This window comes from Burkholderia sp. AW33-5, assembly GCF_053427615.1.
The window spans coordinates 283,287-398,629 of the sequence record NZ_JBSAXA010000001.1 but is presented as its reverse complement, the minus strand read 5'-3'; the positions used below and the strand labels follow the sequence as shown (position 1 = coordinate 398,629).

Sequence of the window (115,343 nt, the reverse complement as noted above, 5' to 3'; positions counted from 1 at the left end):
CCTGACGCGCCGCACGCATTTCAAGGCTGCACCATCCACACGAGCAGCACCTCGGCCGGCGCCGTGCTCGTCCCGGCCGGCGGCCGCTCGACCGTCGGCTCGACCTGCAGCGCCTGCGCGATCGTCGCCGTATCGTCGACGGTCGTCGTGCGCACGATCGTCATCAGTCGCGCGGGCCGATGCAGCGTCTCGCGATACAGCGCGCCGTACCACAGCGGCCGCGTGCCGAGCGCATCCTGCAGCACGTACGGATAACGCCACATCCGCAATACGAGGCGGCTGTCCGGACGGGCCGGATCGACACGCACGAACACCCGGCGCGTACTTTCGCCATGCGTGTAGCGCGGCAGCACGGGCAGCGCATCGGCCGGCGCCTGCGGCAGCAGCCAGCGCAGTGCCGTGGCGGGTGACCACGGCGTCGCGCGCTGCCAGCCGGCCAGCGAAAGATGGCGATCGAGCGTGTCCGACGTCGCGCACCATTGCAGCGGCAGATATTCCTCGCGATCGCCGCCGATCTCGGTGCGCCGCGTCGGCACGCGCTGCCACCCGCCGTGCATCCACTGATCGACGGTCATCGCGACGACGTCGCCCACGTGCGGACGCGCCGCGCGATCAAGCTGCCATTGCGCGGGCACGGTCCAGACGCCGGTCGTCGCGAGCACGACGAGCACCGCGACCAGCGCGCCCCGCGGCTGCACATGCTCGCGCACGCGCCAGTACGCATAGGCGCCCGCCAGCATCGCGAACCACGCGAGCCCGAGGCTCCAGCCGCCGAGCAGACCCGACAGCCACGTATCGCCGACGTACAGCCGCGCGAAACCACCGAGCACGATCCACAGCACGACCGCCGTCACGACCGGGATGCGCCACAGCGCGGGCCGGTCGCGCGTCAGCACCCAGCCGATGCCGCTGCTCGCGAGCATCGCGAACGCCGCATCGGCGTCGGGCAGCGGCACGTGCAGCGCGCCGGGCGGCAGGCTCGCGGGCATCGTGCCGGGCGAGCCGGCGCCGAACGCCGGCACGAGCACGACCGCGATGCCAACCGTCGCGAGCCACCATGCGGACGTCACCCAGCAGCGATGGATCATCAGCCAGACGAGAAACGCGGCCGCGACGATCAACCCGGTATCGTGTCCGTGCAGCACCGCGAGCGCGCGCATCGCGGCGTCCACCGGCGGCGTGCGCAGGTTCTGCAGGAACGCATACAGCGCGATGTCGGCGTGCATCAGCGGATCGTTCGCGACGACGTCCTGCACGATGCCGGCAAACAGCCACACGCAGCCGACGAACAGCAGCGCGAACACGGGCACCGCGCCCGGCAGGCGGCGCACGTGCACGAACGTGTCGTGCACCCGCGCGCCGAACCGCGGCCAGCGGCGGATGCACGCGTACATGACCGCGACGAGCGCGCGGTGCAGCAGCGGCCAGCCGCGCCGCAGCGCGACGCGCACGCCGATCCACACGAGCGCGACCAGCGCGGCGATCACCAGCAGAATCGCGGCGACCCGCACGCTGATCGCGGCGGCCAGCACCGCCGACGCGCCGAACAGGATGCCCGGCGCGACGTGCACCGGCGCCCAGATCAGCGCCGACACGACGTTGACCGGATAGAACGACCGGCGCGGCAGCGTCGCGCACCCCACCACCACCGGCACGACCGCGCGCACCGGCGCGAGGAAGCGCGCGAGCACGATGCTCTTCATGCCGTGGCGCAGCACGAACTGCTCGCCGCGCGCGTAGGCATCCGCGTAGCCCAGCCGGACCCATCCATTTCGGATCGCGCCGCGGTAGTGGCGTCCGAGTTCGTAGCTGATCCCGTCGCCGACGATCGCGCCGGCGGCCGCGACGCCGATGGCCGTCCAGCCGTCGAGCGCACCCGCGCCGATCAGCGTGCCGGCCGCGAACATCACGGCGCCGGCCGGCACGACCGTGCCGATCAACGCGATCGCCTCGGCACAGGCGGTGGCGAACACGATCGCCAGCACCAGCGCCGGGTGTGCGCCGATCGCACCGAGCCACGTGTGGATCGTGCCGCTCATCGCGGGCCGCGCAGCGTGGCGGCGCGACAGGTCCGCACCGGGCCGGCGATGGCGTGAGGAAGGTTCATCGGAGTGTGTGCGCGTTCGCGTCGGCCGGCGGCGTCAGTCGAATTCGTGCTGCCGCGCGTCGGCCTCGAGCGGCGCGTCGTGGTAGCCGACGGTCGCGATCTCGTGCAGATAGCGCGCGAGAAACGCGCCGATCGACCCGGCTTCCTCGTACTGATGCACATGGCGGAATTCGTGCGTGAGCAGGCGTCGCGTGTCGTGGCCGCGCAGCACGAACACCGCATGGCCGAGCGTGAGGCCGATCGTCCCCGGCGCCAGCAGGCCGGTGTCGCGCGCGATGGCGCCCAGCGCCGGCGTGTCGGGGAACGGCAGCCGGTCGGCGACCACGACGCGGATCCGCTCCGGTTGCGCGACGCCCACGACACGCGCGTCGTCGGCCTGCGCGGGCGTCAGCGGCACGCCCCGCGCGAGCCCGTGGGCGGCCTGCGCGTCGGCCCACGCGACGGCGTCGGGCAACGCGGACGGCAGGATGTCGGCAAGATCGATCATCGCGGCGGCTCCTCGGGTCTGGACGGTGCAATCAGGCACCAGTTTATCTCCGAATCAGGGTGGTCCGCGAGACACGCCGTCCGCCGGACCGCGACGATTCCTCGGGAATACCCTCCCCGCCTGCCCCTACCGCCCGTCCCATTTCACGACGATTATTTCGCTTCAAGACACATTCGATACCCAGGTGTCTCAAAAATGTTCCGGAGGTGCACCATTTCCCGTTTCGGCGGCATATATTGGTCAGAAGAACCGCCGCGGCGACAACCGGCACAGCAGCCCGCGGCGTCATCCCGAAGAGGACCGCTAGATGATCAGGGTAATTCTGGCTGACGATCACGCAGTCATGCGAGACGGACTGCGTCACATCCTGGAAACGGCCGGCGGTTTCGAGATCGTCGGCGAGGCGAGCGACGGCGCGGCCACGCTCGCGCTGGCCGAGCGTCGCGCCGCCGACGTGCTGCTGCTCGACCTGTCGATGCCCGCGCCGACCGGTATCGAGTTGATCCGGCTGGTCAAGGCACAGGCGCCATCGCTGCGCATGCTGGTGCTGACGATGCACGCGGAAACGCAGTACGCGGCGCGCACGTTCAAGGCCGGCGCGACCGGCTACCTGACGAAGGACAGCGCGACCGCCGAGCTCGTCCAGGCCGTCACCAAGGTCGCGGCCGGCGGCGTGTACGTGAGCGCGTCGGCGGCCGAAAGCCTCGCGCGCACGATGCGCGCGCCGTCCGAAATGCTGCCGCACGAGCGGTTGTCCGAGCGCGAACTCGACGTGATGCGCCGCATCGTCGCGGGCCAGACGGTCACGCGGATCGCGGCGGACCTCACGCTGAGCGCGAAAACGGTCAGCACCTACAAGACGCGCATCCTCGAGAAGATGGAGCTGCCGCACGAAGCCGCGCTGGTGCGCTACGCGATGCGCCACGATCTCGACCTCGGCGTCGACGACGCATGATGCCCGCATTCCGCTTCCGCCCGGCCGCGGCCGATGACGACGACGACACGTCGGAGCCGTCGCGCCTGTTCATGTCGTCGCTGCCGCCCGAGCGGCGCGAGCGGCGGCTCGCGATCGCGACGGTCGTCGTGTCGGCCCTGATCTTCGTCGCCCTCGCGCCGTTCGCGGGCATGCCGCTTGCCCGCGTGTGGGGCTTCATCCCCGTGTACCAGTCGGCGATCGTCGTCAACGACATGGTGACGGCCGGCCTGCTGCTCGGCCAGTACGCGATCCTGCGCGAGAAATCGCTGCTCGCGCTCGCCGTCGGCTACCTGTTCACGGGCTTCATGGCCGGCACGCACATGCTGACCTTTCCGGGGCTGTTCACGCCGACGGGCCTGCTCGGCGCGGGCGAACAGACCACCGCATGGCTTTATCTGTTCTGGCACGGCGGCTTTCCGCTGGCGGTCGTCGCTTACGCGCTGCTGCGCGCGGCGCCGCGCGCGCATCCGCCGTCGCTCGAGCAGCGTCGCGCCACGATTCCGCTCCTGCTCTGCATCGTCCTGACGGCCGGCGCGACCGCCGCGCTCGCGCTGCTCGCGACCGCGGGCCACGACCTGCTGCCGCGCATCATGCACGGCAACCGGATGGCCTCGACGATGACGAACGCGATCGCGGTCGTCTGGGCGCTGAACCTCGCCGCGCTCGTGCTGATGTGGCGGCAGCGGCGCCGTCATTCCGTGCTGGACCTGTGGGTGATGATCGTGCTCGTCGCGTGGCTGTTCGATATCGCGCTGTCCTCGATGCTGAACCACGGACGCTTCGACCTGGGCTTCTACGCGGGGCGGACCTACGGCCTCGTCGCGTCGGGCGTCGTGCTGTTCGCGCTGCTGTTCGAGAACGGCCGGCTGCATGCGCAGACGGTGCGCGCGCTGGCCGGCGCGCGCTATCAGCACCTGCTCGTCGTGCAGAAGAGCGCGCAGCTCAACGAGGCGAACGAACGGCTCGAGCAGCGCGTCGCGGCGCGCACCGCGCAGTTGAGCGCGTCGAACCGCGACCTGCGGCGCGAAGTCGAGGAGCGCGTGCGTGCGGAGCGCGCGCTGCAGGCATCGCGCGAAGAGCTGCGCGAGATCGCGGCGATCAGCGCGAGCGCACGCGAGGCCGAACAGCGCCGCATCGCGCGCGAACTGCACGACGAACTCGCGCAAACGCTCGCGACGCTGAAGAACGATCTCGAATGGCTGCTCGATCACGTGCCGCAGGACGATGCGCCGCTGGCGCGCAAGATCGCGGCAATGCATGCGCTCGCGCGCGGCGCGGTGACGGCCACGCGGCGCATCGCGTCGGACCTGCGCCCGCTGATGCTCGACGACCTCGGGTTCGCGGCCGCGATGCAATGGCTCGTGGAGGATTTCCGGCACCGTCACGGCATGGCGTGCGCGCTGCACGTCGAGCCGGGCGAATTGCAGCTCGACGAACCGTATGCGACGGCCGTGTTCCGCATCGCGCAGGAAGCGCTCGCGAACGTCGCGCGGCACGCGGCCGCGTCGAGCGCGACCGTGGCGCTCGTTTATCGTGACGAAACGATCGCGCTGACGATTCGCGACGACGGTGCGGGATTCGATCCCGGCGCGCCGCGCAAGTCGGGATCGTTCGGGCTGGTCGGTTTGCGCGAGCGTGCGTATCTCGTCGGCGGCACGCTGCGAATCGATACGACGCTCGGTGAAGGGACCACGGTGGAGGTCGACATTCCGGTCGCGGCTGCGCATGTGGCGATCGCGCATGACGAACGGGGGGCGTCGCCCACGGAGGGATAAGGGTGAAGCAGCAACGGCGGAATACCGCTGCGGGAATCGGAACGGAAGCCGGGACCGCGCGGAACCGCGGCCCCGATGCGTCCCGCGCCGCTCACGCCCGCACCGCCACCATCCCCCGCTCCGAACGCGTCCACGCAACCAGCGCGCCGATCCCGAGCAGCGCGAGGCATACGATCGGCACGATCATCGGACCGAACGCAGTGCCCGTCACCTTGCCCGCGAACGGCATCAGGTTCTGGCTGAAGAAGCCGCCGAGGTTGCCGATCGAATTGATCGCCGCGACGCTCGCCGCCGCACGCGCGCCGGTGAAGTAGCGCGGCGGCATCGACCAGAAGCACGGATACAGCAGCGGAATGCACGCGCCGCCGAGCACGAGCGCGACGAAGCGCAGCGGCGTCGACGGCAGCACGAGGCTCAGCAGGAAGCCGAGCGCACCGAGCGCCGCGACGATCGCGATCGTGCGCAGGATGCTCTTCGCGCGGCGCAGCTTCGACGGCAGCCACAGCAGCAGCACGACCGCGAGCGCCCACGGCAGCATGCTCAGCAAACCGTTCGTACTGCTCGATACGCCGAACGATTTCACGAGCGTCGGCAACCAGTACGTGACGCCGTACAACGACGTCGACATCAGCATGTAGGTCGCCGCGAACAGCATCACGCGCGGATCGAGCAGCGCCTTCCACGGCTGCGCGTGCTCGGCCTTCGCCGGCTTCTCGCGCTCCAGCGCGGCCGCGACGATCTGCTTCTCGCGTTCGTCGAGGAACGGCGCATCGCGGAACGACGCCGGCAGCACGCGGAACACGATGATCGCGACGATCACGGCCGGGATGCCCGTCGCCACGAACACCCACTGCCAGCCCGCGAGGCCCCACACGCCGTTCAGGCTCAGCAGCACGCCGCCGACCAGCGAGCCGAGCATGTTCGCGAGCGCGCTGCCGAGCGTGAAGATGCCGAGCACCTTCGCGCGGTAGCTTTGCGGAAACCACAGCGTCAGGTAATAGATCACGCCCGGATAGAAGCCGGCCTCCGCGATCCCGAGCAGGAAGCGCAGCGAACAGAACGCGGGCATCGACGTCGTGAAGCCCATCAGCACGGTGATGAGGCCCCACGTCAGCATGATCCGCGCGAGCCACACGCGTGCGCCGTAGCGATGCAGCGCGAGCGTGCTCGGCACCTCGAACAGCAGGTAGCCGATGAAGAACAGCGACGACGCGAGACCGAACGCGGCCTCCGTCATCCCGAGGCTGTGCACCATCTGCAGTTTCGCGAAGCCGACGTTCTGCCGGTCGATGAACGCGATCAGGAACATCACGACGAGGATGGGCATCAGGCGCCGCGCCATCTTCGACATGACGCGCTGCTCTTCGGCGGACGCGGGGTCCAGGGTTTCGGTGGTATTCACTGCGGGCTCCTCCGTGAATCGGTTGCTTGTCGGTTGAATCGGCGCCGCGCGCGATGCACGCGCGGGCGCAGGGGTGTTCGATGAAATCGGGGTTCGGCGGCGGACGGCGACGGTCAGCCGGTTCGGTAGTCGTCGAGCATCGGCGCGAACATCTCGTGCCACGCGCGCGGCTTCGCCTTGATCGTGCCGGCGAGATACAGGAATTCGACGTAGTCCATCAGCTGGTTCGGCCGCACCGAGAAACGCGTGTCGGGCGCGGCGAGCATCTGCATCACGTCGTCGTGCGACACGCCGACGCCCGACGAGGCCGCATACAGCGCGGCCGCCGCGCGCGGGTCCTGCGCGATCAGGCGGTTCGCTTCGTCGAGTGCGCCGAGAAATGCCGAGGCCAGCGCGGGCTCCGTGTCGACGAGCCGCTTCGGCGCGAACACGACGTCGAGCGTCAGCGGGCCGAGCACGTCGACCGAATTCACGACGCGATGAATGCCCGGCTGGCGCAGCTCGAGCGTCGAGAACGGCGGTGACGTGAAGTGCGCGGTGACGCCGTTCTCTCGGCGGATCAGCGCCTGCATCGCCTGCGGATGCGGCAGGTTCACGGTGATCGAATCGAGCTGCGCGAAATGCTTCGCGCCGAGCTGCCGGCTCGCGACCATCTGCAGCACGACCGCCGACAGCGACGTGCGGATGCCCGGTACGGCGATCCGGTCCGACGGCGTGAAGTCGCGCAGCGACGCGAGGCCCGGCCGATTCGCATTGAGCGACAGCGACGTCGTGGACATGCCGCTGATGCCGATCACCTCGACGTTCGGGATCCCGCGCGCCCGCGCCCACAGCTCGATGAAGCCCGGCGCGCCGGCGCCCGCGAAATCGAGCGTGCCGGCCATCATCGCGTCGTTGACGGAATTGCCGCCGTCGAGCAGCACCCAGTCGACCGCGACCTCGCGCAGGCCGTGCCGCGCCGCGTGACGCTCGAACAGGCGCTGCTTCTCCATCACGAGCAGCGGCAGGTACAGCACGCCATAGCCTTTCGAGATCCGCACCGTGCGCGGCTTCGCGCGCACCAGCGACGGTGCGGCAAGCATGCCGAGGCCGGCGGCAAGCAACGCGCGACGGCGTGGCGACGCGATCATGCGCATGCCTGCGGACGGTGAGCGGCAAGCGACGACGCGGCAGCCCGCGTCAGGCTTCGCCGTGCATTCGGCCGCGCCTTCGTCGTGCCCGTGACATGCTGCATGTTGCCGTCTCCTCTGGTATTAATGCCGTCATCGCTCGTTCCGGCTGAACACAGGTTATCGAGCGAGTCTGAGAAAATGCTGACATCCCGGCCCCGGGAAAACCCCTAACTCATCTACCTGCAAACGGCACCATGCGCATTCTCGTCGTGGAGGACGATGCCGAAATCGGCGCGGCGATCCGCAGCCGCCTCACGCGGCTCGGCCATGCCGTCGATCTCGAAACCGACGGCTCGACCGCGAACGGCTTGCTGCGCGTCGAGCGCTTCGACCTCGTCGTACTCGATGCGAACCTGCCCGGCCTCGACGGCTTCGCGGTGCTGCGCAACCTGCGCGCGTCGGGCAGCACGACGCCGGTGCTGCTCGTTACCGCGCGCTCCGCGATCGACGACCGCGTGAGCGGCCTCGGCCTCGGCGCCGACGACTATCTCGTGAAACCGTTCGACTACCGCGAGCTCGATGCGCGCGTGCAGGCGCTGCTGCGCCGCAACAGCGGCCATGCGAACGACGTGCTGACGCTCGGCGGCCTCGTGATCGACCGCAGCAGCCGGCTTGCCGAACTCGACGGCCAGCCGCTGTCGCTGTCGCGCCAGGAGTTCGCGCTGCTCGAGATTCTCGCGAGCCGCCCGCAGCGGATCTTCTCCAAGGACGAACTGCTGAACCAGCTGTTCAGCTTCGGCAACGAGCCGACCGCGAACGCGGTCGAGCAGTACGTGACACGCGTGCGCAGGAAGCTGCAGGGCAGCTCGGTCGAGATTCGCACCGCGCGCGGGATGGGGTATCAGATTGCCGCGCATTGACTGGTTCCCGAAGACGCTGTTCGGGCGCACGCTGCTGTTCATCGCGCTCGTCGTCGCGACCGGCGCGCTCGCGCTTGCCGCGATCGCGCGCTACTACGCGGGCGTCGCGGCCGAACGCGCGTACGACCAGTTGCTCGCCGGCGCGTCGATCCAGGTCGCGGAGAACCTGTACGTGCAGGGCGGCGTGCTCGCGCTAAACCCGCCCGTCGCCGCGCTGTCGACGCTGTCGCGCTACGACCTCGTCTACTACAAGGTCGTCGATTCGCGCGGGGTCGTCGTGGCCGGCTACAACGACCTCGCGAGCCCCGCGACGCTCGCCGCCGCGAAGCAGGGCCCGGCGTTCGCGAACGCCGTCTACCAGGGGCACCGGATCCGCACCGCGACCATCGCGCGCTACATGCCCGAGGAAAGCACGCCGGGCTGGGCGCTCGTCACCGTTGCGCAGACAACCAACGCGCGGCAGCAGCTGACGAACGACATGAGCATCAAGGTGTGGACGCTGATCCTGCTGATGAGCGTGCTCGCGATCGGCGCGAGCGGCCTCGCGATCCGGCGCGGGCTGCGCCCGCTCGCGCAGATCGGCACGATCATCGCCGCGCGCGATCCGGCCGATCTGCGGCCGGTGGCCGTCGATACGCCGAGCGAGATCGACGCGATCATCGGGTCGATCAACGGACTGATGCACCGCCTCGCCGAGCGGATCAACGCGATGCAGCGCTTCATCGCCGACGCCGCGCACCAGATGCGCACGCCGCTCGCGCGCCTCGACGCACAGATCGAATTGCTCGACGGGGAAGTCGATCCCGCGCGCCATGCGGCGCGGCTCGATGCGCTGCGCGCGACCTGCTCGGACGTCGGCCGCCTGACGGGGCAGTTGCTCAATCATGCGATGGTGATTCATCGCACCGAGGTCGTGCCGCTGCAACCCGTCGACCTCGTCGCGCTCGCGAAGGACGTGCTCGGCCGCACGATTCCGCTCGCGGACGCGCGCGACGTGGCCGTCGCGTTCGCGAGCGACACGCCGCATGCGTGGATCGACGGCGATGCGATCAGTCTGCAGGAAGCGTTGTCGAACGTGCTGCACAACGCGCTGCTGCATGGGCATGCGGACGACATCGTCGTGTCGGTCGCCAGCGAGGGCAATGCGGATCGAGCGGTGACGCTGACCGTCACCGACAACGGGCGGGGGATTCCGCGCGAACATTGGGACGCGGCGTTGCAGCCGTTCGTCCGGATCGCGCCGGACGGCAGCGAGCGTCGAACCGGGTCGGGGCTCGGGCTCGCGATCGTGCAGGAAGTGATGAAGGCGCACGGCGGGCGTGTCGGGTTCGCGTTTCCCGATGCGGGCGGGTTCGCGGTGGTGCTGACGTTTCCGCGGGCGGCAGAGACGGCCCCCAGTAACAATCGACCAAAACGCAGCAAAAAATGCTGAACGTATACGTCATTAAGCAGAACGGCTCTCGGCACGAACATTTTCACGTCAGCACTGCAATTGCACCTTGCTCAATGCGGGCTGGCACACCCGTCCTTGCGTAAAATCCACGGGTCCATCGGGGCGCGTCTGCGGCACAAACCGCAGCCCCCGCCGCGTTGTACCGATAGCTCTGCCGACGGCCGTCGAAACCGGTCTGCTCGATCAGCCGATTTCGGCTGTCGTAACGAAACGTCGTCGCTTCGCCATTCGTCCAGGATTTAATTAATAACAGCGACACTCGTAACTATCATAGATAACTCGTCCATATTGAGGACGAGGCGGCTCCAATTTTCCAAACAATCCTCTCTTTGTACAGCTTTGCACACAGCGATCCCATCTCTCTTGGTAAGTGGGTCGCCCAAACATCGCAACAAAAAAAATAGAGACAACCGCCAAAATGACAACCCACGAACAAATACTATTCAGATTTTTTTCACAATCCCCCTCGCGATGTACATGTAAACTTACGAGAGTCATCTCCAAAAACCGAATATGATTGATCGTAGTGCTTTGGGCGTGCCCTGCAACTAAGCCCGGAATCATCCGTCCCTCGGAGATTCGGCAGAGGATCATCGCCGTAATAGCCGGCGGCACAATAGAAACGCGGAACGTCGACTGGTACATTCACCCCGGGACGAACGCCGGGCAGTACGTCCGTAGGAATTGAATTGTTAGAAATATCGTTCAGCAAACGTCCGACACGAGCATCCTGTACAAGCGCAGGCCGCGGCGGCACGGCACCGGCTCTGTATAGATGTCCCATCCCGACGAGAACAGGCCCTGTCGCCTGAAGCCCAAGTGGATCAACGCGTATTGCAGGATTACCTTGCACGTAAGCGTAGACATTGATCCCGCCGCGCAGCCCGATGGGATCTTGAGATATGTACCGCCCGACCTCCGAGTCGTAGTACCGAAATCGGTTGTAATGCAGCCCCGACTCTTCATCGTAGTACTGTCCAGGAAACCGTATCGGATTGCCAGTGGCATGCACTCGCCTCTAGGATCCGCACGTCCATACACACTCAGATCCGATTCTCCACAAATCTGATAACCGTATTCAAATCATTATGGCTATATAATTTTGCATTTAATACCACATCCCCACACCCAGAAACAAATATCAACCTAAACATCGGCTTAAATCTATCCACACATTTTTTCACCCCAACCTCCAATCTGACACCAGTCAACTCGCAAATCGATATCCTCCTGACGGAAAACATAGTTCTTACCACAATCGCATTATTCCCCAACGCAATTGAATTTCTCCTAATATAAACAAATAACACAAACTCAATTGCAATCGATAGCATCATGAATTTGTATGCCTGCCATCCGCCAACAAATATTACACAGAGAGTGGCAATTAAAAACAGCCACCCTCCCACGAAAATCATTAATGAAATATATGCCGATCTATCTGGCACAATTTCGACAGAACAGTCATCAGCAGCACTTCTTTGGACATGCAGTTGCATCATCACTCCCGATTCCAAGCTTAGAAGCCCCCAAGCCCGCAACGGCCCCGGCGCCTACACCTGGGAGCATCGCGGTATCAACAGCGCGCCCTGCAAACATCTTCATCGCTGTGGCACCCGAGATACTGGATGCAGTTTCATTTCTGGCCTTGGTGACCATTTGCCTAAATACCGAATTAAAACCACCTCTCCCAGCAGTAATCCCCGGCATTCTTACACCTGGGATAAAACCCGTTAGCGCACCAATGCTCGCATCAGAGGCCGTGGAAATGAAATCAAAACACCATTGCTTTCCAGTTAGATATTTCAGGCCCTGTTTTGATGTATCGTTACCAAACCACCAACAGCGCCAGCCGCCAAGGGCCCCGTATAAAGCAAAGCCTCCCCTCCCGCAGCCCCCCGATAGCAGAACCCGCATAATCCTCCCAACCACTTAGCTGCCAGCCAAGAAGATCACTAACACCCTGCCCCACTCCCCCAACGACCGCTCCGCCGACAGAAAAGACCAAATCATCCACTCGTAGTACTGCCCCGGAACCCGTATCGTATAGTCAATAGCATGCTCCGACCATAAGCGCGCAAATCCACCCACACAGCAATCTCGCGTTGTTCGTCGCGTAACCTCTCTGAGGTTCCCTGGCGATCCGTTACGCAGTGCTATGCACCTATCTGCCGGCCGCTTCGGTGGATCTTCATGATCCCCTCAATAACATTTGCACTTGTAGTTTGCAGCGGTATTTCTAGTCGAATTTGGAAAAGGCGCCTCTAAAACCCCAAACATGCCGCGATCGCCGCAAGCCTTGAGGCATTGATCCTCTAGCTCGTTTATATTTAGCTCACTACATTTTGCCAACACAAACAACACCACCAAAACAGAAAGAAAAATATATACAATAACCTTCACCACCCGCTTCATCTCAGAGCCTTTTTCGTACAAATGAATTTCCTCTTATCCGCCCCCTTCACTGAGAATGTCTGCGTCAAATTTCCCCTCCTCACCTTACAAGTCAAATTTGAATCATCGGTCGGCTTGTTATTCCAAAATTCGTCGCCTTCGTAATATCCCGAAGCACAATACGTCTGCGGCTCCTGCCAAGGAAAATTCACGCCCACCCATTGTCCAGGAGGAAGCACCTCTGATGGAAAAGGAAGATTCGTTATGTTGTTAAGCGCACCCGCCAGATTGGAATTTTGCGTTATCGTTACTGACGGAAGAATTACATCTGATCGATATAGGTTTCCCATTCCCAATAACACGGGTCCCGTTGCCTGCAATCCAAGCGGATCAATCCAGATAAGCGGATTCTTGACGTAAGCGTAGACATTGATCCCGCCGCGCAGTCCGATGGGATCTTGAGATATGTACCGCCCGACCTCCGAGTCGAAGTACCTGAACCGGTTGTAATGCAGCCCCGACTCCACATCAAAGTACTGCCCCGGAAACCGTATCGGATTGTCAACTGCATGCGCCAGTCTCCGGGCCGTGCGTCCATACGCACTCAAATCCGCCGCCCACACCACCTCCCGCTGTTCGTCATACAACTCCTGCGGCGTCCCCAGGTGATCCGTCACGTAGTGCCATGCCTGCCCGTCCGTTAGCCGCGTCAACGGCCCCTCATGATCCGGATGCGGCACATACGTCACCGCCTGGTCCTCATGCGACGTGCACCCGCTCCGCACCTCCTGCATCATCCAGTCGCCGTCCCACAGAAACAGCGTCGTCTGCCGTGCGCCGGTCGCCTGCGTGTGATGCTTCGCCACCCGCCGCCCAAGCGCGTCGTATTCGTACTCGCTCCTCGCACCATCCGCGTGTTCGATCGCGATCAGCTGATGGCTGCCGTCGTACCGATACTGCGTCACGTCCGGTGCTTCTGTCGGCTCCTCGTACTTCGGCGTCCCCGTCAGCACTTCCATCACGCGCAGCAGGTTGTCCGCCCCGCGCTGGCTGCGCTGCTCCGCTGCCGTCAGTTCCGGCTTCGGCGGCAACGGCACCGTCCGTGCGATGCGGTTGCCGTGCCCGTCGTATATAAGGTCCACCGGTCGATCCGGACGCGTCTGCGGCGCAAACCGCAGCAAGCGATCGCCGCTCGCCTTCCACGCCTGCATCCCGTCCAAACTCGGGGCAGCGCCCAGCAGGTTCCCGGCCGGATCGTAATGGAATGCTTCCGTTCCGCTTGCCGCCGTGACGTGCGTCAGCCGGGATAGTGCGTCGTACCGATACGCCTTCTTGTCCCGCCACGCATCGTCCAGTGCCGTCAGTTGACCGGCCGCGTCATACGCCCACGCCCGCCACGGCCGCGGACGCTCCAGCGAGCGCCCTCGTTCATCGAGGTTCTGCCAGCGATGCGCCGCCAGCAGACCATTCGCGCCGTAACCAAAGTGATGCGACGCCGGCCCCTGCGTTCGCTGAATCTCACGATGCAGCGCATCGCGCTCGAAGCTCGCCAGCGGATGTTCGTCCAGCAGAATGCCGTGCACATGCCCCGAGCCGTAGCGCTGCCACACCAGCGAGCCGACCTCCGGCACATGGGTCCATGACCGGTTGCCAATCTCGTCCAGCCCGTGCGTCAACCGCCACACCCGGCCGTGATGCGCCTGCACTTCCGCCGTGCGGCGCCCGGCCGCGTCATATTCGTAAGTGACCTGCACCGGCGCATGCCCCGGCGAAACCGCCTGCGCCTGCGTCAGCAGTCCTCGCGCGTCGTACCGATAACTCGCCTGACTGCCGTCGCTCGATCTGCGCTCCACCGGGCGGCCGAGCACATCGTAGGTCACCTGCGTGGTGATCTGCCCATCCTGGCCGTGATCGATGCGCTCGACCAGTTCCCCCGCCGCGTTGTACCGATAGCTCTGCCGACGGCCGTCGAAACCGGTCTGCTCGATCAACCGGTTTCGGCTGTCGTAACGGAACGTCGTCGCTTCCTGGTTCGCATTGGTCAGCTTCGTCAGACGGCCAATCGCGTCATACCGGAACCGTTGCGTGCCGTCCGCCGGATCGACGACTTGCGTTCGCTGCCCGTATCCATCCCAGTCCACGCGCGTCACGCGTTTGAGCGGATCCGTATGTGCGACCGCCCGGCCCGCTTCATCGTATTCGACCTTCCACCAGCCCATGCCGGCCGGCTGCACCGCCGTCACGCGCGCGGACAGGCTGCCGCTGTGGCGGCTGACCTGACCCAACGCATCCGTGGTCTCGATCAACTGGCCGAATTGATCGTACTGGTAGGTCGTCGTGTGCCCCGAGCAATCGATACGCGCCACAAGCTGGCCAGCGTCGTCCCATTGCATCTTCGTCACGTTGCCCAGTGCGTCCGTGCGAGCGACCGGCAAGCCGTTTTCGTATGCGTAACGCGTCACGTTGCCGAGCGGATCGGTTTCGCTCGTCAGGTGGCCTTGCGCGTCGTAGCCGCGCTGCCAGATTTGGCCTGCCGGATCGGTGATCTGTTCCGGCAGGTTCCGGTCGTTGTAGCTGATGCGCGTGACCTGGCCGGCCGGGTCGATGATCGACGTCGGATTGCCCCGCGCATCGTTCACCATCCGCGTCGTGCGGCCGAGCGCGTCCGTATGGCCCGCGATGCTCCCCGTCTCGTCGAAATGCGTCTGCTCGATGCTGCCGTCCGGATGCACGATCTTCTCGACCGCCCACAGACCGTTGTAGTGGTATTCGGTCGTGTGCCCCAATCCATCCGTTACCCGTGTCGCACGCAGCGACGGCAGGTAATCGAAACGCGTCTCGCGCGTGACGACCCGTTGCCCGTCCGCGTTTTCGGTATAGGCGAAGGTACGCAGGCAATACGCATTCGGCGTGTCGTCGCTCCACTCCGATACGTGCGTCGCGCCTGCCGGCGTGCGGTAGGTCGTCAGCAGATGGGTGTCGTAGCCGTAGCGCCACGTCAGGTTCTCCCGATCGGTGGCCTCGATCAGATCGCCGTGCTCGTCGTAGACGTAGCTCGTCAGGTGCAGCGGCTGATTCCCGAAACCCTGGTCGAGCAACACGCTCGTGATCCGGCCGGCTTCGTCCAGTTCGCAGCGTACGGCATGCCGATTGTTGCGAACGGTTTCCAGCCAGCCCTGTGCCGTATAGCCGAGCGTCAGACTCTGCCCGTCGCGTGTCGTGATGCGCTGCAACTGCCAGCGCGTCTCGTCGACCGGGTGACGGCCATAATGCTCTTCGACGCCGTTGCCGAAGCACAGCACATAGGTACGGCCCGAGGCATCGTCCTCACCGCGCGCCAGCGTGATCTTCTCGATCGGATGGAAGTGTTCTTCACCGGGGTTCAGCGCCGGAAACTGCAACTGCCGCCCGTCCGCATCGAAGTAGACCAATCCCGCCGAACTCGTGCGCACCTCGGTCGCATACGGCAACTTCCACGCCACGCCCAGACTGCCCTGGCGCTGGTCCGCACTTCGGTAGCTTCGGCTCCAGTGAATCGATACGCGGCCCGGCAACGTAAAGTCCGTATGCGACAGCACCTTCTGTCCCGTCGCCAGGTCGACCGGGTTCGCGCTGACGGTCTTCTTCGCACATTCCGCGCAATCGGCTTCGGTCACCGGCGCAAGGCCGCCGGCATCGCCGTTCGTCATGCTGATCGTCGGCGCTTTCAGGTAAATCGCCGTGCCTTTCAGATGAATGCCGGACTCGTCGATCGTCACCGTCCCGCCCGGGCCCGTCAGTTGTACCTGTTTCGCTCCCGACAGGCTGCTTTCGCCCGTGTCCGCGATGCGCAGCTGGTTGGCGTTCGAGCTCGACACCGGCGCCGGCAGCTGCGGCACGAAGTCGGGCGACGGCTCGATCGGGTTCGCCTGATCGGCGCTCACCGCGTCGCCCACTGCCTTGCCGCGCACGGTCACCGTGTAGGTGTGTCCGACATCGGCCGTCCAGTCCTGCACGACGCGGTCGGTCCGGCTCCGGCCCACGGTGCTTGCCATGTGCAGCCCGACGTTACGCAGGTACAGCCCGCCCACGTTGACGTTGTATGCCATCCCGACGTTGAGCATGGCCCCCATGCCCACGCTCTTCACCGACGCGAGCGTCACCGTCTCGAACTTGTAGCCGCCGGTCGACAGCTTCCAGTGACGTCCGATCTGGTCGGTTTCGTCATGGCCGACCCGCTTCGTGCGGTCATGTCCCACGGTGTGCGTCTCGTCGGCCTCGATCACCGCATCCAGATTGCGCTCGGCCTGGATCCAGACCTGCTCCGCGCCTTTCTTGTCCTCGAAACGGATCGCATTGGCGTTGCCGTATCCGCCGCCCTTGGTCGAGCGCGTCAGGATCCCGCTTTGCGTCGCGTGCGCCGGCAACGACCACGGGGGCATCGTCATCGCGTTATAGACGCGCCCTGTCACGATCGGTCGATCCGGATCGCCGTTTTCGAAATCGACGATGACCTCGGTGCCCACGCGTGGAATATGGATGCCGCCGAAATTGCTGCCGGCCCACGGATACGACACCCGCACCCAGCAGGATGAATTCTGGTCCCTCACGTCGGACCGGTCCCAATGGAACTTGAGCGTCACCTCGCCGTTCTTGTTGGTCCAGATCTCCGCGCCAGCCGGACCGGTTACGATCGCCGTCTGCGGGCCGCGCGTGCGGGGTTTCGCGATGGTGCGCGGCGGGCGGAACACGGTGTTTGATGGCTGCACGGTGAACGTGCTGCGAATCGCGTAGGCGGAGAATCCCGTCGTCTCCCCGGTCTCCTTCACGTCCAGTTCCGACGCGATCACCAGATATTCACGGTTGGCGCTCGCCATCGGATGGCCAGCCAGTACAAACGTCGTGCCGCACACCACGTTGCGCAGCTTGCCCTCGCCCGTCGCGCGCTCGCCCTGCGCGTGAATCTCCTCCATGCGCACCCGTGCGAATGCGTGGCCGTCCTCCGTTTCCGTATAGTCGCCCGGCCACTCGTATCGTTCGAACTGGTTGTGCGCCGTGTCACGCGGCAAGCTGTTCCGCGCGGTCAGCGTCGCACCCGGCTTCTCGAAATCGAAATCGTCGGTGGTCCAGACACCCGACCGCAGGCGCTCCGTCGCTTCGAAGCGATCCACGTGCTCCCGGTCGATCTTCTGGCCAGGCGGGTAGTAAGCGAGCGTCTGGTACGCGACGCTTTCCACGGTCCGATAGGCGCCTGGACCGTCGACCAGCACCAAGCGATGCACGCCTTGCGAATGTTCGAAGAACCACGTGATGCCGTGTTCCTCCATCAATCGCTGGGCAAACGCGAAATCCGACTCGCCGTACTGGACCTGATAGCGCAGCGGCTTGTAGGTGCGGCCAACGCGCGTCTCGAACGAGTACAAGTACGGACTGAACACCTCGCGCAGAATGTCCAGCACGCTCTTGCGCTGGAAGATGCGATAGTCGGTTCGCTCACGCGCCAGTGCGAACCAGGGCTCCAGCACGACCCGGTAACGTGACTGTCGATTCAGTTGATCCACGTAGCTGGCTGTCGTCACGACGCCGCTGATTTCTCGCGTGCCGGCCCCCAGATTGGCCGCCCCCGTCTGCCCTGCCATCCCGGCAACGAAACTGCCCATGCCGTCGAGCTGGATCGTGACGGTCAGTTCCTTGCCGAGCATCGCCTTGAGATCGAGGTTCGCCAGCAAGTCGCCCGGCAGCAGCGGATCGACTGGAGTCGTCAGCCACAGTTCGTACGCGTACAGCGTGGAGAGCTGTTCGGTGCCCCGGATCGCGCTCAGGTGCAGCACCGATGCAATGCCTTCCAGCTCCGGCAATGCCGGGCCGCTGACCGAGAACGTCCGGTTTGTCTTGAAATTCAACATGCAGCCCATTTCCTCGATGACATATTATTTCTTCTGCAATCCGAATCTAATAAAACGGGGAAATCCGTGGTTTTTCTACCTTACTCGGACCAGTCGCCTCGATGACAAACCAGGAAATGCTTTACATCGCGTGCTACGCGAAGCGCATCAATTCCCGCACATTCGGGCCAAAATGGCTGCCAACCGATGAGCTCCCCGCCTGATGGCTCATCGGATACTAGCCGCAAATACCATCTCAAAAAACTCTCTTTAACGAATACGAGGCCAAATTCTCGTATCGCACCCGACGGACGCATTTCCCGGCAACTCGTGCCGGTCACATCAGGCACTGACGGAATTCGGATGCAATCCAATCACCTTTGCCGATAGTCAAAAATTCGTCGCAGCTTTTGCGTAACGACCAATCTTGCGCACAAGTCCATGTCCTGTTGGCAAGCCGGGAATGTCGTGTGGCGTACGGATCGGGACGCAATCGTGTACGACACCGCAACCATGGATGGTAAAGGCGTTATCACATTACGCCGATCGTTAATTGAGTTCCGCGAGCCGCACCGCCTGCACCGCCTGCGGCTGCGGCTGCGGCGCAATGCCCGTAATAGCCGAGCAGCCGCGCGTGAGGCCGTCCCTGTTCAGTCGCGCGCGGAACGCGAGCTGGCGAGCACTGCCGTGTCACGCGTGAACGGCTGCGTATATTGCGCATCGGTGCATGCGCAGCGCTTCACGCAACTTGCGAAGCGCACGGATGCGATCGACCAGGTGTTCGACGATCCGTCGACAGCCGGCACGACCGCGCGCGAACGCGCGATCATCCGCTACGCGATCGCGCTGACAGAACGGCCCGACACGCTGGATGAAAACGACATCGCCGCGCTCGAGGCGGAAGGGCTTACGCACGAGGAAATTCTCGACCTGTCGCACGCGATCGCGATCTTTGCGTGGGCGAACCGGTTGATGCTGACGCTGGGCGAGCCGGTGTTTCCGGAGCCGGCAACTGGCAGTTGATACGCTGGCGCAGGCAAGCACACGGGCTGACGCGCCGCCGCGCGTCACGCCTTGTGCGTCGACAACAAAATGCTCGTCTCCGTATTCGCGATCCCGTCGATCAACCGGATCGCGCCGAGCACGCGATCGAAATGCTCAAGCGAATCGGCGTGCAGCTCGGCGACCAGATCCCAGCGCCCGTTGGTGCTGTGGATCGACGCGACGTTCGGATGCCCGCGCAGCACCTTCACCACTTCCGCGCCGCGATTGCCCTGCACCGCGATCGACATCAGCGCGCGGATCCGGTGCCGCTCGGCCGCCGGCTTGAGCCGCACCGTGTAGCCGACGATCACGCCGTTCTTCTCCAGCCGCGTCAGCCGGTTCTGCACGGTCGCGCGCGCGACGCGCAACGCCTTCGCGAGGGCGACGACGGGCATCCGCGCGTTGTCGCGCAGCAGCGCGATGAGCTGTCGGTCGACGTCGTCGAGCGTGATCATGAGCGGACCTTCCTGTTGAACGTGAGACGGCCGCCAGCGTGCCGGACGGCGCGCATTTCGACCCTCGTGGATTGCACAAACTGCCGGATATGGCCAGCAATCTGCCAAGTCTATCGATAAATCTGCCACTTTTGCCGTCTTTTTGTTGGCTCGACTCACGGAAATAATGACTCCATCGCCCGGCCGCACACGCCGCGACACCGCTTTTGATGAAGCCGGGGCCCGGGCCGACGCGCCTGCCCCGCTCGACCAGGACGCCTGGACACCCGTACCGGCAAAAATTGGAGACAGACCGATGACCCGCTTCCTCGACGTTCCCGCCACCGCCCGACTGATCGCCAGGACGGGCGTCACGCCGTTCCTGCGCGAACTCGTCGACACGCTGCGCGCCGATTACCTGCACTGGGCCGATTTCGACAAGTCGCCGCGCGTCGCGTGCCACTCGCGCGACGGCGTGATCGAGCTGATGCCCGTCGCGAACGCATCGCTGTTCGCGTTCAAGTACGTGAACGGCCACCCCGTCAACGCCGCGCGCGGCATGCACACGGTGATGGCGTTCGGCGCGCTCGCCGAAGTCGACACCGGCTATCCGCTGCTGCTCGCCGAACTCACGCTGACCACCGCGCTGCGCACGGCCGCGACGTCGGTGCTCGCCGCGCAGGCGCTCGCGCGCTCCGACTCGCGCACGATGGCGCTGATCGGCAACGGCGCGCAGAGCGAATTCCAGGCGATCGCGTTCCATACGCTGCTCGGCATCGAGGAAATCCGCGTGTTCGACGTCGACCCGCTCGCGACCGACAAGCTCGTGAAGAACCTCGCCGCCTACCCCGACTTGCGCGTCGTGCGCGCCGCGTCGACCGCCGACGCCGTGCACGGCGCCGACATCGTGACGACCGTCACCGCCGACAAGGCATATGCGACGATCGTCACCGCCGACATGATCGAGCCCGGCATGCACCTGAACGCGGTCGGCGGCGATTGCCCGGGCAAGACCGAGCTCGAGGCGGGCGTGCTGCAAGCGGGCCGCGTGTTCGTCGAATTCGAGCCGCAGTCGCGCATCGAGGGCGAAATCCAGCAGATGCCGGCCGACTTTCCGGTGACCGAGCTGTGGCGCGTGCTGCAGGGCGAGACGGCCGGCCGCGAACGCGCGGACGAAGTCACGGTGTTCGACTCGGTCGGCTTCGCGCTCGAGGACTACTCGGCGCTGCGCTACCTGTACGCGCTCGCGCAACAGCACAACGCGGGCGTCGAGATCGCGCTGATTCCGCCGGCCGTCGATCCGAAGAACCTGTTCGCGCTGATCGACGATCCGGCCGCGATCGCGCAGGGTCACGCGGCCTTCGTGACCGAAGCCGTCGCCGCGTTCGCGCGCTGATCGTCATCCCGGGCGGCGTGCGCGCCGCTCGGCTTCCCGCTTCTTGCCCTCACCGTTCATGAATCTCGTATCGATCCAGGCGCCGGCCGCCGTCGTGATGATCCGGCCGCACCGCTTCCTGCCGAACCCGCAGACCGCGGCCGACAACGCCTTCCAGCGCACGGCCGCCGCCGGGGCGAACGACGCGCCGTCGGTGTCGGCCGCCGCGCGCGACGAAGTCACGGCCGCGGCGCGGACGCTCGCCGACGCAGGCGTGCGCGTGCACGTGTTCGACGACCACGGCGAGCGCGACACGCCCGACTCCGTGTTCCCGAACAACTGGTTCTCGACGCATCCGGGCGGGCATGTCGCGCTGTTTCCGATGTATAGCCCGAACCGCCGCCGCGAGCGACGCGCGGACATCGTCGAGATGCTGAAGGCGCAATACCGCGTGCAGGACGTGATCGACTACTCGGGGCTCGAATACGACGACGTGTTCCTCGAAGGCACCGGCGCGATGGTGCTCGACCACGTCGCGCGGATCGCGTACACCGCGCGTTCGCGCCGCGCCGATCCGGTCGCGCTCGAACGCTTCTGCACGCACTTCAACTTCGAGCCGATCTGCTTCGACACGGCCGACGCGAACGGGAACCCGATCTATCACACCAACGTGATGATGAGCGTCGCAACGGCGTTCGCGATGGTCGGCCTCGACCTGATCGCCGACCGCCGGCGCCGCGACGAAATCGCGCAACGCCTGACCGAAACGGGCCGCACGGTGATCGCGCTCGATCACGCGCAGATTGCGAATTTCGCGGGCAATACGCTGGAATTGTCGGGCAAGGACGGGCGCGTGCTCGCGCTGTCGCGGCGCGCGTTCGACTGCCTCACGGGCGACCAGCGCGCGACGATCGAGCGCTCCGCGCGGCTGCTGCCGCTCGACGTGCCGACGATCGAACTGGCCGGCGGCTCGGTGCGCTGCATGCTCGCGGGCATACACCTCGCGCGGCGGGTAACCGCGCCGGATGCGATCGCCATGGAATCGGCCGCGTCGCCACGCGAGACGACGCCGCAAATCTGACCGGCAGACTCACGAAGCACGAACGGCTGCCGATGCGATGCAACGGCAGCCGTTTCTTGTTCGAAGGGTATTGAATCGAATCGGCGGGCGTCGGCCCGCATCGACAACGCCGCAGAATGCTCCGGCATCCGAACGATACCGGAGCCCGCCGCGCCGCTCACCCCGCCAGCAGCTTCAACCCGGCCGGCAGCGTTTCGCCGAACACGCGTGCCGTGTCGGCTTCGTCGAACGCGATCGCCTCGCGCACCATGTCGATCCACGCGGCCGACGCATTCGCGGCCGACAGACGCCGGATCACGGCCTCACGTGTCTCGTCCGGCAAATCGCGTTCGCGGTCACCCGTCATCCCTGCGATTTGCGCGACCGCGAATGCCGCGGGTTCGACCTGCTTCCAGTCCAGCGCGAACAGCGCGTCGAGCCAGCGGTTCGCGACGTCGGCCGGCACGACACTGTGCGCGCTGCCGTAGAACGGCCGCCGCGCACCGATCCGCCCGAGCGCCCACGCGCACAGCGTGCGCTCGGCCGGCTTCTGCAATTGCACGATCAAACGCTCGGCCAGTTCCACCTTGCGCTCGACCGGCAATCGTTCGAGCGACGCGGACAAACGCGTCATGTCGGCCGGACCGACCTTGGCCGGGTCGAACGGCAGCTTGCGGCGCTTGTCGTCGGACGGTTCGAGGAACGCAATGGCGTCGCGCACCTGCGTCTGCGCGTCGTCGTCGAGGCCGCCGGCCACGCGCCGCCACAGCGTCCACCACTCGGACCACACCTGCGCGTCGTTCACGTACTGAATCCCGTCGTCGAACAGCGGCCACAGCTGTTCGATGCGCCACGCATCGAGCGGATGGCCGAAACCGGGGCGCAGGCAATAGCCTGCGAGGTTCAGCCACGCGCGTTCGTGATCGGCCGAGCGCCGGCGGCGACGCGCCCGCGCGAGCAACGCGTCGAACAGTTCGCGCGCGAGTGCGACGTCCCACTCGTCGCGCGGGCCGAGCACCTGTTCAAGTTGCGCACGCAACCGTCGCGTGTCCTTCGGCGTGACGTTCGCGGCCTTGCTGCCGAACGAGCGGTCGATCAGCTCGATCGCATGATCGACGCGCGGATGGCGTTCGAGCGCGGCGTCGTCGCCCTGCGCGGGCGCGTCGCCGCGCAACTGGAATTCGAGTCGCCAACGCCGCGACGCGTCGTCGGTCGCGATGCAGTGCATTTCGAGCGTGCCGACTTCGGTCAGCGATGCCGTGAGTTTCACCGGCGTTTCGCGTGCGTCGCTGCCGGCTTGCCGGTCGACGACCGTCGCGATCGGCGGCAGCCGCACGAAATCGCTGCCGTCCAGTTCGACGAGATCGCCGGGCCGGTATGCCGTCTCGGCCACCGTCGACACGAGATGGAAACGCACCGGCTGCCCGAGCTGGAGCGCGAACGTGCGCTCCTCGAGCCGGATCTCGCGGCCCTCTTCCGACCCGCGCGGCAGCAGGCAGACGCCACGCGGGGCCGCGTCGCCGTCACCATCGTCGAGCACGAGGAAATAGCTGCGCGCGGAGCCGCCGCCGATGCGCGGCGCATGCCCCGCCCGCGCAAGGCCGTAGGCCACCGCGCCGCGCGCGACCGCCACGTCCGGATGCGCGTTGTGCAGCACGTCGAGCGGCGCGCCGCGCCACGCGCCGAGCGTCTGCGCGAGACGGCCGGCGAGCGCGCCCGCGCGAAACACGCCGCCGTTGAGCAGCAGCGTGTCGGGCAGCGGGCCGTCCGCATGACGATTCAGGAACGCGGCGACGTGGCGCGTGACGGCCGGGTCGCTCGCATACGGCAAGCCGAATTCGACGATCGCGGCCCGCGCGCGGCGCGGCAGCTCGCCGGCGTCGACCTGCGGAAAGAAGCCGTCGACGACGATCTGCTCGACTTCCTGCCGCGTCAACTCGGCCGAACGCGCGCCGCCGACGAGCTTGCTGCCCGCGCCGAGCAGCGTCACGGTGACGGACGCCGGCGCGTCGTCGCCGAGCAGCCGCTCCTTCGCCGCGCGGCAGCGTTCGACGAGCTGCGACAGGCTCGCGGCGGACAGCCGCGTGCCGGGCTCGGTCAGCCGCGTCTCGACCAGGCGCGCGAGCGCGAGGTCCATGTTGTCGCCGCCGAGCATCAGGTGATTGCCGACGCCGACGCGCGTGAAGGCCGGTTCGCCGTCGTCGCCCGGCGCGACGTCGACGAGCGTGAGATCGGTCGTGCCGCCGCCGACGTCGCAGATCAGCACGCGGCGCGCGGCGGCAAACGTGTCGCGCAACGTCTCGCGCTGGCCGTACAACCAGTCGTAGAACGCGGCCTGCGGCTCTTCCAGCAACCGCAACGCCGGCAGTTTCGCGCGTTTGGCGGCCTCGACCGTCAACGCGCGCGCGCCGTCGTCGAACGACGCCGGCACCGTCAGGATGACGTCCTGCTTCGCGAGCGGCGCGTCGGGAAAGCGTGCATCCCACGCGGCACGCACGTGCGCGAGATAGCTCGCGCTCGCGTCGACCGGCGACACCTTGTCGACGCCTTCGGCCGCGCCCCACGGCAGGATCGCCGCGAGCCGGTCGACCGATGCGTGCGACAGCCAGCTTTTCGCGCTGGTGACGAGCCGCCCCGGCACCTGCGCGCCGAGCGTGCGCGCATAGCGGCCGATCACGGCCGGCGGCGCACCGGCCGCGGCTGCACCGGCCGTCGAATCGGACGCCCAGGGCAAGCGCAGCGCGTCCGGCGGCAGTTCGCCCGCCGCCGGGTGATAGCGCACCGACGGCAGCAGCGGCTGCGCGGCCACCGCGCCGGGGCCGACCAGCTGCTCGACGTCGAACACGCGGATCGCATCGGAGCCGGCCTCGACGTATGCGACGACCGTGTTGCTCGTGCCGAGGTCGATGCCGACCGTATAGCGCTTCATCGCGCTCAGGCGGCGCCGCGCACGTCGAACTCGACCTTCCAGCGCTCGTTCGTGCCGCTCGGGATCGCCTCGAGTTCGAGCGTGCCGGCTTCGGTCACGCGCGCGTGCAGCTTCACCGGCACGACCTCGCCGACCGTGCGCCCTTCGGCAGGCAGCGTCGCCTGGATTTCCTCGAGCTCCTGCAGCTCGTCGGGCGACCAGTAGTCGAGCAGCGTGCCGACCTGGTCCTGGCGGCGCACCGACGATCCGAAGAAGCGGAACTGCACCGGTTCGCCGACGACGAGGCCGAACTCCTGCGGCGGCAGCGCCGCATCCGAGCCTTCCTCCATCCCGAACGGCGCGACGCACAGCGCCTGCACCGGCGGCTCCAGCCCCGGCACGGCAGGCATCGCCGATTCGATCGCGACGTAGTACGCACGCGCCGTGCCGCCGCGAATACGCACGCCGCGGCCGCGCTTCACGTAACCGTAATAAGCCGCGCCGCGCGCGACCGCCAGATCGAGATCCGCGCCTTCGAGCAGGCGCGCGGACGGCGCGCCTTCGGCGGCCAGCCAGCCGTTGAGCGTGTCGAGCACGCGCTGCGTGAGCAGCGTCGACTTGAACACGCCGCCGTTGAACAACACCGCGGTCGGATGCAGGAAGGTCGCGCCTTGCGGCAGCGTGCGCTGCACGCCGTCGAGCGCGTCGAGCGCCGCGACCTGGCGGCCGAGGAACGCCGCGAGATGGCGCGTGATGCCCGCGTCCTGCGCATACGGCAGGCCGAGTTGCGTCAGGCCGACGCGCGCGCGGCTCACCGGACGCGCCGCCGCATCGACTTGCGGGAAGAAGCCTTCGAGGATCGTCTGCGTGAGTTCCGCGCGCGTCAGCTCCGTGCGGATCGAACCGCCGATCAGCTTCGAGCCGCGGCTCGGCACGACGAGCGGCACCGCGTCGGTCGTCGGGTCGGACAGCAGGGTTTCCTTCGCGGCGCGGCACGCGTAGGTCAGCGCGCGCAGTTGCCACGGATCGGCCTGCGTGCCCTGTTGCGCGAGCTTGCGCGCGACCACGTGCGCGAGCGCGAGGTCCATGTTGTCGCCGCCGAGCAGGATGTGCTCGCCGACCGCCACGCGATGCAGTTCCAGGTTGCCTTCGCGCTCGACCACCGCGATCAGCGACAGGTCGGTGGTGCCGCCGCCGACGTCCACGCACAGGATCAGGTCGCCGACCCGCACCTGCTTGCGCCAGCCGCCTTCGCTCTTCTGGATCCAGCTGTAGAGCGCCGCCTGCGGCTCCTCGAGCAGCGTCATCCGCGAATAGCCGGCGGCACGCGCGGCTTCCGCCGTCAGTTCGCGCGCGGCCGGGTCGAACGACGCGGGGATCGTGACCGTTACGTCCTGGTCGGCGAACGGCGCGTCGGGATGCGCGTGGTCCCACGCTTCGCGCAGGTGGGTCAGGTAGCGGATCGAGCTTTCCAGCGGCGACACGCGCGACACCTCGGGCGGCGCATCGCTCGGCAGGATCGCCGCGCGGCGATCGACGCCCGGGTGGCACAGCCAGCTCTTCGCGCTCGACACGAGGCGGATCGGCGTGCCCGCGCCGCGGGTGCGCGCCATTTCGCCGACCGCGAAGGCGCGCGAGGCCGTCCACGGCAGCGTCAGGTCGCCCTGCGTCAGCTCGCTTTCATGCGGAAGATAGAGGAACGACGGCAGCAGGTCGCGCGACTCCAGCGCGCCCGGCGCGGTCAGCTGCGCGATCGGCAGCACCTGCTGCGTGATCTTTTCGCCGTCGCTCGCGGCGCTGTCGACGTACGACAGCGCGCAATGGGTCGTCCCGAGGTCGATACCGATCGAATAGCGCGGATCGCTCACAGTTCCACCTCCGCCGGTGCGACCACCGATGCGTCGTGACTGCCCGTCAGCTTCGGCAGGCGCACGTCGGCCACGCGCCAGCCGCGATGGCTGACCGTACCCGTGAACGGCGCCGAGCCGACGACGTTGCCCGTCACGCGCACGGCCGTCGCGTCGAAGCCGGCCGGCAGCGTCACGCGGCTGCCTTCGGCTTCGTCGCGCACCGGCACGATCGTGAAATGCTCGCGCAGCGCGGCGCGGCAGCCGTCGTGCACGAGGCGTGCGGCGGCGCCGATGTCGGCGTCCGCATAGCCGGCGATGTCTTCCTCGACGAAGTCGATGAAGCGTGCATCGCGCTGCAGCAGGCCCAACAGTTGCAGCGCGGCTTGCGGGCTCGCTTCGCGCAGCTCGGGGGCCGGGGCCTTCGCGGGCGCCGGAGCCGCGGCGGGGGCCGGCGCAACCGGCGCCGGGGCGACCGGTGCCGGCGCGCCGTCGCGCACGCGCAGCACGCCGGCCGCGAACTCGCGGTTGCCGATCACGGAAAAGAACGTGCCGACGGCCAGCGACAGCCGGCCGAAGAAGGACAGGTTGGATTCGGGCATGGGGTCTGGACTCCTGTGGGCTCGCGACACGGCGAGCATCTTGCCTGGGCGCCGGGCGGCGGCGTGCGATGGCGCACTGCCGCCGCCCGGCGCGTGATTCGGGCGCGCCCTCTCGGGTGCGGAAAACCCGTATTTTGCCCTGTGGCGGGCGAACCGGGCAGAAGTTGGGGGACAGAACACGGCGGCGTGCGGGTTTCGCGCGGCGCCGGATTGCATCGGACTGCCGGTTATCGGGTGATGGTTGCGATGTTGCGGCGCGTCAGCGCGGTTTGCGGCGGCGCGCCGCCTTCGCCTCGAAATCGCGCGACAACATGCCGGGCGTGACCTCCCCGAAGCGCGCAAGCAGCACCGCTTCGGCCTCCTTCAGCGTGGCCGACAGATTCAAGCGACACGCCCGATCCGCCGCGCGCTGAAATCGGCGACTTGCTTGCCGGCACCGTGTTCGTTGATCGATCGCCGGGCGAGATCGCCGTGTTCGACATGACGGGACTCGCGCTGCAGGACCTGACCGGACGTTCGATCCCGTGGCCGTGTTGAACGGCACCGGCGTGGTATCTTCCATCGTCATGCGTCTATCCAGAATCTCCGCCATCTCGTTCGATCTCGACGACACGCTGTGGCCGTTCGGCCCCGCCGTCGAACGGGCCGAGGCGTCGCTGCATGCGTGGCTGATCGCGCACGCGCCCGATACCGCGAGCGTCGTGCCCACGTCGCAGGCACTGGGCCAGTTGCGCAACGAATACGAACGCTCGCGGCCGGACCTCGTCAGCGACTTCCGTGCGTTGCGCATCGGCTCGATCCGGCTTGCGCTCGAACGCGCGAACGAAGACGTCACGCTGACCGACCGCGCATACGACGTGTTCTATTCCGCGCGAAACCGGGTCGAGTTCTTCGACGATGCGTTGCCGGCGCTCGCGTGGTTGAGCGCGCGATTTCCGCTGATCGCGGTGACGAACGGCAATGCGGACCTTCAACTGACCGGCGGCGGCGAGTTCTTCCGCGACACGCTCAGCGCGCGTGCGTTCGGATTCGCGAAACCCGAGCCGGAAATCTTCCATGCGGCCGCCGCGAAGCTCGGCGTGCCTGCGGCGGAGCTGCTCCACGTCGGCGACGACTTTCACCTAGATGTCGTCGGCGCGTTGAATGCGGGGCTTCAAGCGGCCTGGGTGGTGCGTCACGAAGGGCCGGAAGCGGAGCACGCCGCGCATCGTGCCCCGTCCCCGCATCTGACCGTTCGCGACTTGTCGGCGCTGTGCCGCACGCTCGGCGGCCCCGTCGAAGCGTCGTAACCGCGAGCCCGCAAGGTCGCGCGATCGCGCGGTCGAGGTCGATCGCCGCCATCGGCACGACCGACCGCCGCTTCACGCCGCCTTGCGCGCGTCCGCGATCCGTTGCGGCGCCTTCGGTCGCGCATAAAGCCGCTCGAGATACGCGCGCAATTGCGGAAACGGTTCGATCAGGTGGCATTCGCTCGCCCAGTCGATCAGGTAGACCGTCACGCAATCGGCCACCGTCAACGAGTCGCCGACGATGAATTCGCGCCCTTCGAGATGCTTTTCGAGGATCGCGGCCATCGTCGCGAAATCCTCGCGAGCCAGCTCGATATCGGCCGGCGAGCGCTTTTCCGGCGGATAGATGAACGAATGGCGCGTAATCCGCCACAGCGGCTGTTCAAGCTCCGTCACCGCGAACATCACCCACCGATACGCCTGCGCGCGCAGCGCCAGATCGACGGGCAGCAGCGCCTTCTCCGGATACTTGTCCGCGAGATACAGCACGATCGCGGCCGACTCGGGAATCACGAGGTCGCCGTCCACGAGCACGGGCACCTTGCCGGCCGGATTGAGGCGCAGGAATTCGGGCCGCTTGTGCTCGCCCTCGAGCAGGTTGACCGACACGAACTCGAAATCCGCGTCCAGTTCCTTGAGCCCCCAGAGCGCGCGTTGCGAGCGCGTGCCGGCGAATCCGTAAAGCTTCATCGCAATGTCTCCATCGATAATGTCGGGGAAAAATCGCCGCGCACGGGCGACGGCCCATCGGCCGCGACGACCGCGCACGCAGCGCCTGTCGCCGCTCACATGCCCGGCACCGCGAGCACGGGCATCACGTCGATCGCGTCGCCCGGGAACAGCGTGAAATGCGGATGGCCTTCGAACAGCGCGGCGGCCGCGTCGTGCGATGCGGCGCGCACGACCGTGAAGCCGCTCATCGCATTGGCGGTGTCCGTCACGCCGCCCTTGCCGATGGTCTTGGTCTTGCCGAGCGGCCCGCCGAGCTCGACGATCGCATCGCGATGCCGGTCGACCCACGCGTGCCATGCGGCGATCCCCTCGCGCTCCCGCGCACGCCGCTCGTCCTCGGGCAGCGCCATCCACGCCTTCATGGCCGGGCTGTCCTTGCTGCCGAGGAATACCGCGAGATACAACTGCTGTTGCGCACCCATGCTTCCTCCGTCCGATGGCGGGAACGACGGGCTGCCGCTCCTCGTCCTTGACACAATAGGTTGATATCAACACAATTGCAACATGGCACGCAAAGAAGAGCTCCCTTTCGAAACGACGTTGATGGTGCGCGATTGCTGTCTGTGCCTGCACATGCAGCGCGCGGCGCGCAATCTCGCGCGCATCTTCGACGATGTGCTGCGTCCGCTGGATCTCACCAACGGCCAGTTTTCGCTGTTGATGTCGCTGAACCGGCCGCAGCCGGCCGCGATGAAATCGGTCGCGTCATTGCTCGCGATGGACCGCACCACGCTGACCGCCGCGCTCAAGCCGCTCGAGCGGCGCGGGCTGCTCACGATCACGCAGGATCCGGACGACAAGCGCAGCCGCCTGCTCCAACTCACGCCGGCCGGCCATCGGTTGCTGGCCGAAGCGTTCCCGCTGTGGCAGCAAACGCACGCCGAGATCGAACGGCCGTTCGCGGCGGGTGAAGTCGATGTGCTGCGCGGGCAGTTGCGCGCGCTGTCGGAGGATCCGGCTACGCGCGGCTGACGCGGCGCGCCATGCGCGTCACTTCCGCGCCTTCTTCGGCATCAGCAGTTGCGCGAACTCCTGCAGGAAGCGCACGGGCCCGTGCGCGTGCAGCGCCTGCCCGCTGCTGAGCGCGCCGTCGATGACGGTCGCGAGCCGCAGCGCGTAGGTTTCCGGTTCGTCGATCCGCATCGCGCTGGCCAGCTCCGTCAGCCGGCGCCGCAATTCCTGCTTGTGCGCGACGGCGACCTTGCGGGCCGGATGATTGCCGTCCGCGTACTCGGCGGCGATGTTGATCTGCGGACAGCCGCGATAACCGGGGCGCTCGATGCGCTCGCCGATCCACTGCAGCTGCGCATCCAGTTCCTCGCGCGGCGTGCGCCGGTACTGCGCGGCCACCGCGTCCCAGTGCGCCCAGAAGTCCGCATCCTCGCGCAGCAGGAACGCCTCGATCAGGTCGTCCTTCGTCGCGAAGTGCCGATACAGGCTCGTCTTCGCGACGCCCGCCCGCGCGACGATCAGGTCCACGCCGACCGCCCGCGTCCCTTCCTGGTAGAACAGCGCGCTCGCCGTTTGCAGAATGCGTTCGCGCGTATCGGGCGCGCTCCCGTTCGTGTCCGTTCCCTTTTTCATCCAAGCCCGGCCGCCTAGGCCGCCTGTCCCGCGAAAGTGCGTCCGATGATAGCACCCGGAAGTTGACGACGCTACAGGTCTGTACTATAAAACAGACCGATCTGTATCGGAGCTGATCATGGACGATCGAATGACGGTTGCGGTGTATGGCGCCACGGGTCACACGGGGCGGTTCGTCGTGGCCGAGCTGGAACGGCGCGGCCTCGGCGCGATCCGCATCGGGCGCGATGCCGCGCGCCTCGCGCAAGGCGGCCCCGACGCGCCGCCGTGGCGCGTCGCCTCGGTCGATGATCCAGCCGCGCTCGACGCCGCGTTGCGCGGCGCGCACGCGGTGATCAATTGCGCGGGCCCGTACCTCGATACCGCGCTGCCGCTCGCCGATGCGGCGTTGCGGGCAGGCGTCCCGTATCTCGACCTGACGGCCGAGCAACCGTCGGTCCAGGCGCTGACCGACCAGCGCGACACCCGGGCACGCGCCGCCGGCGTGACGCTCGTGCCGGCCGCCGCGTTCTACGGCGGCCTGGCCGATCTGCTCGTCACGGCGATCGTCGAACCACGCGAGCCGATCGAGCGCGTCGACGTCGCGACCGGCCTCGACAGCTGGCATCCGACGCGCGGCACGCGCGTGACCGGCGAGCGCAATCATGCGATCCGGTTGATCCGGAAGGACGGCAAGCCGACCGCGGTGCCGTCGACGCCACGTGAACGCAGGTGGCCGTTCCCGTCGCCGCTCGGCGACGTCGACGTCACGCTGCTGCCGTTTTCGGAAGTGATGACACTCGCGCGTCATCTGCGCATCGATACGATCGAGTCCTGGCTCGCGACGCGCGCGCTGCGCGACGTGCGCGATGCCGGCGCGCCGCCGCCGCGGCCGGTCGACACGCTCGGCCGCTCCGCGCAGCAATTCGCGATGGACGTGGTCGTCGTGCAGAACGGCAGCACGCATCGCGCGACCGCGTCGGGACGCGACATCTATGCGGTCAGCGCACCGATCATCGTCGAGGCGACGGTCCGCTTGCTGAGCGGCAACGCGTTGACGTCGGGCGGCGTGCGCAGCCTCGGCGAACTGTTCGACGCACGCGATTTCCTCGCGGCGCTCGACACGGTCGCCGTATCGTTCGATAAGAACACCGATCGGAATTTCAACCGGAGGAACGAGCATGAGCCGCAATAGCAAGGAGAAAGCCGCGTATTTCCGTTCGCTTCACCGCGCGGGCCAGCCGCTCGCGTTGTTCAACGTGTGGGACGCCGGCAGCGCGCGCGCGGTGGCCGACGCGGGCGGCGTCGCGCTGGCGACCGGCAGCTGGTCGGTCGCGGCGGCCAACGGTTTCGTCGACGGCGAGCAGATGCCGAAAGCGCTCGTGATGGAAGTGCTCGCGCGGATCGCGCAGGCGACCGACCTGCCCGTCACCGTCGATCTCGAAAGCGGGTATGGCGAGCGGCTGGAGGATGTCGCGGACACGATCGCGCGCAGCATCGAGGCCGGCGCGATCGGCTGCAATCTCGAGGATAGTTTTCCGGCGACGGGCGAGCTGCGCACCGTCGACGCTGCGGCGGCGCGTCTCGCGGCGGCGCGGCAGGCGGCCGACCGCGCGGAGATCGGCTACTTCATCAACGCGCGCACCGACGTGTTCTTCAAGGCCGCAGCCGATACGCACGACGAGCGTTTGCTCGACGATGTGCTGACGCGCGCGCATGCGTACGCGGCGGCCGGCGCCGACGGCCTGTTCGTGCCGGGCCTGCAGTCGCCGGCGCTGATTCGCGCGCTGACGGCCGCGTCGCCGCTGCCCGTGAACATCATGCGCGTCGCGCAAACGCCGACGCTGGCCGAACTCGCGTCATACGGCGTCGCGCGCATCAGCCACGGGCCGTACCCTTACCTGCAGGCGATGAAGGCACTTGCGGCGGTGGTCAGGCAAGGCGGCTGATCGGCCGCAGAACGTCGCATGAAGCAAACCGCGGGCGCGCCGCAACAAGCAGCGTGCCCGCGCGGGTCACTTCATCCGGACACGCCGGTTTCTCGACGATCCGAACGGCAGGCTGATCCACGCTCGCGTCGATCGGCCCGCATGCACCTCACTCGGCCAGCGCCGGCGCCACGCCCACCCGCTTCGGCACGCCGGTCACGATCGTCGCGACCGCCACGGCCAGCACCGCGGCCGCGCCCAGGAACACGCCGCCCGCACCGTTCGCGTCGAACACGACGCCGCCTGCCGCCGCGCCCGTCGCGATCGCGAGCTGAATCGCCGCGACGATCAGCCCGCCCGCGCTTTCGGCCTCGTCGGGCACGGTGCGCGTGACCCACGTCGACCATGCGACCGGCACGCCGCCGAACGCCATCCCCCACAACGCGACGAGCACCGCGTCGATCATCGGTGCACGGCCGAGCGCGACGAGCGCGACGCCGAGCACGACCATCAGCGCGGGCATCCCGATCAGCATCGGCCGCAGTCGATGCTCGAGCACGCGGCCCGCGAGCGACGTGCCGACGAAGTTCGCGATCCCGTAGCCGAGCAGGATCGCCGACAGCCCGTTCACGCCGACGCCCGCGACCTGTTCGAGGAACGGCCGCAGATACGTGAAGAACGCGAAATGCCCGGTGAACACGAGGATCGTCGCGAACATCCCGAGGCCGACGGTCGGCCGGCGCAGCACGTCGACGAGCGTGCGCAGCCGCGTCGTGCCGCTCGGCGGCATCGACGGCAGCGTCATCACCTGCGACGCGAACGCGAGACCGCCGAGTCCGGCCGCGACCAGGAACACGTTGCGCCAGCCGATCAGGTGCCCGAAATAACTGCCCATCGGCGCGGACGCGATCGTCGCGACCGCCACGCCGCTGAAGATGATCGACAGCGCGCGCGGCACCATCGCGGTCGGCACGAGCCGCATCGCGGTGGCGGTCGCCATCGTCCAGAAGCCGCCGAGCGCGACGCCGAGCACGACGCGGCCGATCAGCAGCGTCGTCAGGTTGGGCGCGAACGCGACCGCGAGATTGGACGCGACGAGCAGCACCGAAAACGCAAGCAGCACGCGTCGGCGGTCGATCGTGCGCGTCAGCGCCGAGATCAGCAGGCTCGTGACGAGCGCCACCGTCGCGGTGGCCGTGACGGCTTGGCCGGCCACGCCTTCGGTCACGCCGAGGCTGTCGGCCATCGGCGTGAGCAGGCTCGCGGGCAGGAATTCGGCGGTGACGAGACCGAACACGCCCAGCGTCATCGCGAAGACGGCGCCCCAGGCCGGCTCGCGGGGGGCCGCCGTGGTGGCGGCAGAGGAGATTCCTGGATTCATGCGTCGTTCCGGGTCGTATAGGGAAAATACTGATGACGACGTATCGTAAGGAGCAACGGCAGGACGGTCTATGACATACAATCCGTTCTTGTTGATCGATCGTCCGAATTTCGCGATGTCCGAGCCCCTGCTTCCTCCCGTCCCCGACGTGCACGACCTCGTCAGCGAGCTGCTGCTGGGGATGCGCCTGAGCGGCGTGCAGTATCGCCGCATCCAGGTGCCGCGGCCGTTCGGGCTGAGTTTCGGCCATGCGCCGGGCCGCGCGCAGTTCCATTTCGTCGGGCGCGGGCCCGTGCTGCTGCGCGACGCGGACGGCACGACGATGCGCCTCGAAGCGGGCGACGCGATCCTGCTGCCGCACGGCCGCACGCACGCGCTGGTGTCCGATCCGGATGCGCCGTGCCGCGAGATCGGCGGGTTCGAGGTCGCGAAGATCTGCGACACGGTCGCGTCGGTGGGCGCGACGTCGTGCGCCGCGACGGAGCCGGCCGCCGGCGACGCGCTGATCTTCAGCGCGTGCATGGAGCTCGATCTCGGCGGCATGCAGCCGCTTGTCGGGACGATGCCGGAATTCATGCACGTCGGCACGCTGCTCGCGCGCTACCCGGAAATACGTCCGATGCTCGACGCGATGGAACGCGAATCGTGCTCCGAACGCGCGGGCTTCGCGGGCATCCTCGCGCGGCTCGCGGACGTGGTCGCCGCGTTCATCGTGCGCGGCTGGGTCGAATGCGGATGCGGCGACGCGACGGGCTGGGTGCAGGCGCTGCGCGAGCCGAAGCTCGGTCGCGCGATCGTCGCGCTGCATCGCGATCCGGGGCGCAACTGGAGCGTCGCGGAACTCGCCGCCGAAGCGGGCGTGTCGCGCTCGGTATTCGCCGAGCGCTTTCTCGCGGCCACCGGGATGACGCCGGTGCGTTACCTGACCGAGCTGCGGATGCGGCTCGCCGCGCAGTGGATCGCACGCGAGGGCGAGACGATCGAAGCGGTGGCATACCGGCTCGGCTACGGATCGCTCGCGGCGTTCAGCCGCGCGTTCAAGCGCGTGGTCGGCAAGCCACCGGGTGCGGTGCGTGCCGAAGGCGACACGCACGCCGACGTGTGACGTGTAACGCTTCGCGTGCAGCGCGTGGCCAAGCGAACGCCTGCCGAGTCATGCCGGCATCGCTCGATCCGCCGTCGCCCGTGACGCTCGAGCTCAACCGCTGTGCGCGTCGAGCTTGTCCACCAGCGCCGTCGCGCACTCCACGGCCAGTGCCGCGCACTGTTGCGCATCCACCGGCTCGCCGTGCGTCATCGCGCCCTGCACGATCCGGCCCAGCAATTCCTTCGCCAGGTCCGCGATCTCGTGTTCCCGTTCCGTCATGATGTTCCTCCCGTGCGTCGGCCGATGGCGGCGACGCGCTCAATCCCCCTCCCCGCTCAATGCCCTTTCGCCCGCACGACGATCTGCGCCTGCGTGTCGCGTTCGATGCGTTCGAGCGACGCACGCAGCGCCGTGAACTCGTCGGGCGTGCAGACCTGGCGGCCGAATTCGGCCTTCATCCGCCGCGTGACCTGCACGACCCGCGTGGCCGCATCGAATACGTAATGCGACGCGAAGTCGACGAAGCGGTCGTGCACGGCCGCATCGGCGGGCAGGTCGGTCACCGCGACGTCGGCCGGCAGCGTGATCTGGCCGGTCTCCTCGAAACTGCCGCCGATGCACGTCCACGGCTGCGTGCGCGCGGGTTCGGCCAGCCAGCCTTCGACCTGTGTCGCGATGCCGCCCGTGACGCTCGACAGCACGGGCACGGCGGTCGTGCCGTCCGGCCACACGACGTGATCGAGCGTGCCGGCATACGTCACGTCGAACGGGCCGCCGGTCGCGCGGCGATCGCTCGTCGTGATCCGCGCGTGGCCGCGCAGTCCGCTTTGCCGCAGGCGTTCGTTCGCGAGCTGCCGGATGCGGTCGGGCGCCGCGCGGCGAAACAGCGTGCGTTCGAGCTCGGCGGTCCAGCCGTCGTCCTCGACGAGCGCGTGAAACCCCGAGGCGCCCGGTTGCGCGGCATCGATCGCCACGCGCGCGGTGCGACGCTTCGGCTGCATGGCGGGCGTGCGCGACAGCACGCCGGTGTCGACGAGCAAAGCCGGCCGATCCATCACGATCGGCGGCAGGTAGCCGAACGCAATGCCGGCCGTCGTGGTATCGGCGTAGAGGCCGAGATCGGGCAGCCACGTGATCGCGTGATTGATCGCGCCGCCGCCGTAACCGGGCACCGACGGCAGCGTGTACACGGAGCCGAGATTGATCAGCACCGGTTCGCTGCGGATGCCGATCGCCGCGAGCAACGCGCCGAACAGCGCGACGTGGTCCTTGCAGTCGCCGTAGCGGTTGCGCAGGATGTCGGTCACGCGATGCGGCGCGGCGGCCGTCTCGCCGAGAAAGAGCGCGACGTAGCGCACGTTCGCCTGCACCCAGTCGTACAGGATGCGCGCCTTGTCGTGCGGATCGGTGGCGTCGGCGGTGAGCGCGCGTGCGAGCTGCACGACGGCCGGATCGTTCGCGCCCGGGTCGACGGCCGCGTTGCGGTAGCGCGCGGCGAACGCCGCATAGTCGGGCAGCGTGGACACCACGAGCCGGTCGCCGTAGGTCGGATAACCGACCGCACCGCTCTCGATGCGCTCGTACGGGCCGTGCCGGTAGTCGAATTCGTAGCGCGTGCGGCCGTTCGCGGTCACCGGCGGCAGCGCGACGTAGCCGCGCGCGTCCGCGTGCAGCGTCATGTCGGCCGGCACGTCGAAGATCAGCCGCTGGTGCTCCACCGGCTCGCGCGACGGCTCGACGTAGTAGCCGAAGTAACCCGCGTTGACCGGCCTCGTGCGCGACTTGCGGAACGCGATGCGCGTGCCCGAGCCGGCCTCGACGCCCGGAAACACGACGGTGCGCAGCAACCCGTCCTGAAACGTCGGCGCACCGGCCGAGCGCGGCTCCTGGACGTCGCGGATGCCGTCGGGGCCGACCGGATGCGCGACGCCGTCGCGATCGATCGTCTCGGCCGCGAGCAGGTCGACCTTCTCCAGATTCTTGTCGAACCACACGTAACGCTGCGCGACCTCGTCGATACCGTTCGCGTTGTTCGCGCGCAATGTCGAATCGTCGTGCTCGTCGAGCGAACCGTCGTGCTGGATCACGAATTCGTGGACATCGCTGACGAGCGTGACGGGCGCTTCGTCGGCCACGTCGTTCGCTCCGTCCACGGTTGGCCCCGCGCCCGGCGTCGCACCGCCGGCGTTCGATGCGCCGAACGCGGCGGCACATGCCAGCATCCAGCCGGCCAGGCCGGCAGAAAAGCGCACCACATCGCACCTCGTCGCGGTTCACGGACAGCACGGTCGCGCAGCGCGTACGCGCGACCACGCCACGCTCGTGTCGAGCCAGTGTGGGCGTCGCATCCGCACGCGTCAAGCCGGTGCGCACCGACCTACAATGAGACATGGAAGCGTCATCGCGTGCGGCCGCCGGCACCCGCCCGATCGCCGAACGACGGCGATGGATCGCCCGCTCGCGACGAGGAGGCACCATGGAAACCGGGATCGTGGAAGTCGTCGTGCTGCTGGCGTTCGTCGCGCTCGCCGTGCTGTTCTTCATCAAGCGTCCGGGGCGCGACCGGCTGAGGGCCAAATTCCATCATCCGCCGCTGCGGCGGCCCAACCGACCGCATCGACATCATCAACCCTGACGGCTGCCGCCGGCAGTCGCGCACGCGCTTTCCGCGCCGCCGCTACCCGACGTTCATCGGCAGCAGCACCATCTGCTTGCCCTCGACATGCAGGCGCGCCTGCAACTCGACCGGCGTCTGGTTGTGCAACCACGCGGTCAGGAAATTCACGCGTCGGAAAATCAGCTTGCTCGCGAAGCACACGGCGTTCGGATAGTCATCGAGCGTCGACGACGCGAGGTTCATGAATTCCACGACGGGATTCGTGCCGAACGCGATCCGATAGTCGGCGGCGATGCCGTTGCGGCGACAGTGTGCGACGTAGTATTCGAGCGCTTCGGTGATCGAGTGACGCAGCCGTTCGAGATGTTCGTGCCCGTCGTACGCCTTCGCATCGACCTCACCGACCGCGAGGAAGATCACGTTGCGGAAATGCCCGGGAAACAGCCGGTTGACCCACAGCAGCGCGTGCATGCTCGCGCCGCGATGCTTGCCGACCAGCAGCACGGCCGTCGGTTGCGATGGATCGGGCTTGCCGGGCGCGGTAGCTTCGTCGACTTCCGGCGGCGCCCCCGAGAACAGCGCGTCCTCCTTCGCGAGCTGCGCGCGCGTATACGCGTAGTGGCGGTTGATCATGAAGCACAGCGCGATCACCGCGCTCGTCACGAGCACCGTGAGCCAGCCGCCGGCCGTGAACTTCTCGACCAGCGTAATGACGAGCACGGTCGCCGTCACGGTCAACCCGAGCGCGGACAGGAAGAAATGCTTGATCCAGCCGCGCTCGCTGCGATGGCGCCACCAATACGTGCATAGCCCGAGCAGCGACATGCTGAACGTGAGGAACACGTTGATGCTGTACAGCACGACGAGCACGTCGACGCTGCCGTGCGTCCACAGCAGGATCAGCAGACTCGACAGGCCGACCACGATGATGCCGTTCTGCCGCACGAGGCGCGTCGACAGGTCGCGGAAATGGCGCGGCACCCAGGAATCCGACGCCATGTTCGACAGCACGGCCGGGCCGTCGAGAAAGCCCGTCTGCGCGCCGACCATCAGCAGCCCGGCCTCGAACGCGAGCACGGCCGCGAGCAGCGCATGCCGCGCGAACGCCGAGCCGAGCCCGAGGTGGTCGATCACGCTGCCGAACACGACCGCGTTGAGCGTCTCGCCTTCGACGGGCCGCGCGTGCCACAGCATGTACAGCAGGATGATGCCGCCGGCCGTGAACGCGAGCGACGTCGACATGTACCACATCGTCACCTTGCCGTTCGGCACGCGCGGATCGGCGAGCATGTTCACGTTGTTCGACACGGCCTCGAGGCCCGTATAGGTGCCGCCGCCGAGCGAGAACGCGCGCATCAGCAACGCGAGCATCACGAACACGCCGAGCGACTGCGACATCCCGTGCGCCTCGTGCACCGCATCGGGCACGATCGTCGCGAGGTTGCTGCCATGCACGGCGACGCCATACACGATCAGCCCGAAATGCAGGACAACGAAGCCGATGAAGATCGGCAGCAGCACCATGATCGATTCGCGCATCCCGCGGAAATTGAGCCCCGTCATCAGCAGGATCAGCACGATCTCGGTCGTGAGCTTGAACACCTGCGCACTCACCGGCAGCAGGCTGAAGAACGCGTCGACGCCGCTCGCGAGCGACGTCGCGACGGTCAGCACGTAGTCGACCAGCAGCGCGGCACCCGAGACGAGCCCCGGCTTCGATCCGAGCAGCGACGTCGCGACGCGATAGCCGCCGCCGCCGGTCGGGAACAGCTCGATCACCTGGTTGTAGCCGAGCGCGATGATGAACACGGTCGCCGCGGTCGCGAGCGCAAGAAACAGCGCGAGCGGCGTGTGGTGCGCGAGCGCGAGGAACGCCTCTTCCGGGCCGTAGCACGACGACGACAACCCGTCGGCGCCGAGCCCGACCCAGGCCAGCAACGGCGTCACGGCGATCGCATGGCGCGTGCGCGGATCGAGAGGGTCCAGCGGCTTTCCGATCACGAGCTGCCACATCTTCTGGAATGCGGTCATGGTCCCCTCCCGGAAGCCCCGGCGCAGCGGCGTCATCCTCTAAAGCTAGCCGACGCCCGGCCGCCGCACCAGTCCGCACATTCCATGAGACGCGACCGACGGCACCGCGCCGCTTTCAACGCGTAAGCGACCGGCATGTCGCGCCGCCCCACGGGCCGCGTACGCACCGACCGCCCTCACCGCCTCCGCACACCCGGACGCGGGCCTCTTCCCGGCCTTCCTCATCGCCGTCCTCCCGCCGAGCGATCACCTCGATCGCGTCATTCGCATCGTTCGCATGGTCAGCCCGATCCGCACCGAACGCGCTGCCCGCTCGCGTCCCGTTCATGCGCTTTTCTGCGCAATTCGGCTTCTGTGCGCGCGCAACAATGGCGGTGCCTCGCGGCCGGCGCCGTCCGGGAGCAGGTTTCCACGACGCCGGCCACGGCGGTTCTTGAAAACCACATCTCACGAGGACATACCATGCAACTCCAATCCCATCCGGCGTGCCGTCCGTTTTACGAAGCAGGCGAACTCACGCAACTGACCGCGTTCTACGAAGAAGGCCGCAACGTCATGTGGATGATGCTGCGATCGGAGCCGCGGCCGTGCTTCAACCAGCAACTCGTCACCGACATCATCCATCTCGCGCGCGTCGCACGCGACTCGGGCCTGCCGTTCGACTTCTGGGTGACGGGCTCGCTCGTCCCCGAGCTGTTCAACGTCGGCGGCGACCTGAGCTTCTTCGTCGACGCGATCCGAAGCGGCCGCCGCGACCAGCTGATGGCCTACGCGCGCTCGTGCATCGACGGCGTGTTCGAGATCTACACCGGCTTCGGCACCGGGGCGATCTCGATCGCGATGGTCGAGGGCAGCGCGCTGGGCGGCGGCTTCGAGGCCGCCCTCGCGCACCACTACATGCTCGCGCAGAAGGGCGTGAAACTCGGCTTTCCCGAGATCGCGTTCAACCTGTTCCCGGGCATGGGCGGCTATTCGCTGGTCGCGCGCAAGGCGGACCGAGGGCTCGCGGAATCGCTGATCTCGTCCGGCGAGCCGCACGCGGCCGAGTGGTACGAGGATCGCGGTCTGGTCGACCAGACGTTCGACGCGGGCGACGCGTATCTCGCGACGCGCACCTTCATCGACGTGATGAAGCCGAAGCTGAACGGCATCCGCGCGATGCTGCGCGCACGCGAACGCGTGTTCCATCTCACGCGCTCCGAGCTGATGGACATCACCGAGCAATGGGTTCACGCGGCGTTCACGATCGAGCCGAAGGATCTCGCGTACATGGAACGTCTGGTGATGCTGCAGAACCGGCGCGTGTCGAAGCTGCGCACGGTGTGATGTGAGCGAAGCGCCGCCGCGAAACCGGCGGCGCCCGTCATGCGGTGGGGCTCAGGCGATCAGCCTGAGCTTTCTCGTTTCCGCGAGCCAGGCCTCGAACGCCTGGGCCGGCATCGGCCGCGCGAAGTAGAACCCTTGCGCGTGATCGACGTTGATCTGCTTCAGGAATTCGGCTTCCGCGTGCGTCTCGACGCCTTCGGCGACCACCGAGAAACTCAGCGCCTTCGCGAGCGACACGACCGAGCGCACCAGCGCCTGCGAGCGCGGGTTGCGGTCGATGCCCGTGATGAAGGTGCGATCGAGCTTGATCGAATCGAGCGGCAGCCGCGACAGTTGCGACAGCGACGAATAGCCGGTGCCGAAATCGTCGAGGTGAATCTCCGCGCCGAGCTGGCGGAACTGCTTCATCAGCTCGTGCGCCGATTCCTCGTCCTCGATGAAGCTGCTTTCGGTGAGCTCGATGTCGACGAGGCTCGGCTTCAGCCCCGCGCCGTCGAGAATCGTCGCGAACTGGTCGACGATGTTCATGTCCTGCAACTGCCGCGCCGACACGTTCACCGCGATCCGCACGCCGAGCCCCTTCGCTTTCCACGCGGCGGCCTGCGCGGCCGCGGTGCGCATCACCCAGCGGCCGAGCGGCGCGATCAGCCCCGACTCCTCCGCGAAACGGATGAACTCGATCGGCGCGACGATTCCGCGATCCGGCGACTGCCAGCGGATCAGCGCCTCGACGCTGTGCACGTCGCCGGTCGCAATGTCGATGACCGGCTGGTAATGCAGCACGAACTGCTCGTCCTCGAGCGCCTTGCGCAGGTTCGTGTCGAGCCACATGTACTTCGCGACCTTCTGGTTCATCTCCAGCGAGAACACGCGGTACGTATGCTTGCCCTCTTCCTTCGCGACGTACATCGCGGTGTCGGCGCTGCGGATCAGCGTTTCGAGCGAATCGCCATGCTGCGGATACATCGCGATGCCGATCGAGCAGCTCGTGTAGACCTCCACCAGCCCGAGGTGGATCGGCGTACGCAGCCGCTCGAGGATGATCTGCGCGGTCGCCTCGAGCAGCGGCCGCGTGCCGTGTTCGAACAGCACCAGGAATTCGTCGCCGCCGAGCCGCGCGAGCGTCGCGCCGGACGGCAGGCAGCCGCCGATGACCGCGGACACGTCCTGCAGCAGACGGTCGCCGGTGATGTGCCCGTAGTGGTCGTTGACGCGCTTGAAGTTGTCGAGATCGAGGAACAGGATGCCGACCTGGCCGCGCACGTCGGTGCGGTCCGCGGCCAGCGCGACACGGATGCGCTCGCTGATGGCGTGACGGTTCGGCAAGCCGGTCAACACGTCGGTATTCGCGAGCTCGGTGAGCCGCTGCTGCGCGTTGCGCTCCTCGGTGACGTCGATGCCCGAGCAGATCAGGAACTGCTCGTCGACGCCGCTGCCGCTCTGCACGAACTTGTTGCGGAACTGGAACAGGCGCGGGCCGTTGACCGTGTTGATGTAGCGCTCGACCGCGAACGAACGGTTGCTCGCGAAAAAGCCGGTGATGTTGGTGCGCGACTGCGCGCCCTGCTCGGGGCTCATGAACAGCTCGAACGCGCTGCGGCCGATCACGTCGACCTCGCGCTTGCCCGTCACTTCCTCGCACAGACGGTTGAAGCGCTGCACCATGCCGTTGCGGTCGAGGATCACGACGAGCGAATTCACTTCGGACACGACCTGCTCGGCGAATGCGAGCCCGTGCGCGAGGTCGCTCGCGACGGAGGCGGTATCGGAATAGGCGGAGGCCGTGCCGGCCCAATTGGCGGTATCGACCTTCCTGCCGACCAGATGGAGGCTGACCGGATCGCCGAACAGCGCGAGTTCGAGCACGAGGTGCGACGTGACGCCGGTGAGCGCGCGGATCCGCGCGGCCTGCTCGCTGGTCAGTGCCACCGCGACATTGGTCAGGCCGCGAACGGCGGCCAGTTCGAGTGCATTGCTGTCGCTGCCGAGACGCCAGCATGGGCTACGCGTACCGAGATGCGCTTCGAGCACGGCGCTATCGTTTTCGTCATCCATGGACACGCCCCGATCCAGAAAAAACGCACAGTGTAGACGGAGCCGAGCCGGCCGCCGCCGATCCCCGGGCGCGCTGCGCGCGTACCCGGCGGGGCAGTCGTGATGACTGTGCCAGCGGCCCTCGTTCCGTACTTGTTTCCAACCAATGCGAACCGGCGTTCGCGCATGTCGCGCGCAGGTTTCCAAGCGAATGATGGAAGCCATCTTATCAAATGACGAAGCGGATTGGCACTCACATTTAGAACGGAGTGTCAAGGAATCGCAACTCGATTGGCACGGAGGATTTTTCGTGATTGGCGGCGCGCACGTGGGCGCGTGCAGCGGCCCTGAGCGGAGCCGGCGGATTCGACGGTGTGCCTTGCCAGGCGGGCGTTTGCGGGAATCGACGATGCCCGGCAGCGATCTGCCCCCGTCGAATTTATGGCGGGGTCGGATCGTATTGAGCAACACACGGAATGGGGAATTTCCATTTCCATTCACGCCGGAATGCACGACTTTATTCCCATACTCGCCGCAATATCGGGCTAATTAGTGCACGCGAATATATCGCTGCGTCGCGCAGGCATTGCGGCGGCATCTGATGGAACCGGTGCGATGATCCGGCCGCGACGCGCAAAAACCGTCCGGCGGGCACGCCGCCGCACCGCTTCCGCGCGTTGCATTGCGTAGCGTCGCGCCGCTCAGCCCGCCGCGCCGTAACCGCCGCCGCCCGGCGTTTCGACGACGAACACGTCGCCCGGCGCCATCTGCGCGCGGCCGACGTGCTCGAGCGTCTCGACCGTGCCGTCCGCCCGCTCGATCGTGTTGCGGCCGAGCGCGCCGGCCTCGCCGCCCGCCGCGCCGAACGGCGCATGGATCCGATTGTTCGACAGGATCGACGCGGTCATCGGCTCGAGGAAGCGGATCCGCCGCACCGCGCCGTCGCCGCCGCGCCAGCGCCCGCCGCCGCCTGAACCCGCGCGCAGCCGATGCGAGTCGAGCCGCACCGGGTAGCGCCATTCGAGCACCTCCGGATCGGTCAGCCGCGAGTTCGTCATGTGCGTCTGCACCGCGCCGACGCCCGCGAAACCGTCGCCCGCGCCGCTGCCGCCGGCGATGGTCTCGTAGTACTGGTAGCGATCGTTGCCGAACGTGAAGTTGTTCATCGTTCCCTGGCTCGATGCGACGCAGCCGAGCGCGCCGTACAGCGCGTTGGTGATCGCCGACGACGTCTCGACGTTGCCCGACACGACCGCCGCCGGATACTCGGGGTTCAGCATCGAGCGCGCCGGCACGATCACCGTCAGCGGCTTCAGGCAGCCGGCGTTCAACGGGATGTCGTCGCCGACCAGCGTACGGAACACGTACAGCACCGCGGCCATGCAGACGGCCTTCGGCGCGTTGAAGTTGTTGTCGAGCTGCGCGGACGTGCCGGTGAAGTCGATCTCCGCACGGCGCGCCGCGCGGTCGACGCGGATCGCGACGCGAATCTCCGCGCCGTTGTCGAGCGGATAGCGGTACGCGCCGTCCTGCAGCGCACCGATCACGCGCCGCACCGCCTCTTCCGCGTTGTCCTGCACGTGTCGCATGAACGCGAGCACGACGTCGCGGCCGAACTGCTCGACCATCCGCCGCAGTTCGTCGACGCCCTTCTGGTTCGCCGCGATCTGCGCGCGCAGGTCGGCCATGTTCTGCTCGACGTTGCGCGCCGGATAGCGGCCCGATGCGAGCAGCGCGCGTGTGTCGGCATCGCGCAACACGCCCGCCGACACGAGCTGCCAGTTGTCGATCAGCACGCCCTCCTCGTCGATGTGCGTCGAATCGGGCGGCATCGAGCCCGGCGTGGTGCCGCCGATGTCCGCGTGGTGACCGCGCGAGCCGACGTAGAACAGCGGCGTGTCCGAGCCGTCCGCGAACACCGGCGTGATGACGGTCACGTCCGGCAGGTGCGTGCCGCCGTGATACGGATCGTTCAGCATGAACACGTCGCCGTCGCGCATGCGGCCGCGGTTGCGCTCGATCACCGTGCGGATGCTCTCGCCCATCGAGCCCAGGTGCACGGGCATGTGCGGCGCGTTCGCGATCAGGTTGCCGTGGCCGTCGAAGATCGCGCACGAGAAGTCGAGCCGCTCCTTGATGTTGACCGAATACGCGGTGTTCTGCAGCCGCAGCCCCATCTGCTCGGCGATCGACATGAACAGGTTGTTGAAGATCTCGAGCCGTACCGGGTCGGCGTCGGTGCCGAGCGAGCGGCGCGTCGGCAACGGCGTGGTGCGCGTCAGCACGAGGTTGCCCTGCGCGGTCATCCGCGCGCGCCAGCCGGGTTCGACGACGGTCGTGCCGTTCTTCTCCGCGACGATCGCGGGGCCGTCGATCGCGTCGCCGGCGAGCAACGTGTCGCGCACGTACAGCGCCGCGTCGTGCCATTCGCCACCCGAATAGAAACGCACGGCGCTGTGCGCGTGCGGCGCCGCGCCCTCGTCGCGCGGCTCGAGCGGTGCGATTTCGACCGGTGCATCGGAGCGGCCGATCGCCTCGACCGATGCGAGTTCGGCGACCAGCGGCGTGCCGGGCATCAGAAACGCGTAGCGTTGCCGGTACGCGGTTTCGAACGCCTGCTGCATCGCCGCGACGCTGCCGGCCGGCACGTCGAGCGCGGAATCCGTGCCCTGATAGCGCAGGTGCACGCGCCGCTCGGTCGCGATGCGCGCCGGCGGCACACCCTGTTCGAGCAGCGCGCCGACCGCCTCGTCGGTCAGCCGGTCGAGCGCGGCATTCAGCGCCGGCAACGATTCGTCGGACAACACGGCCTCCACCGCGCGCTCGCGCATCGCGGTCTGGTCGGCAAGCCCCATCCCGTAGGCGGACAGCACGCCCGCGAGCGGATGCGCGAACACCTGCGTCATCCCGAGCGCGTCGGCCACGCCGCACGCGTGCTGGCCGCCCGCGCCGCCGAACGTCGTCAGCACGTAGCGCGACACGTCGTGGCCGCGCTGCACCGAGATCTTCTTGATCGCGTTCGCCATGCTGCCGATCGCGATTTCCAGGAACCCTTCGGCCAGCGCCTCGGGCGTGTCGCGCCGCCCGGTCGCCGCGTGGATCTCGTCGGCGAGCGCCGCGAACTTCGCGGCCACGCCGTCGCGGTCGAGCGGTTCGTCCGCGTGCGGGCCGAATACGCGCGGGAAGTGATCGGGCTGGATCTTGCCGAGCATCACGTTGCAGTCGGTCACCGTCAGCGGGCCGCCGCGCCGATATGCGGCCGGCCCCGGGTTCGCGCCGGCCGATTCGGGCCCGACGCGCAGCCGCGCGCCGTCGAAGCCGAGCACCGAGCCGCCGCCGGCCGCGACCGTGTGGATGCTCATCATCGGCGCGCGCATCCGCACGCCGGCCACCTGCGTCTCGAACACGCGCTCGAATTCGCCGTTGTAGTGCGATACGTCGGTCGACGTGCCGCCCATGTCGAAGCCGATCACGCGCTCGAAGCCGGCCGCGCGCGCGGCGCGCACCATTCCGACGATGCCGCCGGCCGGGCCGGACAGGATCGCGTCCTTGCCCTGGAACGCATCGGCGCGCGTCAGGCCGCCGCTGCTCTGCATGAACTGCAGGTTCACGCCGGGCATCTCGTGCGCGACCTGCTCGACGTAGCGGCGCAGGATCGGCGACAGGTACGCGTCGACCACGGTCGTGTCGCCGCGCGACACCATCTTCATCAGCGGCGACACCTCGTGCGACACCGACACCTGCGTGAAGCCGATCCGGCGCGCGAGGTCCGCCAGCGCACGTTCGTGCGCAGTGTAGCGATAGCCGTGGATCAGCACGATGGCCAGCGCCTGCACACCCGAGTCGAATACGCGGCGCAACGCTGCTTCCGCGCGTTGCACGTCGAGCGGCACGACGATGTCGCCGTGCGCACCGACCCGCTCGTCGATTTCGACGACGGTCTCGTACAGCGCATCGGGCAGCACGATGTCGAGGTCGAACAGGCGCGGGCGGTTCTGGTATGCGATGCGCAGCACGTCGCGAAAGCCGCGCGTCGTCGCGAGCGCGGTGCGTTCGCCCTTGCGTTCGAGCAGCGCGTTGGTCGCGACCGTCGTGCCCATCTTCACCATGTCGACGCGTTCGGGCGTGATCGGCTCGCCGTCGGCGAGACCGAGCAGATGGCGGATGCCGGCCACGGCCGCATCGCGATACTGCTCGGGATTCTCCGACAGCAGCTTGTGCGTGACGAGCGAGCCGTCGGGCCGGCGCGCGACGATGTCGGTGAAGGTGCCGCCGCGGTCGATCCAGAATTGCCAGCGCGCGGCGTCGGAGGAAACGGGGGAGGTATGTCGGTCAGTCATGGCGATGAACTCGATGCGTCGTTGAAGCGAAGGACGAGCGCCGCCGCACGGCGCGCGTCGCGCGCCGCGTGAGGGCTTCGATGAAAAGGGAGCGGTAAAAAGGCGGCGGGCGGATGCCCGCTCAGGCGGCGTCGAGTTCGCGGCCGCGCGTTTCGGGCAGCGTCAGCGCGGCGACGATCACCACGCCGTACGCGGCGACCGCGAAGATGCCGATGCTCATGCCGAGCCCGTACTGCTTCGACAGCGCGCCGATCAGGAACGGAAACAGTGCGCCGATCGCGCGGCCGACGTTGTAGCAGAAGCCTTGGCCCGAGCCGCGCACGCGGGTCGGGAACAGTTCGGTGAGGAACGCGCCCATCCCGGAGAAGATGCCCGACGCGAAGAAACCGAGCGGGAAGCCGAGCCACAGCATCGACGCGTTGGTCAGGTTCAGCGACGTGTACGAAAACGCGATCACCATCGAGCCGAGCGCGAACAGGATGAAGTTCGGCTTGCGGCCGAGGCGGTCGGTCAGGTATGCGCTCGTCAGGTAGCCAACCCACGAGCCGAAGATGATCATCGCGAGATAGCCGCCGGTGCCCATCACGGTCAGGTGCCGCTCGGTCTTCAGGAACGTCGGCAGCCAGGTCGTGATCGCGTAGTAGCCGCCTTGCGCGCCGGTCGTCAGCAGCGCCGCGCGCAGCGTCGTCGACAGCAGCTTCGGCGCGAAGATTTCGGTGAGACGCGGCGCGTCGGCCACCTTCGCCTGCGAGGCCTTCTCCTTCTCGTAGACGTCGGGCTCCTTCACGTAGCGGCGGATCACGACCACCAGCAGCGCGGGCGCGAGGCCGACGAGGAACAGCGCGCGCCATGCCTGCTCGGCCGGCAGCACCGAGAACAGCAGCGCATACAGCAGCGCCGACAGCCCCCAGCCGATCGCCCAGCCCGACTGCACGAGGCCGACCGCCTTGCCGCGATCGCGCGCGCGGATCACTTCGCCGATCAGCACCGCGCCGGCCGTCCACTCGCCGCCGAAGCCGAAGCCCATCAGCGCGCGCGCCGCGAGCAGCTGGTGATAGTTCTGCGCGAGCCCGCACAGCGCGGTGAACACCGCGAACCACAGCACCGTCAGCTGCAGCGTGCGCACGCGGCCGATCCGGTCGGACAGGATCCCGGCGATCCAGCCGCCGAGCGCCGACGCGAGCAGCGTCATCGTGCCGATGAAGCCGGCATCCGCGAGCGAGATGCCCCACGTCGCGACGAGCGTCGGGATCACGAACGACAGCATCTGCGTGTCCATCCCGTCGAGCATGTAGCCGACCTTGCAGCTCCAGAACGCGCGGCGCTCGCGCGGTTGCGCGTCCGCATACCATCCGAACAGGCCGTTGCGCGCGGGGCCCGCGGGGTCGGCGGCGGGCGCCGCGAGGGTCTTGCTTTCCATGGTGAAGCTCCTGTCGAAATGTGCGGTCGAAACCGTGCGTGTGGTGTGTGGTGCGTCGTGCTCGCAATCGTCGGGCCGCGGCTGCGCGCCGCCCTCCGGGCGGGCGGATCGTCTGCGGCGGCGGCGGGCCGCCGCGTCGGGGCCGGATCAGCGACCGCGCGGGCCGCCGCTCCGACCGGGTCAGAACACGGCCAGCGACGCGTTCGTGATGTCGGTCATCAGCATGTAGCCGGGCGTATGCGCGATCGCGAGCGGCAGCTTCGCTTCCATCAGCGCGGTTTGCGGCGTCACGCCGCACGCCCAGAACACCGGCAGTTCGTCGTCGCGCACCGTCACGGCGTCGCCGAAATCGGGGGCGCCGAGATCGGCGATGCCGAGTTCACGCGGATGGCCGATATGGACCGGCGCGCCATGCACGCCCGGAAACCGGCTCGTGATCTGCACCGCGCGGATCGCGTCGGCGCCGCGCAGCGGGCGCATCGACACGACCAGTTGCCCGCCGAAGATCCCCGCGCGGCGATTCGGAATCGACGTGCGATACATCGGCACGTTACGACCCTCCTCGATGTGGCGCAGCCCGATCCCTTCACGCGCCAGCATGTCCTCGAACGAGAACGAGCAGCCGATCGCGAACACGACGAAATCGTCGCGCCACAGCGCCTCGAGCGATTCGACCCGCTCGGTCAGGCGGCCGTCGCGGTATACGTTGTAGCTCGGCACGTCGGTGCGGATGTCGAGATCCTCGCCGAGCACGTCGAGCCGGAACGCGCCCGGTTCGCCGACGCCCAGCAGCGGGCACGCCTTCGGATTCGCCTGGCAGAAGCGCAGGAAATCGTGCGCGTACGCGTTCGGCAGGATCGCGAGGTTCGCTTGCGCGAACGGGCCGCACTGGCCGGCCGTCGGGCTGCGGAACGCGCCGTTGCGTACGGACCGGCGGAATTCGGAAGGTGTCATGATGGTCGTTGGCGGATCGGGCTGTCGTTGGATGACGGTTGCGTCAGCGGATACGGCGAAGAATAGAAAAGAAAAAATTTTGTCGCCAACGAGTTTTTTTGCGCCGTGTGTATAGAATTCCTTAACGGATCTCGGGGTTTTCCCCGGTCCCGTTCATTTTTTCAGCGGGGCAAGCTGCGCGCCCAACGACTTGCCGACCGCCATGAACACGCGTTTCCTCGAAACCTTCGTCACGCTCGCGAAGCTGCGCAACTTCCGCACGACGGCCGCCGCGCTGCACGCGACGCCGGCCGCGATCTCGCAGCGCCTGAAGGCGCTCGAGGATGAATTGCAGACCGTGCTCGTCGATCGCGACAGCCGCGAGTTCCGGCTCACGCCGAACGGCGAATATCTGCTCGGCTATGCGAAGGCCGTCGTCGAGGCGACGCACGAACTGCAGGCCGCCGCGGCCGGCGAAAGCGCACTGCGCGGCAAGCTGCGGCTCGGCGTGATCGAGACGGTCGTGCACAGCTGGCTGCCGCATTACCTGCGCCGCCTCGCCGCCGACTATCCGCAGCTGGAGATCGACCTGACCGTCGACGTCAGCGTCGTGCTGCAGCGCCGGCTGATGGCCGGCGAGCTCGATCTGATCATTCGCGTGGAGGGCAGCGACGAGGCATCGGTCGTCTGCGACGCGCTCGCGAACTATCCGGTGCGCTGGATCGCGCGTGCCGGGCTGCTCCCGACCGCGCGCACGGGGCTCGCGCGGCAGGTGCTGCGCCAGCCGATCCTGACTTACGGACGCGGCACCGCGCCCCACCGTGCGCTCGAGGACATCGTTCGCACGCTGGCGCACGCGCATGGCGTGCCGCTGTCGGAGACGCGCATCACCGGCTCGCCGTCGATCTCGGTGATCGTGCAGCTCGTGCGCGACGGCTTCGGCGTGGCGGCGATTCCGGTGCTGTTCGTCGATGCGTTGATCGCCAGCGGCGAGGTCGTCGAGCTGCCGCTGCAGCCGTCGCCGCCGTCGATCGTCGTGTCGATGTCGCGGCGGGCGGATGCGCCGAAGTTCGTGCACGGCGCGTCGATCGCAGCGCGGGCTGCGTGTCACGAGTATTGCGAGAAGAGCAACCGGTTGCTGGTCGAGGCGCTTTGAGGTGGTGTGGGGATGCCGGGCGGATCACGCAAGGCGCCTGAAGTGCCCGTTCGGCGATCGGCTTACGCCGGCTGCCCCGCACGCGGCTGCGCGAGCTTGCCGTCGCCATACTCGCGCAACACCTGCGAGATCACCACGCGATAGCCGTCCAGCCAGCGCGCCTGCTTCGCCTTCGCTTCCAGATGCGCGGGATGCCGAATCAACTGCTGCAGCGCCGCCTCCGATTCCCAGTAGTAAACGTTCTGGATCAGCCCCGCCTCGGTGTTCTCCCACGTCTCCTCGCCGAGGTAGCCGGGCGTCGCGCGCGCCATGTCGGCGATCTGGCGGTCGAGCCGGTGAAACTCGTCGTCGTATTTCCCTGCGCGGAAAATGAAGGTCGAGGCGTACATGCGCGCTCCATCGGAGACGGTTGAAAGAGCGGCAAGTGTAAGGCACGCAGCGCGCACCGTTGCAGCAGCGTCCGCACGCGCTGCACGCGAGACGATAGTCGTCTACCACGGCCGTCGCACCGAGTCCTGGTAGCGCGTCAGGATGAAATGCGCGACGTCGTCCGAGTGATACGCGGCGACGAGTTGAGCGACCCACAGCTTCGCGCGGTCGGCGTCGCGCACGGTCAGCACGTTCGCATACGGCGAGCGTGCATCCTCGAGATTGATGCTGTCGCGCGCCGGCTGCAGCCCCGCGCGCGCGGCGTCCTCGCTGTCCATCGCGACGAACGCGGCCGAGTCGAGCGCCGCATGCAGCCGGTCACGGCGCAGGGCCACGAATTTCAGCGCAAGCCGGTTGCCCGTCACGTCGCGCAGCGTCGCATGCAGGCCGGCCTTTTCGCGCAGCGTCACGAGCGTGTCGTTCTGCAGCAGCACGAGCGCACGTGTCATTCCGCGCGGATCGGCCGGGATCGCGACCGTCGCACCGGGTTGCAAATCATTCAGACTCCTTAGCTTGCGCGAATAGAGCGCCATCGGCAACGTGACGGTCGGCGCGACAGCGGTCAGTGCATAGCCTTTCGCCGTACGCGTCGAGGCAAGGCGCTGCGCGTCCTCGAAGCTCGCCGCGTCGATCGTGCCGCGCGCGAGCGCGGCATCGATGCGCGACGCGTCGTCGAATTCGACGACGTCGACACCCAGCCCGCGCGTGGCCGCGACGCGTTTCACCTCGTCTAGGATGTCCGCTTGCACGCCGCGCGTCACGCCGACGCGGATCGTCGACGTGACGGTTTCGGCCGCAACGATCCAGCCCGAATGGGCGACACCGCATGCAACGATCAGCGACACGGCAACGCGATACATCACCCGCTTCATGACGCATCCCTCAGAATCGTGCGGAACCCGATATGCGATGCACCGAGATCCGCTTCCTGCTGTTCGCGCGACGACGCGCGATAGCGCACGCAGTAATCGCGCGAGCACAGGAACGAGCCACCCTTGATCACCATCGGCGTGTCGTGCCGGCGCGTCGGCGGTGCGACAGCCGCCGTGTCGCCGTTCGTATGCGACTGATGCGGGCCCGTGTATGCGTCCTTGGTCCATTCCCATGCGTTGCCGATCATGTCGTACAGCCGGAAGCCGTTCCCCGCGTAGCAGCCGACTGGCGCCAGCCCCGCGTGGCCGTCCTCGGCCGTATCGAGCACCGGGAACGCGCCCTGCCAGTAGTTCGCGGCCGGCTTGCCCCGCGCGTCGCGCGGCGCCGCATCGAGCGATGCGTCGTCGCGACCGGCCTTGCCCGCGTATTCCCATTCGGCTTCGGTCGGCAGGTCGCGCCCGAGCCAGTGCGCATATGCGAGCGCGTCGCGCTGCGTGACGAGCGTGACGGGCAGGTTGCCGAGCCCGTCGACGTTGCTGCCGGGGCCGCGTGGCTGCCGCCACGATGCGCCCTTCACCCACGTCCACCACGCAAGGTCACGCGCGTTCAACTCGTCGCGCGTCGGCACATGAAACACCGCCGCGCCGCCTTGCTGCTCGGCCTCGGTCACGTAGCCGGTCGCCTGCACGAACGCGGCGAACTGCGCGATCGTCACGTCGGTCTGGTCGATCCAGAAGCCGCCGACACGCGTCTTGCCGTCGCCCGCCGGACGCTCGTCCGCATAGCCGCGCGTGCTGCCGAATACGAACGCGCCGCCGCTCAGATGCACCATCCCGGCTTTCGGGTCGTCGCGCCACTTCGCCGGCAACCCCGAGTAGCGCTCGCACTGCCGTTCGGAGCCGAGCGGCGCGAGCGTGCGGCCGCGATTCGCGTCGTCAAAGGCGCCGCCGGGTAACGCCGACGGGCTCGCATAGCCGGCAGCAAACGCGGCGGCGAACAGCGTGGCCGCGAGCGCCGCGGCGAGTGTCCGGAAGCGGAACCGCATCGTGTCGCCCTCAGTAGTAACCGCGCGGACGCAGCGGCTCCACGCCGCCGACGTTGCTCATGTAGGTCTTCCACTGGTCGACCAGCGTGCCGATCACCGACGGGTTTTGCGCGGACACGTCGGTCGTCTCGCCGCGGTCCGCCGCGAGGTCGTACAGCTGCCAGTGACCATCGAGCGGCCCGAGCGGCGGCTCGGTCCACAACGCCTTCCAGCGGCCGTCGGCGCTGCGCAGGTACGCGCGGCCGTACGCTTCGTCGCCGAACGGCGTCGTATGCACTTCGCCCGTCGCCGAGCCGGTGAGCACCGGCAACAGCGACTGCCCCGTCACCGGATAGACGTAGCGGTTGTTGTAGACGACCTTGCCCTTGTTCTGATCGACGCCCGTCAACGTGTTCACGAGCGGCGGCGCCGGCTGCGACGGCGGCGTGACGCCCGCGACCGCGAGGAACGTCGCCGTGTTGTCGGTCACGTGCGTGAACGCACGCAGCGTCGGCAACTGCCGCGTCTGCCCCGGCAGGCGCACGATCGTCGGCGTCGACACGCCGCCTTCGGCCGAATAGCCCTTCGTGAGCCGGAACGGCGTCGCGCTCACTTCGGCCCAGCGCAGCCCGTATTGCAGCCGTTGCGCGTTCTGCTTGCCGTTGTCGGTGCCGAGCGTCGAATAGACCGGGTCCTGCCCGTTCGCGGTGTCGGTCGCCGTCGGGTCCGCGCCGGAGTCGATCGGCCAGCCTTCCGCGCCGTTGTCCGACTGGAACATGATGAATGTGTCGTCGTATTCGCCGATATCCTTCAAGTGCTGGATCAAGAGGCCGATGTTGTAGTCGAGGTTCTCGACCATCCCCGCATAGATCTCCATGTAGCGCGCCTGCGCGCGGCGCTCGGCCGGGCTCAGGCTCGACCAAAGCTTGTCGACCTTGCCGGTGCCGTAGTCGCTGTAGCCGTCGGCTGCCGAATGCACGGCGCTGATGTACTTCGCGTTCGCGGTGCCGTTGTTCGCCGTGGCCGGCGATGCCGACGTCGTTTCCGGAAGGCCGTCAAATGGCTTGAAGTCGGTGGGGATCAGGCCGAGCGCCTTCTGTCGCGCGATCCGCGCGTTGCGGATCGCGTCGTAGCCGGCGTCGTATACGCCCGCATATTTGTGCAGCCACGGGTCCGGTACCTGCAGCGGCCAGTGCGGCGACGTGTAGGCCGCGTACGCGAAGAACGGCTTGCCGTCCCGCTTGTTCGAATCGATGTACGAGATCAGCTTCTGCGTATAGAAGTCGGTTGAATAGAACACGGCCGGACTGCCGCCCGCGCCGCCCGGTTGTCCGGGCTGGCCCGGCTGCACGTAGCTGCCGTCCTCCGTGTAGTTCGACGAGCCGGCCGGTTCGTGCGCGAAGTGGTTCGTCGCCGCGCCGGCGAGCAGCACGTAGCTGCGCTCGAAGCCCCACTGGTCCGGCGTCTGTCCGCTGCCCGTCGCGCTGCCGACGATCCCCGAACCGATGTGCCACTTGCCCGCGATATAAGTGTGATAGCCGGCGTCCTTCAGCAGTTGTGCGAACGATAGCGCGCGATCGTTCAGGTAGCCCTCGTAGCCCGGCAACCCGCGCCGCTCGTCGGTCGGCACGCCCATCGTGCCTTCGCCGACGAGGTGGTGATCGGTACCGGAAATCAGCATCGCGCGCGTGATCGCGCATACGGTGCCCGTGTGGTGGTTCGACAGGATGCGGCCCGACGCGACGAGCGCGTCGAGGTTCGGTGTACTGATCTCGCCGCCGAATGCGTGAATGTCGGAATAGCCGAGATCGTCGGCCATGATGTACAGGATGTTCGGGCGTTTCGCGGCCTGCGGTGGTGTCGCGGCGGACTGCGACGGCGCATCGCTGTCGACGCCCCCGCACGACGCGAGCGACAACGCGCCGGCAATCGCGGCGCAGACGACACGGAAACGGAAGGCATGCAACGGCGACGCGGACTTTTTCATTTTGTCGAACGCTCGATTACGGATCGGCGATCTTAGCGGCGCCCGCGCGGCGCCCAAAGTCGGATTCGTCACATGCTAACGGGAAGGGGGAATATGCACGCCGCCCGTTGATCGACGGCTCGCGCCGTCATACACGCGTTGCGTCAGCCGCGTCCGCCGAGGCTGCCGCCGCCGTCCACCGCGAGCACCTGCCCCGTGACGACCGCCGCATCGTCGGACAGCAGGAACGCGATCGCGGCGGCCACGTCGTGCGGCGTGGCTACGTAGCGTGAACGCTGCGCGGCGGCACGCGCTCGCCGTCGGCGTCGTCCGACGCCAGCATGCGCGGAATCTCGTCGACAAACGCATCGATGACGACGCGCACCTTCATCGGCACGTTGCGCGACGCCGGGCGCACCGCGAACACTTCGGCGCCCGACACGCTGTCGCTGTCCATCACGAGCACGAGACGGCCGTCGCGCACGTACGGCGCCATCAGCCAGCACGGCAGCCACGCGAGGCCCGCACCGGCTGCCGCCGCGTCGGCGATCGCCTGCAGATCGTCGAATCGCAGGCGGCCGGCCGGGCGATGGTCGTGCACCGCGCCGTCCGCGCCGATGATTCGCCACGGCGTCGGCTGCCCGCCGCGCGAATACGCGATGCCGACGTGCGACGCGAGCTCGTCGGATCCCGTCGGCCGGCCATGACGTTCGAGATACGCCGGCGATGCGCAAATGCCCATCCTCTGTACGCCAAGCCGCCGTCCGACGAGCGTGCTCGTATCCGCAAGCTCGCCGATGCGCACCGCGATGTCGAATCCGTCGTTGACCAGGTCGGCCAGGCGATCGCTGAACGACACGTCGATTTCAAGCCGCGGATGACGCTCGACGAGGCGCCGCACGACGGGCGCCACGCATTGCCGGCCGAACAGCACGGGCACGCTGATCCGCACGCGCCCGGTCGGCTCGCGCCGGCCCGCGTCGAGCGCGGCCTCCGTCTCGCCGAGTTCGGCCAGCAACCGCCGGCACTGCTCGTAATAGACGAGCCCTTCGTCGGTCAGGCCGAGCTGGCGCGTCGTGCGCTGCAAGAGCCGCGCGCCGAGCCGCTGTTCGAGCCGCGCGACGATCTTCGCCACGGCCGAGCGCGTCATGCCGAGGCGCAGCGCCGCCGCCGCGAAGCTGCCCGACTCCACGACGTCGACGAATTCGACGATGCCTCTCAATCGCTCGTCCATGCAGTTCCGCTCCGATGGAATGACAGGTTTGTGTCCGTACCGGCGACAATCGTTGGCCGAATTCTCGCCAATGTGTCCCGTTGCGCAACACTATGATAGTCCGGTCCATCCCGAAAAAGGAGCCGACATGCACGCATGGCAAATCAAACCGGGGGACGGCATTGCCGGGCTCCGGCGCATCGACGCGACGCTTCGCCCGGTCGGGCCGACCGACGTCGTCGTGAAAATCCACTCGGCAGGACTGAACTACCGCGACCTGATGTTCGCGCGCGGCGACTATCTCGGCATCGGCACCGACGCGCTGATACCCGTCGCCGACGGCGCCGGCGAAGTCGTCGAAACCGGTCGCGACGTCACGCGCTTCAAGCCGGGCGATCGCGTGATCAACACGTATTTCCCGCACTGGATCGACGGGCCGCCCACGCCGCCGAAGGTCTCGGGGTCGCCCGGCTCGCATTTCGACGGCGTGCTCGCCGAACGCTTCGTCTCCGACGAAACCGCGCTCGTCGGGATTCCTGCGCATCTCGACTACGACGAAGCGGCAACGCTGTCGTGCGCGGGCATCACCGCGTGGAATGCGCTGTTCGTCGACGGCGGGCTGAGACCGGGCGCGACGGTCGTGCTGCTCGGCACGGGCGGTGTATCGATCATCGCGCTGCAGCTTGCGCATGCGGCCGGACTGCGCACGATCGTGACTTCGTCGAGCGATGCCAAGCTCGAACGCGCCCGCGCACTCGGTGCGGACGCAACGATCAACTACCGCACGACGCCCGAATGGCAGCACGAAGTGCTGCGGCTCACCGACGGTGCGGGCGCGGATCTCGTCCTGGAAGTCGGCGGACACGACACGCTGCCGCGCTCGGTCGCCGCGACGAAGCTGGGCGGCATCGTATCGGTCATCGGCGGCCTCAGCAGCTTCGGCGGCCCCGAACTCGGGCTGCTGTCGCTGATCGGCGGCATTCGGAAACTGCATGGCCTCATGGTCGGCAGCCGCGCGATGCTCGACGACGTCGTGCGGCTCGTCGATGCGAAACGGATCAAGCCGGTGGTCGATCGCGTGTTCGGTTTCGACGAGGCGCCGCAAGCGTATGCATACCTGCAGTCGGGCCAGCATTTCGGCAAGGTCGTGATTCGCGTCGCGTCGTAACGGATCAAGGCGGCGCACGCCGCCTTCTCCTCGCTGCCGTCTCTACATCGCACTCTTCCGCGCCGGTACCCGCATCCGCGTACCGCACTCCTCCGCGTCGTCGACGCTCCCATAGCGCATCCACGCAAATGCATTTCGGAATCCGTTATTGGATCGCGCCGTCCCGCGTTTTTATACTCGTCAGCACTCTCCATCAAAGAGTGCCAGCCAATTTCGACGCAACAGAACAGGACGGACAGATGAGCCTACGCCCCTTGCACGACCGGGTCATCGTGAAGCGACTCGACCAGGAAACCACCACCGCCTCGGGCATCGTGATCCCCGACAGCGCCGCGGAAAAGCCCGACCAGGGCGAAGTGATCGCCGTCGGCCCCGGCCGCAAGGACGCGGACGGCCAGCGCATCGTGCCCGACCTTCAGGTCGGCGAACGCGTGCTGTTCGGCAAGTACGCAGGCCAGGCCGTCAAGGTGGACGGCAACGAATTCCTCGTACTGCGCGAGGAAGACATCGTCGCGGTCGTCAGTCAATAACGGAGTGCAATCATGGCAGCGAAGGAAATCATTTTCAGCGACGTCGCCCGTGCGAAGCTGACCGAAGGCGTCAACATTCTCGCCAATGCGGTGAAGGTCACGCTCGGGCCCAAAGGCCGCAACGTCGTGCTCGAACGCAGCTTCGGCGCACCCGTCGTCACCAAGGACGGCGTGTCGGTCGCGAAGGAAATCGAACTCGCGGACAAGCTGCAGAACGTCGGCGCGCAGCTCGTGAAGGAAGTCGCGTCGCGCACCAGCGACGCGGCCGGCGACGGCACGACGACGGCCACCGTGCTCGCGCAGGCGATCGTGCGCGAAGGCCAGAAATACGTCGCGGCCGGGCTCAATCCGCTCGACCTGAAGCGCGGGATCGACAAGGCGGTGGCATCGGCCGTCGACGAGCTGAAGAAGATCAGCAAGCCGACCACCACCAGCAAGGAAATCGCGCAGGTCGCGACGATCTCCGCGAACGGCGAGGAATCGATCGGCCAGCGCATCGCCGAAGCGATCGACCGTGTCGGCAAGGAAGGCGTGATCACCGTGGAGGACGGCAAGTCGCTCGCCGACGAGCTCGACGTCGTCGAAGGATTGCAGTTCGATCGCGGCTATCTGTCGCCGTATTTCATCAACAACGCCGACAAGCAGATCGCCGAAATCGAGAACCCGTACATCCTGCTGCACGACAAGAAGATCTCGAACATCCGCGACCTGCTGCCGGTGCTCGAACAGGTCGCGAAATCGGGCCGGCCGCTGCTGATCATCGCGGAAGACGTCGAAGGCGAAGCGCTCGCGACGCTGGTCGTGAACAACATCCGCGGCATCCTGAAGACGGTCGCGGTCAAGGCGCCGGGCTTCGGCGATCGTCGCAAGGCGCTGCTGGAAGACATCGCGATCCTGACCGGCGGCCAGGTCGTCGCCGAGGAGACGGGCCTCACGCTCGAGAAGGCGACGCTCGCCGAGCTCGGCCAGGCGAAGCGCATCGAGGTCGGCAAGGAAAACACGACCGTGATCGACGGCGCGGGCGATGCGAAGAACATCGAGGCGCGCGTGAGGCAGATCCGCGTGCAGATCGAGGAAGCGACCTCCGACTACGACCGTGAAAAGCTGCAGGAACGCGTGGCCAAGCTCGCGGGCGGCGTCGCGGTGATCAAGGTCGGCGGCGCGACCGAGATCGAGGTGAAGGAGAAGAAGGATCGCGTCGACGATGCGCTGCACGCGACGCGCGCGGCGGTCGAGGAAGGCATCGTGCCGGGCGGCGGCGTCGCGCTGATTCGCGTGCGGCAGGCGATCCGCGCACTCAAGGGCGCGAACGCCGACCAGGACGCGGGCATCAAGATCGTGCTGCGCGCGCTCGAGGAACCGCTGCGCCAGATCGTCACGAACGCGGGCGAGGAAGCGAGCGTGGTCGTCGCGAAAGTCGCGGAGGGCTCGGGCAACTTCGGCTACAACGCGCAGACCGGTGAATACGGCGACCTCGTCGAATCGGGCGTGCTCGATCCGACCAAGGTCACGCGCACCGCGCTGCAGAACGCGGCGTCGGTCGCGGGGCTGCTGCTGACGACCGATGCGACGGTGTTCGAAGCGCCGAAGGATGCGGTGCCGGCTACGGTGCCGGGCGGTCCGGGCGCAGGCGGTCCTGGGTTCGATTTCTGACGCCGGCAAGCGCGCACGCCCGAGCCGGGCGACCGCGCGCTTCGATCCACGACGCGTGGCGGCACCGGTCGCCACGCGTTTTTTCGTAAGCGTCCGCCCCGCGCGCCGTCGTCAGAACATCTGGCGCAGGCCGATCGCGGCCCCGACGTTGTTGGTCCTGCCGATCTGGTCGACCTTGCCGGTGAGCCGGTTGGTGGCGCCCGGGTAGTCGGCCGCGAACGCGCCGTTGCCGCGTGCGAAATCGACCGTGCCGTATACCTCCGTGTGCTTCGACAGCGCATATTCGGCCAGCATGGTCGCCGAGTAATTGATCCCGGAGCCGAGCGTGCCGTCGAGCCGCTCCGCGTTGCGCGCGTGGCCGTAATAGCCGGCCACCGTGATCAGCAGCGGCGCGGTGGCCTGCCAGTTCGCGCCGACGTAGAACGTATCGTCGATGCGATTCGGGCTGCCGCCGGCGAGCGTGGGCGCGCCGGCCTGCTGCATGTTGAAGTCCGTCGTGCCCGTCTTGTCCTGACCGTGCAGCCAGCCGGCCAGCAGGCGCACGGACGGCGTGACCTGATACGCGCCGCTCACGTGCAGGAAGTTCACCTTCGCGCCGTTGACCGCACTGCCGTTCACGGACGACACCGAGGTCTGCTGGTAGCCGGCGTTGATCGACGCGGGCCCTTGCGCATAGGTCAGCTCGACACCGTACGTGCTGTCGAGGCCCATCGCGCCGGCATGATTGCCGAGCCCGTAGATCGCATCGATGCTGAAGCCGTTGTACGAGAACTTGTACTTCACCGAGTTCGGCACGGTCAGGTAATTGCCGATGCCGTTGTACGCCCAGCTGTCCTGCCAGTAGTCGCCGACGGTCATCGGATCGAACACGTCGCCCATCGTGTCGTACAGCGGGGCGTACTGGTTGCCGAAGGTCAGCGAGCCGTACCGGTCGCTCGACAGGCCGACGTATGCCTGCCGGCTGAACAGCGTGTTCGCGACGTGCAGCTTGCCGTCGCCGAGCTCGAAGCCGTTCTCGAGACGAAAGATCGCCGACAGGCCGCCGCCGAGTTCCTCGCTGCCGCGCAAGCCCCAGCGGCTGTGCGTTTCGGGGCCGACGGTCATTCCGATCAGGTCCTTGCCGTCGGGGCCGGCGTTCGTCTGATAACGGATCGCCGTATCGACGAGGCCATACAACGTGACGGAACTCTGCGCAAATGCGGACGACGCCGCTGTCAAGACGAATACCGCGCCGACACCACCGGATACGACGATGCGTTTCATGAAAGGCCTCCCTGAGCGATTGATTTTGTAAGCAGTCCGACAGCATTCGTGTCGGCTTGCCCGTATAGCGCTCGGGAGAATAATCGGTCATATTCGCGGCACCTATTGCTGCTTCCGGATTGGACCTTTCCAATACGCTCAACAATCGCGGAAGCAGCCGTGCGGCGACCGGTGAGTCGCGCCCGGGGTAAGATGAACGCCCCTTCCGTCGCTTTGCCGCCCAAGCCATGTCGACCACCCTCGCCACCCTTTTGCCGCTCGCCGGCGTCCTGTTCCTGAGCGTGGCCAGCCCGGGCCCGAACTTCGTGATCGTCACGTCGACCGCCGTCGCGCAACGCCGCGCCGGCGTGATGACCGGGCTCGGCCTCGCCGCCGCATCGGGCACCTGGGCCGCGATCGCGATCGCCGGCCTCAGCCTGCTCGTGACCCACGTCGCCTGGGTGCACACCGCGCTGCGGCTCGCGGGCGCCACGTACCTGATCTGGCTCGGCCTGAAAATGGTGCTGACCGCGCGCACGCCGCCCGCGGTTTCCGCACCGGCCGCGTCCTCCGACTGGCATGCCGCGAAGAAGGGCTACGTGGTCAGCATGACGAACCCGAAATCCGTCGCGTTCTACGGCAGTATCTTCGCGTTGATGGTGCCGGCCCATGCGCCGGCGTGGCTCGATCTCGCGGTCGTCGTGTTGTCGATCGGAATTTCGGGCGCGTGGTACTGCACCATGGCGCTGCTCGCGTCGCACCCGTCGGTGCGCCGGCTGCTGATCCGGCGCAAGGCCGTGCTCGACACGACGGCCGGGCTGCTGCTGATGGGGCTCGGCGGGCGGATGCTGGCCGGGCGCTGAGCGCCGTCACGCGCCGGCATCGCCACGGAAAAAGGCCGCTTGCGACACCCCGTTGCCGGGAGTCGCAAGCGGCCTTTTCGCATGCCGCGTGTCTCAGCGTCGCGCCGCCAGCCTTCTCACGACGCTCACGAGCGCGTCGACTTCATCGCACGTGTTGTAGAACGCGAGCGACGGCCGTACCGTCGCCTCGAGCCCGAAGCGTCGCAGGATCGGCTGCGCGCAATGATGGCCGGAGCGCACCGCAATGCCCTCTTCGTTCAGCGCCTGCCCGACCTCCTCGGTCTCATAGCCCTTCAGCACGAACGACAGCACGCTCGCCTTGTCGCGCGCGGTGCCCACGAGCCGCACGCCCGGTACCGGCGCGAGCACGCTCGTCGCATACGCGAGCAGGTCGTGCTCGTAGCGCGCGATGTTCTCGATGCCCACGCGGCTCACGTAGTCGAGCGCGGCCCCCAGCCCCACCGCGTCCGCGATGTTGCCGGTGCCGGCTTCGAACCGGTTCGGCGGCGGCTGGAATACCGTGCGCTCGAACGTCACGTCCGCGATCATGTTGCCGCCGCCCTGCCACGGCGGCATGTCGTCGAGGATCGCGCGCTTGCCGTACACGACGCCGATGCCGGTCGGACCGTAGATCTTGTGCCCGGAGAACACGAAGAAATCCGCATCCAGCGCCTGCACGTCGACGCGCATGTGCGAGATCGACTGCGCGCCGTCGACGAGCGCCTTCGCGCCCGCGCGATGCGCGAGCTCGACGATCTCCTTCACCGGCACGACCGTGCCGAGCGCATTCGACACCTGCGTGACGGACACGATCTTCGTGCGGTCGTTGAGCAGCTTCCGGTATTCGTCGAGCAGCACCTGCCCCGAATCGTCGACCGGAATCACGCGCAGCTTCGCGCCCTTGAGCGCCGCGAGCTGCTGCCACGGCACGATGTTCGCGTGATGCTCGAGATGCGACACGACGATCTCGTCGCCTTCGCCGACGTTCTGCACGCCCCATGTCTTCGCGATCAGGTTGATCGCCTCGGTGGTGCCGCGCACGAACACGATCTCGTCCGGCGAAGCGGCGCCGATGAAGCGCCGCACGGTGTCCCGCGCATGCTCGTATGCATCCGTCGCGCGGCCCGCCAGTGCATGCGCGGCGCGGTGGATGTTCGAGTTTTCGTGCGCATAGAAATAGGCAAGACGATCGATCACGGCCTGCGGCTTGTGCGTCGTCGCGGCATTGTCGAACCAGACCAGCTGCTTGCCGTTCACGCGTTCCTGCAGGATCGGGAAATCGCGGCGGATCGCGTTCACGTCGAACGGCGGGTGCGCGCCGCGATGCAGGTTGCCCTGCGGCTCGGCGGCATGCGCATCGTCGATGAAGTAACGCGGCACGTCCGCGCCCGATGCACGCGACACCGGCACGTCGCGCTGCACGGCGAGCAGGTCGCGCAGCGCATCGTCGCCCGGCAGCCCGAACGCTTCCGGCGATGCGAGGCCGTTCGACGGCACGACGATGTCCTGCGGCGTCGCCTGCCAGCCCTGCAGCGAGCCGTCGGTGAAGTAATACGGCGACGCGGCCGGCGCAGCCTTCACCGCGCCCTCCGATACCGCCGCATTCGCCTGCGGCACGCCGAGCGCCGCGCCGCCGACGCGCGGTTCGAACGCGGGCGCGATCGACACCGCGTTGTCGGGCAGCCCGTTCTGCGCGGCCGCATGCGGCGCGAGCGCGGGCACGCGATTGCCGAGCGACAGCACGTGCGTCGGCGCGGACGGCGCGAGGTTCGCGCCGGGCGCCTTGCCTTGCGGCAGCGCGAAGCCCGGCACGCCGGTGCCCGTTCCGCCCGGCCCCGCGAGCGGCGAGCCGCCCGGCGCGGGATTGCTCGCCGACGCGAGGATCGGCGCGGCCGCCGGCAACGCCGACGGCACACCGCCGACCGCCCCGCTGCCCGCCGACAGCCCGGGCGCGGTGGCCTGCCCGGGCGGCGTCGCGAAGAACTCGGACGCGAGCCGCGCGAGCGCCGCCGGGTCGGGCAGGCCGGCCGGCAGCGGCGCGTGCGGCAACGCGAGCGCGTCGCTGCCGGCCGAGCCGGGATTAACGGTAGGTGTCGGGATAGTCATGGTACTTGGCGATTTCGACGTCATCGAGGACAGCCAGCGCATCCGGCGAATGGACCGCGAGCGAGCAGTACAGCGAGATCAGGTACGACGCGATCGCCTGGTTGTTGATCCCCATGAAGCGCACCGACAGGCCCGGCCCCTGCTCGCCTGCGACGCCCGGCTGATAGAGGCCGACGACACCCTGGCGCTTGTCGCCGACGCGCAGCAGCAGGATCTTGGTCTTGCCGTCCGCGACGGGCACCTTGTCCGACGGAATCAGCGGAATGCCGCGCCACGTGAGGAACTGCGAGCCGAACAGGCTGACCGTCGGCGGCGGCACGCCTCGCCGCGTGCATTCGCGGCCGAACGCGGCGATCGCGAGCGGGTGCGTGAGGAAGAACGCGGGTTCCTTCCACACCTTGGTCAGCAGTTCGTCGAGGTCGTCCGGCGTCGGCGCGCCCGTCAGCGGGAAAATCCGCTGTTCGTCGGTCACGTTCGCGAGCAGCCCGTAGTCCGGGTTGTTGATCAGCTGGCTTTCCTGCAGCTCCTTGATCGTCTCGATCGTCAGGCGCAGCTGTTCCTTGATCTGGTCATGAGGACTGCTGTAGAGATCGGAGATCCGCGTATGCACGTCGAGCACCGTGCTCACCGCGTTCAGGAAATACTCGCGCGGCTGTTCCTCGTATGGCACGAATGTCTGCGGCAGCACGCTTTCGTCCTCGAGCTGCGTGCACGCGGCGCGCACGGCTTCCGGATTCTTCACCTGGTTCAGGCGATAGATGCCGGCCTCGACCGGCACCCACTGCAGCAGATGGGTCAGCCAGCGCGGCGTAATCGTGGAAAGCTGCGGGACGGTCTTGGTAGCGTTCGCTAGTTGGCGGGCGGCGTGATCGCTCAGCGCGGCCGTGCCGCTTGCAACGGTCGACATGTGTGGCTCCGGGTTCTTAAGATGAAAAACGGGATTGCTTATGACGCTTGGTGATTATCGGAAGCACGCACCTGCCGGCTCAACATGCTATAGCCGTCACACGGCACAACCGAACGGGAAGGGAAGCGGGATGCGTCAGGTGACGTACACGCCGGGCAGCAGCGTCGAGATCGACACGTCGAACGCGCGCGCGATCTTGTCGGCGGTGACGATCGACGCAATGGCCTCGCCGCGCTCGATCTCGCCGACGTACGAACGGTTCAGCCCCGCGTGTTCGGCGAGCTGCTCCTGCGACCACGTGCGCGCTTCGCGCAGCTTGCGCACGTTGGCCCCGAAGTGCTGGATCAGGTCGCTCATGTCGTCACCTGCGCGTCGGATACCGGCTCGGCCGGCTCGATTCGCGCGTGCGGCGCGGCGTTCGCTTCGCTGCGCAGCACGGCCTGCGTGATGTTCGCGCCCGCCGGCACGTCCTGCGTGAGCCACACGTTGCCGCCTATGACCGCGCCGCGGCCGATCGTCACGCGGCCGAGGATCGTTGCGCCCGCATAGATCACGACGTCGTCCTCGACGATCGGGTGGCGCGCGAGCCCTTTCTCCAGATGGCCGGCCGCATCGCGCGGGAAGCGCTTCGCGCCGAGCGTGACGGCCTGGTACACGCGCACGTGCTCGCCGATGATCGCGGTCTCGCCGATCACGACGCCCGTGCCGTGGTCGATGAAGAAGCCGGCGCCGATCCGGGCGCCCGGATGAATGTCGATGCCGGTTTCCGCATGCGCCTGCTCGGCGATGATGCGCGCGAGCAGCGGCAGCCCGAGCCGGTACAGCTCGTGCGCGAGCCGGTGGTGGATCATCGCGAGGATGCCGGGGTAGCACAGCAGCACTTCGTCGACACTGCCCGCCGCCGGATCGCCATGAAATGCGGCCAGCACGTCGCTGTCGAGCAGCCGGCGGATGTCGGGCAGCCGTGCCGCGAAGGCCTGAACGGCGGTGGCGGCCGCCTCGTCGATCTGCGCGTCGGCGTTGCGTTGCCGCGCCGCGTAGCGCAGCTCGAGCGTCACCTGCGCGAGCAGCGCATTCAGCGCCGCGTCGAGCGCGTGGGCCACATGGAGGTTTTCGCTCTCCTGCCGCAGGTCGGGCGGCCCGAGCCGCATCGGGAACAGCACACCTTTCAGCGCGCCGATGATCTGCGCAAGCGCCTCGCGCGCCGGCAGGTCGCGCCCGCCCGGTTCGAGCGAGCGCCGCTGCTTCTCGCGCCACGCGCGGCGCACGGTCTGGAGCGACTGGACGATGCCGTCGATATCGAATGCGGCCATGCTGACTTCTCCCCGTAACGGCCGTGACTCAGTCCTGCGCCCACGGCAGGCCGCGATGGCGCCAGCCGTTGCGGCCGCCGCGATGGTGCTGTTCGTCGAGGTCGCCCTCGAACCCCTCGAGCACGTTGAATACCTGCGTGAAGCCGCCCTTGGCCGCCGCTTCGGCCGCCTGCGCGGACCGGTTGCCGCTGCGGCAGAGCAACAGCACCACCGCATCCTTGCCGGTCTTCGCTTCGAGTTCGCGCACGAAGCGCGGGTTGCGCGTCAGGCTCGTGCCGGTCGCCCACGGCACGTGCAGCGACTCCGGCACATGGCCGACGAATTTCCGTTCTTCCGCGGTGCGCACGTCGACCAGCAACGCGTCGCCGGCGGAAAACAGCGCCCACGCGGCTTCCGGCGCCACGCCACCGGCGTACGGCGTGCCCGCCGATGCGGCCGCCGCGCGGGCGTCTTCGAGCGCCTGCTGGGCGGCGGTTCGTTCTTCCAATGCAAACGTCATCACGCTTCCTTGTTCTCGCAGATTCGTATGATCAAAAACGCCGGGAATGCGGCCGGTGCAGCTTGCCTGCTGTCTATAGCCGTCAGCCCCACTATGCGAGCGCGGTCGGGGAAGCAGAACCAATAAAAATTCATTTCCTAATCAGCGGCGCGTGAAATGCAATAGCAGACGCGCGCTATCGGCGAGGGTTCGTGCGGCTTCGTGCGGAGGATGTGAAGCGATGGCCGTTCGATGTCGTGCATCGAAGGTTCTTGAAAGGATCGGCGACTGCGAGGTCGGGAACGATGCAGCACGCGACGCGCGCCGCCCGTTGTCGTTGTGACAGAATCCGAAATGGAATCGCGCGCCGGGTCGAATGGCGCGCTTCGATGGAACGATGGATCGCGGCACGACAGCCGACGGGCGTGGCGCATCGTCGATGCACGCCACCCGTCGCCGCATCAACGTACCGGATCGACCGGCACGATCGGCGCGCCGCGCGCCTCGATGTCGCGCCCCGCGAGCAGACACAGATCCTCGCGATGATGCGTGGCGACCACTTGCACGCCCACCGGCACGTCGTTGACGATCCCGGTCGTCACCGCGAGCCCCGGCAACCCCATCGCCGGCAGCGCCCGCAGCGTGAGCTGCGCTTCCCAGACGCGCTCGAACCCTTCCGGCCCTTGCCGATCGAGATCATCGGGAAACGGCAGCTCGGACGACACCGGCAACAACAACACCGCATATTCGTCGAGAAAGAGCCGCCATTGCCGCGTCAGCGTCGTACGCCGCACGAGCGCGCGGCTGATCACGTCGGCCGGCAGATCGCGCACCTTGGCGCGCACGGCGGCGATCACCGCGGCCGCGCCCGGATCGCCGTCGCTCGCCACCGCGTTCGCCAGCGCATCGAATCCGTCGCCGAGCCAGAGCTGCTCCTGCAACAGCGCGGCCTCGCGCATCGGCGGCGTATCGTCGATTTCGTCGACGGTCCAGCCCGCGTCGACGAGCCGTCGCGCGGCATCGCGCAACGCGGCCTCGACCTCGGGCACGACCTCCAGACCGCGCGGACGCACGCATAGCGCCGCGCGCTTCGGCACCGCGCGACCGTCGATCGGCACCGGCACGTACCACGGGTCGCGCGGGTCCGGCGCGGCGAATGCACGCAGCGCCAACGCGAGATCGTCGATCGTGCGTGCGATCGGCCCCGTCGTCGACATCAGTTGCGCGCCGATCGCACGTTCCGGCCCTGACGCATTGAATGCCGGCACGCGCCCGAGCGACGGCCGGATGCCATGCACGCCGCACGCATAGGCCGGATAGCGCACCGAGCCGCCGATGTCGGTGCCGAGCGCGATCGGGCCGATCCCGGCGGCCACGGCAGCCGCCGCGCCGCCGCTCGAACCACCCGGCGTCAGCGAACGGTTGCGCGGATTGTACGTATGGCCGTGCACGAGGTTCGACGTGAACCAGCGCAGCGCGAACGTCGGCGAATTGGTGCGGCCGAGCAGCACGGCGCCGGCCTTTCTCAGGTTCGACACCGACGGGCTGTCGGCGCTCGCGATCAGGTTTTCCTGCAACCGCGTGCCGTTGGTCGTCGCGAACGTCGCGACGTCGACGTTGATCTTCACCGTCACGGGCACGCCGGCAAGCGGGCCCGGATCGTCGCCGCGGGCGATCGCGCGATCGACGTCGTCGGCCTGCCGCCGCACCTCCTCGGGACGATGCTCGACCACCGCATTGATCGCCGGGTTCACCGCTTCGAGGCGCGCCAGTGTGGCATCCGCCACTTCCCGCGCGGACACTTCACGTTGCCGCACACGCTTCGCAATTTCAGTCGCCGACAGTTGCCAGAGTTGCTGCGTCATGACTTCTCCTCGTGAAAGGACATCACAATCACCGACGGCGCCACGTCATCCGCCACGCGGCGCCGCATTCACTCACTGCGCATCCTGCTTCGCGCGTTCCGCGGCCGCGATGATCGCGTCGGCCACGGCCTTCGGCTGGCTCAGCATCGCAACGTGGCTGCCGTTCACGCGCGTGACCGTCGCGCCGATCCGCTTCGCCATCGCCTCCTGCAGCTTCGGATCGATCATCCGGTCCTGCGTCGCGACCACGAACGACGACGGCTTCGCATGCCACGCGGCCTGCGCGACCTTCTCCGAAATGCAGCCACCGTACCACGGCCCTTGCGTCGCCGCGACGACGCGTTGCTGCGCGGGCGGCAGATCCGGCGCGAAATCCTGCGCGATCGCCTTGTCCGACAGCCTCGCGAAGCCGCCGCCGTCCTTGCGCAGCTCGCCGGCCCACGACGGCGCCGGCAACCCCTGCGTGACGTCGGCGATCGACTGGCCGTTGTCCGGCGCGAATGCGGCGACGTAGACGAGCGACTTCACCTTGTCGTCGTTGCCGGCGTCGCTGATCACGACACCCGCCCACGAATGGCCGACCAGCACGACGGGGCCCTTCTGTTCGTCGATCGCGCGCTTCGTCGCGGCCGCGTCGTCGGCGAGCGAGCTCAGCGGGTTCTGCACCGACACCACGTGCAGGCCGCGCGCTTCGAGCAGCGGAATCACGCGGTTCCAGCTCGACCCGTCGGCGAATGCGCCGTGCACCAGCACGACGTTCGTGCCTTTCAGGTCTTCCTTCGGCGCGGCCTGCGCCGCGACCGCACCGAACAGCCCGCCGAGCACCGCCGCGGACACCAGAACCCGTTTCGTCAAACCGATCATCTTCATGCTCCTTTCCATCGTGTCGTTCATCTGAAGTGTTGCCGATGCGGCCGCGCCCGCGTGCGGCAGGCGCGGCAATGCATCACGAATGTGCGTACAGGTCGTCGGCGTCCGTCCGCGCGTTCCGCGCGGCGCGCTGGTCGGCCGCGGCGTAGCGCGCAGCGGCAGGCGCGGACGCGGCAGCCACGTTGTCGTCCTGCGACTTCGACGGGCCGTTCTGGTCGGAGCGCGCGACGCGCTGCGCGGCGGCGACGGCGTTCTGCGCGGCGGCGATATCGTCCGGGTAACGCGCGTCACTGCCGGCCGGGTTGTAGCCGGCCTTCTCGAGCCGGATGAGGTCGGCGCGCACGTCGGCACGCGTGAGGCCGTGGCCGGTATCGGCGAACGACAATGCGGGGATCGAAGCGAGCACGGCGACTGCGAGGATTCGAGCGGCTTTCATGAGATTTCTCCTTGGCGGAAGTTGGGGGTATCGATCACTCGGCGTCCGTTGCGACCGTCTCGCACCGAACGTTTGCTGCATGTCGACAGTAGAACCCGCTCACGTATCCGGCATGTTTCCGAAACAGGGGCATTCTGCAATCCGATGTTTCCGCAGCGGCTCCCGATACAGTGCGATACAAATCCGGTACCCCGCACACCGCGCGCCTGCGCCCGCGCCCGCGCCCGCGTCCCAACATGAAAAAAGGCGTGCCTCATACGGCACGCCTTTCCGTCGAACCGGTCCCGTCAGCTCACATCAGGGCGCAAGCCGCGTGAACACGAAATCGTGATTCTTCACGCGCGCCTGATGACACGCGAAGCAGGTCTGGTGCTGACCGATATCGGCCGGCACGCCGTTGATGAAGCGCCCGAAGCCCCAGCCGCCCGTCGACGGATAACGGCGCGAATCCTTGACCATCACCTGCACGGTCGTCGCCTGGCCGGGCACCGTCGCCGGCGCGAATTCGTCGGACTGCTTGCGTTTGTACGCGAGCTTCACGAGGATCGTGCCGTCCGGAAACGGCAGCGTCGACTGTTCGAGCGCGCGGATCGCGACGGGATTGCCGAGGACCACGCGCAATTCGTCGAGCGGCGCAGCCTCCTCGGCCGGCGCGACCATTTCCCACTTCCGGTAGCCGGGCGGGATCGTCACGCCGTAGATCGGCGACGCCGCCGGCTTCGGCTGCTCCGCGAACGCGGCCGGACCGCTCGCCGACCACGCGCCCGCCAGCAGCGCGCCCGCGACGAGCGCACGGCGCGCGCCGCGGCGCGACACGATCGTGCCGGCCCGCATCACAGGTGCTCCACTTGCAGGATCGCATCGGCGAATGCCTGCGGCGCTTCCTGCGGCAGGTTGTGGCCGATGCCGCCCGTGATGGTCCGGTGCTGATACTTGCCCGTGAACTTCTTCGCATACGCGGCAGGCTCCGGATGCGGCGCGCCGTTCGCGTCGCCCTCCATCGTGATCGTCGGCACGGTGATGGCCGGGCCGGCGGCGAGCCGCCGCTCGATGTCGTCGTATTGGGCTTCGCCCTGCGCGAGCCCGAGGCGCCAGCGATAGTTGTGGATCACGACGGCCACGTGGTCGGGGTTCTGGAACGATGCGGCGCTACGCGCGTAGGTCTCGTCGGAGAACTGCCACTTCGGCGACGCGAGCCGCCAGATCAGCTTGTTGAACGCGTCGCGATTCGCCGCGTAGCCGAGCGCGCCGCGCTCGGTCGTGAAGTAGAACTGATACCACCACTGGAATTCCGCCTGCGGCGGCAGCGGCTTGCGGTTCGCCTCCTGGCTGCCGATCAGGTAGCCGCTCACCGACACCAGCGCCTTCACGCGCTGCGGCCACAGTGCCGCGATGATGTCGGCCGTGCGCGCGCCCCAGTCGTAGCCGCCGAACACCGCGCGATCGATCTTCAGCGCATCCATCAGCGCGACGATGTCGACGGCCGTCACCGCCTGCTGGCCGTTCCGCACGGTATCGGCCGAGCGGAACGTCGTCGATCCGTAGCCGCGCAGGTACGGCACGATCACGCGATAGCCGGCCGCCGTGAGCAGCGGCGCGACTTCCGCGTAGCTGTAGATGTCGTACGGCCAGCCGTGCAGCAGGAACACGACGGGGCCGTTCTTCGGTCCGAGATCCGCATACCCGACGTTCAGCACACCGGCGTCGATCTGGTGGATCTTGCCGAGCGAGGCCGCGCCGGCCGTGCGCTTCGGCGTCGACGCATCGGGCGCCGACTGCGCGCGTGCCAGCGAACCGAACCCGAGGTCGGCGAGGCTCAGGCTTGCGAGTGTCGTGCCCAGAATCAGGCGGCGGCGGGTGTTCACGGTATCAGGCATGACGCGTTCTCCATTCTCGATCGCTAAGGAAGTGGCCCGCGGCACGTGCGGGCGCTCTGGAATCGCCGTTCACGGCGGCGGCGCCTGACATCGCGCCGCCCGTGTGAATCGCTTCACCGGTTTTATATCCGAACCATCCGAAGGCTTTGTATCCCAACGTATCCAGATTCGGGCACGACATACAGCGATTCAAAATTGGCGGCGGAAACGGGGGTTCGCGGTCGGCCATGCGCAACGCGTCACGCGGGCCGGCATCGCGACCGGCCCGCGTTCTCCCGTCAAGTCCCGCTTACGCGCGACGCAACGGCCGGAACCCGGCACGCACTTCGCGAGCGAACAGTTCCGGCTCCTCCCATGCCGCGAAATGCCCGCCCTTGTCGACTTCGTTGAAGTAGATCAGGTTGTGATAGCTGCGCTCGGCCCAGCTGCGCGGCGCCTGGTAGATCTCGCCGGGGAACACCGTGATCGCCGCCGGCAGCGAGATGTCCACCGCGTTGAAGTTGTTCGAGTGATCCTCCCAGTAGATCTGCGCGGCGGACGTCGCCGTATCGGTCAGCCAGTACAACGAAATGTCGTCGAGAATCTCGTCGCGCGGGATCGAGCGTTCGGGCACGCCGCCGCTGTAGGTCCATTGCGAGATCTTGTCGTACATCCACGCTGCCTGACCCGACGGCGAATCGGCGAGCGCATAGCCAACCGTCTGCGGGCGCGTGACCATCATCGCCGAGTAGCCGCAGTTGTCGCGATAGAACGTCGCGAGCTTCTCGTACGCGGCCTTCTCCTTCGGCGACAGCGACGCCGGTGCCGGCGCGTCGGTCTGGAGCAGCGTCGCGATGTCCGGCGGCACCGTCGCCGGCATGTTCACGTGAATCCCGGCCAGGCCCTGCACCCGCTGCATCGCCATCCGGTGCGAGATCACCGAGCCGCAGTCGCCGCCCTGCGACACGAAGCGCGTATAGCCGAGGCGCGCCATCAGCTCGCCCCATGCGCGCGCGATGTGGTCGGAGCCCCAGCCCGTCTTCGTCGGACGGCCCGAAAAACCGAAACCCGGCAGCGACGGCACGACGACGTGGAACGCATCGTCGGCACTCGCACCGTGTGCGGTCGGATCGGTCAGCGGGCCGATCGCCTTCAGCAGCTCGAAGATCGAACCCGGCCAGCCGTGCGTCATGATCATCGGCATCGCGTTCGCGTGCCGCGAGCGCACGTGGATGAAGTGAATGTCGAGCCCGTCGATTTCGGTGATGAACATCGGGAAACCGTTCAGGCGCGCCTCGCCCTTGCGCCAGTCGTAGTCGGTGCCCCAGTAGCGCAGCAGCGCCTGCATGCGCGCAAGCCGCACGCCCTGCGATTCGTCGGCGACGGTCTCGCGGCCCGGCCAGCGCGTCGCGGCAATGCGGCGGCGCAGGTCGGCCAGCGCTTCATCGGGGATATGGGCGGTGAACGGACGTATGCCGTCGCCGCCGGTTGCCGCATGCAGCGCGGTGGGCAGCATCGCGGATACGCCGGCAGCCACGGAAGTGGCCAGCAGGTGGCGACGCATCGGGGAAAACTGTGTGGAAGACATCGTTCGGCATCTCCTTTCGTGAAATGGAAAGTGAACATGCCGCGCGGCGGAGCGCGCTTTCGCTTTCATCCGGGCGTGCGCCGGTCGCGCGGCGTTGCCCATTTGAAAGGTCTGACGTATCCCGGATGTGTCTGGTTTGTACGCGTTTGTAGCGGGGGCGCGACCGACGCCGTCAGGGTGCGATCCAGCGCCCTTCGTAGCCGTCGTCGTTCACGTCGAACACCGCGCGACGATGGCCGTCGCGGGCGAGGTCGAGCCAGTCGATGCGCGTCACCGAGACGTGGAGCAGGCAGAAGTTCCGGTAACCGTCGTCGGTGGTCGCCGTGCCCGTGTCCGTATCCGGGCTTACGGTGACATGCGCGTCTTTCGGCGATTCGATCGGCGTGCCGGGGCGCAGCGGTGCGCGATATAGCAGCAGCGTATGCGGACGGTTCGATTGCCAGACCGCGCGACGTTGCGCTTCGTCTTCGCAAATCGTCGCAACGCCTTCCGCGCGAATCTGCACGAGCGAATCGAGATCGCTCGCGACGATCGCGATACGCGGATCGCGGCGCAACTCCACGACTTTCTCCGAGCGCGCATCGGTGTGGAACGACAGCCGACGATCGGCGCGGCTCGCCTGCCGCAGCACGATCGTACGCACCTTGGGCGCGCCGTCGAGGCCGAGCGTCGCGGCCTGCACCATGGTGAACGGCGAGCGCTGTGCGCCGACGCCGGATTCCAGGCACGACCAGAGGCGGTCGTACGTTTGCGTGAGCGATGCGATGTCGGACATGATGCCCCGGCGATCCTGCGTGGTTCGATCGCGCCAGCTTAACCGTTTCGGCGGCGGGATCCCGTTGCGGGCCCCCGCCGCGCGCTTCAGTTGTAGCCGAGGACGACCGGTGCGGCGTCGCGCGTGTCGGTCGAATCCGCGCCGAAGCGGCCGAGCACGTCGGCGACGTATTGCGGCCCCGCGCTGATCTGCGACGACTTGTGTTCGACGGGACGGATACCGGCCATGCGCGGCGCTTCGTCCATCCATGCGGTGTCGTTGACGACGATGCTCATGTGTCTCTCCTCCTCACGCGGCCAGCGCCGCACCATACGCGCGCACGAGGCGCGCCACGCCTTCCCGGATCGCGTCGACGTCGGGCGCGGCGAACGACAGCCGCAGCGACGCGGCGTCGACGTTGTCCGCGAAGAACGCCTTGCCCGGCACGAAGACGACCTTGTTCGCGATCGCCTGTTGCAGCAGCACGTCCGACGACACCGCGCCGATCCGCGCCCACACGAACATCCCGCCTTCGGGACGATGGAACGCGATCGCATCGCCGAAGCCGTCGCGCAGCGCGTCGCACATCGCATCGCACTTGCGCTGGTAGGCCGCCGTGATGCGCGGCAGATGACGCTCGAGCGCGCCGTCGGCGAGATACTCGGCGGCGGTGGCTTGCGTCCACGGCGCGCTGCACAGGTCGACCGTCTGCTTCGCGATCACGCAGCGCCGCGCGATTTCGGCCGGCGCGATCGTCCAGCCCACGCGCAGCCCCGGTGCGACGATTTTCGACAGGCTCGCGAAGTGCACGATCCAGTCGCGTGCGCCTTCGACTTCGTTCGCGAGCGCGAGCATCGACGGCACCGGTTCGCCCGCGAAACGCAGATCGCCGTAGGGATCGTCCTCGACGATCAGGAAACGGTATTGCACCGCGAGACGCAGCAGCTTCAGGCGGCGTTCGCGCGCGAGCGTCGCACCGGTCGGATTCGCGAAGGTCGGCACCGTATAGAGCAGCTTCGGCTGCACGATCGCGCCGGATGCAAGTTGCGAGGCGAGGCGGTCGACGTCGAGGCCATTGCCGTCGACGGGAATCGTCACGATGCGCGCCTGTTGCAGACGCATCGCCGACAGCGTCGCCGGATACGCCGGTTGTTCGGTCAGCACGACGTCGCCCGGGGCGACCATCACGCGCAGCAGCAGATCGAGGCCCTGTTGCGAGCCGGTCGTGACGAGCAGTTCGGCCGGCGTGCACGTCACGTTGCGGCGCGCCATCAACGCGATCAGTTGCTGCTTCAGTTCGGCCAGGCCGTCGGTCGGGCCATATTGCAGGCAGCGGACCGGCTGCGCGTACGCGCGTTCGGCAGCCGTGTTCAGGCCGTCGACGTCGAACAGGTCGCTGGCCGGGTAGCCGCCGGCGAACGAAATCATCCCCGGTTCGGAGAGGTACTTGAACAGCTCGCGGATCGGCGAACCGGCGGGATTCTGGAATGAGGGCGTGAACGCGTACATGTCGTCGTGAGCTGGGTGGCGGCGACGGCCGGGATAGCCGACAGGGCCGCCCGCCAAGGCGCTTCTGGCGCAACGGCGGGAATTCGAGCCACGATTGTCGATAGTCATTAACGCCGCGGCAAACGATATCTATGCACTAGGTCTTGCGGTTTGGTCATCAATTGGGACGGGCAGATGCCGGCTGTCCCGGGCGATGCATGCGGCCGCATCGAATGCGCGGGAGATACCTGGACTGTTCTCGATCCGTTCCGGAGGACGCGTCGGGCACGTGACGCCGACCGCAACCCTGATGGCGCCCGGCGAGTTGCCGCGACGTTTCAGATCTGCAACCTGATGTGCGTTCCGGATGCCCGGGTCGCACCCGATGCGCACACGGTTCGACTAGACCGCCGATTCCCGCCACGGGCGTCGCCGGCGCCGCGCGGCGAGCTGTCCGGCACGCATGCGCCCCTTGCGCAGCAACGGTCCCGCCATCCACTCGCCTGCCGCTGCTTCACGGCTGAAACCGATCATCCCGTCTTCGCGGCCGGTGATCAGTCGCGCCGCGATGGACGATCGACCCGATCCGACGGTTCCCGACCGTTTCAAGACCGACACATTTCCCGCGACGACCGGTATCCCGGCCTGCATCGACGTCGCCTCATCGGTCCGAACGCGCGCGCCGGCGGGCGTGGCACGCTCCGTGCGTTCACGCCGAAGGCGCCGGACAGCCGTCCCGGCGCGCAATCAAATATTTCGAAAAGTCCGCGTCCGGCACACCGGTAAGACGCTTTTTCGGTGCAGGACGCATCGGGGGACACAATGAAAACAAGCACCACGATCTCGATCGCGGCGTCGCCGGGGATGAACAGCGGCGCGGCAACGATCGCACCGCGGCCGATCCGCTGCGCAAGCCGGGCATTCCCGCAAGCATCCGCGCCCGCTCGGAACCGGCGGACGCCTGCACACGCACGACCGCCCCATACCGCCTCTCTCTTCACCGGCACGCGCGTCTGCGTACCGCCGACGATGGGCGGCATGGCGAAACGCGCGCCCTGAGCGGCCCGCCTGCATCTCGCCTGAAGGCTCTCGTGCCGTCAGGGTGCACCGCGCCGCCGCCCGCGAAGCCGGGACCTCATGGTCCGTTTCGTCGCATACGAAGCGCCGGCTCACGAAATGTCGTCGATAAAAGTCTTCCACTCGATCATGAATCGGACTGAGAAAAGCCCTTGGTCGGTCATCGCACTTGCGCTTTCGTTGGCCGTTCTGTTCCTGATAACGCATCCTTATACAGGCATTCGGCACGACGCGATCCTGTACACCGCGCAGGCGCTGTATAACGCGCATCCCGAGCATTTCTCGCACGATCTGTTCTTTGAATTCGGTTCTCAGGATCACTGGACGATTTACGGTCGGATCTTCGCGAAGCTGATCTCGGCATTCGGGCTCCGCGCCAGCAATCTCGCGTGCCTGATCGCGATCCAGGCGCTCTGGTGGAGCGGCATGTGGCGCCTGGCGAAGAAACTGCTGCCCGCCCCGTGGCACTGGCTCGCGATGTTCCTCGTCGCCTGCATGCCGTCCGATTACGGCGCCGGCCTGGTCTTTTCGTATGACGAAGGATTTCTCACCGCCCGGCTTCCCGCCGAAGCACTCGGCCTGTGGGCGATTGCGTCGATGCTCGAAGGCCGTCATCGCATTGCCATCGTGCTGACGATCGTCGCAACCGCCGTTCACCCGCTGATCGGCGGCGCGTCGCTCGTCTTCGTCGTCCTCGGCCGGACGCCACGCGTGAAGTGGTGGCGGCTATTGCCGCTCGCGCTCATGATTTTCGCCGTCGTCGAGATGCCGCCGCTCAAGGTGTTCCACCTCTATCCGTTCGATCCGGAATGGCGGTCGATCGCGCGATACAACGTGCCATTCCTGTTCCCGACGTTGTGGTCGCTCACTGAATGGAACAAGGTGTGCTGGGCTATCGCACTTCCCGCGGCACTCTGTGCGAACCAGGCGCAGGATCACCGTGCGCTGTGGTCGAATCTCACGCTGATCGGCATTGCCGGCATCGCGCTCACCACGATCGCGGACCTGGCCGGACAGGACGCGATCTGGATACAGATGCAGCCGTGGCGCACGCTGTGGCTGCTGACGTTGATGCAATGGCCCGCGGCCATTTTGCTCGTGCGACGCGAACGCCACACACGGCCGACCCTGATCTGGCTGCTTGCGATCTGCTGGCTCCTGCTCGACGTCGGCGGAGGTTTCATCGCACTGGCGGTTGCCGCGACGCTCCACGCGGCAGCCCGTCGACGGGCGCCCGCCGCTCCCGGCGCGCGGCTTGCCGACCTCACCCCTCCGCTTCGCCGGATGTGGATCGGGACGACCGTCGCTGCCGCGACGATCTGGGTCATATACCAGTGCGCGTATCAGGTCGGTCGCGTCGCGTATCCGACCGGCAGCGTGATGTTCGACATTCCGTGGCTCGAAACGCTGATTCACACACACCTGGTCATCACGCTGGCCGCGGTGCTCGCCGTGCTCAATCTGTCGCGCAAACGAATCGCGGCCATCGGCTTGCCGATGATATTGGCCGCATTCGCCGCATACGGACTCGTCAATATCGACCAGCGGTCGGAAGCAGCAAGGATCCTGGAAGCCGGCGCCGACCGCGCCGACTTCACGCCGTTCGAAGGTACGGTCGCGCGCGGCGCCATCGTCTATTGGGACGGACCGGCGGACGAAGTCGTCTATCCGTGGCTGATGATGAAGACCTCGAGCTACTACTCGTCGACGCAGGCCGCGGGTCTGATCTTCCATCGCCGGACTACCTTCGAGGCGGTGCGACGGGTCGAACTGATCAAGCAGGACCCGCGCGCCGCACGACCGCGCGACGGGCACGACACCGACAGAAAGTCGACCGTGTTCGTGTCCAGGTACGAATACGTACCGCTCAACCGAGCGGGCATCCGGCACATCTGTGCAGACCCCGTGCTGGATTTCATCGTGTCGCATCGGCACTACCCGGAGTTGGCAACAGGCTACGCGTGGTCGCCCGAACCCGAAAACACGGTCTGGCTGTACGACTGCCGCAGCATCAGGACGACTGCCGAAGCTCAGGATGCATCGTCCGTGCGCATTCAACCGCTCGACCAGACGAACGCGATACCCGCACGACCGACCGCCCGAGGCGGCGCTTCCCCGCCTCGCCACGCGCAAGTGCGCGACGTCTGAACGGGACATCCGGATCATCGATTCGACATGGCAGTTTGCCGCCCGGCTGGAGCGGCCGATACGACAGTCAATGGACCAGCGACTTGAAACTCGGGGTGACAACATGGATCAATCAGTCGACGTACTCGTCATCGGCGCCGGACCCGGCGGCCTCACCGCCGCCTATCTGCTGACCAGGCAGACCGACCTGTCGGTCGCGGTCATCGAGAAAGATCCTCGGTATGTCGGCGGCATCAGTCGCACCGAACAGTTCGACGGCCACTGCTTCGACATCGGAGGACACCGTTTCTTCTCCAAGTCGGCGGACGTAGTCGCACTGTGGCACGAACTGCTCCCGGACGACTTCATCGAGCGACCGCGCAGCTCGCGCATCTTCTACCGGAACAAATTCTATCGATACCCGCTCGACGGCATCGAGGCCTTGCTGAATCTCGGCATCATCGAAAGCACGCGCTGCGTGCTTTCGTACCTCGCAGCCCGCGTCAAGCCCTGTCCAAACCCGAAGTCCTTTCATCAATGGGTCGCCAATCAATTCGGAGAACGACTGTTTTCCATCTTCTTCAAGACGTACACCGAAAAGGTCTGGGGCATGTCGTGCGACGAGATATCGGCCGACTGGGCCGCGCAGCGCATCAAGGGCCTGAGCCTGTCCACCGCCATCGTGAGCGCGGTAAAGCGCTCGCTCGGCATCCGCTCGGGCAAGTCCAACGTCAAGACACTGATCGAATCCTTCCATTACCCGCGCCGCGGCCCCGGCATGTTGTGGGAAGCCGCCGCCCGCAAGTTCCAGGATCAGGGCGGACAGCTGATGATGGGGCAGGCGGCCGGCGCAATGCAGTACGACGGCCTCACGCGGCGCTGGCTCGTCGAAACCGTCGGCCAGGACGGACAGACGAATCGCATCAGCGCTCGCGATGTGGTGTGCACCGCGCCGCTGCGCGAAACGCTTCGCGCGATTTCGCCCCGTCCGTCATCCGCGGCTGCCGCGTCGAGACTGCAGTATCGGGACTTCATCACGGTCGCGCTGATACTCGACCGGCCCGCCACCTTCACGGACAACTGGATCTACATCCACGACCCGTCCGTCAAGGTCGGGCGAATCCAGAATTTCGCATCGTGGTCGCCCGAGATGGTGCCCGACGCGGCGACGGGTGGCTGCCTGGGGCTCGAATACTTCTGCTTCGACGGCGATTCGATGTGGGAAAGCAGCGATGCCGACATGACCGAACTCGCGATCGGTGAACTCGAGAAAATCGGCCTGGCGACGCGCGACCAGATTCGCGGTTCGCGCGTCGTTCGTCAACCGAAGGCGTACCCCGTGTACGACGACGATTACCGCGACATCGTCGACGAGATCCGTTCGGATCTGGCCGAGCACTATCCGAACCTGCATCTCGTCGGTCGCAACGGCATGCACAAGTACAACAATCAGGACCATGCAATGATGACCGCCATGCTGACCGTCGAGAACATCGTCGCCGGGCACAAGCTTCGCGACGTCTGGGCCGTCAACGAGGACGCGGAGTATCACGAGAGCGGCACCGAACCGCAAGCCGGCGCATCGGGGTTGCGCGCGGTCCCCACCCGCACCGTTCAGTGGGGGCGGACATGATGTTTTCCGGCTACTTCGTCGTGAGCGCCGTGTCGCTCGTCGTCGACTGGGCACTGTTCCTCACGCTGGCCTCGGCGATGCAGATCGATGCCGGGATATCGGCGTCGGTCGCGTACCTGGTCGGGGGTGGCGTGAATTACGTGCTTTCGCGCCGCTTCGTGTTCCGCTCGACCACGATCGGCCGCCGGCAGGTCCGCGAAGCGCTGCTGTTCGCGGCGAGTTGCGGGTTCGGCTCGCTGCTGACCGCGGGCATCGTGCATCTGGCGGCGGGACTGGTCGGCAATATTGCCGCGAAATGGCTCGCGGTGATGGTCAGCTTCGTCACGCTGTACCGGGTCCGCAGGGTCGCCGTATTCAGGGTGCCAGGGGCGCGCGCGCCGGCCGCGATTCCGGCGACCGCGCGCCGGGAAGCCGGCGGGGACGCTTGTGTCGAGGCGACGGTTCGTTGAATGAGAGGGGATGGTACAGAAGCCAGTTCCGGGGCGGACCGATTGTCCGGCTGGCGTCAGGTCGATCGCGCTCGTGTGCCTGAACGACGGCGTCACCGCTTCCTCGGCGGCTCCGAATCGCGCTCTATTCATTCGGAGGCGATACGCCCTTCCCGACATAACCCGCGATCGCCTCCAGCACGCCGAGGTCCAGGTCTTGCACGCGCTCGGCGCCGAAATGGGACAGCCACTTGCGCCAAAGCGCAGTCTCGGCCGCCGTATATCCGGTCGCCGCACGAGGGTTCGTATCTTCCAGTGCTGAACGCTGGTCCATATCTTCTCCTTGATTGACGCGAGCCGGGGCGGTTGCCGCCGCCCCGGCATCAGAACGCCGTTAGACGGATTCCAGGGCGAGGGCGATACCCTGGCCGCCACCGATGCACAACGTCACCATCCCGCGTTTCACGCCATCGCGGCGCATCGAGTGCGCAAGGCGGGTCGTCAAAACGGCACCGGTGGCGCCGATTGCATGACCGTGCGCAATCGCGCCGCCTTCGACATTCACCAGCTCCTCGTCGATGCCGAGTTCCCGCATGACCGCGATCGGCACGGCGGCAAACGCCTCATTGATCTCGAAACGCTCGACGTCCTTCAACGACCAGCCGGCGCGGGCGAGCGCCATCTTGACGGCCGGCACCGGCCCGAGTCCGAACATGCCCGGCTCCACCGCCCCCACCCCATAGGAAACGAGCGTTGCGAGCGGCTCGATTCCACGCGCGTCGGCATACTGCCGATCCGCCACGATCATTGCCGCCGCACCGCTGTTCAATCCGGGCGCGTTGCCCGCGGTGATGGTGCCGTCGGAGCGAAACGCGGGCTTCAGTCTGGAGAGCGAATCGACCGTCGTGTCAGGCCGCGGCTGCTCGTCGCGCTCGAATTTGACAGTCTGTTTCCGCCCCTCGATTTCGACCGCGACAAGCTCCGGGTCAAATGCGCCGCGTCCTTGCGCCTGCGCGAAGCGCTGCTGCGAACGCTCCGCCCACCGGTCCTGCTGCGCGCGCGTGATCCCCATCGCTGCAACGAGGTCCTCCGTGTGCCATCCGGAATGCTGGTTGGAAAACGCGTCGACGAGGCCGTCCCCGAGCATGCTGTCGACGATCCCGGCATTCCCCATCCGGTGGCCCCATCGCCCGCTTTCCAGCAGATACGGGGCGCGGTCCATGTTTTCCATGCCGCCCGCCACCGCGACCGAGCCGAATCCAAGCCAGATCTCCTGCGCCGCATTCACGATGGCCTGGGCGCCCGACCCACACACGCGATTCACCGTAAGCGCAGGCACGGCCACCGGCACGCCGCCCCCGATGGCCGCTTGACGCGCGGGGTTCATCCTGTTTCCTGCCTGAATGACGTTGCCCATCACGACCGCCGCCAATTCCGCCGGATCGACGTTGCTGCGACGTACCGCCTCGCGGACCGCGACTGCGCCGAGCGCCGTCGCAGCAACGTCCTTCAACGTGCCGCCGAACGCGCCGATGGGCGTTCTGACGGGACTGCAGATCACTACCTGTCGTGCAACCATTTCCACACTCCATTCAAAGGTGGGTTCCGGCGGAACGGATGGCACCGCCGCCGCACGAGTCGCCTGCCGGGAAGGGATGCCGCTTCGCCTGCCCGGCACGCGTAACCACTGCGATTGTGCCGTCGGACACGAGGAAAGGCGGCGCGCGCCTCTCCATCACGTCAGATCGACACCATTTCGAAATCTTCCTTGCCGACGCCGCACTCCGGACATTTCCATTTGGCCGGAATGTCTTCCCAGCGCGTTCCCGGCGCGATGCCGTCCTCCGGCGCGCCCCGTTCTTCCGAATAGATCCAGCCGCACACCAGACACATCAACGTGCGCATCTCCACCGCAGTCGTGCTCATCTCGCCAACTCTCCCAAATTCGACGTCTGTCGCATCACAAACTCGCGCACCTGCTCGCGGACCCTCGCGTCCGACAGGATTCGCCCATGCCCCGCGCCCGGGGCCGGCCACAGCGTCGCATCCTGCAGGCCGGCCACTACCCGCTGCGCCTCGCAGTACGGCACCACCGAATCGGCCGGATCGTGCACGACCAGCACCGGAACGTCGAGCGACGCGCCGCGCGCGAGAATGTCCCAGTGGCTGACCGGTACGCCGTTGCGTCGATGCAGCTCCGCAAAAATGCGCTCGACCACCGGGCGCTGGAACGCCATGTCGCGGCTCGCCCAGCGCTCCAGCACCTCGGTCAACCCGCACGTCGGGGCGATCAGCACGATGCAGCGCAACGATGCGCGGCGCGAGCGTTCCGCCAGTGCGGAAACCGCCGCGATCGAACCGAGCGAATGCGCGATCACCACGTGCGCGCCTTCGATCGCGTCGAACACCGCGCCGGTCGCGCGGGTGAACTGCGTCATCGTCGTATGCTTGCCCGGCGAACGACCGTGAGCAGGCGCGTCGAATGACGCCACCGAAAAGCCCAGGTTCTGCATCGGCTTCACGAAGCTCAGCATGCTGCTGCTGTCGGTGCCCCAGCCGTGCACGAGCAGCACGCGCGACGCCCCGCCCTCCCAGTAATAGGCCCGGTCGATATCCGCATTGCCCTCGATCGGCGTCTCCGTGGCGCCGAGTGGCACCCGATCGCTGACAGGGAGCCCGTAGCCGCGCGTGAAGCCGAACGCGTCGGCCGCCCGGCTTCCGGCGATGCGCGGCGCGACGGCATTCAGCATCCCGAACGCGCGACGGCGGAGCCGCACGCGCAACGATGGCGCATTCGCCTTGCGCCGGGCGATCGGCGAGACTTCCGTATGGTTCACGGACACCATCACCGGCCCTCCGCCGCCGTGCGCGCGCCGACGGGCACGGCTTCCCGGGACAGGCTCCGGTAGTAGCCCGACTCGGTGTCGTAGAAATGGCAATGACGAATGACGTGCCAAAGATCGCCGAACGTGAAATCCTTTTCGCGGATCATGCCGGGGAACGCCTCCTTGAGCGCCGCCTGGGCCTTCGGCAGGTTGTAGAACGGTACGATCGGCGCGACGTGGTGCGCCGTATGCACCGAAATGTTGTGCGTCATGAAATGCAGCCACTTCGGATACCGGTAGTCGGTCGTCACGAGCAGGCGACTGGCGTTCGGCGTCCAGTGCTGCGACGGCAGGAACGGGATGTCGTCCGACGTGTGGTGCATCAGCGTCGTCGCGCTGAACCACGCGTGAATCATGAGCCACGGCACGACGAAGTACAGGAACAGGCCCGTGACGCCCGTGAAGTAGATCAGCGCCGGGAAGTAAAGCGCCGACGCGATCAGCACGAACGCAATCGAGCGTTTCACGTCGCGCCGCATCTCGCGCTTCGGATAGAAGCCCGGACGGAATCCCGACTCCTTCCAGTAGCTGACCGTGCCCGCCCAGAACAGCCACTTGCGCGTACCGGCGTACTCGAGACGCTTCAGGAACGACATGCGATCGTAAAGCGGCGCGGGAATGGGTCGCCAGTCCGTGTCGAGTTCGAGGTTGTTGGTGTTCGCGTGATGCAGGTTGTGCGTATGGCGCCACGCGTGGAACGGATACAGCAACGGCAGAAGCGACAAATGACCGATCGCCAGGTTGAACCATCGAGAGCGGGAGAACGAGTTGTGCCCGCAATCGTGCGCGATGCAGTGCAGCCCCCAGCCGCCCAGACCTGCGAGCAGCCACAGCGGAACGTAGAACAGCCAATGCGGTGCGTACGCGATGCCGACCAGCGCGCCGATGTACGCGGCATAGCTCACCACGAAACCGAGAACGCCGCGCCACGCACGCGGCTCGTACAACGACTTTGGAATCGCGTCGGTGAGCCGCACGCCCTCGAGCGCCTTCGACTTCTGCAGGAATTCGTCGAAACGCGCGGGCGGCGCGCTCGGGAAGGTGAATTTGCTTGTCATGTCGATCTCCCGCTTATGCAGCCTGCAAGCCGAGCTCGGTCGACAGGTGGCGCGCCAGTTCGTCGATGCTGTTGTGTTCGAACAGCAGCGCCGGCGACAGCCGCTGCTCGACGACCTTCTCCAGATCGCCCGACACCTGCACCGCGACGATCGAATCGAGGCCGTATTCGTCGAAGCGCTTCGCGGGGTCGATGGCAGCCCGGTCCACCTTCAACTGCCTGGCGAGCCGGTCGATCAGCCAGCTACGAATCGACGCTTCGGTGAGGGGGCCGATATCGGCGGCCACCGCCTTCTTGCGGCCGAACAGACCACCCAGAATTCCAGCTTGAGACATGATGAAAAATCCTTCTATACGAGGGAAATGAACGAAATGACGACGGCAAACCTTCTTCAATACGGCTGCTTGGCGAGCTTGCGGATTGCCGCAGGCCCGGGTTGGCGCAGGTCCCACACGACGCCCAGCTTGCCGAGCGTCCACAACACCCACGCGCTGAGATCCGGCTCGTACCACTTCACCGAGTGGCGATACGACGCGGGGAACGCGTGGTGGTTGTTCTGCAGGCCTTCGCCGAACGTGAACACGGCGACCGTCCAGTTGTTCGCGCTGTTGTCGTCGGTCTTGAACGGCCGTCCACCGAACATGTGGCACACCGAACCCACGCACCAGGCAGCCTGGTTGGCCAGAAAAATCCGCGCGAACCCGCCGAACAGCAGGCCGTTCCACGCGCCGTGCCAGGAGCCGGCAATGGCGCCGCCGATCCCGGCCGGCAGCACGAGACCGAGCACGATCCACCAGACGTAGGTACGGTGATAGAAAAACAGACGGCGATCGCGCAACACATCGGGGGCGAAGAACGTCCAGCCCGATACGTCCGCGGCCAGCATCCACGGCATGTGCGCATACCAGAGGCCGCGCAGCTTGGCGAACAGCCCCTGCCCGACCAGGTTCGGCGAATGCGGATCGCCTTGCTGGTCGCTGTACAGATGATGACGACGATGCGTCGTCACCCAGAACATGATCGGGCCTTGGGCGGCCATCGACCCGCAGATCAGCAGCAGTCCCTCGAACCATTTCGAAGTCCGGAACGTCTTGTGAGCGAGGTACCGATGGAAGCCCATCGTGATCCCGCCCATGTGCAGAAAATAGAACACCCCGAACAGCACCAGATCGGTGATGGTGAAGTCTCCCAGCACGAGTTGGCGTGCCGCCAGCGCAAAGCCGGCGAACGGCACCAGCATCACGGCCAGGGCGGTATAGCGCTTGATGCGCGCCCCACTGCCCTTTAGCGGCGAAACACCGGGGATCTGACCGTCGGCGGCCGACAGCCCGCCGGCGGCAGTCACGCCGGGTGCAACCTGAATCGACGAATTCATAGGATTCTCCAAACGCTAACAGGATTACGGCGAAGTTGAGGGAGCCGCCGCGCGGCGCTTCGGGGCGTAGCGCACCTCCGTGACGAGCCCCAGCGCGTCGAGCAGGCGGATGATCCAGGCGGAGGGATCGAGTTGCCAGAACGCGTGATCGTTGTTGGCGAAGGCCGGCTGCGCGTGATGGTTGTTGTGCCACGCGCCGCCCACCGAAACGATGGCGAGCAGGCCCAGATTGCGACTGTGGTCGCGCGTCGCGTGCGGACGGGTGCCGATGGTGTGGCACAGGGAATTGACCGCCCACGTCGACTGATCGAGCAGGAAGATCCGCGCGAGCCCGCCCCAAAGGAAGCCGCCGACGGCCCCGGACAAGGCCTGCCCGGCCGGCGCGAGCAGCGCACCCGCGAGCGCGGGGATGGCGAGGCCGAGCATCACCCACCACGCATATCGAAGATTGAGATTGACGATCAGGCGGTCGCGCAGCAGGTCCGCGGCATACGCACTCCAGTTCTCGCGCCGCACGGTGAACAGCCAGCCCACGTGACCGTGCCAAAGGCCCGCGAGCCGGCTCGGCTTGCCGTGCCGGTTCGCGCGCGGGCGCGGCGAATGCGGATCGCCGTCCTGATCGGTGAACGCGTGATGCATCCGGTGCGTGGCGGCCCAGAACAGGATCGGCCCCTGGGCGGCCATGCTGCCGAGTATGCCGAGCATCACGGTGACGATCGGTCGCCCCTTGAACGAGCGGTGCGAAAAATATCGATGCATGCCGGTTTCGACGCCGATCGCGGTCGAGAAATACATCACCGCCAGCAGCACGAAGTCTGTCGCGCGCATGCCGTATATCCACGTGTAGGCGATCGCCAGCGCGAAACCGAGCGCGGGAATGCCCACGGTCAGATAAGCAAGCCGGCGTGCGCGCACGTCGGTGTCGGCTTCCGCGACAGCGGCGGTTGCCGATGTTCGCGAAGCCAGGGAATCCGCTTCAGCCATGACTGGCTCCGAAGAAATGGAATGTGAAAATGAAGTGTTGGCGGACGGCTTACGTGCGTGCCTCGAGCACGCTCAAGCGACCTTGCTGGAACGCCTGCTTGCACGCTTGCCGACGCACCTTGCCGCTGGTCGTGAGCGGAATCGAGCCGGTCGGTCCCAGGTGCACCACCGCCGGTGACACCCCGTGGTCTCGCGTGACCGCCAACGTGATCGCCGCGCGCACCTCGCGCATTTGCTCGGTATTCAGCCGGCGCGAGCGCTTGAGTTCTGCAACGATGACGAGCGACTCGGAAGGACCGCCGTCGATCGAGAACGCCACCACGCCGTTCGTGCGAATCGCGTCGTGCGCCGATTGCACCGATCCCTCGATGTCGTTCGGATAGAGATTGCGCCCGGCGACAATCACGATGTCCTTGATCCGCCCGGTCACGAACAGCTCGCCGTCGTTCAGAAAGCCGAGATCGCCCGTGCGGAGGTAGCGCACGGATCCGCCCTCGCCATCTCCGTCAGCTGGCGTGGCCGCGAAAACGTCAGCGCTGTCGCCGCGGTTCAGATAGCCCGCGGCGACGTTCGGGCCACTGAACCAGATTTCACCGATGGTCCGGTCCGGCTGTACGCGCTTCGTCTCAGGGTCGACGATCAGCAGCCGATGCCCGACTGCCACCGGTCCACATCCGACCAGCGTGGTACGCCCGCGCACATCGGATTCCGGCGCGTGCAGCTCGCACCTGCCGTGAGCAAGTGCCTCCTTGTCGACGTCGATCAGGGTGATCGGCGAACGCCCCACCTTGCCGGATACATAGAGCGTCGCCTCGGCCATGCCATAGCAGGGCACCACGGCGCGGCGCTCGAAGCCATACCGGCCGAAGCGCGCGAAAAAACGTTCGAGCGTCGCGTGGCTCACCGGCTCCGCACCGCAGAATACGTGCTGCAGCGAGCCGAGATCGAGCGTGTCCGCCTCTTCCTCGCTGATGTTGTCGACGCACAGGTCGAACGCGAAATTCGGCGCGACGCTGGTGGTCACGCGATAGTCGCTGATTGCCTTGAGCCAGCGATACGGCCGCTGGACGAAATGCTGCGGCGACAGGATCACGAGCGGAAAACCGCTGAACACCGCGAGCAGCAGCGCGCCCATCAGTCCCATGTCGTGATACGGCGGCAGCCACGTGCATCCGACACGGTCGCGATCGGGCCCGATCCGTTCGGCGATCACCGCGCAATTGCTGACGAGATTCTCGTGCGTGACGACTACGCCCTTGGGCTCGCCCGTCGATCCGGACGTGTACTGAAGCAGCGCCGGCCGGTCCAGGTCGACACGCCACTCCAGCGGGCCCCCAACGCCATATGCCGATGCTTCGATTTCGTGGAACGCGCTTTCGTCGAGCGTCAGCAACGCGGGCGCGGCACGCTGACCGCCGTAGAGCTCGTCGAGCTGTGGCTGCAGTGAGCGATGTAGCTTGCCGGCGATGACCACGTCCGGGTGAGCGTCGCGACAGATCGATGCGAAGCGGGCCACCGCGCGCGCGCCGGCCGGTGGAAACGAGGGTACCGCGGTGGCCCCCGCCAGCAGAATCCCGAACAGCGCCGCGACGTAACCCAGACCGGGTTCGAGCAGAAGCAATACGCGCCGGTCGTGCAACGGGTGCTGCAGAACCATGTCCCGCACATGGACGGCAGCGGCAGCGAACTGCCCGTACGACCAGCTCACGACATCGTCCTCGCCGTCGCGAAGAAAATGAAATGCGATCCGCTCCGGCGTTTGCTCGGCACGCTCTCGAAGAATGTCGAGCAGGGACGAGCGCTCCGCTGTCGCAGCGGAGGGGAAAATACTACCGGTCATCATGAGGCCCTCGGATAATCGATGTTGTTTTTGTGAAAGCTTTGTACACGAACCGTTGCCGGACGATCCGCGCCCCTCAGCGTGCCACCGCGGATGCAAGCGCTCGAGGTCGCGTATCCACCGGCGCGCACAGGATCGCGGTAGCCAGGCCAAGCGCAATCTGCAGATAACAGAGCGTGTGGAATTCGGCGAGGCGCGTTATCGCGTTACCGGTGATCGCGACAGTCAACGCCACGCCGAACACGGATCCCACCTGGCGTATCGCCTGGTTGACGGCCGAGCCGACACCGAATCGCGCCGGCGGCAGATGCGCGACGGCCGCCGCGGACAGCGAAGGCATGACCATGCCGACCCCCAGCCCGGTGAGGAGCGCGCCCGGCAGCCACGCATGCACATAATCCGGATTCACCCCAGGCACCAGCGCGAACCATATGCTCGCTGCCGTCGAGATCAGGCTGCCCGTCACCAGCAGAACCCGGTGCCCCGCGCGCGCCGCGAACCGTCCGCACACGATCGCCGTCGGAACGACCAGCAGCGGCCCGGGGCTGCCGGCCAGTCCCGCACGCGTCAGCGAATACGACCAGACTCCCGTGGTGAACAGGAACGTCTGAAAGAACATCATCGCAAAGCCGATCGCGAAACACAGCGAAGCCAGATTGATGTAGCAGTAAGTCCGATCCCGAAACAGCGAGAGATCGATTGCCGGCGACCGTACCGTGCGAGCCCATGCAACGAATGCCGCCAGCATGCCCATCCCGCCTGCGATCGCGAATGCCACTTCCGGCGAAGTCCAGCCGACCGCCTCGGATCGCACCAGACCGACCGCGATGGAACCGACGCCGAGGATCAGCAGGACGACACCAACCAGATCGAGCGGTGCACCGCGCTCGGGATCGCGCGACTCGTCGAGCATGCGCCACCCCCGCCATAGCGCGATTGCGCCAAACGGCAGGTTGAGAAAGAACGCCCAGGGCCAGCCGAAGCGATCCACCATGAACGAGCCGACGCTTGGACCCAATGCCCCGGCCACCCCGCTGACCGCGCCCCACAAGCTCACGGCCACGGACCGCTTGCCGACCGGAAACGCCGCGAGCAGGATCGACAGCGATGCGGGCAACAACAGCGCCGCCCCCGCGCCTTGCACCGCACGCATTGCCCAGAGCATCTCGACATGCGTGGCGATCCCGCAGCCGAAAGATCCTCCCAGGAACATGGCGAGTCCAAGCAGGAACGTGCGCTTGCGTCCGCGCAGGTCGGCGAGGCGGCCCGCCGGCACGAGCAACGCGGCGAAGACGAGCGTGTACGCGTTCAGAACCCACGACAGGCCGGCAGAGTCGGTATCGGGAAACGCCTGTCGCAAAGCGGGAAATGCCGCATACAGCACGGTCACGTCGATCGAGACGAGAAACACCGCAACACTGGCGATCCAGAACACCGGCCACGGCGAAATCGAGCTCGGCTGCGCCTGCGCGGCGGACACGCTGGGTCCGTTCATGGACTTAACCCTCGCGAAGCTGAACGGGCGTCACGTCGTCATTCGATTCGGATTCCGATTCGAAATACGACCGATCGAGAAACGGGAGCGTTCGCGCCCGCATCCGCGCCTGAAACAGCGCGACGACCGGCCACGGGCGCATCGCCATTGCCATGCCCTTGACCGTGCGCTCGTCTTCCCAGTAGATGACGTTCGCCACTTCCAGCGGCAGCCCGCCGACCTCGCCTGTCCAGAGGCTCAGCGTCGTGGCGTTTGCCGACAGACGCGGCCCGCTCGCACGTCCGCCGTACACCGCCATCGAATGGCCGCACACGCGCTCGACGTCGTCACGGCCGCGAATCGGTTTGCAGGCCACCGGACTGGTCAGAAACATCTCGTCGACGATGGGGAACGGCAACTTGGCGTCCAGCACTTCGTCGGCAGGTATCGGCGGCAACGCCGTTTCGATTCCCGGCGGCAGCACCCACGCGTCTGCGTCGACGAGATCCCGGCTCGCGTCATACAGCGCGCGGCGCACCGGTGCGGGAAACGAGCCGAGGAAGATGTCGACCTGGATGCGTGTACCGGACCGGCGCGCCACCGTCACGCCGCGAATCTGGCGGCCCTGGAAGAGGCCGTGCCATTCGCGCCCGCCGATGTCCGCACCGCTCCACGCGTTTTTCGACTCGACTTCGGAAAAGATGCCGGCGGCGGCCATCGCAAGACGCTCGACGCGGTCGCGACCGACGATCTCTCCGAACGTCATGGGATGCAGCAAGCCGACTTCGTCCTGCGCCGACATTCCGAGTTCGCCGAGCAACTCGCCGACATAAAGGCTGGACTGTCCTTGGTGACGCATCGTCGCTTCCTTCTCGATCATCGTCGTTTCCTCTTCCGCGTGCGGCACGCGCTCCGTCCCGACGTGCGTCATACGGCCGCTCGAATGGATGCGTTCGCACCCATTCGCTCCAATATCCGCCGCGCGGCGAACGCCGGGCGATCGAGCTGGATGTCGATCATCGGCGCCGTGGGGCTCCAGTTCGCCTGCAGGCTCTCCGCGACATCCTTGTCCTCCATCACGGTGGCGAACACTTCCTTCGCGGTGAACTCGGTAAACCGCTCGTTGTCGACGTCGAAATCGCGATGCATGCCGACGAAGACATGCGTCGTTGTATCCGTCGCGGGCGTGAAGATCGTCGTCGTATAGACATGGAAGACCTGGCCGCTCGAATCGTCGCAGGCGTGAGCCCTCGTTTCGACCCGCGTGTTGCCGATGGGCCAGTAGAGCACCTCCTGGAAGCGGTCGATGTAGTCGAGCTTCAGGATATGGGTGTAGAGCGGCGGCGTCTTCTCGCGGCGCAGGTAGCGGCGCACGCGGACTTCATCGTCGTTGATCACGATTTCGGGCGGCGTCTCGACGATGTCGAGCGAGCCGAGCGTCTTCGCATGCACGAAGGCGGCGTGCGAGATGTCGAGGATGTTGTCGATGCCGAACAGGTAGCTGCACGCGATCGTGCAATAGCTCATCTTCCCGGCAAGCTCGGGCGCCGAACAGACCCAATGGTTGGGGATCGCCGCCTCGTCGGCCTTGTCGGGCTCGCCGGTCCACAGCCAGATGAAGCCGTATTTCTCGACGGCGGGGAACGACCGCACGCGTGCGCCCTTCGGGATCACGGTCTGGCTCGGAATGCTGACGCACGCGCCGGAGCAGTCGTACCGGAGCCCGTGATACCAGCACTGGAGTTCGTCGCCGACCACGCGCCCCCGCGATAGCGGAACCTGCCGGTGCGGGCACCGATCCTCGAGCGCGACGATCTGATTCGCCTGCGTACGGTACATGACGATCTTCTGGTTCAGAATCGTCCGGGCAAAGGGCTCCCTCTGGACTTCCGATGAAAGTGCTGCTGCGTACCACGCATTCTGGATAAACATTGATTCCTCACTTTGCTACATGGGCGGCGGTGGCACACCGACGCGAGCTCGAGTCGCCGTGTGCGTTCGTGATCGGTTCTATCTGCGCGCGACGGCGACCATCCGGTCGTCGTCCCGGGCGTCGGCTCCGGCCGCTTCGCGATCGAGACGGCCGTCCGCCATCTGCTCGAGAAATTCGTCCGACGCGGACTGCAAATTCACGCAGGGATACTGAAAGCGGCCGGTCGTATAACGAAGCGCGCCCAGGAAGGACAGCTCGACCGGCGCGCCTTCCGCCTCGAACAGCCCGTGCGACGCCAGGTACGTGTGAAGCGCGGGCAACCGGTAGCACGGGACGGCCGGATACTGGTGGTGTTCAAGGTGGAAGTTGCTGCCGAAGAACAGCGCCGTATAGATCGGCGACGTGTAGCTGCGACTGTCGCGATATCGCCCCGGCACGGTATCCGTGTGTTCGATGTATGCGCGGATGGTGCTGAATACGTACACCCCGATATACGGAATCAGCATGACCGTGAAACCGAGCCACAGCGAGCGATGCCAGATGAATCCGTAGGCCGTTATCGCGCACAGGCTCAGCGCGATGTTGATCCGCGAGATCCAGCGCATTTCGCGCTGGCTGAACGGCAACCGCGTGTTCTCCGGCCACGGCAAACCTGCCGCCATGCGCGCGGCGTTCCGCGTGTAGATCCGCACGCCCTTGGAACGCGCGAGAAAGAAGCGCGACCAGAAGGTTCTGTACTGCGAATAGATCTGCACATCCGGATCGATGTCCTGACCGGTGAAGCGATGGTGCTTCCAGTGCGTCATGCTGAAGCCCACGATCAGGAAACCCGGCACCAGCGACGAGCAGATGAGCGCCAGCGCGGCGCTCACGTACTTGTTGCGATGCAGGTTCGTGTGCATCCCCTCGTGCCCGACGAAGGTCAGCAAATGCATGCCATGTCCGCCGATCACACCCAGGACGATGGCCAACGCAATTCGGACCGGCGTCGACATCGGGATATCGACGACGGCGAACGCCACTGCGGCCGGAATCAGGAAGAACGCGAGCGCGTGCGCGAGATAAAGGATCGTGGCAACGGTGCTGATCCGGTGGAAGTGCCGTGGCAGCTTGAGCCGCGACAATGCGACGTCACTGTCCAACGTGGCTGCGATGGTCATGGCCTCTCTCCTCGATTGATGCGATGCAGGGCCGGCGATTGGCGAACGTGCCGCGCCGTGGCTTGAAATCGCGTGGCCGCAACGACCACGCACCGCTGTTGCGCGCGTTCAAATGGATTCCCCGACTGATACGTCGCGCTCGACGCCGACGGCAAACGATTCCAGCTCGTCCGACTCGCGCACGCGGGACCGCCGGGCGCGCGCCTCCTCCGCGAGCTGCACGCGCCGCGCCATCTCGGCGCGAATCGCCTCGCCTCGCCGGGACATGTCGATCAACGGCTGGATCACGCCCGTTTCGCCGCCGGCCATTGCCTCGTCCGCCCACTTCTTGATATCGCTCGGATCGAATACGGCAAACGGCGAGCACTCGCGATTCTGCGAAGCGAGCAAACGCGCCTGCAGTTCCGGATCGTTCGCAAGCTTGCGGTAAAGGATCCGGCTGAGCGGATTGTTGTGGCCGAGTGCGCCGCGGCCGCGCGAGTATTCGAACAGGTCGATCGAGGTCGCGTCGCGCTGGCGCCAGTAGCACTCCAGCGCATGCTCGTCGCCCTCGACGATGGCCTGGGCGAGCGAGCGCGCATCGCGAAGTGCGTCGGTAATCCCGAATCCCGGCGACGGGTCCATGAAGAGGCCCGCATCGCCCACGAGGGCCCAGCCGGGCCCTGCGGCCTGACGGAAGAAAAAGCGCAGCTTCAATGCGCCGAGCACCTTGCTGGCGGGCGCGTCGGCAACCAGCGGCGCAGTGTGACGGTTGCCCTTCAGCGTCTCCGTGAGCTTCTCGAGCACACGGCCCTTCCATTCCGGCAACTCCATTTTCGGGAACGCCACCCCGATCAGCAGCAGATCACGGTTGGTCGGAAAAACGAAGACGATGTCGTCGCCGAAGGTGCAGTTCATCGCCCCGCCGCGATAGCGCGGATCGGTGTCGAACCAGTCCGGCCGCGGCCAGTACGCCCAATACATTGCACGCGGGCCGTCGTAGCCGTGGTACTCCTCGGCACCGACGAGGTCCGCCATCGTCGAGTGCTGGCCATCCGCGCCCACCACGACCCGCGCCCGGATCTCTTCACGCACGCCGTCATGTTCCACCACGGCGCCCGTCACCCGTTCGCCGTCGCGCAACAGACCGACCAGCCGGGTCCGCGTGCGGACCTGAGCCCCCGCCGCCCGCGCCTCCTCCAGCAACAGCGCATCGAGATCCATCCGACGCGGACAGGAGCAGCCTCCGCCGACGGGATACTCGATGCAGCCGAGCACGTCGTCGCCCCCATACATCATGCTGGGCACCGGCGGCGCGAAACGGCGAACCTTGTCGCCAAGCGCCAGTTCGTCGAGGAGCGCCATGCCGTAAGGCGAAATCCAGTGCGTGGACAATGGCTGGTCGCTCGGGAGATTGCTCGCATCGATTGCCAGAACGCGCTTGCCCGCGCGCGCCAGATGAATCGCGAGCGTGGCGCCCGCGCAGCGAGCGCCAACGATGAGGGTGTCTAACACGGAGAATGTCCTTCGGATAACGATCGGAACCGGAATGGCACGTGACGCGACTTTGCCGTCGCCGTCACCATCGAGTCGATGAAGAAGCGGCGAACCATGGCACAGCGTCGGACACGGACGACACGACGTACTTGCGAAATCGGACGCGCACGCGAAGCCGGTGCGCGTTGCTCAATGCGCGCCCGCGGCGCGATCCGACGGATATCGCTTGAACAGCACCGACGCGTTCACGCCACCAAACCCGAAACCGTTGGACAGCGCGATTTCGACGGGAACGTGCCGGGCCGAGGGGCCGATCAGATCGAGTCCGGCGGCAGCCTCGTCGGGGTGCTCGAGATTCAGCGTTCCGGGCAGCACGCCATCCCGCAGCGCGAGAATGGAGAACGCCGCCTCGATCGCGCCGGCCGCCCCGAGCAAATGCCCGGTCGCCGACTTGGTCGATGAAATCGCCGGGCCGGCGCCCACGCCGAAGACCGTCTTCAGCGCCTCGATTTCTCCGGAGTCGCCGACCGGCGTCGATGTCGCATGCGCGTTGACGTAGTCGACCTGCTCCGGGGCGATGTCGCCCATCGCGAGGGCCAGTTTCATCGCGCGCATGGCGCCGGATCCGTCGTCGGGCCCGGCGGTCATGTGGTAAGCGTCCGCCGTGGTTCCGTACCCAATGATCTCCGCGATCGGGCGGGCGCCACGCGCGAGGGCGTGGTCGAGAGACTCGACCACCAGCATGGCGGCCCCCTCGCCCATGACGAATCCGTCCCGCTCGCGGTCGAACGGCCGCGACGCGCGAATCGGCTGATCGCCGAAGCCGGTCGACAGCGCTCGCGCCGCAGCGAATCCGCCCAGGCTCACCTTGTCGAATGCCGCTTCCGCGCCGCCGGCCAGCACGACATCGGCCTCGCCGTTCCGGATCAGGCGCAGCGCATCGCCGATTGCCTGCACGCTCGCCGCGCAGGCAGTCACGGGACAGCCGATCGGCCCGCGAAACTGATGCTTGATCGAAATCTGGCCGGCTGCCAGATTCGACAGAAAGAACGGAATGGTGAACGGCGACAGCCGGCGCACGCCGCGCGTCTCGCCGATTCTCACCGCCTCGGCCAGGCCCGGAAATCCGCCGATGCCCGACGCGACGACGGTGGCCGTCCGCTCGCGCTGACTTTCCGCCTGCGGCGCCCATCCCGCTTCCGCGAGCGCCTCGTCCGCGGCAACCATCGCCATCTGGATGAAGCGGTCCATCTTTCTCAGCTCCTTGTTCGGCACCGAGCTCTCCGGATCGAAACCGCCGTCGGGATCGTCGGCCTTCGACGGTACGGTCCCGCCGACCTTGGCGGGCAGATCGCCGACGATCTCGTCACCGAGCCGGCGAAGCCCCGACGATCCGCCGATCAGGCGCTGCCACACCAGTTCCTTGCCGCAACCCAGCGGAGACACAATGCCGATACCGGTTACCACCACTCGAAGCGTCATTTCACATTCCTCTCGCGGACCGGGACTTGCCGAGCCACATCGTTAAAGCTGTTCATCTTCATGCGCACCTTTTGAAACACTGCATGCACGCCCAATCACACGGCTTGCTCGAACGCATGCGACGCACGCAGACCGCGCGGCATGTCGAGCGGCAGGCCGTACTCCGATCCGTCGAGGTCCAGCGCGGAACGCGTCTGTTCATCGATCTCGATCCAGAACGGCAGAGTCGGCTTGCCTTCGATCATTTGGGGCGGCGCGGCGCGATGCACATTGACACCCATGCGCTTCAGCAGCCGTTCGTTACCGATCACGGAAAATGCAATGAGACGGTTCGCGCCATGTGCGTGCGCGACGCGGACGATTTCGGACATGAGCGCGCGCGTGTTTTGCCACGATGCTTCGGCAGTCAACGACTCGCCGCGCGGCATGCTCATCGCGAAGCGGGACAACTCCCAAACATCGCGCGCACGTGGGAGAGAAGCGTCGCCCATCAAATCCGAAAAAACATTACCGAGAAGATAGGGCTCGTCGGTCGGCAGCAATCGACCGCAACCGACAATTTCACTATTGCGATCGCAAGCGACAACGTAAAGGGTGTCCGCGTGATCGAAATCGTCAAATTCGATGCCATTGTCAGTCGGCAATGACCATCCGAGTTCCTGTATGAAGACCTTATGCCGAAACTTCGCGAGTCGATACATCATCTCGCGACTCAAATCAGCGCTTCGCCCCGACAATAAAGTCAACATCTGAAAGCCCTCTCTCTCATCTCAGAATTGTTAGCGCGATTGAACCCGAAATTGCCGTGGCAACATAGCTGCCCGAATGGGCAGGTCATGCGCTTTGGACGAGACTCATCGCGCCGAGTGGGCTGAAGCACGCCGGCGGGAAAACAGATTCCGGATTTAACTGGCGACGGGAAGCGGGGTGTTCGCGAACGAACTTCGCGAGCACGCCTGTCATGAACGGCTCGCGTGGTGCCGCGTCACGGCATGGATAATCGTGCCGCCATCGAAACTTCGCCGAGGCCGATGAGGACGATCGGCAGAAACTGGCGGTTGCGCGGCACGAGACATTAATGGCGAATCATTATTTACTCGCCGAGAAATAATGAGGCACCTTGAACACGAAATCAGTGATCGGCAACAATGGCCGACTCAAGTTCGCGTTGACGCATTCCCGAGCACAGCCAGTTCTGGATCAACGCCCGGCTGTATCGCGCGCCATAATCGCCGCCGTCCGTGTCGAGGAGCATGACGTTGCTGCTGACGTCGTCCGTCCCGACTTTCACTTCGGACCGCCCCGCTGCCACGTACCATACGCAGCCGACGCTCGCGGCGGGTTGCGTCTCGGTGCAGACCAGCTCGTAGTAGCCGGCATTGACGGCGCTGATCCCCTCACCCCATAAGTCATGTAGCAAATCCGGGGCTTGCTGACACATATGTTGGCGGAAACGCAGCGCGTAGAACGCGGGCAGGGTCAATCGCACATATCCGTCATTCAGCTTTTTTGGCATGTTCGTTCTCACAACGTGGCACCTGTTAAAATTCGCACGGCATAGTCTGACAAGATTAGCAGCGGAAGCCGGCCACAAGGTCTTTCAACGCTCGTAGCGCTCCTGTTACGCCTTGAATATCCGCTGCGATCACGTACGGGTTATTTACAATTATTACAGACCATCCGGGGAATGCCATTGCATCACGCACGGTCACCGCGAGCGGAAATTGCCCGATGACGCATCGATCATGAAGCAATTCCAGGATTTTCGAATTTGCGACTCCCGAAATTGAAACACTCTGTGCGATCCAGATATATATCTACCCACATGCAAGATCCCGAAATTCGATCAACGGAAAGTCCCTACGCCATCTCGAAATCGATTCGATAAGAATTTGCATTCGACGTCATGTTTGCCGCTCGATACGTCGAAGCGTGAGACCAACCCCCGAACGACTTTTGAAGGACCGGCCAACGCCCCCGGCGACACGATTCCTTGGGGCACGATTGACCGCAAAGGTAACGATATGCATGCATGGAAAGAAAAGTATCTGAATGGATACGCCGCGGCAAAATCCGAGGCCGACGTGTTTTTGGAGTTTTCGGCGGACGTGCGCGCCCTTGGATTCGAGTACTGTTCGTTCGGTCTGCGCATTCCGTTCCCGGTGACCAATCCGCAGTTCATGCTGCAGTCCAATTATCCGGAGACGTGGGTCACGCGCTATGTGAGTCAAAACTACTTTGCCGTCGACCCGACCGTCCGACACGGGCTCAGCCAGTTGATGCCATTGATTTGGCGTGCCGACACCCAGACTCAAAGCATCGAATTCTGGAAGGAGGCGGATCATTTCGGCTTGCGCCACGGCTGGTGCATGCCGTCCGTCAGCCGAACCGGCGCGATTGGACTCGTGACCATGGTGCGGTCGAGCGAGCCGATCGACGAGTGTGAGCTCGAGCAAAAGGGATACCAGATGTCATGGCTCGCGAACACGGCCAACTGTGCGATGAGCATGCATCTGCTCGCGCAGCGCGCGCCCGAATACGCCGTCGAGTTGACCGCTCGCGAGCGGGAGTCGCTGCAATGGTCTGCCGCCGGGAAAACCTACGTCGAGATCGGCAAGATCATGCATGTCGACGAGCGCACCGTGAAGTTTCACCTCGTCAATGCGATGCGCAAGCTGAACGCGACCAACAAGACCGAGGCCGCGGTCAAGGCGACGATTCTGGGACTCCTGTTCTGACGCCATTCTCTTCATCGGCCGCGCGGCGCCATGCCCGCGGGGCGGAAACACCGTCAAAACGGCCACGCCGGTTGCCCGTTCCAATGCCCGGCGGCCCCGCCCCCCGCCCCCGATTACCTAGGTAATTGACACGTATGGACCTAGGTAATTGGCGTCCCTACCATGGTTTTCGGCGCGAATCCAAGCGCCCACATGAAGAGGACACGACCATGACCACCCAGGACGTCGATACCCGCACGTTACGACGCGTGATCGCCGCAGCGTCGATCGGCAATTTCGTCGAATGGTTCGATTTCGCCGCATACGGCTTTCTCGCCACCATTCTGACGCGCGAATTCTTCCCCAGCGGCGACCCTACGATCGGGCTCCTGAAGACGTTCGCGGTGTTCGCGGTGGCCTTCGCGTTCCGCCCGCTGGGCGGCCTCGTCTTCGGCGTGATCGGCGACCGGATCGGACGCAAGCGCACCCTTGCGCTGACGATCCTGATGATGGCCGGCTCGACGACGTTGATCGGCCTGCTCCCGACCTACGCGAGCATCGGCTACTGGGCGCCGTTGCTGCTCACGATCATTCGCTGCGTCCAGGGGTTCTCGGCAGGCGGCGAATACGCCGGCGCATGCGCGTACGTGATGGAACACGCCCCGCGCCGCCGTCGCGCTTTCTTCGGCAGCTTCGTGCCGGTATCGACCTTCTCGTCGTTCGCTTGCGCGGCAGTGGTGGCCTATCTGCTCGAATCGTCGCTGTCGTCGCAGGCAATGGTCGAATGGGGCTGGCGCGTGCCGTTCCTGATCGCGGCGCCGGTCGGCCTCATCGGCGTCTACCTGCGTGTCAGCCTGAATGAAACGCCCGCGTTCCAGGCGCTCGAAGGCAAGCACGACATCGCGCATGCGCCGCTGATGGAAACGCTGCATTCGCAGTCGAGGAATATCCTGAAGCTCGGCGCGTTCGTGTCCGTGACGGCGCTGTCGTTCTACACGTTCACGACGTATTTCGCGACCTACCTTCAAGTGGCCGGGCACCTGTCTCGCGGCACGTCGCTTCTCGTGACGGTGCTCGCGCTCTTCTTCGCCGCGGCCCTGTGCCCGGTCGCCGGCTTCTTCTCCGACCTCGTCGGCCGCCGCGCGACGATCGCCACGACCGGCATCTTCATCATCGTGTCGGTTTATCCGGCGTTCTCGCTCGGCGGCTCGGGCGTGCTGTCGCAATCGTTGCTCGGCGTCGCGCTGCTTGCGATCGGCGCGGTGTTCTCGGGCGTGGTGACGGCGCCGCTGATGTCGGAAGTGTTCGCGACGAAAACGCGCTACACGGCATCGGCGATCACGTACAACCTCGCCTACACGATCTTCGGCGGTACCGCGCCGCTCGTCGCCACGTGGCTGATCGCCGCGACGGGGACCAACCTGTCGCCCGCGTACTACCTGATCGCCGTGTCGATCTTCGCGATGATCGGCGGCCTGGCGCTGCCGGAAACGTCGAAGACGGCACTCGAGGAAGCCGGTCCGGCGACCGCGGGCGCCGCGCGGGCCGCGAAGCGCGGCGTCGAAGGCGTCGTTTGAGCACGGGCCACGGATGAGTTGCCCGCAGGCACTACCGCTACAATCCGGCAGGAGCAAACCCGCCCGATAGCCTTGGTCCGAACACGGTTCGGACCCGTCGACACGATGCCGACCATGACCGACACGATGCCAAGCCTCGACTACGAAGATCTCTTCAGGCATCTGCCCGTCGCGGCCATCGTCGCCAGAGAACGCATCATGGTCGACTGCAACGAGAAGGCGCTGCAACTGTTCCGGGCCACCCGCGACGACATCGTCGACCAGTCGTTCGCGAAGCTGTATCCGCAGCGGAAGGACTTCGCGACGACGGGCCGCCGCCTCGCGCCGCTGCTCGCGAAACATGCGGGGTTCAGCGACGACCGCATCATGCGTCGCGTCGACGGCAGTCATTTCTGGGTCACCGTATGCGGCTTCGGCTACAACTCGAAGCGGCCCTTCGAGCTGGCCATCTGGACCTTCACCGACCTGTCGGAGAACGCGAAGCATCCCGACGTCGCCGGCACGTTGACCGATCGCGAGCGCGACGTCGCGGCATTCCTGGTTCACGGCCTGACCAGCAAGGAAATCGGCAAGGAACTGAGCATCAGCCCGCGCACGGTCGATATTCATCGTGCGAGCTTGTTGAGGAAGTACGAGGTACGCACGACCCACGAACTGATCACGTGCCTGCTCGCGTGAGTTGCGCGCGCAGGAACGGCGCATCCGGCATCCCCGCTCCGAAAAAAAGCCCGGCGAAGCCGGGCCAATCAGATCGAGACACAAGGAGAATCCCGCCCACCCCGCACCGGGCGGTCACGCCGCGCTACACGACGTTCTTTTCGACGATCGGCCGGTTTTCGAGCACACGCTCCCAGCCGAGCGACGACAGGTCGAGCGATTCATACCGCCCGCCCAGGATCAGTTCGCTCACGCCACGCCCCGTCGCGGGCCCTTGCTGCAGCCCGTGTCCGCTATACCCGTTCGCGAACACGACGTTGTCGAGTTCGGGGTGATATCCGATGATCGCGTTGTGATCGAACACGTTGTACTCGTAGTACCCGGACCAGCAGTTCTCCACGCGCAGCGCTTCGAACTCCGGCACACGATTCGCGAGCGTCGGCCAGATCACCTCGTCGAACAGGTCGTGATCGACCTCGTCGAGCGGCAGGTCGTCGGGATCGCGATCCGGGCTCGGCGACGTCCCGCAGATGTACGTGCGCCCTTCCGGCCGGAAATACACGCCCGTCGGATCGATCAGCAGCGGGCAATCGGTCAGCTTCGCCGGCGACGACACGTTGAAGATGCTGCGACGTCGCGCATACACGGGAATGTCGATGCCCATCATCGACGACAGCGTGCGCGTCCATGCGCCGGCCGCATTGACGAGCGTGTCGCATGCGTGGCGCTCGCCGTCGTTCGTCACCACGTGCGTGACCTTGCGACCGTCGCGAACGACGCCGGTCACATCGGCCGGCACATACCGCGCGCCCAGTGCCTGCGCCTTCTTGCGCAGCGCCTGCACGAGCCCGTAACCGTCGAACCACCCTTCGCCGCTCACGCCATAAGCGCCCGACACGAGATCGTCGACGTTCAGCCAGGGAAACTTCGCGCGCAGCGCATCGCGATCCATCAGCCGGATATCGGCGCCGAGCTTCGTCTGCAGCGCGTGGTTCTCGCGCAGCGTCGCATCGCCCGCCGGCGTCGCGAGAAACAGGTAGCCGCCTTCGTGCAGATCGATCGACGGCCGCGTGCCGTCGACCTCGAGCCGTTCGCCGATCGTGCGCAGGAAGTCGATCCCGAACAGCGACATCTCGATCGACAGCGGCGTCGAGAACTGCTGGCGAATCGACGCGGCCGACAGCGCCGACGACGACTTCGCATAGGTGGGATCGCGTTCGATGACGGTCACGGACACCGTCGGATCGGTAGCGCGCAGGAAATAGGCGATCGAGCTGCCGATCACACCACCGCCGACGATGACGACTTGAGAACTCACGACTGACTCCAGTTACACGTATGAGGCGCGGCCGGCCGCGCCCGAAGGTTGTTCGTGCCGCGTCGCGCGCGGCGCCGTGCGAGCGGATCACCCGGCGAATCGCCCCGACGTGCGCCGCGACCGCATCCGATCGCTTCGGCTATTTCAGCACGTCCTGCATCGCCGCGAAAGTCCGCGCGCGTTCGGGTATTCAGTCCGCCGTTTGCGTGGTGACGGGCTGCCACGCGGCGTTCTTCACTTCATACAGCGTCGAGCTCGGATTCTTCAGGTCGCCCGTGCTCGTGAACGCGATCGTGCCGGTGATGCCGTCGTAGCGCGTGCCCTTCAGCGCGCCGTTGAAATCGGCCGGCTTCGTCGAGTTCGCCTTCTGCATCGCGTTGATCGCGATCCACGTCGCGTCGTACGCGAACGGCGCATATGCGAGCATGTCGACGCCGTACTTCTGCTTGAATTTCGTTTCGAACTGCTTGCCTTTCGCGAGACGCGCGAGCGGCTGCCCGTATTCCCATACGGCCGCGCCTTCGGCCGCGTTGCCGGCGAGCTTGATGAAGTTCGCATTCATCACGCCGCCGCCAGCCAGGAACTGCGCGCGGATGCCGAGCTGACGCATGCGCTTGACCAGCATCGCGGACTGCGCGTCGAGGCCGCCGAAGAACACCAGGTCGGCGTTCGTGCTCTTGATCTTGGTGAGCTGCGCGCTGAAGTCGACGGCCTTGTCGTTCGTGAATTCGCGCGCGACGATCGTGCCGCCGTTCGCCTTCGCGGCCTTTTCGAATTCGTCGGCTTCGCCCTGGCCGAACGCTGTGCGGTCGTCGATGATCGCGATGCGCTTCGCCTTGGTCACGCTCGCCGCATACGCACCGGCATTGCCGGCGTTCTGCGCGTCGGTCGCGATCACGCGATAGACGGTGCCGAGGCCGGCGCGCGTGATGTCGGGATTGGTCGCCGACGGCGTGATCATCGGAATGCCGGCCTTCGCGTAGAGCTTCGACGCGGGCAGCGTCGTGCCGGAATTGAAGTGGCCGATCACGACGGCCACCTGCGCGTCGGTCAGTTGCTGCGCGGCCTGCACGCCGATGCGCGGATCGCTCTGGTCGTCCTGCGACGCGACGACGAACTTCACCGGCTTGCCGCCGATCGTCGTGTGCGCGGCGTTCGCCTCGTCGACGGCCATGCGCACGCCGTTCTCGATGTCCTTGCCGTATGCGGCGCCGCCGCCGGTCAGCGGCACGGCCACGCCGACCTTGACGACCGTCTCCTGCGCGTGGGCCGCGCCGGTCTGGAACGCGAGGATCGCGGCGGTCAGTGCAACGCCGGAAAGCGAACGAATGCGGAACGTCATCGGCCAATCCTTCTTCTGTGGGTCGGGATGCGACGCGCGATCGTCGCGCGCCGGCGACCTCCCGCGTGCCGGTGATTTTTCCGTCGCCGGCGTGCCGCCGATGGCGCGTCACGTGCCGGTCGATCACCGCGGTTCCGTCTCCGGGAAACCTGTCGGCGCGAAAGAGGTGAACCGATTGTGGGTAGCCAATACGCGTGCAGCAAACGAAATATCGGAACTATGTTGTGAGGAATTGTCATCAAGTGACGACGCTACCGACGGCACGCGGCCCGCGCGACGGCGGGCCGGGAAGAGGAAATGTCAGCGGGATGCGCGCATGCCGCGTTGCGTCGGGCCTGCGCCGGGTAATGCAGATGGAGCATCACCGCCGTATCGGGCCGCGGCAACGCACCGCACATTGCGCGATTCGGTCGACGGCGCCGGCCTGCTCAATGCCTGTCGGTGCCCGTCTGCTTGCGCACCGCATCGGCCGCCTCGCCGGCCTTCTCCTGAATCTTGCCTGCCTGCTGCTCCGCCACGCCTTCCGCTTCCGTCTTGCGGTCGCCCGTCACCTTGCCGAGCGCTTCCTTGACCGAACCCTTCACCTGTTTGAGTTTGCCTTCGATGCGATTCCTGTCCATGGTCGTCTCCTGCGATGAGTTGGGGAGAGAGCCGACGGCGCGGCAGCCTGCGCCGCACCGCCGAGTGGACAGGATCGCAGCCGCGCGCCGTGCGCGGCAGATGCGGATGCACCAGCCTGCATGGTGCATTCGCACCGATGGCCCGACGCCCGGCGTCAGTCCTTGTCGTTCGCGCCGCCCTTGTCGGCGCCCTTTTCGCCTCGCGCGCCGTTCGCGTCGGATGCGCCGACGATCCCGCGCTCGCGCGCCCACACGATCGCCTCGCCGCGGCTATGCACGTCGAGCTTCGCGTAGATCGTCGCGACGTGATTGCGGACCGTGTTCGGCGCGAGCCCGAGGCGCGCGGCGATCTCCTTGTCGGCGAGGCCGTGACACAGCAGGTCGAACACGTCGCGCTCGCGCGCGGTGAGGTCCGACAGCTGCGCGCCCGCGTCCGGCGCATTCGCGCGGCGCACGTTCGCCAGTTTTTCGATCAACGTGCGGCTGAACCACGACGCGTCCTGCATCGCGGTCTCGATCGCATAGACGAGTTCCATCTCGGTGCGCTTGCGATCGCTGATGTCGAGCAGCGCGATCAGCAGGCAATCCTGCCCGTGAATCGCGACCGGTTCGGCCGACACGACGCAATCGCGCACGTCGCCGTCGCGCGTGCGGATCTGCACGTCCGCGTTGCGCACGTTGCCGTCGCGCGCGAGCTGGCCGTCGATGCACTGCCGGGCGCCGCGTTCGGCCCACAGCCCGATCTCGTCCGCGGACTTACCGAGCAGATCGTCGCGCGCATGGCCGGCCATCGCGACGAAGGCATCGTTCACGTCGAGCAGCTCGAAGCGGTCGGCCGTGACGATCGCGGTCGCGACCGGCGCCATCCGGAACGCCTTCGCGAAACGCTCTTCGCTCTGCCGCAGCGCAAGCTCGGCCTGCTTGCGCGGCTCGAGATCCATGAACGTGAACAGCATGCACGCTTCGCCGTTCATGTCGATCGGCTGCCCGGCAACCACCACCGCTTTCGTGCCGCCGTCCGCACGCTTGAGCACGGCTTCCATCTGCGGGATCGTCGCGCCCTCGCCCAGCCGCTCGATCGCGAGTTCGCGCCGCTCGGCGTGTTCGAGCACGTCGAGTTCGTAGACGGAGCGGCCGAGCACGTCGTCGCGCGCATGGCCCGTCATCTCGAGGAAGCCTTGATTGACCTTCACGTAGCGCAGGTCGTCGAGCCGGCAGATCACGGCCGGCGCCGGGTTCGCGTTGAACGTGCGCTCGAAGCGGTCCTCGGCGCTCGCCCATTCGGTCGCATCGTGCAGCACGAGCGCAAGGCAGTCGGGCTCGCCGGCCGCGTTCGTCAGCACGAGGCTGCGGATGCGGTGAACCCAGCTCACGTTCTCGTCGGCGGCCGATTCGACTTCGACGGTCACGTCGCTGAATTCCTCGCCCGCGATCACGCGATCCATCGGATAGTGGCCGTCGCGCACCGGATGGTTGTTCCGGTAGCGCAGCCGGAAGCGCTCGCGATACTCGGTGACGTCCGCGCCGAGCGCGTCGAGCTCGGTGACGCCGTGCATCGCGAGCGCGGCCTCGTTCGCCCACACGATGCGCTGGTCGGGTTCGATGAGGATCACGCCCTCGGTGAGCCCCGCGATGATCTGGTGCAGCTGGCGCCGGTCGGTATGCGACTTGAGCGCCTGTTCGTTGACTCGTTCGTCCATGGGTCGGTGGTCCACGTGGTCGACAGGGTTGCCGGGTCGGTCGCGTCCGCGCCGGCGCGTGCACGCGATGATCGCGTGCGCGCCGATGCCAGCGACAGGCGCGGATGCACCCTGCGCAATAGTACATTCGCATGCCGCGCCGCCTGCGTGCGCCATCCCGCCGAGCCGCGCGCGGCGCGGGTGGCGCGCCGGCCTCCCGCATCGCGCGCATCACGACGCACTTGCACGACGCACTTCCCGTTCCCGCTCCTTCGTTCCGTCCCCGTGCAAACGCACTAGCCGATCCGGTGAATTTGCGCGATGTCCGCGTGCATTCGCGCCGGTACGCTGGTACTGCATCGGCGCCCACGCGCCGCCCTTTCATACCGCAGAGGAGGATCACCTGATGAAGCTCCATCAGACACCCGATCCGACGCGCCCCGAGCCGGCCCCGGACAATCCGCCCGAACCGTCGCCCGGCACCGATCCGCCGGTGCCGCTGCCGCCCGACGTGCCGCGCCCCGACATGCCGCCGCGCGAGCCCGGCTACGACACGCCGATCGCGCGGTAACGCGCGGCGCGCCTGCGCAGATTCCCCATCCACCACGCCAATCGAAGGAGCACATCCATGAACAAGACCTCGAACCTGTCGGCGCTGCTCGCCGTCAGCGCGGCGTTCCTGCTTTGCGCCGCTCCGCTCACGAACGCACAGGCGGCGTCGTCGACCGACGACGGCATGAAGAGCGAATCGAACCAGCCCGTCACCGATACATGGATCACGACCAAGGTGAAGAGCGAACTCGCGACCACGGATGGCGTGAAAAGCGTCCACGTCGGCGTGAAGACGGTCGACGGCGTCGTCACGCTGACGGGCGTGCTGCCGTCGAGGGTCGCGGTGAAGAAGGCCGTCGCCGTGACGCGCTCGATCAAGGGCGTGAAGCACGTCGACGCATCCGGCCTGAAGGCGAAGGCCTGAGCTGTCGCGCGGCCGAGCGTCGCGCTTTTCTCCCCTTACTCCAGGAGCACACCATGAACGAAGACAAGATCAAGGGTCAATGGAAGCAGCTGACCGGCAAGCTGAAGGCCAAGTGGGGCAAGCTGACCGACGACGATCTCGCGGTCGCCGAAGGCAATCGCGAGTATCTGACCGGCCGGATCCAGGAACGTTACGGGATCGCGCGCGACGAGGCCGAGAAGCAGTTGAAGGAATTCGATCGCGAGCTTTGACGCGCCGGTCGTCTCACCCCGCCGCGATGCGTCCTGCGTCGCGGCCACGCGGAGGACCACGACATGGGCAAATATCTGATCGCATGGCTGCTCGGCGTACCGCTCGGCGTGCTGGTGCTGTTCTATCTGGTCACGCACCTGTTCTGACGATCGCGGCGCCCATCCAATGCAAACGGGCCGGCGGCTGTCATCAGCCGCCGGCCCGTTCGTCTGCATGCGTCGTCGCGCTTACTTCGCCGCGTTCGCCGTCATCTTGAAGATGCCTTGCGCGTTGCCCGCGTCGAAACGCAGGTCCGTCACCCAGCGGCGCGCCGCCTGGTCGAACGTGCGGCGGCGCGTGATGAATTCGTAGAACGAGCCCGGCACGTTGCGCTTCACGGTCCCGCCGTCGCGCGTGCGGAATTCGCGCTCGACGATGTCCGCGCGATACGCAGTCTGGAACACGCGGCCCGAACGCGAGCGCTCGACTTCCGGCTTCATCGGCCGGCCCTTCGCCTTCTCGTCGTCGGACAGCTTGAACACGTCGGTCACGCGATCGGTCGCGTGGTTGAACGCGTTGCCCTCGGTCGCGATCCACGCCATCTCGGCCGATTCGAGCAGCAGCGTCTCGTAATCGAGTTCGCTCGGCAGGTCGTGCTGGCGCGCGAACGCGCCGACGATCTCCGGCAGCAGCGCATGCGCGGCGTCGAGCGGCAGCCAGCCTTCGCGCTCGATCTCCCACAGCAACGCGACGGCCGCCGGCGACAGCGGATCGCGCGACGAGCTCACGACGTTCGTCACGGCCTGCTGGAATTCCCGGGAGAAGCGCTCCGGATGCAGTTCGCTGACGAAGAACTGCGCGATCTCGTCCGGCGCGTCCTCATGCGCATATGCGCGGCCGGTCATGCCGAGCTTGTCGAGCGGATAACGGCCGTTCAGGCGGAAGCCGAGCGGACGCAGGATGCGCGTGAACGCGGCTTCGCCCGGCGGCAGCGCGCCCGTGTGCGGCCAGCGCACCGTGCGCAGCGCGCCGTGGTCGAAGTAGACCGAGCCGCCGTTTTCGATCGCGTCGGCCGTGTATGCGCGGCCGTTCGCCGAACGTTCGAGCAGCCCTTCGAACAGCGCCATGTTCATCGCCTGCGCGATTTCCGCGCGCGTGACGACGTCGGTTTCCCATTCGTCGAGGATGGCCGGCATGTTCAGGGTCGCGAACAGGGCGTCGGTCTTCGCCTGTCCCAGCAGCTTCGTCAGCAGGCTCTCGATATTCGGATTGCGCATCAGGATTCTCGTGTTCGGGGGACCGCCGGCAAGCGTGCCGGCAACTCGAATGGCCGGCCGCCCAGCGGGCGCCTGGCCTTGCGTGGGATGCATTATTCAAAGGGTTGCAGCGGGGCGTAAAGCGAGATTAAATTGACACGTGATGAGTTTTTGGAATTATCGGCCGTCTCCGCATTCGTCCTCCGGCCCGCCGCGGGCGGGTCCGTTCGTCAGACAAAACGAGCATCATGCGCAAATTCAAGATCCCCAACATGGGTGCGCTCGTGGCTTTCGAAGCCGCGGCGCGCCACGAGAGCTTCACGCACGCGGCCAAGGAGCTGTTCCTGACCGAAAGCGCGGTATCGCGGCAGATCGCGACACTCGAGGCGAGCCTCGGCGTGCGGCTGTTCGCGCGCGTGAAGCAGCGCGTCGTGCTGACGCGCGCCGGCAAGCTGTACGGCACGCAGGTGCGGCGCGCGCTGGAGGCGCTCGATCGCGACACGCTGTCGATCATCGCGCACGGCAGCGGCGGCGGCTATCTGGAGCTCGCAGTGCTGCCGACCTTCGCGTCGCACTGGCTGATCCCGCGCATCAAGAGTTTCTACGACCGCACGCCGGACGTGCGCGTGAACATGGGCAGCCGCACCGACCTGTTCTCGTTCGAGGACACGCACTTCGAGGCCGCGATCCACTACGGCAAGCCGACCTGGCCCGGCACGTCGTCCGACTACCTGTTCGGCGAGGAAGTCGTGCCGATCTGCTCGCCGGCGCTGCTCGACGGGCCGGTCGAGCGCGTGGAGGATCTGCTCGCGTATCCGCTGCTGCACTCGACGACGCGTCCCGGCGCTTGGGCGCAGTGGTTCGAGACGCATGGCGTCGAGGACATCCGCACGATGCAGGGCGTGCGCTACGAGTTGCACACGATGCTGATCAGCGCGGCCGCGGCCGGCCTCGGGATCGCGCTGGTGCCGAAGTTCTTCGTCGAGGAGCAGTTGCAGCAGCTCGGCCTCGTCGTGCCGTGCGACGCGGCGACGGTCGGCGATTCGGCGTACTACCTCGTGTATCCGACGGAGTTCAGTCACAGCAAGCCGCTGGAATCGTTCCGTGCGTGGTTGCTGGAGCAGGCGAGCGCGTATGCGGCGCCGGGGCGGGAGGGGGAGGATGACGGCGACGCGGAGGATGACGAGGACGTCGAATAACGGCGCTTCCGGCTATTTACGGTACGGCGCGGCGGCATTGCATGCGTGCCGCACCGGCACACCGGCCGCGACGACCCTCGCCAGCCGCGCACCGTCAGGCGTTTCCAGCCCCGGGCACGCCGTGTTCAGATCGCGGATCACGAGCGTCGCGCCCCCGTCGAAGACGGCATATCCCGTCTGGCCGGGGGGCGGGCCATCACGACGATGACCCGCATTGTCGCGCATCACATGCGTGACGTGCGTCACATGTGCCACTTCACCGTGGCGGTCAGCGTACGCGGATCGCCGGGCATGTTGTACAGGTCCGCGTTGCCGTGCGCGGCGATGAAGTAGCGGCGATTGAACAGATTGTCGAGCGTGAGCGTCACGTCGACCTTCTTGCTGCGATAGCCGGCCCCCAGGTTGAATACGGTAAACGACGGCAGCGTGACCAGATCGCTCGCCGACGTATAGCGCGCCGACTGGAACTGCATGCCGGCCGCCGCATAGAAGCCGTACGGCAGCTCGCGCTTGAGCCACAGGTTCGCGCTGTGGCGGGGCATCAGCCCCGGCGTGTTGCTCGACACCGTGAGGCCGGCCGCCGTCGATTGCGGGGAGCCGTCGACCGTGCCGTTCATATACGCGTAACCCGCATACACCGACCACTTCGGCGCGATCTCGCCGGTGAAGCCGAGCTCCATCCCGCGCACGTGCTGCGTGCCGATCGGCAGCGCATAGCCCGGGTTCGCCGGGTCGCCGATCTGCTGATTGGTCTGGCGCATGTCGAACAGCGCAACGCTGGCCGTCGCCTTGCCGCCAAGGTCGAAGCGCGAGCCGACTTCATACGCGGTGGTCTTCTGCGGTGCGAGCGCGGCGCCGTTCGCGAACGCGCCGGAACTGATCAGCGTATCGGCCAGCGGCGAGAACGACTGGCTGAACGAGCCGTACAACGTCAGCCATTCGAGCGGTTCATAGATCAGGCCGACGCGCGGGCTCCACGCGTGATCGGTCCGGTCGAGATTGACGTTCGACGACGTGTAGTCATGCCGGATCTGGCTCAGGTAGTCGAAGCGCAGCCCCGCGAGCACCTTCCAGTGTTCGGTCAGCGAGATCAGGTCCTGCGCGTAGACGCCCGTGAGCCCGACCACGGTCGACGCGTTCGTCTTCGCCCGCGCGCCGGTCGGCACGCCGGGCAGGACCACCTGCTGCGGATTGAAGAGATCGTAGGTCGCGACCTTCGTCACGCTGTAGACCGTGTCGAATTTCTGCTGCTGCGAGAGTTCGAGCCCGTACAGCAGCTCGTGGCGCATGCCGAACAGCGATGTCTTCTGCGTGAGCTCGAACAGCCCGTCGATGCCGTGGTCGGTGCGCTGGCGCGTCGACTGGTCGAGCGTGACGACCGGATGCGCGGACGTCCTGATCGGCTCGAACGTCACGTAGTTCTTGCGTTCGAGCGAGAAGTCGTACGCACGGATCGCGCCGTGAAACGACAACGAATCGCTGATGCGACGATCGAGCGACACCGTCGCGCTCTTCGCGGAGATGTCGTTGTATGAGCTGTTCCCCCCATCGGCCGAACCGAAATACGTGTTGATCGGCACATCGACGGGCCGGCCGCGATACGCTGGCAGCCCCTGGTCCGACGTACGGCGATCGTGCAGATAGTCGAATTCGACGTTCAGCACCGTGTCGCTGTCGAGCTTGAACTGCGCGGACGGCGCGATCGCCTGCCGGTTGAGCTGAAACTGGTCGCGGAAGCTGTTCGAGTTTTCGGCCGCGCCGGTAAGGCGAAAGCGTGCGGCGTCGTTCGCATTCCAGCCGAGGTCGAACTCGCCGCGCCGCTCGCCGCGCGTGCCGAGCGTCACGCCCACGTCGTTCACCGGGTTCGCCTGCGGCCGCTTCAGCACGCGGTTCACGATACCGCCCGCCGAGCCGCGCCCGTACAGCACGGCGGCCGGCCCCTTCAGCACCTCGACGCGATCGACGTTCGACAGGTCGCGGTAGTACAGCGCATCGTCGCGAATGCCGTCGACGTACTGGTCCGTAATGCTGTTGAAGCCGCGGATCGTGATCTGGTCGCGCTGGCCGTCGCCCACCGAGAAGCCGACGCCCGGCACGTTGCGCAGCGCATCCTGCATCGACGTGGCGTTCTGGTCCTCGATCACCGCGTGCGGGACGACGTTCACCGTCTGCGGCACGTCCATCAGCGACATGTCGGTCTTGGTCGCGGCGCGCGAGCGGCCACCGTCGTACGACGCGTGCTCGGCGGCCGCGTTGACGGAGATCGCGGGCAGGGTCGCGGCGGCATCGCTCGCCTGGGCAAACGAAGTGCGGGCGCCAGCCAGCGCCGTGGCGATCAGAAGCGCATGACGGGCGCTCTTGTTGAGTTTCATCGTGAACGTAGAGGTGTGGAATAAAAACGGCAAACGGAACGTGTCCGGCCAGCGCGCGACTCGCGTGGCGCATCGACCGACGAAGCCCTTTCCGTCAGGAAGACGACGCGCGCGGAGGACCGCCCCGTCGTGCCTGCCGGGCGGCACGACCGGCACGAAAAAAGCCGTAACGTGTCATCACGGCTCGTAATGGGGCGAAATAATAAACGAGAATGATTCGTGTTTTTAGTTAATTTTCGGCGTGTCGCCTGCCCGCAACGCGAGCGCGCATTCGCGCCGCGCATTCCTGACGAATGCCTTTCGGTTTTGCGCTATCGAGCCGCCTGGCTCGCGTAAAAGAAAGGATCCAATCGGCCGCCGTATGCGGCTGCCGCAATGGAAAAGGCGGATGCGGGGGAAACTGCGACGGGGAACGCTGAAGAGGATTGCGAAGGATTTGGGTAAGGCAGGCGGGACGCATTCAAAGTCCGGTGCGCGCCGAGCCGGGCAACCCCGACCCGGCGCTCCGGGCAGCCGACCTCGCTTCGGCAGCGCGGCGGACCTTCTCTCTTTTCTTCACTGCGTATGTTTTCTCTCAGGTTCCGGGGCAATTTTTTCTTCGCCGCGTCGGGCCATTATCCGCCCAATCCGGCCGAAGTGAAACGTTTGCGCACGCTCTACGCCGCTTATACCCGCCATCCGGACACATTCCTTCAAATCTCTTACGCGTCGTGCGATCGCATTCGGCAAATCTTGCAATCGGTTCGGCGTTCCTTTTAAATGGAACTGGTTCCATTCCGCGTTTCGGCCACGCCGTCGCGTGACGCCACGTGACGCCGCTTCGTCCGCGCGTCATGATGCCGATTCAGGATCGAGGATCGTTCAGCTCAGGATTCCGCATCGCCCGCCCTTCCCGGACACCCGTCAAACGAGACCGTCATGCCCGATTCCGCCTCCCTGCAGCAGCTGTTTCCCGCCTATCAAGACATCCCCGCCGAGTTTCGGCTCGCCGCGCCGATCCACCAGCGCGTGTCGCTGGTCGACGGCGAGTTGCGCCCGTGGGACGGCGCGACCAAGACCGTGCTGTCGCCCGTGTGCGTGCGCCAGCCGGACGGCAGCGTCGCGCAGATGGAGATCGGCAGCTATCCGGTGATGGGCGAGACGGAAAGCGATGCGGCGCTCGACGCCGCGGTGCGCGCGTACGACTCGGGCCGCGGCGAGTGGCCGACGATGAAGGTCGAGCAGCGCATCGCGTGCATGCAGGACTTCATCAAGCGGATGGTCGCGCAGCGCGAGCTGGTCGTGAACCTGATCATGTGGGAGATCGGCAAGAGCCTCGCCGATTCGCAGAAAGAGTTCGACCGCACCGTCACGTACATGACGCAGACGATCGACGCGCTGAAGGAGCTCGACAACGCGAACTCGCGCTTCGTGATCGCGGAAGGCACGATCGGCCAGATCCGCCGCACGCCGCTCGGCGTCGTGCTGTGCATGGGGCCGTACAACTATCCGCTGAACGAGACCTTCGCGACGCTGATCCCCGCGCTGCTGATGGGCAACACCGTGGTGTTCAAGCCGCCGCAGTACGGCACGCTGCTGTTCGAGCCGCTGCTCGAGGCGTTCCGCGACGCGTTCCCGAAAGGCGTGATCAACACGATCTACGCGCCGGGCGCGGTGGTCGTGCCGCACATGCTCGCGTCGGGCAAGATCAACGTGCTCGCGCTGATCGGCTCGAGCAAGGTCGCCGATCACCTGAAGAAGCAGCATCCGAAGTCGCACCGCCTGCGCGCGATCCTCGGCCTCGATGCGAAGAACGCGGCGATCGTGCTGCCCGACGCCGATCTCGATCTCACCGTGAAGGAGTGCCTGCTCGGCGCGCTGTCGTTCAACGGCCAGCGCTGTACCGCGCTGAAGATGCTGCTCGTGCATCGCTCGATCGTCGACGAATTCCTGAAGCGCTTCACCGCCGCGCTCGAACAGCTGAAGATCGGCATGCCGTGGGAGAAAGGCGTCAGCATCACGCCGCTGCCGGGCATGCATCGCACCGCGTACATGACCGACGCGATCGACGACGCGAAGGCCAGGGGCGCGCAGGTCATCAACCACTCGGGCGGCGAATTCAGCAGGACGCTGTTCTACCCGGCCGTCGTGTATCCGGTGTCCGAAGGGATGAAGCTGTATCGCGAGGAACAGTTCGGCCCGATCATTCCGGTCGCGCCGTTCGACGACGTGGAAACCGCGCTCGACTACGTGACGACGTCGGAGCACGG

98 protein-coding genes and 3 pseudogenes (2 of these 101 cut by a window edge) are annotated in these 115,343 nt (G+C 66.6%); 32 read left to right on the top strand and 69 right to left on the bottom strand.

The window, feature by feature from the left end; all coding sequences use genetic code 11:
• Positions 1–5, top strand: partial view of an addiction module antidote protein gene (locus tag ACV22V_RS01855; RefSeq protein WP_059532042.1) — the end only. Its footprint begins 325 nt before the window's first position; the window shows 5 of its 330 coding nt (coding positions 326–330); the start codon falls outside the window, past its left edge; it ends in the stop codon at positions 3–5.
• Positions 6–20: 15 nt separating this feature from the next.
• Here ACV22V_RS01855 and ACV22V_RS01850 read toward each other — a convergent pair whose 3' ends face one another.
• Positions 21–2,039, bottom strand: a complete 2,019-nt coding sequence (locus tag ACV22V_RS01850; RefSeq protein ID WP_448012831.1) for an LssY C-terminal domain-containing protein — start codon at positions 2,037–2,039, stop codon at positions 21–23.
• Positions 2,040–2,141: 102 nt separating this feature from the next.
• Entirely contained in the window at positions 2,142–2,594 is a 453-nt protein-coding gene (locus ACV22V_RS01845; RefSeq protein ID WP_059532049.1) for a hypothetical protein, read from the bottom strand.
• A 307-nt stretch (positions 2,595–2,901) separates the two neighbouring features.
• On the opposite strand from ACV22V_RS01845, the gene ACV22V_RS01840 reads away from it, so the two are divergent.
• Together ACV22V_RS01840 and ACV22V_RS01835 are read left to right on the top strand one after the other, a co-directional pair.
• Positions 2,902–3,549: a response regulator gene (locus tag ACV22V_RS01840; protein WP_448012830.1), complete on the top strand. Its 648-nt coding sequence runs from the start codon at positions 2,902–2,904 to the stop codon at positions 3,547–3,549.
• A complete protein-coding gene (locus ACV22V_RS01835; protein WP_059690331.1) occupies positions 3,546–5,345 on the top strand; it encodes a sensor histidine kinase in 1,800 nt (599 codons plus the stop codon). The genes ACV22V_RS01840 and ACV22V_RS01835 overlap by 4 nt, the downstream gene beginning before the upstream one ends.
• Before the next feature lie 91 nt (positions 5,346–5,436).
• Here ACV22V_RS01835 and ACV22V_RS01830 read toward each other — a convergent pair whose 3' ends face one another.
• Both ACV22V_RS01830 and ACV22V_RS01825 read right to left on the bottom strand, forming a co-directional pair.
• Positions 5,437–6,747 carry an MFS transporter gene (locus ACV22V_RS01830; protein ID WP_448012829.1) on the bottom strand — a complete coding sequence of 437 codons (1,311 nt, stop codon included), beginning with the start codon at positions 6,745–6,747 and terminating at the stop codon, positions 5,437–5,439.
• A gap of 113 nt (positions 6,748–6,860) precedes the next feature.
• Entirely contained in the window at positions 6,861–7,877 is a 1,017-nt protein-coding gene (locus tag ACV22V_RS01825) for an ABC transporter substrate-binding protein (RefSeq protein WP_448012828.1), read from the bottom strand.
• A gap of 236 nt (positions 7,878–8,113) precedes the next feature.
• Here ACV22V_RS01825 and ACV22V_RS01820 point away from each other — a divergent pair, with 236 nt between their 5' ends.
• Both ACV22V_RS01820 and ACV22V_RS01815 read left to right on the top strand, forming a co-directional pair.
• Positions 8,114–8,779, top strand: a complete 666-nt coding sequence (locus ACV22V_RS01820; RefSeq protein WP_059532061.1) for a response regulator transcription factor — start codon at positions 8,114–8,116, stop codon at positions 8,777–8,779.
• Entirely contained in the window at positions 8,766–10,211 is a 1,446-nt protein-coding gene (locus ACV22V_RS01815; RefSeq protein ID WP_448012827.1) for a sensor histidine kinase, read from the top strand. The genes ACV22V_RS01820 and ACV22V_RS01815 overlap by 14 nt, the downstream gene beginning before the upstream one ends.
• Positions 10,212–10,686: 475 nt before the next feature.
• Here the strand turns inward: ACV22V_RS01815 and ACV22V_RS01810 are convergent, their stop codons facing one another.
• The 3 genes from ACV22V_RS01810 to tssI all read right to left on the bottom strand — a co-directional run bounded on the left by ACV22V_RS01810 (position 10,687) and on the right by tssI (position 18,511).
• Positions 10,687–11,244 (bottom strand): RHS repeat-associated core domain-containing protein, encoded by a 558-nt coding sequence (locus tag ACV22V_RS01810; protein WP_448012826.1) that lies wholly within the window; start codon positions 11,242–11,244, stop codon positions 10,687–10,689.
• 31 nt (positions 11,245–11,275) lie between these two features.
• Entirely contained in the window at positions 11,276–11,737 is a 462-nt protein-coding gene (locus tag ACV22V_RS01805) for a hypothetical protein (protein ID WP_448012825.1), read from the bottom strand.
• 906 nt (positions 11,738–12,643) lie between these two features.
• The gene (tssI, locus tag ACV22V_RS01800) at positions 12,644–18,511 is read right to left on the bottom strand and encodes a type VI secretion system tip protein TssI/VgrG (protein ID WP_448012824.1); all 5,868 of its coding nucleotides are present in this window, start codon (positions 18,509–18,511) and stop codon (positions 12,644–12,646) included.
• Between the two features lie 471 nt (positions 18,512–18,982).
• On the opposite strand from tssI, the gene ACV22V_RS01795 reads away from it, so the two are divergent.
• On the top strand, positions 18,983–19,513 hold the full coding sequence (locus ACV22V_RS01795) for a peroxidase-related enzyme (RefSeq protein ID WP_448013011.1): 531 nt from the start codon (positions 18,983–18,985) through the stop codon (positions 19,511–19,513).
• A gap of 44 nt (positions 19,514–19,557) precedes the next feature.
• Here the strand turns inward: ACV22V_RS01795 and ACV22V_RS01790 are convergent, their stop codons facing one another.
• The gene (locus tag ACV22V_RS01790; protein ID WP_044845386.1) at positions 19,558–19,989 is read right to left on the bottom strand and encodes an Lrp/AsnC family transcriptional regulator; all 432 of its coding nucleotides are present in this window, start codon (positions 19,987–19,989) and stop codon (positions 19,558–19,560) included.
• Between the two features lie 295 nt (positions 19,990–20,284).
• Between ACV22V_RS01790 and ACV22V_RS01785 the strand changes: the two genes are divergently transcribed.
• Positions 20,285–21,364, top strand: coding sequence for an ornithine cyclodeaminase (locus tag ACV22V_RS01785; RefSeq protein ID WP_448012823.1), 1,080 nt, complete (start codon positions 20,285–20,287; stop codon positions 21,362–21,364).
• A 58-nt stretch (positions 21,365–21,422) separates the two neighbouring features.
• Positions 21,423–22,424 carry a citrulline utilization hydrolase CtlX gene (ctlX, locus tag ACV22V_RS01780; RefSeq protein ID WP_448012822.1) on the top strand — a complete coding sequence of 334 codons (1,002 nt, stop codon included), beginning with the start codon at positions 21,423–21,425 and terminating at the stop codon, positions 22,422–22,424.
• A gap of 157 nt (positions 22,425–22,581) precedes the next feature.
• Here ctlX and ACV22V_RS01775 read toward each other — a convergent pair whose 3' ends face one another.
• From ACV22V_RS01775 to ACV22V_RS01760, 4 genes and pseudogenes are all read right to left on the bottom strand, one after another.
• A complete protein-coding gene (locus ACV22V_RS01775) occupies positions 22,582–25,332 on the bottom strand; it encodes an Hsp70 family protein (protein ID WP_448012821.1) in 2,751 nt (916 codons plus the stop codon).
• A gap of 5 nt (positions 25,333–25,337) precedes the next feature.
• Positions 25,338–27,179, bottom strand: a complete 1,842-nt coding sequence (locus tag ACV22V_RS01770) for an Hsp70 family protein (protein WP_448012820.1) — start codon at positions 27,177–27,179, stop codon at positions 25,338–25,340.
• The gene (locus ACV22V_RS01765) at positions 27,176–27,760 is read right to left on the bottom strand and encodes a DUF2760 domain-containing protein (RefSeq protein WP_059532098.1); all 585 of its coding nucleotides are present in this window, start codon (positions 27,758–27,760) and stop codon (positions 27,176–27,178) included. The genes ACV22V_RS01770 and ACV22V_RS01765 overlap by 4 nt, the downstream gene beginning before the upstream one ends.
• A 259-nt stretch (positions 27,761–28,019) precedes the next feature.
• Positions 28,020–28,145: pseudogene (locus tag ACV22V_RS01760) on the bottom strand (transcriptional regulator); the annotation flags it as partial.
• Positions 28,146–28,153: 8 nt separating this feature from the next.
• Here ACV22V_RS01760 and ACV22V_RS01755 point away from each other — a divergent pair.
• Both ACV22V_RS01755 and ACV22V_RS01750 read left to right on the top strand, forming a co-directional pair.
• Positions 28,154–28,297, top strand: a pseudogene (locus ACV22V_RS01755) (ornithine cyclodeaminase family protein); the annotation flags it as partial.
• Between the two features lie 29 nt (positions 28,298–28,326).
• The gene (locus tag ACV22V_RS01750; protein ID WP_448012819.1) at positions 28,327–29,049 is read left to right on the top strand and encodes an HAD family hydrolase; all 723 of its coding nucleotides are present in this window, start codon (positions 28,327–28,329) and stop codon (positions 29,047–29,049) included.
• A gap of 72 nt (positions 29,050–29,121) precedes the next feature.
• Here ACV22V_RS01750 and ACV22V_RS01745 read toward each other — a convergent pair whose 3' ends face one another.
• Positions 29,122–29,739, bottom strand: coding sequence for a glutathione S-transferase family protein (locus ACV22V_RS01745; RefSeq protein ID WP_059690341.1), 618 nt, complete (start codon positions 29,737–29,739; stop codon positions 29,122–29,124).
• A gap of 95 nt (positions 29,740–29,834) precedes the next feature.
• Positions 29,835–30,203: a hypothetical protein gene (locus ACV22V_RS01740; RefSeq protein ID WP_448012818.1), complete on the bottom strand. Its 369-nt coding sequence runs from the start codon at positions 30,201–30,203 to the stop codon at positions 29,835–29,837.
• An 82-nt stretch (positions 30,204–30,285) separates the two neighbouring features.
• Here ACV22V_RS01740 and ACV22V_RS01735 point away from each other — a divergent pair, with 82 nt between their 5' ends.
• Positions 30,286–30,753, top strand: coding sequence for a MarR family winged helix-turn-helix transcriptional regulator (locus ACV22V_RS01735; protein ID WP_223962971.1), 468 nt, complete (start codon positions 30,286–30,288; stop codon positions 30,751–30,753).
• A gap of 18 nt (positions 30,754–30,771) precedes the next feature.
• Here ACV22V_RS01735 and ACV22V_RS01730 read toward each other — a convergent pair whose 3' ends face one another.
• Positions 30,772–31,365: a TetR/AcrR family transcriptional regulator gene (locus ACV22V_RS01730; protein ID WP_059702824.1), complete on the bottom strand. Its 594-nt coding sequence runs from the start codon at positions 31,363–31,365 to the stop codon at positions 30,772–30,774.
• A 118-nt stretch (positions 31,366–31,483) separates the two neighbouring features.
• On the opposite strand from ACV22V_RS01730, the gene ACV22V_RS01725 reads away from it, so the two are divergent.
• A complete protein-coding gene (locus ACV22V_RS01725) occupies positions 31,484–32,539 on the top strand; it encodes a saccharopine dehydrogenase family protein (protein ID WP_448012817.1) in 1,056 nt (351 codons plus the stop codon).
• A complete protein-coding gene (locus ACV22V_RS01720) occupies positions 32,526–33,293 on the top strand; it encodes an isocitrate lyase/PEP mutase family protein (RefSeq protein WP_448012816.1) in 768 nt (255 codons plus the stop codon). The genes ACV22V_RS01725 and ACV22V_RS01720 overlap by 14 nt, the downstream gene beginning before the upstream one ends.
• A 148-nt stretch (positions 33,294–33,441) precedes the next feature.
• Here the strand turns inward: ACV22V_RS01720 and ACV22V_RS01715 are convergent, their stop codons facing one another.
• The gene (locus ACV22V_RS01715; protein ID WP_223962963.1) at positions 33,442–34,653 is read right to left on the bottom strand and encodes an MFS transporter; all 1,212 of its coding nucleotides are present in this window, start codon (positions 34,651–34,653) and stop codon (positions 33,442–33,444) included.
• A gap of 70 nt (positions 34,654–34,723) precedes the next feature.
• On the opposite strand from ACV22V_RS01715, the gene ACV22V_RS01710 reads away from it, so the two are divergent.
• On the top strand, positions 34,724–35,758 hold the full coding sequence (locus ACV22V_RS01710; protein ID WP_448012815.1) for an AraC family transcriptional regulator: 1,035 nt from the start codon (positions 34,724–34,726) through the stop codon (positions 35,756–35,758).
• Between the two features lie 93 nt (positions 35,759–35,851).
• On the opposite strand, the gene ACV22V_RS01705 is transcribed toward ACV22V_RS01710, so the two are convergent.
• Together ACV22V_RS01705 and ACV22V_RS01700 are read right to left on the bottom strand one after the other, a co-directional pair.
• A complete protein-coding gene (locus ACV22V_RS01705) occupies positions 35,852–36,019 on the bottom strand; it encodes a hypothetical protein (protein ID WP_448012814.1) in 168 nt (55 codons plus the stop codon).
• 56 nt (positions 36,020–36,075) lie between these two features.
• Complete coding sequence (locus tag ACV22V_RS01700) at positions 36,076–37,962, bottom strand: DUF3857 domain-containing transglutaminase family protein (protein ID WP_448013009.1); 1,887 nt, start codon at positions 37,960–37,962, stop codon at positions 36,076–36,078.
• A gap of 254 nt (positions 37,963–38,216) precedes the next feature.
• Here ACV22V_RS01700 and ACV22V_RS01695 point away from each other — a divergent pair, with 254 nt between their 5' ends.
• On the top strand, positions 38,217–38,375 hold the full coding sequence (locus tag ACV22V_RS01695) for a hypothetical protein (RefSeq protein ID WP_179949142.1): 159 nt from the start codon (positions 38,217–38,219) through the stop codon (positions 38,373–38,375).
• A gap of 42 nt (positions 38,376–38,417) precedes the next feature.
• Here the strand turns inward: ACV22V_RS01695 and ACV22V_RS01690 are convergent, their stop codons facing one another.
• Positions 38,418–40,388 carry an APC family permease gene (locus ACV22V_RS01690; RefSeq protein WP_448012813.1) on the bottom strand — a complete coding sequence of 657 codons (1,971 nt, stop codon included), beginning with the start codon at positions 40,386–40,388 and terminating at the stop codon, positions 38,418–38,420.
• A gap of 462 nt (positions 40,389–40,850) precedes the next feature.
• Here ACV22V_RS01690 and ACV22V_RS01685 point away from each other — a divergent pair, with 462 nt between their 5' ends.
• On the top strand, positions 40,851–41,714 hold the full coding sequence (locus ACV22V_RS01685) for a crotonase/enoyl-CoA hydratase family protein (RefSeq protein WP_059532133.1): 864 nt from the start codon (positions 40,851–40,853) through the stop codon (positions 41,712–41,714).
• Positions 41,715–41,765: 51 nt separating this feature from the next.
• Here the strand turns inward: ACV22V_RS01685 and pdeR are convergent, their stop codons facing one another.
• The 4 genes from pdeR to ACV22V_RS01665 form a co-directional block, all read right to left on the bottom strand.
• Complete coding sequence (gene pdeR, locus ACV22V_RS01680; RefSeq protein WP_059690348.1) at positions 41,766–43,769, bottom strand: cyclic di-GMP phosphodiesterase; 2,004 nt, start codon at positions 43,767–43,769, stop codon at positions 41,766–41,768.
• Between the two features lie 680 nt (positions 43,770–44,449).
• Positions 44,450–48,088, bottom strand: coding sequence for a hydantoinase B/oxoprolinase family protein (locus ACV22V_RS01675; RefSeq protein ID WP_448012812.1), 3,639 nt, complete (start codon positions 48,086–48,088; stop codon positions 44,450–44,452).
• A gap of 121 nt (positions 48,089–48,209) precedes the next feature.
• Positions 48,210–49,508, bottom strand: a complete 1,299-nt coding sequence (locus ACV22V_RS01670; RefSeq protein ID WP_059532142.1) for an MFS transporter — start codon at positions 49,506–49,508, stop codon at positions 48,210–48,212.
• Positions 49,509–49,688: 180 nt separating this feature from the next.
• Entirely contained in the window at positions 49,689–50,462 is a 774-nt protein-coding gene (locus ACV22V_RS01665) for a putative hydro-lyase (protein ID WP_448012811.1), read from the bottom strand.
• 202 nt (positions 50,463–50,664) lie between these two features.
• Between ACV22V_RS01665 and ACV22V_RS01660 the strand changes: the two genes are divergently transcribed.
• On the top strand, positions 50,665–51,597 hold the full coding sequence (locus ACV22V_RS01660) for a LysR family transcriptional regulator (protein WP_044847290.1): 933 nt from the start codon (positions 50,665–50,667) through the stop codon (positions 51,595–51,597).
• Positions 51,598–51,659: 62 nt separating this feature from the next.
• Here the strand turns inward: ACV22V_RS01660 and ACV22V_RS01655 are convergent, their stop codons facing one another.
• From ACV22V_RS01655 to ACV22V_RS01630, 6 genes and pseudogenes are all read right to left on the bottom strand, one after another.
• Positions 51,660–51,986 (bottom strand): antibiotic biosynthesis monooxygenase family protein, encoded by a 327-nt coding sequence (locus ACV22V_RS01655; RefSeq protein WP_223962952.1) that lies wholly within the window; start codon positions 51,984–51,986, stop codon positions 51,660–51,662.
• Positions 51,987–52,088: 102 nt separating this feature from the next.
• Complete coding sequence (locus ACV22V_RS01650; RefSeq protein WP_448012810.1) at positions 52,089–52,898, bottom strand: MetQ/NlpA family lipoprotein; 810 nt, start codon at positions 52,896–52,898, stop codon at positions 52,089–52,091.
• The gene (locus ACV22V_RS01645; protein ID WP_448012809.1) at positions 52,895–53,944 is read right to left on the bottom strand and encodes a formylglycine-generating enzyme family protein; all 1,050 of its coding nucleotides are present in this window, start codon (positions 53,942–53,944) and stop codon (positions 52,895–52,897) included. Before ACV22V_RS01645 ends, ACV22V_RS01650 begins: the two co-directional genes overlap by 4 nt.
• 10 nt (positions 53,945–53,954) lie before the next feature.
• Entirely contained in the window at positions 53,955–55,910 is a 1,956-nt protein-coding gene (locus ACV22V_RS01640) for an arylsulfatase (RefSeq protein WP_448012808.1), read from the bottom strand.
• 143 nt (positions 55,911–56,053) lie between these two features.
• A pseudogene (locus ACV22V_RS01635) lies at positions 56,054–56,167 on the bottom strand (SDR family oxidoreductase); the annotation flags it as partial.
• Positions 56,168–56,169: 2 nt separating this feature from the next.
• Positions 56,170–57,123 carry a LysR family transcriptional regulator gene (locus ACV22V_RS01630; RefSeq protein ID WP_448012807.1) on the bottom strand — a complete coding sequence of 318 codons (954 nt, stop codon included), beginning with the start codon at positions 57,121–57,123 and terminating at the stop codon, positions 56,170–56,172.
• Between the two features lie 127 nt (positions 57,124–57,250).
• Here ACV22V_RS01630 and ACV22V_RS01625 point away from each other — a divergent pair, with 127 nt between their 5' ends.
• From ACV22V_RS01625 to groL, 3 genes are all read left to right on the top strand, one after another.
• Positions 57,251–58,270 carry a zinc-dependent alcohol dehydrogenase family protein gene (locus ACV22V_RS01625; RefSeq protein ID WP_448012806.1) on the top strand — a complete coding sequence of 340 codons (1,020 nt, stop codon included), beginning with the start codon at positions 57,251–57,253 and terminating at the stop codon, positions 58,268–58,270.
• A 239-nt stretch (positions 58,271–58,509) separates the two neighbouring features.
• Positions 58,510–58,800, top strand: a complete 291-nt coding sequence (locus tag ACV22V_RS01620; protein ID WP_059532162.1) for a co-chaperone GroES — start codon at positions 58,510–58,512, stop codon at positions 58,798–58,800.
• A 12-nt stretch (positions 58,801–58,812) separates the two neighbouring features.
• Positions 58,813–60,453, top strand: coding sequence for a chaperonin GroEL (groL, locus tag ACV22V_RS01615; RefSeq protein WP_448012805.1), 1,641 nt, complete (start codon positions 58,813–58,815; stop codon positions 60,451–60,453).
• A gap of 111 nt (positions 60,454–60,564) precedes the next feature.
• Here groL and ACV22V_RS01610 read toward each other — a convergent pair whose 3' ends face one another.
• Entirely contained in the window at positions 60,565–61,716 is a 1,152-nt protein-coding gene (locus tag ACV22V_RS01610; RefSeq protein WP_448012804.1) for a porin, read from the bottom strand.
• 227 nt (positions 61,717–61,943) lie between these two features.
• Between ACV22V_RS01610 and ACV22V_RS01605 the strand changes: the two genes are divergently transcribed.
• Positions 61,944–62,558, top strand: a complete 615-nt coding sequence (locus ACV22V_RS01605) for a LysE family translocator (RefSeq protein WP_059702857.1) — start codon at positions 61,944–61,946, stop codon at positions 62,556–62,558.
• 93 nt (positions 62,559–62,651) lie between these two features.
• Here the strand turns inward: ACV22V_RS01605 and ACV22V_RS01600 are convergent, their stop codons facing one another.
• The 15 genes from ACV22V_RS01600 to ACV22V_RS01530 all read right to left on the bottom strand — a co-directional run bounded on the left by ACV22V_RS01600 (position 62,652) and on the right by ACV22V_RS01530 (position 76,870).
• Positions 62,652–64,664, bottom strand: a complete 2,013-nt coding sequence (locus ACV22V_RS01600; RefSeq protein ID WP_059532172.1) for a family 2A encapsulin nanocompartment cargo protein cysteine desulfurase — start codon at positions 64,662–64,664, stop codon at positions 62,652–62,654.
• Positions 64,639–65,571 (bottom strand): family 2A encapsulin nanocompartment shell protein, encoded by a 933-nt coding sequence (locus ACV22V_RS01595; protein WP_034205507.1) that lies wholly within the window; start codon positions 65,569–65,571, stop codon positions 64,639–64,641. Before ACV22V_RS01595 ends, ACV22V_RS01600 begins: the two co-directional genes overlap by 26 nt.
• A 135-nt stretch (positions 65,572–65,706) precedes the next feature.
• Positions 65,707–65,928, bottom strand: a complete 222-nt coding sequence (locus ACV22V_RS01590) for a helix-turn-helix domain-containing protein (protein WP_006749621.1) — start codon at positions 65,926–65,928, stop codon at positions 65,707–65,709.
• Positions 65,925–66,884 (bottom strand): serine O-acetyltransferase EpsC, encoded by a 960-nt coding sequence (gene epsC / locus ACV22V_RS01585; RefSeq protein WP_448012803.1) that lies wholly within the window; start codon positions 66,882–66,884, stop codon positions 65,925–65,927. The genes ACV22V_RS01590 and epsC overlap by 4 nt, the downstream gene beginning before the upstream one ends.
• 28 nt (positions 66,885–66,912) lie before the next feature.
• Positions 66,913–67,383: a rhodanese-like domain-containing protein gene (locus ACV22V_RS01580; RefSeq protein ID WP_448012802.1), complete on the bottom strand. Its 471-nt coding sequence runs from the start codon at positions 67,381–67,383 to the stop codon at positions 66,913–66,915.
• A gap of 440 nt (positions 67,384–67,823) precedes the next feature.
• A complete protein-coding gene (locus ACV22V_RS01575; protein ID WP_448012801.1) occupies positions 67,824–69,227 on the bottom strand; it encodes an amidase family protein in 1,404 nt (467 codons plus the stop codon).
• A 72-nt stretch (positions 69,228–69,299) separates the two neighbouring features.
• On the bottom strand, positions 69,300–70,091 hold the full coding sequence (locus ACV22V_RS01570; protein WP_448013007.1) for an alpha/beta fold hydrolase: 792 nt from the start codon (positions 70,089–70,091) through the stop codon (positions 69,300–69,302).
• Positions 70,092–70,173: 82 nt separating this feature from the next.
• Positions 70,174–70,533: a DUF4148 domain-containing protein gene (locus tag ACV22V_RS01565; RefSeq protein ID WP_059532180.1), complete on the bottom strand. Its 360-nt coding sequence runs from the start codon at positions 70,531–70,533 to the stop codon at positions 70,174–70,176.
• A gap of 297 nt (positions 70,534–70,830) precedes the next feature.
• Entirely contained in the window at positions 70,831–71,367 is a 537-nt protein-coding gene (locus tag ACV22V_RS01560) for a cytochrome P460 family protein (RefSeq protein WP_448012800.1), read from the bottom strand.
• Complete coding sequence (locus ACV22V_RS01555) at positions 71,367–72,410, bottom strand: alpha/beta fold hydrolase (protein WP_059690363.1); 1,044 nt, start codon at positions 72,408–72,410, stop codon at positions 71,367–71,369. Before ACV22V_RS01555 ends, ACV22V_RS01560 begins: the two co-directional genes overlap by 1 nt.
• A gap of 289 nt (positions 72,411–72,699) precedes the next feature.
• Positions 72,700–73,977 (bottom strand): epoxide hydrolase family protein, encoded by a 1,278-nt coding sequence (locus ACV22V_RS01550; RefSeq protein ID WP_059532189.1) that lies wholly within the window; start codon positions 73,975–73,977, stop codon positions 72,700–72,702.
• A 172-nt stretch (positions 73,978–74,149) separates the two neighbouring features.
• On the bottom strand, positions 74,150–74,752 hold the full coding sequence (locus ACV22V_RS01545; RefSeq protein WP_448012799.1) for a pyridoxamine 5'-phosphate oxidase family protein: 603 nt from the start codon (positions 74,750–74,752) through the stop codon (positions 74,150–74,152).
• 86 nt (positions 74,753–74,838) lie between these two features.
• Complete coding sequence (locus ACV22V_RS01540; protein ID WP_059466156.1) at positions 74,839–75,027, bottom strand: hypothetical protein; 189 nt, start codon at positions 75,025–75,027, stop codon at positions 74,839–74,841.
• Between the two features lie 13 nt (positions 75,028–75,040).
• A complete protein-coding gene (locus ACV22V_RS01535) occupies positions 75,041–76,240 on the bottom strand; it encodes an aminotransferase-like domain-containing protein (protein ID WP_448012798.1) in 1,200 nt (399 codons plus the stop codon).
• 381 nt (positions 76,241–76,621) lie between these two features.
• Positions 76,622–76,870 (bottom strand): hypothetical protein, encoded by a 249-nt coding sequence (locus tag ACV22V_RS01530; protein WP_448012797.1) that lies wholly within the window; start codon positions 76,868–76,870, stop codon positions 76,622–76,624.
• A gap of 606 nt (positions 76,871–77,476) precedes the next feature.
• On the opposite strand from ACV22V_RS01530, the gene ACV22V_RS01525 reads away from it, so the two are divergent.
• Genes ACV22V_RS01525 through ACV22V_RS01515 form a run of 3 tightly spaced genes read left to right on the top strand, consistent with a single transcriptional unit; the run spans position 77,477 to position 81,505 of the window.
• Positions 77,477–79,444, top strand: coding sequence for a hypothetical protein (locus ACV22V_RS01525; protein WP_448012796.1), 1,968 nt, complete (start codon positions 77,477–77,479; stop codon positions 79,442–79,444).
• The gene (locus tag ACV22V_RS01520) at positions 79,332–81,056 is read left to right on the top strand and encodes an NAD(P)/FAD-dependent oxidoreductase (RefSeq protein ID WP_448012795.1); all 1,725 of its coding nucleotides are present in this window, start codon (positions 79,332–79,334) and stop codon (positions 81,054–81,056) included. Before ACV22V_RS01525 ends, ACV22V_RS01520 begins: the two co-directional genes overlap by 113 nt.
• Positions 81,053–81,505, top strand: coding sequence for a GtrA family protein (locus tag ACV22V_RS01515; RefSeq protein ID WP_448012794.1), 453 nt, complete (start codon positions 81,053–81,055; stop codon positions 81,503–81,505). The genes ACV22V_RS01520 and ACV22V_RS01515 overlap by 4 nt, the downstream gene beginning before the upstream one ends.
• A 124-nt stretch (positions 81,506–81,629) precedes the next feature.
• Here ACV22V_RS01515 and ACV22V_RS01510 read toward each other — a convergent pair whose 3' ends face one another.
• From ACV22V_RS01510 to ACV22V_RS01430, 17 genes are all read right to left on the bottom strand, one after another.
• Positions 81,630–81,818, bottom strand: coding sequence for a hypothetical protein (locus tag ACV22V_RS01510; protein ID WP_059532213.1), 189 nt, complete (start codon positions 81,816–81,818; stop codon positions 81,630–81,632).
• Between the two features lie 60 nt (positions 81,819–81,878).
• On the bottom strand, positions 81,879–83,063 hold the full coding sequence (locus tag ACV22V_RS01505; RefSeq protein ID WP_059690370.1) for a thiolase family protein: 1,185 nt from the start codon (positions 83,061–83,063) through the stop codon (positions 81,879–81,881).
• A 161-nt stretch (positions 83,064–83,224) separates the two neighbouring features.
• Positions 83,225–83,410: a rubredoxin gene (locus ACV22V_RS01500; protein WP_448012793.1), complete on the bottom strand. Its 186-nt coding sequence runs from the start codon at positions 83,408–83,410 to the stop codon at positions 83,225–83,227.
• Complete coding sequence (locus tag ACV22V_RS01495; protein WP_448012792.1) at positions 83,407–84,330, bottom strand: alpha/beta hydrolase; 924 nt, start codon at positions 84,328–84,330, stop codon at positions 83,407–83,409. Before ACV22V_RS01495 ends, ACV22V_RS01500 begins: the two co-directional genes overlap by 4 nt.
• Positions 84,330–85,427, bottom strand: coding sequence for a fatty acid desaturase (locus tag ACV22V_RS01490; RefSeq protein ID WP_448012791.1), 1,098 nt, complete (start codon positions 85,425–85,427; stop codon positions 84,330–84,332). The genes ACV22V_RS01495 and ACV22V_RS01490 overlap by 1 nt, the downstream gene beginning before the upstream one ends.
• 13 nt (positions 85,428–85,440) lie before the next feature.
• On the bottom strand, positions 85,441–85,761 hold the full coding sequence (locus tag ACV22V_RS01485; RefSeq protein ID WP_059532229.1) for an acyl carrier protein: 321 nt from the start codon (positions 85,759–85,761) through the stop codon (positions 85,441–85,443).
• Between the two features lie 56 nt (positions 85,762–85,817).
• Positions 85,818–86,801 carry an acyl-CoA desaturase gene (locus ACV22V_RS01480; protein WP_448012790.1) on the bottom strand — a complete coding sequence of 328 codons (984 nt, stop codon included), beginning with the start codon at positions 86,799–86,801 and terminating at the stop codon, positions 85,818–85,820.
• A 24-nt stretch (positions 86,802–86,825) separates the two neighbouring features.
• Positions 86,826–87,785, bottom strand: coding sequence for an acyl-CoA desaturase (locus tag ACV22V_RS01475; RefSeq protein ID WP_448012789.1), 960 nt, complete (start codon positions 87,783–87,785; stop codon positions 86,826–86,828).
• Positions 87,786–87,834: 49 nt separating this feature from the next.
• A complete protein-coding gene (locus ACV22V_RS01470; protein WP_448012788.1) occupies positions 87,835–89,628 on the bottom strand; it encodes a fatty acyl-AMP ligase in 1,794 nt (597 codons plus the stop codon).
• 73 nt (positions 89,629–89,701) lie between these two features.
• Positions 89,702–91,120 (bottom strand): MFS transporter, encoded by a 1,419-nt coding sequence (locus tag ACV22V_RS01465; RefSeq protein ID WP_448012787.1) that lies wholly within the window; start codon positions 91,118–91,120, stop codon positions 89,702–89,704.
• 4 nt (positions 91,121–91,124) lie between these two features.
• Positions 91,125–92,030: a hypothetical protein gene (locus ACV22V_RS01460; RefSeq protein ID WP_448012786.1), complete on the bottom strand. Its 906-nt coding sequence runs from the start codon at positions 92,028–92,030 to the stop codon at positions 91,125–91,127.
• A complete protein-coding gene (locus tag ACV22V_RS01455; protein WP_448012785.1) occupies positions 92,027–93,031 on the bottom strand; it encodes an aromatic ring-hydroxylating dioxygenase subunit alpha in 1,005 nt (334 codons plus the stop codon). The genes ACV22V_RS01460 and ACV22V_RS01455 overlap by 4 nt, the downstream gene beginning before the upstream one ends.
• A gap of 78 nt (positions 93,032–93,109) precedes the next feature.
• A complete protein-coding gene (locus ACV22V_RS01450; protein WP_448012784.1) occupies positions 93,110–94,192 on the bottom strand; it encodes a fatty acid desaturase family protein in 1,083 nt (360 codons plus the stop codon).
• A gap of 108 nt (positions 94,193–94,300) precedes the next feature.
• Positions 94,301–95,686, bottom strand: coding sequence for an NAD(P)/FAD-dependent oxidoreductase (locus ACV22V_RS01445; RefSeq protein WP_448012783.1), 1,386 nt, complete (start codon positions 95,684–95,686; stop codon positions 94,301–94,303).
• Positions 95,687–95,857: 171 nt separating this feature from the next.
• Positions 95,858–97,150, bottom strand: coding sequence for a beta-ketoacyl-ACP synthase II (fabF, locus tag ACV22V_RS01440; protein ID WP_448012782.1), 1,293 nt, complete (start codon positions 97,148–97,150; stop codon positions 95,858–95,860).
• Between the two features lie 95 nt (positions 97,151–97,245).
• Complete coding sequence (locus tag ACV22V_RS01435) at positions 97,246–97,854, bottom strand: acyl-homoserine-lactone synthase (RefSeq protein ID WP_223962909.1); 609 nt, start codon at positions 97,852–97,854, stop codon at positions 97,246–97,248.
• Positions 97,855–98,282: 428 nt separating this feature from the next.
• Positions 98,283–98,666: a DUF4902 domain-containing protein gene (locus ACV22V_RS01430; protein WP_059532255.1), complete on the bottom strand. Its 384-nt coding sequence runs from the start codon at positions 98,664–98,666 to the stop codon at positions 98,283–98,285.
• A 394-nt stretch (positions 98,667–99,060) separates the two neighbouring features.
• Between ACV22V_RS01430 and ACV22V_RS01425 the strand changes: the two genes are divergently transcribed.
• The 3 genes from ACV22V_RS01425 to ACV22V_RS01415 all read left to right on the top strand — a co-directional run bounded on the left by ACV22V_RS01425 (position 99,061) and on the right by ACV22V_RS01415 (position 102,122).
• A complete protein-coding gene (locus tag ACV22V_RS01425; RefSeq protein ID WP_448012781.1) occupies positions 99,061–99,888 on the top strand; it encodes an autoinducer binding domain-containing protein in 828 nt (275 codons plus the stop codon).
• A gap of 209 nt (positions 99,889–100,097) precedes the next feature.
• Positions 100,098–101,444 (top strand): MFS transporter, encoded by a 1,347-nt coding sequence (locus tag ACV22V_RS01420; protein WP_448012780.1) that lies wholly within the window; start codon positions 100,098–100,100, stop codon positions 101,442–101,444.
• 105 nt (positions 101,445–101,549) lie between these two features.
• Positions 101,550–102,122, top strand: coding sequence for a PAS and helix-turn-helix domain-containing protein (locus ACV22V_RS01415; protein ID WP_059532262.1), 573 nt, complete (start codon positions 101,550–101,552; stop codon positions 102,120–102,122).
• A gap of 124 nt (positions 102,123–102,246) precedes the next feature.
• Here ACV22V_RS01415 and ACV22V_RS01410 read toward each other — a convergent pair whose 3' ends face one another.
• From ACV22V_RS01410 to ACV22V_RS01395, 4 genes are all read right to left on the bottom strand, one after another.
• On the bottom strand, positions 102,247–103,419 hold the full coding sequence (locus ACV22V_RS01410) for an NAD(P)/FAD-dependent oxidoreductase (RefSeq protein WP_448012779.1): 1,173 nt from the start codon (positions 103,417–103,419) through the stop codon (positions 102,247–102,249).
• Between the two features lie 190 nt (positions 103,420–103,609).
• Entirely contained in the window at positions 103,610–104,761 is a 1,152-nt protein-coding gene (locus ACV22V_RS01405; protein ID WP_059532266.1) for a branched-chain amino acid ABC transporter substrate-binding protein, read from the bottom strand.
• Between the two features lie 428 nt (positions 104,762–105,189).
• Positions 105,190–105,381: a CsbD family protein gene (locus ACV22V_RS01400; protein WP_448012778.1), complete on the bottom strand. Its 192-nt coding sequence runs from the start codon at positions 105,379–105,381 to the stop codon at positions 105,190–105,192.
• Between the two features lie 155 nt (positions 105,382–105,536).
• The gene (locus ACV22V_RS01395; RefSeq protein WP_448012777.1) at positions 105,537–107,081 is read right to left on the bottom strand and encodes a PAS domain S-box protein; all 1,545 of its coding nucleotides are present in this window, start codon (positions 107,079–107,081) and stop codon (positions 105,537–105,539) included.
• A 385-nt stretch (positions 107,082–107,466) separates the two neighbouring features.
• Between ACV22V_RS01395 and ACV22V_RS01390 the strand changes: the two genes are divergently transcribed.
• From ACV22V_RS01390 to ACV22V_RS01380, 3 genes are read left to right on the top strand one after another with little or no spacing between them, the layout of a single operon-like run.
• On the top strand, positions 107,467–107,631 hold the full coding sequence (locus ACV22V_RS01390; RefSeq protein WP_167357956.1) for a hypothetical protein: 165 nt from the start codon (positions 107,467–107,469) through the stop codon (positions 107,629–107,631).
• Between the two features lie 57 nt (positions 107,632–107,688).
• Complete coding sequence (locus ACV22V_RS01385; RefSeq protein ID WP_448012776.1) at positions 107,689–108,036, top strand: BON domain-containing protein; 348 nt, start codon at positions 107,689–107,691, stop codon at positions 108,034–108,036.
• 53 nt (positions 108,037–108,089) lie between these two features.
• Complete coding sequence (locus tag ACV22V_RS01380) at positions 108,090–108,287, top strand: CsbD family protein (protein ID WP_059532275.1); 198 nt, start codon at positions 108,090–108,092, stop codon at positions 108,285–108,287.
• Positions 108,288–108,515: 228 nt separating this feature from the next.
• Here the strand turns inward: ACV22V_RS01380 and ACV22V_RS01375 are convergent, their stop codons facing one another.
• A complete protein-coding gene (locus ACV22V_RS01375; protein ID WP_059690385.1) occupies positions 108,516–109,544 on the bottom strand; it encodes a DUF1338 domain-containing protein in 1,029 nt (342 codons plus the stop codon).
• Between the two features lie 227 nt (positions 109,545–109,771).
• Here ACV22V_RS01375 and ACV22V_RS01370 point away from each other — a divergent pair, with 227 nt between their 5' ends.
• On the top strand, positions 109,772–110,722 hold the full coding sequence (locus ACV22V_RS01370) for a LysR family transcriptional regulator (protein ID WP_448012775.1): 951 nt from the start codon (positions 109,772–109,774) through the stop codon (positions 110,720–110,722).
• A 12-nt stretch (positions 110,723–110,734) separates the two neighbouring features.
• Here the strand turns inward: ACV22V_RS01370 and ACV22V_RS01365 are convergent, their stop codons facing one another.
• The gene (locus ACV22V_RS01365; protein WP_448012774.1) at positions 110,735–110,968 is read right to left on the bottom strand and encodes a hypothetical protein; all 234 of its coding nucleotides are present in this window, start codon (positions 110,966–110,968) and stop codon (positions 110,735–110,737) included.
• Positions 110,965–113,094 (bottom strand): TonB-dependent receptor, encoded by a 2,130-nt coding sequence (locus ACV22V_RS01360; RefSeq protein ID WP_448012773.1) that lies wholly within the window; start codon positions 113,092–113,094, stop codon positions 110,965–110,967. Before ACV22V_RS01360 ends, ACV22V_RS01365 begins: the two co-directional genes overlap by 4 nt.
• A gap of 918 nt (positions 113,095–114,012) precedes the next feature.
• Between ACV22V_RS01360 and ACV22V_RS01355 the strand changes: the two genes are divergently transcribed.
• On the top strand, positions 114,013–115,343 hold the 5' portion of the coding sequence (locus ACV22V_RS01355) for an NADP-dependent glyceraldehyde-3-phosphate dehydrogenase (RefSeq protein ID WP_448012772.1). The gene runs 298 nt beyond the window's last position; 1,331 of the gene's 1,629 nt are visible here — the first part of the coding sequence; its start codon is at positions 114,013–114,015; its stop codon lies off the right edge, out of view.

Bases quoted from the DNA above. Each gene is read 5' to 3' on its own strand.
- ACV22V_RS01785 (WP_448012823.1), top strand. From the start codon at position 20,285: ATGACCCGCTTCCTCGACGTTCCCGCCACCGCCCGACTGATCGCCAGG.
- ACV22V_RS01655 (WP_223962952.1), bottom strand. From the start codon at position 51,986: ATGTACGCCTCGACCTTCATTTTCCGCGCAGGGAAATACGACGACGAG.
- ACV22V_RS01460 (WP_448012786.1), bottom strand. From the start codon at position 92,030: ATGACGCACGTCGGGACGGAGCGCGTGCCGCACGCGGAAGAGGAAACG.
- ACV22V_RS01590 (WP_006749621.1), bottom strand. From the start codon at position 65,928: ATGAGCGACCTGATCCAGCACTTCGGGGCCAACGTGCGCAAGCTGCGC.
- ACV22V_RS01650 (WP_448012810.1), bottom strand. From the start codon at position 52,898: ATGAAGCGGGTGATGTATCGCGTTGCCGTGTCGCTGATCGTTGCATGC.
- ACV22V_RS01720 (WP_448012816.1), top strand. From the start codon at position 32,526: ATGAGCCGCAATAGCAAGGAGAAAGCCGCGTATTTCCGTTCGCTTCAC.
- ACV22V_RS01790 (WP_044845386.1), bottom strand. From the start codon at position 19,989: ATGATCACGCTCGACGACGTCGACCGACAGCTCATCGCGCTGCTGCGC.
- ACV22V_RS01475 (WP_448012789.1), bottom strand. From the start codon at position 87,785: ATGGCTGAAGCGGATTCCCTGGCTTCGCGAACATCGGCAACCGCCGCT.
- ACV22V_RS01605 (WP_059702857.1), top strand. From the start codon at position 61,944: ATGTCGACCACCCTCGCCACCCTTTTGCCGCTCGCCGGCGTCCTGTTC.
- ACV22V_RS01405 (WP_059532266.1), bottom strand. From the start codon at position 104,761: ATGACGTTCCGCATTCGTTCGCTTTCCGGCGTTGCACTGACCGCCGCG.
- ACV22V_RS01390 (WP_167357956.1), top strand. From the start codon at position 107,467: ATGAAGCTCCATCAGACACCCGATCCGACGCGCCCCGAGCCGGCCCCG.
- ACV22V_RS01450 (WP_448012784.1), bottom strand. From the start codon at position 94,192: ATGACCATCGCAGCCACGTTGGACAGTGACGTCGCATTGTCGCGGCTC.
- fabF (WP_448012782.1), bottom strand. From the start codon at position 97,150: ATGACGCTTCGAGTGGTGGTAACCGGTATCGGCATTGTGTCTCCGCTG.
- ACV22V_RS01685 (WP_059532133.1), top strand. From the start codon at position 40,851: ATGCAACTCCAATCCCATCCGGCGTGCCGTCCGTTTTACGAAGCAGGC.
- ACV22V_RS01430 (WP_059532255.1), bottom strand. From the start codon at position 98,666: ATGCCAAAAAAGCTGAATGACGGATATGTGCGATTGACCCTGCCCGCG.
- ACV22V_RS01385 (WP_448012776.1), top strand. From the start codon at position 107,689: ATGAACAAGACCTCGAACCTGTCGGCGCTGCTCGCCGTCAGCGCGGCG.
- ACV22V_RS01465 (WP_448012787.1), bottom strand. From the start codon at position 91,120: ATGAACGGACCCAGCGTGTCCGCCGCGCAGGCGCAGCCGAGCTCGATT.
- ACV22V_RS01510 (WP_059532213.1), bottom strand. From the start codon at position 81,818: ATGGACCAGCGTTCAGCACTGGAAGATACGAACCCTCGTGCGGCGACC.
- ACV22V_RS01375 (WP_059690385.1), bottom strand. From the start codon at position 109,544: ATGCGCAATCCGAATATCGAGAGCCTGCTGACGAAGCTGCTGGGACAG.
- ACV22V_RS01620 (WP_059532162.1), top strand. From the start codon at position 58,510: ATGAGCCTACGCCCCTTGCACGACCGGGTCATCGTGAAGCGACTCGAC.
- ACV22V_RS01660 (WP_044847290.1), top strand. From the start codon at position 50,665: ATGAACACGCGTTTCCTCGAAACCTTCGTCACGCTCGCGAAGCTGCGC.
- ACV22V_RS01480 (WP_448012790.1), bottom strand. From the start codon at position 86,801: ATGAATTCGTCGATTCAGGTTGCACCCGGCGTGACTGCCGCCGGCGGG.
- ACV22V_RS01610 (WP_448012804.1), bottom strand. From the start codon at position 61,716: ATGAAACGCATCGTCGTATCCGGTGGTGTCGGCGCGGTATTCGTCTTG.
- ACV22V_RS01750 (WP_448012819.1), top strand. From the start codon at position 28,327: ATGCGTCTATCCAGAATCTCCGCCATCTCGTTCGATCTCGACGACACG.
- ACV22V_RS01570 (WP_448013007.1), bottom strand. From the start codon at position 70,091: ATGATCGGTTTGACGAAACGGGTTCTGGTGTCCGCGGCGGTGCTCGGC.
- ACV22V_RS01490 (WP_448012791.1), bottom strand. From the start codon at position 85,427: ATGACAAGCAAATTCACCTTCCCGAGCGCGCCGCCCGCGCGTTTCGAC.
- ACV22V_RS01535 (WP_448012798.1), bottom strand. From the start codon at position 76,240: ATGTACGCGTTCACGCCCTCATTCCAGAATCCCGCCGGTTCGCCGATC.
- ACV22V_RS01600 (WP_059532172.1), bottom strand. From the start codon at position 64,664: ATGACTATCCCGACACCTACCGTTAATCCCGGCTCGGCCGGCAGCGAC.
- ACV22V_RS01595 (WP_034205507.1), bottom strand. From the start codon at position 65,571: ATGTCGACCGTTGCAAGCGGCACGGCCGCGCTGAGCGATCACGCCGCC.
- ACV22V_RS01565 (WP_059532180.1), bottom strand. From the start codon at position 70,533: ATGAAAGCCGCTCGAATCCTCGCAGTCGCCGTGCTCGCTTCGATCCCC.
- ACV22V_RS01625 (WP_448012806.1), top strand. From the start codon at position 57,251: ATGCACGCATGGCAAATCAAACCGGGGGACGGCATTGCCGGGCTCCGG.
- pdeR (WP_059690348.1), bottom strand. From the start codon at position 43,769: ATGGATGACGAAAACGATAGCGCCGTGCTCGAAGCGCATCTCGGTACG.
- ACV22V_RS01560 (WP_448012800.1), bottom strand. From the start codon at position 71,367: ATGCGGGCCGGCACGATCGTGTCGCGCCGCGGCGCGCGCCGTGCGCTC.
- ACV22V_RS01640 (WP_448012808.1), bottom strand. From the start codon at position 55,910: ATGAAAAAGTCCGCGTCGCCGTTGCATGCCTTCCGTTTCCGTGTCGTC.
- ACV22V_RS01530 (WP_448012797.1), bottom strand. From the start codon at position 76,870: ATGCAGGCCGGGATACCGGTCGTCGCGGGAAATGTGTCGGTCTTGAAA.
- ACV22V_RS01395 (WP_448012777.1), bottom strand. From the start codon at position 107,081: ATGGACGAACGAGTCAACGAACAGGCGCTCAAGTCGCATACCGACCGG.
- ACV22V_RS01550 (WP_059532189.1), bottom strand. From the start codon at position 73,977: ATGTCTTCCACACAGTTTTCCCCGATGCGTCGCCACCTGCTGGCCACT.
- ACV22V_RS01435 (WP_223962909.1), bottom strand. From the start codon at position 97,854: ATGATGTATCGACTCGCGAAGTTTCGGCATAAGGTCTTCATACAGGAA.
- tssI (WP_448012824.1), bottom strand. From the start codon at position 18,511: ATGTTGAATTTCAAGACAAACCGGACGTTCTCGGTCAGCGGCCCGGCA.
- ACV22V_RS01700 (WP_448013009.1), bottom strand. From the start codon at position 37,962: ATGCTGGCATGTGCCGCCGCGTTCGGCGCATCGAACGCCGGCGGTGCG.
- ACV22V_RS01705 (WP_448012814.1), bottom strand. From the start codon at position 36,019: ATGACGGAACGGGAACACGAGATCGCGGACCTGGCGAAGGAATTGCTG.
- ACV22V_RS01370 (WP_448012775.1), top strand. From the start codon at position 109,772: ATGCGCAAATTCAAGATCCCCAACATGGGTGCGCTCGTGGCTTTCGAA.
- ACV22V_RS01505 (WP_059690370.1), bottom strand. From the start codon at position 83,063: ATGGTTGCACGACAGGTAGTGATCTGCAGTCCCGTCAGAACGCCCATC.
- ACV22V_RS01745 (WP_059690341.1), bottom strand. From the start codon at position 29,739: ATGAAGCTTTACGGATTCGCCGGCACGCGCTCGCAACGCGCGCTCTGG.
- ACV22V_RS01360 (WP_448012773.1), bottom strand. From the start codon at position 113,094: ATGAAACTCAACAAGAGCGCCCGTCATGCGCTTCTGATCGCCACGGCG.
- ACV22V_RS01835 (WP_059690331.1), top strand. From the start codon at position 3,546: ATGATGCCCGCATTCCGCTTCCGCCCGGCCGCGGCCGATGACGACGAC.
- ACV22V_RS01710 (WP_448012815.1), top strand. From the start codon at position 34,724: ATGACATACAATCCGTTCTTGTTGATCGATCGTCCGAATTTCGCGATG.
- ACV22V_RS01730 (WP_059702824.1), bottom strand. From the start codon at position 31,365: ATGAAAAAGGGAACGGACACGAACGGGAGCGCGCCCGATACGCGCGAA.
- ACV22V_RS01665 (WP_448012811.1), bottom strand. From the start codon at position 50,462: ATGACACCTTCCGAATTCCGCCGGTCCGTACGCAACGGCGCGTTCCGC.
- ACV22V_RS01765 (WP_059532098.1), bottom strand. From the start codon at position 27,760: ATGCCCGAATCCAACCTGTCCTTCTTCGGCCGGCTGTCGCTGGCCGTC.
- ACV22V_RS01500 (WP_448012793.1), bottom strand. From the start codon at position 83,410: ATGAGCACGACTGCGGTGGAGATGCGCACGTTGATGTGTCTGGTGTGC.
- ACV22V_RS01515 (WP_448012794.1), top strand. From the start codon at position 81,053: ATGATGTTTTCCGGCTACTTCGTCGTGAGCGCCGTGTCGCTCGTCGTC.
- ACV22V_RS01775 (WP_448012821.1), bottom strand. From the start codon at position 25,332: ATGAAGCGCTATACGGTCGGCATCGACCTCGGCACGAGCAACACGGTC.
- ACV22V_RS01520 (WP_448012795.1), top strand. From the start codon at position 79,332: ATGCATCGTCCGTGCGCATTCAACCGCTCGACCAGACGAACGCGATAC.
- ACV22V_RS01495 (WP_448012792.1), bottom strand. From the start codon at position 84,330: ATGGTGTCCGTGAACCATACGGAAGTCTCGCCGATCGCCCGGCGCAAG.
- ACV22V_RS01470 (WP_448012788.1), bottom strand. From the start codon at position 89,628: ATGATGACCGGTAGTATTTTCCCCTCCGCTGCGACAGCGGAGCGCTCG.
- ACV22V_RS01675 (WP_448012812.1), bottom strand. From the start codon at position 48,088: ATGACTGACCGACATACCTCCCCCGTTTCCTCCGACGCCGCGCGCTGG.
- ACV22V_RS01415 (WP_059532262.1), top strand. From the start codon at position 101,550: ATGCCGACCATGACCGACACGATGCCAAGCCTCGACTACGAAGATCTC.
- ACV22V_RS01725 (WP_448012817.1), top strand. From the start codon at position 31,484: ATGGACGATCGAATGACGGTTGCGGTGTATGGCGCCACGGGTCACACG.
- ACV22V_RS01630 (WP_448012807.1), bottom strand. From the start codon at position 57,123: ATGGACGAGCGATTGAGAGGCATCGTCGAATTCGTCGACGTCGTGGAG.
- ACV22V_RS01670 (WP_059532142.1), bottom strand. From the start codon at position 49,508: ATGGAAAGCAAGACCCTCGCGGCGCCCGCCGCCGACCCCGCGGGCCCC.
- ACV22V_RS01820 (WP_059532061.1), top strand. From the start codon at position 8,114: ATGCGCATTCTCGTCGTGGAGGACGATGCCGAAATCGGCGCGGCGATC.
- ACV22V_RS01420 (WP_448012780.1), top strand. From the start codon at position 100,098: ATGACCACCCAGGACGTCGATACCCGCACGTTACGACGCGTGATCGCC.
- ACV22V_RS01690 (WP_448012813.1), bottom strand. From the start codon at position 40,388: ATGACCGCATTCCAGAAGATGTGGCAGCTCGTGATCGGAAAGCCGCTG.
- ACV22V_RS01735 (WP_223962971.1), top strand. From the start codon at position 30,286: ATGGCACGCAAAGAAGAGCTCCCTTTCGAAACGACGTTGATGGTGCGC.
- ACV22V_RS01545 (WP_448012799.1), bottom strand. From the start codon at position 74,752: ATGTCCGACATCGCATCGCTCACGCAAACGTACGACCGCCTCTGGTCG.
- ACV22V_RS01580 (WP_448012802.1), bottom strand. From the start codon at position 67,383: ATGACGTTTGCATTGGAAGAACGAACCGCCGCCCAGCAGGCGCTCGAA.
- ctlX (WP_448012822.1), top strand. From the start codon at position 21,423: ATGAATCTCGTATCGATCCAGGCGCCGGCCGCCGTCGTGATGATCCGG.
- ACV22V_RS01695 (WP_179949142.1), top strand. From the start codon at position 38,217: ATGGAAACCGGGATCGTGGAAGTCGTCGTGCTGCTGGCGTTCGTCGCG.
- ACV22V_RS01455 (WP_448012785.1), bottom strand. From the start codon at position 93,031: ATGTTTATCCAGAATGCGTGGTACGCAGCAGCACTTTCATCGGAAGTC.
- ACV22V_RS01845 (WP_059532049.1), bottom strand. From the start codon at position 2,594: ATGATCGATCTTGCCGACATCCTGCCGTCCGCGTTGCCCGACGCCGTC.
- ACV22V_RS01555 (WP_059690363.1), bottom strand. From the start codon at position 72,410: ATGCCTGATACCGTGAACACCCGCCGCCGCCTGATTCTGGGCACGACA.
- epsC (WP_448012803.1), bottom strand. From the start codon at position 66,884: ATGGCCGCATTCGATATCGACGGCATCGTCCAGTCGCTCCAGACCGTG.
- ACV22V_RS01645 (WP_448012809.1), bottom strand. From the start codon at position 53,944: ATGCGGTTCCGCTTCCGGACACTCGCCGCGGCGCTCGCGGCCACGCTG.
- ACV22V_RS01740 (WP_448012818.1), bottom strand. From the start codon at position 30,203: ATGGGTGCGCAACAGCAGTTGTATCTCGCGGTATTCCTCGGCAGCAAG.
- ACV22V_RS01850 (WP_448012831.1), bottom strand. From the start codon at position 2,039: ATGAGCGGCACGATCCACACGTGGCTCGGTGCGATCGGCGCACACCCG.
- ACV22V_RS01840 (WP_448012830.1), top strand. From the start codon at position 2,902: ATGATCAGGGTAATTCTGGCTGACGATCACGCAGTCATGCGAGACGGA.
- groL (WP_448012805.1), top strand. From the start codon at position 58,813: ATGGCAGCGAAGGAAATCATTTTCAGCGACGTCGCCCGTGCGAAGCTG.
- ACV22V_RS01485 (WP_059532229.1), bottom strand. From the start codon at position 85,761: ATGTCTCAAGCTGGAATTCTGGGTGGTCTGTTCGGCCGCAAGAAGGCG.
- ACV22V_RS01400 (WP_448012778.1), bottom strand. From the start codon at position 105,381: ATGGACAGGAATCGCATCGAAGGCAAACTCAAACAGGTGAAGGGTTCG.
- ACV22V_RS01825 (WP_448012828.1), bottom strand. From the start codon at position 7,877: ATGATCGCGTCGCCACGCCGTCGCGCGTTGCTTGCCGCCGGCCTCGGC.
- ACV22V_RS01715 (WP_223962963.1), bottom strand. From the start codon at position 34,653: ATGAATCCAGGAATCTCCTCTGCCGCCACCACGGCGGCCCCCCGCGAG.
- ACV22V_RS01575 (WP_448012801.1), bottom strand. From the start codon at position 69,227: ATGACGCAGCAACTCTGGCAACTGTCGGCGACTGAAATTGCGAAGCGT.
- ACV22V_RS01540 (WP_059466156.1), bottom strand. From the start codon at position 75,027: ATGAGCATCGTCGTCAACGACACCGCATGGATGGACGAAGCGCCGCGC.
- ACV22V_RS01380 (WP_059532275.1), top strand. From the start codon at position 108,090: ATGAACGAAGACAAGATCAAGGGTCAATGGAAGCAGCTGACCGGCAAG.